The organism is Acinetobacter sp. YH12142, from assembly GCF_013418435.1.
Classification (GTDB): domain Bacteria; phylum Pseudomonadota; class Gammaproteobacteria; order Pseudomonadales; family Moraxellaceae; genus Acinetobacter; species Acinetobacter amyesii.
Genome location: NZ_VPCB01000007.1, coordinates 1 through 115,343, shown reverse-complemented (window position 1 = coordinate 115,343; position 115,343 = coordinate 1). Strand labels below are relative to the sequence as shown.

The following is a 115,343-nucleotide window of genomic DNA, read 5'->3' as shown; positions in this document are numbered from 1 at the left end:
TGAGTTTTATCAGGAATATAACCAAGAATTTGGACAATATTGGAAAAAACGTACAGGACAAGAGATTAATTTTAAACAATCTCACGGTGGCTCTGGCAAACAAGCTCGTGCCGTAGCAACGGGTTTACAAGCAGACGTTGTCACTTTGGCATTGGCCAACGATATTGATGAAATTGTGGCGACCGGACAAATCAATAAAAATTGGCAAAAACAATTTCCACATAATTCTGCTCCGTATACCTCAACCATCGTATTTTTGGTGCGTAAGGGCAACCCGAAAAAAATTAAAGATTGGAATGACCTGACCAAACCGGGCGTTGAAATTATTACGCCAAATCCAAAAACAGGTGGGGCACCGCGTTGGATCTATTTATCAGCTTGGGGATATGCTTTAAAACAACCGGGTGGCAATGATGCCAAAGCCAAAGAATTGGTGAAAAAACTCTATAGCAATGTCAAAGTTTTGGATTCAGGCGCACGTGGTTCACTCACGACCTTTGCTGAGCGCGGCATTGGAGATGTCTTACTATCTTGGGAAAATGAGGCACTATTAGCGACTCAGGGCCTAGGCAAAGATAAATATGACATTGTTTATCCTTCTATTTCGATTTTAGCTGAACCTTCGGTGGCTGTGGTAGATAAAACCGTCGATAAAAATGGTAATCGAAATTTAGCGAAGGGTTATTTAAACTATCTATATTCACCTAAGGGCCAAGAGCTAGCAGGTAAATATTTCTTCCGCCCTCGCGATGCAAAAGCCACTGCAAAGTACGCTGCCCAATTCCCGAAAGTTCAAACCTTTACCATTGATAAAGTGTTTGGCGGTTGGGCAAAAGCGCAAAAGACACATTTTGTGAATGGCGCGATTTTTGATCAAATTTATAGTGAAAAGAATAAAGAGTAAAACACCCCACCATAATGAGCGCTGTAAAAACGGATAATCTGGATTATCCGTTTTTTGCATATGTAATGCATAAAAATCTATATATAGGGAATAAGTAGATTGTTTTTGTGTATTTTAATATGAAAAACAAACAATTAAATTCATAGCGTTAGCTGTATTCAACAAAGCGTCTAAACACGCTGCAATTGCGATTTATGACTTTATTTCATATATTTAGCAGTATTGAATATAACTTTATGCTGGCTGTTATGAAAACTCAATTTAAGGCATGGCTCAGTGCTGCGTTGCTTGCCACTGGTGTTGCTTTCTCAGCGTCTGCTCAGGCCGCTGATCGTGAATTTTTAAACGTTTCTTATGATGCAACGCGTGAATTTTATGACGAATTTAATAAGTCATTTGGCGCATATTGGAAAGAGCGTACGGGTAAAACGGTTGCATTTAAACAATCACATGGTGGTTCAGGTAAACAAGCCCGTTCTGTAGTAGACGGTTTAAAAGGTGATGTCGTGACTTTGGCCTTGGCCAATGACATCGAAGAAATTGTAAAGTCTGGTCAGATTCAGCCAGGTTGGCAAAAAGAGTTTCCACATAACTCAGCGCCATATACTTCAACGATTGTCTTCATGGTGCGTAAGGGCAACCCGAAACATATTAAAGATTGGTCTGATTTAACCAAACCGGGCGTACAAATTATTACCCCAAACCCGAAAACTGGCGGTCTCCCACGTTGGGTTTACTTGTCAGCTTGGGGTTATGCTTTGAAACAGCCGGGTGGTAATGAAGCGAAAGCCAAAGATTTCGTGGGTAAGATGTACCATAACGTAAAAGTAATGGACTCTGCGGCACGTGCATCGATGACTACATTTGCAGAACGTGGTATTGGTGATGTGTTATTGACTTGGGAAAACGAAGCTTTAGTTACGCAAAAAACTTTGGGTAAAAACAAATTTGATATCGTATATCCATCGATGTCGATTTTGACTGAGCCTTCAGTGGCAATCGTAGACAAAACTGTCGATAAAAATGGTAATAAATGGTTAGCTCAAGGCTATATCAATTATCTTTATTCTCCATTAGGTCAAGAGATGGCAGCTCGTCATTTTTACCGTCCACGTAATGCAGCAGTTTTAGCAAAATATAAATCACAGTTCCCGCCATTAAAAACCTTTACCATTGATGAAGTGTTTGGTGGTTGGGCAAAAGCACAACAAACACATTTTGTGAATGGTGCGATCTTCGATCAGATCTATAATAACAAGCGCTAATACATCGAAATCTATGATTTGAGATGTTCAAAGACCTCCTTCGGGAGGTTTTTTAATGGATGGCAAAAAATAAAAACGGTTTTCTCTATGGAAAGTAATATTTCTGTACAAAAAGACGTTTGGAGCTTTGCTAAAACAAGGTAATAATGTGCAGTTACATTTTTAGCTGTGTTGAACGAACCCTTATGTCGCATATTTCTGTATTACTTCATGAAACTGTTGATGCTTTACTGGCAGATCGCAATACAGGAATTTTCGTAGATGGCACATTTGGGCGTGGTGGTCATACGCGTTTATTACTGTCTAAATTAGATGAAAATGCACGTGTTTATGCCTTTGATAAAGACCCGCAAGCATTGGCCGTTGCAGCAGAATTAGAACAAGAAGATACGCGTTTTAAAATCATTCACGCTAGTTTTGCCGATTTAAAAGAAGAACTGCGTAGTCGTGGTATCGATTTGGTCGACGGTATTATGGCGGATTTGGGTGTTTCATCTCCGCAGCTAGACCAAGCAGAGCGTGGCTTTAGCTTTATGAAAGATGGCCCACTTGATATGCGTATGGACAATTCCCAAGGTCCAACAGCCGCAGAGTGGTTGGTTGATATTGAGGAAGAAGATTTGGCCAATATTATTTTTAAATATGGTGAAGAGCGTTATAGCCGCCGTATTGCCAAAGCGATTAAAGCTGCAGGGTATATTGAAACCACAGCTCAATTGGCCGAAATTGTGAAAGTTGCCCACCCGAAATGGGAAAAAAATAAACATGCAGCGACACGAACTTTCCAAGCAATTCGTATTGCTATTAACAAAGAACTCGACGATATTGATATCTTCTTACCTCAAGCGGTGGAGATGCTGAAACCTGAAGGCACTCTGGCAGTGATCAGTTTCCATTCTTTAGAGGATCGTTTAATTAAACAATTTATTCAAAAAGAATCTACACTTGCAGAAGACACAGGCTGGGGTTTACCACAAAAACGCGAAGATACCCGCCGCTTAAAAAAAGTGTCACGAATTAAAGCAAGTGAAGAAGAAGTTAAAGCCAATCCACGATCTCGTAGTGCTTGGCTTCGTGTGGCAGAGCGTTTAGCTTAAAAGGCAAAGAATGAAAACCGAAGCAATCGAAAAAAACTCTGATCAATCGCAGTCGAAGAAAATCATTACATACGGCATTTTATTGCTCTTGGTTTTTGTGAGTGCGATTATGGTGGTATTTCAAGTCTTTGAATATCGACAAGATTATCGTCAATTGAGTACCTATATGCGTGAAAGGGATGACCTCAATGCAGAATGGGGACGTTTGCTGATCGAACAACAAACTTTTGGTGCAACAGCCCAAATTGGGACACGTGCAGTTACCCAATTACGGATGTATTCGCCTCCTATTGCACAAACCGTTGTTATTTCATTGCCACAAACTCCAGAACAGAAAAAATAGGCTGCCGGTCACATGGTTGAAAAGAGAAACAAACAAACTCCGCGTAAAAAACAGCAGTCTGTTACTGGTCGTACAGCCATTTCGGTGGAGATGTGGCGCTATCACTTGATGTGGGCAGTGGTTTTACTGTGCTTTATTGCATTGGTCGGTCGGGCTTTTTATGTACAAATCATCAACAAAGACTTTTTACAAAATAAAGCCAATGCCAAAATTTTAAGAACTGAAACCTTAAAAGCCATGCGCGGTGTCATCTATGACCGTCACGGCGTTCCTTTAGCCATTAGTACTCCGATCATGAAAATCGTGATCGATCCACGTGATTATTTTGACAATAAAAAACTCTTTGAAGAAATTACGGCGGAATTGGCTAAAGATCCAAACAACCGTAAGTTAAAACGTCAATTACCAGATAAAAATCTGAATTTAGATGAACTCGCTGATGCTGTAGGGATGGATCGTGCTGAATTGAGACGCAAAATGAATGAGCGTCCACGTTCACGTTATTTAGTTTTAAAGAAAGAAGTGCCACCACAACAAGCTGAATTGATCATGAAACGTGACTTTCAGGGGGTATATACCGAGAAAAACTATAAGCGCTACTATCCACAGCCTCAGCCAAACTCACAAATTATTGGTTTAACCAATAGTGAGGGTATGGGCATCGAAGGTTTAGAGATGCAATTGAATGAACGTCTTGCAGGCGTAGATGGTGCGCAGCAAATTGTCCGAGATAAAAAAGGCAACCGCGTTAAAGACCCTGAGATCGTGAAAGAGGTTGAGTCGGGTGAAAATATCACGCTGAGTATTGATTCACGTTTGCAATACATTATGTATCGTGAGTTGACTGCAGCCGGCGTAGCCAATAACGCACGTTCTGCAACCGCGATTGCCGTGGATGTCAAAACAGGTGAAATTTTAGCGATGACCTCTTGGCCGTCTTACAACCCAAATGATAAAAAAGGTGTCTTAAATAAAGATGCTATGCGTAACCGTGGTGCAATTGACTCCTTTGAGCCGGGTTCAACCATGAAGCCAATGACCGTGGCAATGGCGTTGGAAAGCGGTAAATACACGGCAAATACGGTGGTAAATACTACACCGGGTTCTATGCGCGTTGGCAATCATACTATTCGAGACACGCATAACTATGGTCCTCTGACTTTGGGCGGCATTATTCAAAAATCGTCTAACGTCGGTGTGGCAAAAATCGCTTTATCTCTCCCTTATGAAACATTACCAACGTTCTATCAACGTCTTGGCTTTGGTCAACGTTCAGCGGTGAAATTCCCCGGTGAAAGTGCTGGTCTGATTTTACCGAAGAGCAAATGGAATGTGTCAGAAGTAGCAACCATGGCTTATGGTTATGGTTTGAACGCTACAGTACTCCAACTGGCAGATGCTTATGCCATGATTGCCAACAAGGGCGTCAAAATGCCACTGAGCTTGTACAAGCTTGAGGAAAAGCCGAAAGGTGAGCAGATTATTGACGCTAAAATTGCCGATCAAGTGCTTTTAATGATGGAAGCGGTGACCTTACCGGGTGGTACGGCACGTCAAGCCAATATTCCGGGTTATCGCGTGGCAGGTAAAACTGGTACAGCACATAAATTACGTGCAGACCGTAAAGGCTATTCGACTTCAGAATATCGTGCACTCTTTGCCGGTGTTGCACCAGTGAGTGATCCACGTTTGGCTATGATTGTTGTAGTGGAAAACCCGACAGGTCAGTATTACGGTGGTCTGGTGGCTGCACCAGTTTTCGCTCGTGTAATGCAAGAATCTTTACGTTTAATGAACGTACCATTAGATAAACCTTTAGACACTCCTAAGATCCAGTAATAGGTGATGAATGAAAATTACGTTTCAAGATCTATACACCGTTGAACAGCCCGCTGAATGGATGTCGCAATCCTTTCAGGGCTTCAATCTGGATAGTCGCAAAGTTACAGCAGGGCAAATATTTATTGCCCTGACTTCGTTTTCGCAACCTGAAAAAACAGCACAATTTGCACGTGCAGCGTTAGAGAATGGCGCGTTGGCTGTCATTTCAGAAACTGATTTGGGCTTGGATCAAAGTGTCGTGATCGCGGATGTGCGTCAATTGATGGGGCAGTGGCAAAAGCAATATTTACAGGCGACTCAACCAGCTCAAGCTGCACGGATTTTGGCTGTGACGGGTACCAATGGTAAAACCACGATCTCACGCTTAATCGCTGAATTACTCATGCTGCAAGGCAAAAAATGTGCAGTGATGGGAACCACTGGAAACGGGATTTTACCGAATTTAGAAGCCTCATCTCACACTACTTTAGATGCGTTGCATATGCAAAATGCATTGCATGCCTATGCGCTTGAGGGTGCAGAGTTTGCTGCCATAGAGGCAAGTTCGCACGGATTAGAACAAGGTCGATTAAATGGCTGTGCAATTGAAATTGCCGCATATAGCAATTTAAGTCGTGACCATTTGGATTATCATAAAACCCTTGAAGCCTATGCTGAAGCGAAATCACGTTTGTTTCAGTTTCCATCGCTCAAAGTTGCAGTCATCAATCTCGATGATGAACATGCCGAAGTGATGCTGAATGCCGCGCGCCAAAACCCGGCTCAGCCTAAAATTTTGACTTATTCAACGCGTCAGGCTGCGGATTATCAAGTGACGGATATTCAATACAGCTTAACGGGCGCACAATTTAAATTGCGTACTGCTCAAGCTGAATTTGTGGTGCAAAGTCCATTATTGGGACACTTCAATATTGAAAATATTGTGGCGAGCTTAATTTCAGCGGAGCAAGCGGGTTTTGACTTATCTGCCTTGATCGCAACTGCGCCTGAGTTAAAAGGTGCGCCGGGTCGTATGCAAGTGATCCGTGATGATGAGCGCCTGTTTGTGGTGGATTATGCACATACACCAGATGCCTTGATTCAAGTGTTACAGACCTTAAAACGTCATGTATCGCAACAGTTATGGGCAGTGTTTGGCTGTGGTGGTGATCGTGATCGTGGTAAGCGTCCATTGATGACACAAGCGGCATTAAACCATGCAGATGTGGCGTTGATTACCTCGGATAATCCACGTACTGAAAACCCAGAACAAATTTTTGCAGATATGAAGGCTGGTATTGATTTTACTGGAAAAACTGTCCATGAAATCCATGACCGCCGTGAAGCGATTAAATTCGCAGTCAGCCATGCGCAAGCTGGTGATATTGTGGTGATTGCTGGTAAAGGCCATGAAAACTATCAAGAAATTAATGGTGTTCGACATTGGTTTGATGATGTGGTGGAAGTGAAATCGGCGATTGATTCACAGCATCACAACACTGACTCGGCTTATCCAGCGCAATAGGAAACAGATATGCATACTTCAACGACCAGTACGGTTCCGTTAGAACCTTGGACTGCCGAACAGTTGGTTCAAGCGACACAAGGGCACTGGCATAATAATCAAGCGCCGACAGGTCCTGTGAAACGAATTTTGACCGATTCACGTCATGCAGAGCAAGGAGATGCTTTTCTTGCCCTGAAAGGTGAACGCTTTGATGCGCATGATTTCCTTGCTCAAGTGGCTGAAAAGGGTTGTGAAATTGCCATTGTCAGTCATCCGGTCGATGTGGATATTTGTCAGTTGGTGGTTGCAGATACACGTTTGGCGCTTGGACATTTGGGTGCATTTCGTCGTGCCCAAAACCCAGCCTTAAAAGTGATTGCCTTGACAGGAAGTAGTGGTAAAACCACAACCAAAGAGATGCTCGGGAGTATCCTTTCTCGTCTTGCACCAACATTAATTACGCGCGGTAATTTAAATAATGACCTTGGTGTGCCGATGATGTTACTTGAGTTGCGTCCAGAACATCAGTATGCCGTGATGGAGCTTGGTGCCAGTCATAAGGGTGAAATTGATTACACCTCAAATTTGGTACAGCCTCAGGTTGCCGGTATTTTAAATATTGGTACTGCTCATATGGGTGAATTTGGTGGGCGTGATGGCATTTGTCGTGCCAAGTCTGAAATTTATGCACATATAGCGAAAACAGGAACTTCGATTGTGCCTGCGGCAGATGATTTTACAGATGCCATTCGTCAAGCGGTGCAAACTGAGCAATTAATGAGTTTTGGTCAGGGCGGGGATGTCTTTGCGACTGAGACGGAGCTTCAGGCTCAATCTTCACGTTTTATCTTAAATACGCCACAAGGTGCACGTCCTGTTCAACTGCCATTTGCTGGTGAGCATAATGTGCAAAATGCCACTGCAGCCGCAGCTTTCGCATTATCGATTGGTGTGAGTTTAGATGATATCGTTGTGGGGCTTGAACATGCGACAGGTGCCAAAGGCCGTCTAAACTTTATTCAGCATAAAGATTATTTGTTTATTGATGATACTTACAATGCAAATCCAACCTCAATGCGTGCTGCTGCTGATGTACTTGCGCAGCAAGATGGCATCAAAGTCATGGTCATTGGGGATATTGGTGAGTTAGGTTCATCTGCTGCACAGCAGCACTACATGTTGGGACGTGACCTTGTTTCACACGCCGGTCTTCAATTTGTCGTTGCTGTCGGTGAGTTTTCACCTGCCGTACAAGAAGGCGCGCGCAGTACCCAATATGGTAAAAAATTACAGGCCTTTCTATCTCAAGAACAGGCCTTACCGTTATTAATTAGTCTAGTCAAAACACATCAGCCTCAGTCCATGAGTTTCCTGTTTAAAGGTTCTCGTTATACCCACATGGAAACTTTGATGGCTGAATTGATGGAGAAACTTTAATGCTGTTATGGTTATTTGAGCAGCTTGCGGGTTATCACAGCTCGTTTCAGGTTGTTCGTTATTTAACGCTTCGTTCGCTACTCAGTGTCTTAACGGCATTGGCCATTGGTCTGTTGCTTGGACCTGTGATGATCCGCAAATTGCAAGCTCTCAAATATGGTCAGGCAGTCAGTTCATTTGCACCTGAAAATCATGCCAAAAAAATGGGCACACCGACTATGGGCGGTGTGTTGATTTTACTGTCTATTGGGATTTCAACCTTACTTTGGGCCGATCTTTCAAACCCTTATGTATGGATTGTACTTGGCGTGATGGTGATCTTTGGTGCTGTTGGCTGGGCCGATGACTGGATTAAAATCCGTTATAAAGACAATGCAGGTCTGCCTGCGAAGAAGAAATTCTTTTGGACTTCTGTGGCATCTTTAGGTGCTGGTATTGCACTCTATGTGATTGCGACACAGCAAGCAAACCCAGTACATACTTCAAATATGTTGGATCTGCTGATTCCATTCTTTAAAGAAATTAGCATTCCGTTGTCTATTATCCCACTTGGTATCGGCTTTATTGTCTTTACTTATTTGGTGATTAACGGCGCATCCAATGCTGTGAACTTAACCGATGGTTTGGATGGTTTGGCGATTATGCCAATCGTTTTGGTTGCCGCAGGTTTAGGTGTATTTGCTTATCTGGCTGGTGATGTCCGTTTTGCTGATTATTTACATATCCCTTATGTGAAATATGCATCTGAACTTGTCGTGATCTGTGCGGCAATGATCGGTGCTGGCTTGGCATTCTTATGGTTTAATGCGCATCCTGCTCAAGTCTTTATGGGTGATGTCGGTGCCTTATCTCTAGGTGCGATGCTCGGTACGATTGCAGTCATGGTTCGTCAAGAAATCGTTTTTGCCATTATGGGCGGTGTCTTTGTGGTTGAAGCTATTTCTGTCTTCTTGCAAATTGGCTCGCTGCGTATGCGGAACAAGCGTGTATTCTTAATGGCACCGCTACACCATCACTATGAAAAAAAGGGATGGCGTGAAACGCAGGTGGTGATTCGTTTCTGGATTATTACAATTATGCTGGTAGTTTTGGGTCTAATGACTTTAAAATTACGTTAAGCAAATAAATAAACGAAACCGGCATTTGCTCCCACAGATGCCGGTTTTTTTATTTCAAAATATAGTGGAGTAAATGATGAACCTGTTGATGTGTCCTGTATGCCGTGAAGCATTAAAACTCACAGAGCGGACATGGCGCTGTGAAAATAATCATAGCTATGATGTTGCAAAACAAGGCTATGTCAATTTACATGTGGTTCAGCATAAACACAGTAAAAACCCAGGCGATACGCCAGAATCTGTACAGGCGCGTCGTGCGTTTTTGAGTGCCGGTCACTATGCACCTCTGCAACAGGAAGTGGTGGCTTTGATTCAAAAATTAAGGGTTGAAAACTTGTTGGATATTGGCTGTGGTGAAGGCTATTACACCGATGCGATGCAAGCTGAAGTATTACAGTGTGTGGGTGTCGATATCGCTAAAAATGCAGTACAAGTGGCCGCTAAACTGAATAAAGAGGTGACTTGGGTGGTTGGGACAGGGGCAACCTTACCTGTATTAGATCATTCGATTGACTTGTGTACGAGTTTATTTAGTCCTATTCCTCAAGAAGAAATCCTTCGGGTGTTAAAGCCTGAAGGGCACTTGATGGTGGTTACACCTGCGCCAGAGCATCTTTATGCAATGCGTGAAGCCCTGTTTGAAGAAGTAAAACTACATGAACCGCATAAATTTGTGGAACAACTGGCGAATGATTTTGAATTGGAAAGTGAACAAGTGGTTCAAGCGAAAATGTCACTTTCTCAGCAGGATCTCAAAAACTTAATTGCAATGACGCCTTATGCCTATAAAGTGAAAGCTGAGCGTCGAGAAGCTCTAGAAAAAAATGAACAATTTGAGTTGCAAGCGCAGTATCAAATTTATCTCTTTAAAAAGAAATAATGCATTGGAAGTGATAAAAAAGCCCTCGTTTGAGGGCTTTTTTTATGCAGTATTTACTGAACTTGATCGATGAGATGATCAAGTGCGTCCGTTTTATGCTCTGCACCTTGTGGTTTAGGCTGCATTGGCGGAGGCGCAGTTCGAGTCGGTGCAAGATTGGTTTCAGTAGACCCAGGAAGGTCGTCAAAATCATTTTGCGAAGCCTGAGGCTTCGGTGCAACAGGAGCAGGACGATACAGCGGTTGAGCCATTGGTGGCGTTGCTGCACGATCTTGTTCAGGTTGACCTTGAGTCGCTTTAGCCGAATTACGGTTGATTGGATTCTTGGCATGGGTGTCTAAACGCACCCAAGCTTCAGGTGTGCCTTTAAGTGATTTCGCCATAAAATCTGACCAAATAGGCAATGCTGCAACACCACCATATTCACGGCGACCTAAAGTAGAGGGTTGGTCAAAACCGACCCAAGCCACAGTGACCAATTTTCCATTAAATCCAGCAAACCACGCGTCTTTTGCATCATTGGTTGTACCGGTTTTACCGCCTAAATCACCGCGACCAATTTTTAAAGCCGCACGACCTGTACCGTGTTGGATCACGTCACGCAAGATGTTCGCCATATCAAAGGCTGAACTTGACTTCAAAATCCGCTGAGCTTGTTTATAGTTTGCTGCTTCAGTATCGGAAATTTTTGATTCAGCGGGCTTGTTATCCTGATTGGTGACTTCAATCACTTCATCATCCGGCGTGGTCGGATCTGCAGATTCAACTTCGTCCTTTTGATTGATACATTGAATACATGCATATTCAGGATTGGCTTGATAAATGACTTTGCCATAAGCATCTTCAATACGGCTAATAAAATGGGGTTGAATACGATATCCACCGTTGGCAAAAGTCGCATAACCTGTCGCCATTTGAATCGGCAACACCTGTGGGGTACCTAAAGCAATGGTGTAGTTACTTGGAATTTGGTTTTCTTGTAAGCCAAAATCCATAAATAATTGGCGAGTACGTTCAATCCCGACGACTTGTAATAAGCGTACTGAAACTGTGTTACGTGATAAATAGAGGGCACGGCGTAGAGGTATCATCCCTAAATAGCGACCGTCAGAGTTTTTAGGCGTCCACTTGCCAATCGTAATTGGATTGTCATTGACCATGGAATACGGAGTCATGCCACGTTCAAGTGCTAAAGCATAAACAAAGGGTTTAATGGTTGAACCCGGCTGACGCCAGCCTTGTAGAGCACGGTTAAATTTAGATTGATAAAAATTATAACCACCCACAATGGCTTCAATACCACCATTGTTGGGATTAAGTGCAATTAATTGACCTTGCGCTTTGGGAATTTGCACCAAAGCCCATGAGCTTTTGTCCGCATTCGGACGTAGGCGAATAATATCTTTTACTTTTACAATTTGAGAGGCTTTGCTAGGCGCATTGCCTACACTATTGGCATTGCGATAGGGACGTGCCCAAGATAAACCTGACCATGGAACTGTCACACTACTGCCGTCTTGCATCAACACTTCGATACTGGTGTTGTTGACTTTGGTTACTTCGGCAGGATAGGTGTTGGCATATGGAATAAAGTTTTTTAAGGGTTCATCATGTGCTTCTGCACCACGCCAACCATGTCGTCTATCGTAAGCTTCGAGACCCTCTTGTACAGCCTGCTCAGCATAGGCTTGGCGTTGGCTGTTGATAGTGGTGTAGACTTTATAGCCAGAATCCGTCGCTTGTTCACCAAACTTTTCTACGAGCTCAGAGCGAACCATTTCCCCGACGTAGGGAAATTTGTTGCTGACCCCGCGGTCAGGCATATCGAGATTAATCGGTTCAGCAATCGCTTTTTGATATTCAGATTGATTGATATACCCCAATTGCAACATACGGCCTAAAATCCAATTACGACGCTCTAAAGCACGTTTTGGGTTGGCTACAGGATTGTATTTTGAAGGTGCTTTAGGTAAGCCTGAAATCATTGCCATTTGAGCCAAACTTAAATCTTGCAGGCTCTTGTTATAATAAATTTTTGCTGCTGCTGCGATCCCGTAGGCATTTTTTCCTAAAAAGATTTTGTTAACATACAGCGTTAAAATTTCTTCTTTACTTAGATTTTGTTCAATTTTTCGAGCAAGGAAAACTTCGGTCAGTTTACGTTTTAAAGTACGCTCTGGAGTCAGATAATAGTTTTTTGCAACCTGCATGGTAATGGTTGAACCACCGGTTTGCACATCGGAACCGGTAATACTTTCACTGACGGCACGCCCCAATCCTTTGAAACTAATGCCGCTGTGTTCAAAAAACGAAGAATCTTCCGCAGCTAAAAAGCCATGAATGAAATGAGACGGGATTTGATCATACTCTACAGGGACCGAAAGTTTGCCACCATATTCTGCAATCAGCTCATTATCAGCACTATAAACCTGCAATGGTTTTAATAATGGAGCCTTTTTTAAGATGGACATTTCAGGCAAAGACGGGGCAATATAGAGATACATGCCATAGAAACCCATTGGAATTGCGACCAAAATAATAATAATGGCCAAAAAAAATGGATGAACAAGGCCTGAACAAGATAGCTTTTTCATAACAAGTAAGTTTTAATAAGAGCTAATGGCAAACTAATTGGTGGTCAGTATATCCTTTCGATATACGGATTGTTAGATGAGTTATTGTATCTGTATAAAATTATAGACCAATGCTAATTAGTGGGTTAATTTTTTTGGGGATAAAAAAATAATAGGAATTATATTGTGCTCAGGTTATATCGTAAGCCAAATAAGGGGTTAATAGGAGTAGATATTAGTTCGACTTCTGTTAAGGTTTTGGAACTTTCTGTAAAGAGTGGGCGGTATTGGGTAGAAAGCTATGCTTTGGTGCCATTACCAGAAGGAAGTGTTGTTGAAAAGAACATATTGAATCCGGAAGCTGTCGGTGACTGTTTAGAGCGCGCAATTAATTTGGCCAATACGCAGACCACTAATGCAGCTTTGGCGGTTCCAACGTCGATGGTGATTACAAAAATCATCGAAATGGACGCAGATATGAACGATGATGAACGTGAAATTCAGATTCGTGATGATGCTGAGCAATATATTCCGTTCCCACTTGATGAAGCGAGCCTTGATTTTGAGGTCTTGCCGGATCGTCTATCCAATCCAAATCGTGTCAATGTTCTACTTGTCGCTACGCGTATTGAAAATGTCGAAGCGCGTGCGGAAGTTATTCAGCTTGCTGGTCTGACACCAAAAATTGGCGATGTAGAAAGCTTTGCAATTGAAAATGCATTTAAAGTTTTCTCAGATACTTTGCCAATGGGTGTAAATACCGTGGGTATTTTAGATATTGGTCATAGTATGACGACCTTATCTGTTATGCAGAATAACAAAGTGATTTATACCCGTGAGCAAGTGTTTGGTGGCAAACAATTGACACAGGAAATTCAAAATCGCTATGCATTGTCTTTCGAAGAAGCGGGTCGTGCGAAAAAAACACGTGCCTTGCCAGATGATTATGATATCGAAGTCTTAGAACCCTTCTTAGAAGCTGTCGTTCAACAAGCAGCACGTTCTTTACAGTTCTTCTTCTCATCTTCACAGTTCAACGAAATTGACCACATTTTATTGGCAGGGGGGAATGCCAATATTCCGGGGCTTGCAAAACTACTTCAACAAAAATTGGGTTACCGTGTCACGATTGCCAATCCATTCTTACAAATGGGTTTTTCACCTCAAATTGATATTAAAAAAATTGAAAATGATGCCTCATCACTCATGGTGGCATGCGGTCTAGCATTGAGGAGTTTTGATTAATGGCAAAAATTAACTTGCTCCCTTGGCGTGATGAGCTAAGAGAGAAACGAAAAAAAGAATTTATTGCACTTTGTATTGGGGCTTTTTTAATTGGGGTAATTGGGGTTGGTTTAACATGGTTGTACTTTGATCACAAATTAAAAGATCAAGAACAAGCGAACCAATTGATTATCAGTCATAACCAAAATTTAGATGTTCAATTAAAGTCTTTGGACGGTTTGCAAGAACAGCGTAATGCCATTATTGAACGCATGAAGTTGATTCAAGGCTTACAAGGTCAACGTCCAATCGCAGTACATCTTGTAGATGAATTGGTTCGTGTGACACCTGCCAATATGTACATCACAAAATTTGAGCGTAATGGCGACAAATTTATGATCGAAGGGCGTGCGGAAAGTCCAAATACTGTTGCAGATTTACTGCGTAATTTGGAAGCATCGCCTTGGTATCGTAATGCCTTCATGAGCTCATTCCTTGTGGCTGAAGAGAAAAAAGACAAAGCGCCAACGTCAGTGGTTCCTCGCGTAGAAGAATCTTATGGTGCATTTACTGTGACTGCTGATTTGGAGCAAATTGCGCAGCCGACCATTAATGATCCAGCAGCAAATGCAGGACAGTCAGCTTCATCGGCGCAAACATCTGACGCACAAACTGCAGCAACACCAACTCCGGAGGCTGCAAAATGAGTCGTGATGAATTTGAACAATTGAATCAAGATGCTGTTGTCATTCCGAAAAAGAAAATGACTTTTGATAAGTTTGTACAGCAGTTCAATACGCTAGATCCAAACAATTATGGTAGTTGGCCAATTTCAGTCAAAATTACCTGCTGGATTTTTATCATTATCCTTGTGGCAATTTTGGGCTATTTCTTGGCGATTAAAGGCAAAATTGAAGCCATTTCAAGTGCCAATGCACAAGAACAAAATTTGTTGAATGAGTTTCGTGAAAAAGATTCAAAACTACGTAATTTGCAACAATATCAATTGCAGTTGCAGGATATGGAAGCACGTTTTAATCAACAATTAGAACAATTGCCGAAAGAAACTGAAATTCCAGGTTTGGTTGAAGATATCAACTTAACAGGCGTGAATTCTGGACTGAAATTTAAAATTATTCGTCTTGAACCTGAAGTGAAGCAAGAGTTCTTTACGGAACAGCCAATTCATATCGAAGCAACGGGTGATTACCATGCCTTTGGTTCATTTGTTAGTGGCATTGCCGGGCTTTCACGGATTGTGACTTTGCATAATTTAACGATTACAGCAACTGAAAATAAAGAAAAGAACTCAGATATTCCAAAAATTGATTATGTAATTTCTGCGAAAACATATCGTTACGAAGGAAATACTGAAAGTGCTGCGAAAGCTGCAGATTCAGCAAGTACACAGGAGGCTCCAAAATGAAAATGAATAAATTGGCACTTTCTGTGATGGTTGGATTTGTATTAGCAGGTTGTGAATCACGTATTGATGTGGTCAATCAAGAGATGGCAAATATACGCAATCAAGCGCCACTAGCGATTGAACCTGCGCCAGATTTTGTACCTGTCGAGACTTTTAATTATGCAGCGCATTCATTAAAAAGTCCGTTCTTGCCAAGTTCCTTGGCAGCAGAACTTAAAATCATGGCGGGTAAGCGTGTTTATCCAAACTTGAGCCGTCAGCCTCAACCTTTGGAGAGTTATGCACTCGAAACCCTGAATATGAAGGGTAGTATGCGTAACCAATCTGGGCAAATATTAGCCTTGATTCAGACACCTGATGGTGAAGTTGAACGTATTCAACGTGGAAGTTATATGGGGCTCAATCATGGTCGAGTGGTAAATATTACCCCGACTCAAATTGATTTGATTGAGATTATTCCGGATGGGCGAGAAGGATATGTAGAGCGTCCTAGAAGTCTCATATTAATTGGACCAGCACCTTAAGCTTAAAGGAATAAAAATGAAGAATAGTGTACAAGATTTTATTTTTGGGGATGGCAATACAATGAATCATGTGTTTCGTCAGTTTTCGATGGGGGCTGTTGCAATGGCGATGATGCAAGTTGCCAATGCTCAGGTGAGTGTAACCAATGTGGTACCAATGCAAATTCCAGGTCAAGGGACTGAAATTCGCGTGATGTTTAATGGCTTGCCGCCGCAACCACAAGCTTATCAACTCGATCAACCATCACGACTGGTTTTAGACTTTGATAAAGCACAGCAAAATTTAAAACAAAGTTCAATTCCTGTGGCAACGGCTGAAGCGAGCACTGTGGATGTGAGTTCGGATGCACAACGTGCGCGCTTAACTGTGAATTTAGCCAATGCGGGTGCTTTTACCACGCGTGTTGAAGGTAATACCTTTATTTTAAAAATCAACTCTGCACAAGCTACTAGTTATGTACAGCCTGTAGCACAACGTCAGCAACAGGGCATCTCAAATATTGGTTTCCACCGTGGTTCTAATGGTGAAGGTCAAGTTGTTGTTGATTTACTGGGTGGAAATACTCCCGTTGATGTTCAACAGCAAGGCAGTAAAGTGGTGATCCGTACTTTAGGCAATAAAGTACCTGCACATTTGACGCGCCGTTTAAATGTCAATGATTTTGCAACACCTGTTGCAACGGTGGATGCACATAATGATGGCGGTAATGGGGTGATTACCATTCAGTCGACGGGCAGCTATGAATATATGGCGTACCAAACTGATAATAAATTAACGGTAAGTTTGAAACGTCCGGAAGATAAGAATCCATTACGTCCTAAAGCTGCCAATCATTATACCGGTAAGAAGATTTCATTAGACTTCCAAGATATTGAAGTACGCCGTGTGCTACAACTTTTGGCTGATTTCACTGAAATCAATATGGTTGCTGCTGATACAGTACAAGGGAATATTACACTTCGTTTGAAAGATGTGCCTTGGGATCAGGCTTTAGATATCGTATTGAAAACCAAGAATTTGGACAAACGTCGTAATGGTAATGTGATTTGGATTGCGCCTGTTTCTGAGTTGATTAAAGCGGAAGAAGAAGAAGCGAAAGCCTTACGTCAAAGTATGAAGTTGGCACCCATTCAAACAGAATATCTTACTTTAAGTTATGCTAAGGCAGCTGATATTGAGAAACTGATTACCCAGTCTAAAACAGCAGGCAACACTGGATCGTCTAATAGTAATAATGCTGATGATGATCGGGGTAATTTGTTAAGTCCACGCGGAACGATTTCTGCAGATACGCGTACAAATACACTGATTATTAATGATACCGCGCAAAACATTGATCAGATTCGTAAGATGGTGGATTTGCTTGATGTATCAGTCAAGCAGGTCATGGTCGAAGCACGTATTGTAAAAGCTTCTACCGACTTTACCAAAGAAATGGGTGTGAAATGGGGTCTCTTGTCTCAAGGGATTAACCAAAATGACCATTTATTGGTGGGTGGTAGTGATACTACGCTTTGGGACTTAAAAACACCGGATGATGATGGTAAATATACCATTCAACGTCCAAGTAACTTAAACGTGGACTTAGGTGTGACTACTGCAGGTGCCAGTCGAATTGCGTTCGGCTTAATTAGTCTTTCTGATTTTATGTTGGATTTAGAGCTTTCTGCTTTACAAGCGGATGGTTATGGTGAAGTCATTTCTACACCTAAGGTACTGACAGCGGATAAACAACCTGCCAAAGTTGCATCAGGTCAAGAAATTCCGTATCAAACCACAACGGGTACAGGTTCAAATGCAACTTCTTCTACCGAGTTTAAAGAAGCTTTATTAAGTTTGGATGTCACGCCTAGCATTACTCCAGATGGTAAAGTGCAAATGAAGCTGAATATCAAGAGCGACTCACCAGCAGGATATGCACAAAATGGTGAAATTATCCTGAATAAAAATGAAATTAATACCGATGTCTTAGTCAACAATGGTGAAACTGTTGTGCTCGGCGGTATTTTTAATCAGGAAACACAAAGTAAGCAAATTAAAGTACCGTTCTTAGGTGATATTCCTTATGTAGGTCGCTTATTCCGTAAAGATTTGAAAAGCGATGCAAAAAATGAGTTACTGATTTTTGTTACTCCGCGAATTGTTAATGACAGTGTTACCAGAAATCATTAATATATTTTCAATTTAACAAAAGAAATAGGTGACTCCTTGCCAAGCAAAGAGTTTGAAACCCTACCAAATATCTATTTGGTAGGGCCGATGGGGGCAGGAAAAACAACCGTAGGGCGACATTTAGCAGAATTGTTAGGACGTGAATTTCTAGACAGTGATCATGAAATTGAACGTAAAACAGGTGCGACCATTCCTTGGATTTTTGAAAAGGAAGGGGAAAAAGGCTTTAGAAGTCGTGAAACGAATGTCATTGATGAGTTAACTGCAAAAAAACAACTGGTCTTGGCGACTGGTGGTGGAGCAGTGACTCAGCCCCCAAATCGTGAATTTCTAAAACAACGTGGTATTGTTGTTTATCTATATACTCCGGTGGAAATTCAGTTACAACGAACCTACCGCGACAAAAATCGTCCACTTCTACAAGTGGAAAATCCAGAGCAAAAGCTACGAGATTTATTGGCTGCCCGTGATCCTCTTTATCGTGAAGTCGCGCACTATATTATTGAAACCAATCAAGGTGCCGCGCGAGATCTTGCGCAAAAAATTTTTAATTTAATTGTTTCACAAAATATATCTCGTTAGAAAAGGTTAAAGTCATGCAAACCTTACATGTTGAACTCGGTGATCGTCGCTACCCTATTTTTATTGGGAGTGACCTCGATCCACAAACTTTACTTGAGCCTTATATTCAGGGTAAACAAGTGATGATTGTCTCTAATACCACAGTTGCTCCGCTCTATTTAAAACATTATGTAGATGCAATTGAGGCATTAGGGAAAACTGTTGCAACATGTATTTTGCCTGATGGTGAAAAGTATAAAAATTTAGAGCATTTGAATTTAATTTTTGATGCCTTGCTCGAAGCAGGCTTTAACCGCGATTGTACGGTTTTAGCATTGGGTGGGGGTGTCATTGGGGATATGACCGGTTTTGCTTCTGCATGCTATCAACGTGGTGTGTATTTTATTCAAGTGCCGACGACTTTGCTTTCTCAAGTGGATTCAAGTGTCGGTGGAAAAACTGGGATAAACCATCCACTGGGTAAAAACATGATTGGCGCTTTCCAGCAACCCCAAGTGGTCCTTGCGGATATGGCGCAATTAAAAACTTTGCCGGCGCGTGAACTTTCTGCAGGTTTGGCCGAAGTGATCAAATATGCATTGTTAGGTGATGTTGAATTCTTAGCTTGGCTTGAACAGCATATGGATGCTTTAGTTGCAGGTGATGCAACCTTGTTGGCTGAAGCGGTTTATCGTTCATGTGCTCATAAAGCACGTATTGTGGCCAATGACGAAAAAGAACAAGGCGAACGTGCGTTATTAAACCTGGGTCATACCTTTGGTCATGCGATTGAATCGTACTTGGGATATGGTGAATGGTTACATGGTGAAGCCGTTGCAACAGGGATGGTAATGGCTGCAGATTTGTCCCAGCGTATGGGTTGGATCACTGCTGAAGATTTAGAACGTACAAAAATAATCATTTTACGTGCACAATTACCGATAGTTTGCCCTAAAATTCCGCTAGAGGAATTTTTGTCGTATATGTCCCATGATAAAAAAGTATTGAATGGGCAATTACGACTTATTTTACTGAAATCATTAGGTCAGGCCATCATCACCAAAGAGTTTGATGTTGAGTTAATGAAACAGGCAATTTTGGCAAATCAGGCAGAGTAGGTACATCATGGCAGCGCGGCAGTCTCAATGGCAAAAAGTTCATCACTACGCATGGCTGGTGGGTGGAGCTGTGTGTCTGTTCGCTGCATTGGTTTTCTGGGCGATTACAGATACCAAAGAATTGGTTGAAGTTGAAAAGCAAGCTGAAACCGAAGTGGATTTGCAAATTCAGCCAGAGAAAGTGGCAGCAATGTCTCATCTTGGTGCATTAAATGAAGAAGTACGTCCACTTGATATGACGACCCGTGTGGTTGCTACAGCTCAACATGAGCCAGAATTTCGCGGCACTAAATTTATTAATGACTCTGCCAAGCTTTATGGTGTTGAATTATTTCGGGTTTCTGAAGAAGATATTTTAAAAAGCTTCTTACGCAAGCAGCCTGAGCGTCATAAATTTATTTATCTACGTCTTTCTGGTGAAGACCATCCTGAGCAATACGTCATTTTAACAGGACCATATTCGTCGCAAAATGATGCCAAAGCTGCAATGTCGAGCCTCAACATCGCTTTGCCTGCTTCAATCAAACCTGAGGTTGTTGAATTTAAACAATATCAAGCATATGTGAATGACTTAGGCACGGAAGAAATGTCGTCGAGTCAAAAGTTATATGCTGTTAAATTAAAATCTGTACCTTTACCGAAAATTGATGAAGCTCAAATCGCCGCACGAAAAGCAGCGGCTGCAACGACGGTAACAACACCAACTAATGCAACGACAAGTACTACGGTGACACGTCGAGATGCTGAAGGAAATGTGATTGATGTGCAAAAATCACAAAGTAGTGTAGATGCACCACGTCCAAAACCTGCACCGGTAGAGCAAGAAGTAACCGATCCATTTAATTAGTTCTAAAATAGCGCAAGACCTCTTGGGAAAAGCCTAAACTGCACAGAAAAAGTGCATAAAATAAAAAAAGAACAATTTGAATTATTTGTTATAACTAAAAAGTGCTTGTAATCAGCCATCTTAGGGTAAAGTGTATCAAGTTGGCATAAAAATTGCTTAATTGGTGCGTAAATTGAACTTTTCTCCCTGTTTTGGCGCGAAAATGATTCGATAAAAGTGCGAAGTCATTAATCCAGTCGTTATCCCTGATCTGAACTGCAAAAGCAGAAAATTTGACTTTTTATTCATGCATCAAAGGTGAATTCGGTTTATCTTAAGGGTGTGAATAAGAAATAATTTTGCTCGACAGAACAATTCATGTGAGTAAGTTAAGACGAATCGCAACAAGAAATTAGTTTGTTAAGTGCTCGAAAGAGCTGTAAAGAAAAGAAGGGTACGCTATGCACATGCCATCGCCTAATACTGTAGCTCCCGCTCAAGGTTTATACCAACCGGATGAGTTTAAAGATAACTGTGGTTTCGGTTTAATCGCCCATATGCAGGGTGATGCAAGCCATGATCTCGTCAAAACCGCAATGCATAGTTTAAGTTGTATGACCCACCGTGGTGGTATTGCCGCAGATGGCAAAACCGGTGACGGCTGTGGTCTACTCCTTGCTATGCCAAAAGAATTTTTCCGTGAAGAAGCGAAAAAACTCAGTGACATTACATTGAGTGAAATCTTTGCTGTGGGTACGGTATTTCTAAATCTAGACCCTGCATTAGCCGCACATGCAAAACAAATTTTAACCAAAGAAATCGAAGACGAAGGCTGTAAAGTCATCGCTTGGCGTGTTATTCCAACAAATAATGACGCTTTAGGTTCAATTGCTATGCAGTCATTGCCTGGCTTTGAACAAATTATTGTGAATTGCCCAATGGGTGTAACTGAGGTTGAATTTAACCGTAAGTTATTAATGGCGCGTCGTCGCGCTGAAGAAGCGTTAACTGCAGATCCGTATTTCTATGTAACAACTTTGTGTTCAACTGTGATCAGCTATAAAGGTTTGATGATGCCTGCATATATTGCAGACTTTTATACAGACTTAGCTGATGAACGCTTAGCCTCTCATATTGTGGTTTTCCACCAACGTTTCTCAACCAACACTTTACCGCGTTGGCCTTTGGCACAGCCATTCCGTTATTTGGCACATAATGGTGAAATCAATACCATTACCGCAAACCGTAACTGGGCAATGGCGCGTACGCCTAAATTTGAAAACCCGCTCTTGCCGGGCATTACAGAGTTGAATCCAATTGTGAACCGTACAGGTTCGGATTCATCAAGTATGGATAACATGCTTGAGCTCCTAGTCGGTGGTGGTATGGACTTGTTCCGTGCACTGCGTATGCTCGTTCCACCTGCTTGGCAAAACGTTGAAACTTTAGATGCAGATTTACGTGCGTTCTATGAGTTTAACTCGAAGCACATGGAAGCATGGGATGGTCCAGCAGGCTTGGTAATTCAAGATGGTCGTCATGCGATTTGTATGCTTGACCGTAACGGTTTACGTCCAGCACGTTGGGTGATTACTAAAAATGGTTACATCACGCTTGCATCTGAAATTGGTGTATGGGGTTATGAACCAGAAGATGTAATCTCTAAAGGTCGTGTAGGTCCGGGTCAAATCTTAGTGATTGATACGCATACAGGCAAAATGCTCGATACCAAAGATGTGAGCAATCACCTCAAACGCATGCGCCCATACCGTCAATGGTTACGTGAAAACTCAGTACGTATTCAGGGTAGCCCTGAGCTTGAAGAATATTTATGTGAGCAAGGCTTAAAAGGCGATGACCTAAAAGCGGCACAAAAAATGTTCTTGGTAACTTTTGAAGAGCGTGACCAATTGCTTCGTCCAATCGCAGAAAGCGGTCAAGAAGCAGTGGGTTCAATGGGTGATGATACGCCAATGGCAGTATTGTCTCGTCAAGTTCGTCACGTCTCTGATTATTTCCGTCAACAGTTCGCACAAGTAACTAATCCACCAATTGATCCATTACGTGAATCAATTGTGATGTCGCTTGAAACATGTTTAGGACGCGAGCAAAACGTATTTGAACAAAGTCCAGAGCATGCGGATCGCTTGATTATTTCAAGCCCAGTTCTATCTAATTCAAAAATGCATCAAATCCGTACGATTGGTCGTACTGGCTATGAAATTGCAGATATTGATTTGAACTATGCTGTAGAAGAAGGTTTAGAAGCTGCAATTGCACGTATCTGTGAAGAAGCAGCGACGGCGATTCGCGCAGGCAAAACTTTGTTGGTTTTAACGGATCGTAAAATTCGTCAAGGCTTCTTGCCAGCCAATGCTTTGATGGCAACAGGCGCAGTGCATCATCACTTGATTAATGCTGGTCTACGTACAGATGCTAACATTATTGTTGAAACAGCTTTGGCACGTGATGCTCACCAATTTGCCGTGATCTTAGGTTTTGGTGCGACAGCAATTTATCCATACTTAGCTTATGACGTGATTAATGATTTGATCGCGAAAGGCGAGTTATTGGGTGACCCAATTCATGCACAAGCAAACTTCCGTAAAGGCATTGAGAAAGGCTTACTCAAAGTACTTTCTAAAATGGGTATTTCAACCGTTGCGTCTTACCGTGGTGGTCAACTATTTGAAGCCGTTGGTTTGTCGGATGAAGTGGTTGCGAAGTGCTTTACGGGTGTACCAAGTCGTATTAAAGGTGCAACATTTGTAGACCTTGAAAATGATTTGAAAAAATTGGCAGATTTGGCGTGGAAATCACGTAAGCCAATCGATCAAGGCGGTATGTTGAAGTTTGTCTTTGACAAGGAATACCATGCATTTAACCCAGACGTGATTAATGCTTTACACAAAGCAGTACGTTCGGGCAACTATGCAGACTTTAAAGAATATGCTGAGTTAGTGAATCACCGTCCAATCGCAACGATTCGTGATTTATTCAAACTCAAAACTGACAATTCAATTGCATTGGATCAAGTTGAATCAGTAGAAGCTATTTTACCTCGCTTCGATTCAGCAGGGATGTCTTTAGGTGCTTTATCACCTGAAGCACATGAAGCGATTGCAATTGCGATGAATACGATCGGTGGCCGTTCTAACTCTGGTGAGGGCGGTGAAGATCCAGCGCGTTATGGCACAATCCGTAACTCGAAAATCAAACAAATTGCATCAGGCCGTTTTGGTGTCACTCCTGCGTATTTAACTTCTGCAGAAGTGCTTCAAATTAAAGTGGCTCAAGGTGCAAAACCAGGTGAAGGTGGTCAGTTGCCGGGTGGTAAAGTGAACGGCTTAATTGCACGTTTACGTTACTCTGTACCGGGTGTAACGCTGATTTCGCCTCCGCCGCATCACGACATTTACTCAATTGAAGATTTATCACAGTTAATCTTTGACTTAAAACAAGTTAACCCACAGGCGATGGTGTCAGTTAAGCTTGTTTCTGAGCCGGGTGTTGGTACGATTGCGGCTGGTGTAGCAAAAGCGTATGCCGATTTCATTACCATTTCTGGTTATGACGGTGGTACAGCGGCTTCTCCACTTTCTTCAATTCACCACGCAGGCTCTCCTTGGGAGCTTGGTCTAAGCGAGGCGCATCAAGCACTTCGTGTGAATGACCTACGTGGTAAAGTCCGTGTTCAAACCGATGGTGGTTTAAAAACAGGTTTAGACGTGGTTAAAGCAGCTATTCTAGGTGCTGAAAGCTTCGGTTTTGGTTCTACACCAATGATCGCTTTGGGTTGTAAATACCTACGTATTTGTCACTTAAATAACTGTGCAACGGGTGTTGCAACACAGCAAGATCATTTACGTCAGGAACACTATATTGGTGAACCTGAAATGTTGATCAATTTCTTCCACTTTATTGCAGAAGAAACGCGTGAATGGTTGGCAGCATTAGGTGTGGCAAGTCTAAAAGACTTGATCGGTCGTACAGATTTATTAGAAGCATTACCTGGCGAAACTGAAAAGCATGCACATCTAGATTTAAGCAAATTACTTGAATCACACCCAGCAGCTGAAGGTAAAGCACAGTACTGTCAAGTTGAGGGCAATGCGCCATTTGACAAAGGCTTGCTTGCAGAGAAAATGGTGGCAGAAATGCTTCCAGCGATTGAAGCGGGTACAACGGGTGAATATAGCTTCACGATTGGTAACTGCGACCGTTCAATTGGCGCACGTATCTCGGGTGAAATTGCAAAACGCTATGGTAACTTGAGTATGGAAGCACACCCAGTTAAAGTGAATTTAACGGGTACTGCGGGTCAGTCTTTAGGTGTGTGGAACGCGGGTGGTTTGCATATTAGCCTTGAGGGTGATGCAAATGACTACGTGGGTAAAGGTATGGCGGGTGGTCGTATCTCAATTTTCCCACCAAAAGGTTCACCATTCCAAACGCAAAATACGGCAATTATTGGTAACACATGTTTGTACGGTGCGACTGGCGGTAAACTCTTTGCTGCAGGTACTGCGGGTGAGCGTTTTGCGGTACGAAACTCAGGCGCATTTGCGGTGATTGAAGGTGCAGGCGACCATTGCTGTGAATACATGACTGGCGGTATTGTGACTGTACTGGGTAAAGTAGGTCATAACTTCGGTGCTGGTATGACAGGTGGTTTTGCTTATGTACTTGATTTGGATAATGACTTCGTTGATCATTACAACCACGAACTGATTGAGTTGAACCGTATTTCTACAGAAGCGATGGAAGAGCATCAAGAATTCTTACTTCGTATCTTAGATCAACACATTAAAGAAACAGGTAGTGCTTGGGCGTATAAGATCCGCCATGAGTTTGACTTCTATAGCCGTAAATTCTGGCTTGTGAAACCAAAAGCTGCAAACTTGCAGACTTTGTTAAAAACAACTCAAGCTGATCCACAATAATTCCACTACTGCAGAGATATAGGCAGATGCAGTGCTGACTTGGAATCAGTCTGCATCTACCCACGGAGAGAGACATGGCAGAGCGCCTAAATAATGACTTTCAATTCCTGGATGTACCACGCCAAGATCCAGAGAAAAAAGATATTGATGTCCGCAAAGCAGAGTTTGTGGAAATTTATAAACCGTTCACTGCGGAAGTGGCTGCCAATCAAACACATCGCTGTTTAGGTTGTGGTAACCCTTACTGTGAATGGAAATGTCCAGTACATAACTACATTCCAAACTGGTTGAAGTTGATTGCAGAAGGTCGTATTTTCCAAGCGGCTGAACTGTGCCATCAAACCAATACTTTGCCTGAAGTTTGTGGTCGAGTATGTCCACAAGACCGTTTATGTGAAGGTGCATGTACACTGAATGATGGTTTTGGTGCAGTTACCATTGGTAATGCTGAAAAGTATATCAATGACACCGCGTTTGCTTTGGGCTGGCGACCAGATATGTCATCTGTGACATGGACGGACAAAAAAGTTGCGATTATTGGTGCAGGTCCTGCAGGTTTAGGGTGTGCTGATATTTTGGTACGTAATGGCGTAAAACCCGTTGTATTTGATAAACGTCCTGAAATTGGTGGCTTACTGACTTTTGGTATTCCAGAATTTAAAATGGAAAAAGATGTGATGAAACGTCGCCGTGAAATTTTCACAGGCATGGGCGTTGAATTCCGTTTAAATACTGAAATTGGCACAGACGTGACCATTGATCAGCTACTTGCAGACTACGATGCTGTGTTTATGGGTATGGGAACATACACCTACATGAAAGGTGGTTTTGCAGGTGAAGATTTAGACGGCGTTGTTGATGCGCTGGATTTCTTGATCGCCAATGTCAACCGTACTCAAGGTTGGGAAAAAGACCCATCTGAATACATCAGTGTAGAAGGTAAAAAGGTCATTGTACTGGGTGGTGGTGACACTGCGATGGACTGTAACCGTACTTCTATTCGTCAAGGTGCTGAGTCTGTAACATGTGCATATCGTCGTGACGAAGAAAACATGCCAGGTTCGCGTCGTGAAGTGAAAAACGCGAAAGAAGAAGGCGTTGAATTTAAATTCAACCGTCAACCGATCGAAATCGTCGGTGAAAATGGCAAAGTGACTGGCGTTAAAGTGGTAACGACTCAGTTGGGTGAGCCAGATAGCCGTGGTCGTCGTAGTCCTGAACCAATTCCAGGCTCTGAAGAAGTTCTTCCTGCTGATGCGGTACTTCTTGCCTTTGGTTTCCGTACTTCTCCGGCAGATTGGTTTGCAGATGTGAACATTAATTTGGATGGTTCTGGTCGTGTAGTGGCAGCAGAACAGCAAGAATTTAAATTTCAAACGTCGAATCCAAAAATCTTCGCTGGTGGCGATATGGTTCGTGGTTCTGACTTGGTAGTTACTGCAATTGCAGAAGGTCGTCAGGCTGCGGAAGGCATCTTAGATTACCTTGATGTTTAATTGAGTCTATATCGTTTTAAAACCCGCCTCGGCGGGTTTTTTATTGGGCTGACTGCGTAAAATGATACGTATGTGGTCTATTCGGATAAATCCATCTTCAGATTGTAAAACAAGACTGAAAATTGAACAATTTTGCAAATGGGCTAAGCTTTTTTGCCATGTGTGCATGGCTTTATGATGCTCATACTGGATTCTTGAATTCTAAATTAGAGATGTTCAAAATGACTGCAGTGACGACACAAAAATCATATCAAAATCGTCCCAAAGCCATTGGTATTACTGTACGTAAATTACAGTTTAATCCTAAGGCTATTCGCCGGCACTATTTTGCCAATTCACCTGTGATGTCACATTTATTGACCGCACTGTCTTCAACATTTCCAATTGGTGAGCAATTTTTTGTACATAGTGTACGTAATGTGCGAAATCAGGTGACGGATGAAAAATTGCAGGCGCAAATCGCTGCATTTATTGGTCAGGAGGCGATGCATTCTAAGGCGCATGCCGAATTTAATGATGCTTGGCGTTCAGACGATTATAACTTAGATCGTTTTCAAGCATGGTTAGCGCGCAAAGATAGCTATGTGAAAAACTTACATCCTAAAATTCAATTAGCAATTACCTGTGCCTTTGAGCATTTTACCGCGCTATTGGGGGGCTATATTCTGCGTCATCCAGAGGTGTTAAGTACTTTAGATTCAGATGCTGTAAAGCTCTGGGTTTGGCATGCGATAGAAGAGATCGAACACCGCTCAGTGGCATTTGATGTCTATCAGCATGTTTATGGCGATGACAAGATCCGCCGTATGATTATGCGTAGTGTGACTACAGGTTTTGCCAGTTTAACTTTTTATTCTGCCACTAAGCTGTTTATGCAAGACCGTAAAAAGAGTTTGCCTAAAGTAGGCGGTAATATTTTTGGCACGTATTTGTTGGCTAAAATGTTTATACAGTTAATTCCAGAATATTTATCTTATTACAAACAGAACTTTCATCCTTCTGAAATTGATTACACGGATATTGTGCAGTATTGGAAACAGCAACTTGCAGATGAATACCATGTGGAAAGCTTTCAAACGGAGCAGACGCTTATACGATATAGTTAAATGATGATGAAAGGCCCAAGAATTGGGCTTTTTTTATGTGTTTTCACTTTGTTAAAGAAATGCAACAAAACCAAAAGAAAATAGCGCTAGAATAAATTTATTTAAACAAATACAAATAAATACTCGAGGTTAATTGGGATGAATTTAATAAAAAATAGTATGTTGGCGCTGGCTTTGGCAGGTAGTTTAAGCTTAACAGGCTGTGGCTATAACACTTTGCAAGTGAAGGATGAGGCAGTCAATGCATCGTGGTCTGAGGTACAAAACCAATATCAACGTCGTGCAGATTTAGTGCCTAACTTGGTCAATGTTGTGAAGGGTTATGCAAAACATGAAGAACAAGTACTGACTGAAGTGACGCAGGCTCGTTCAAATGTTGCCGGTTTAAAAGTAGATAAAGAAGTACTTGAAAATCCTGAACTATTTAAAAAATATCAAGAAGCACAATCGCAAATGACCAGTGCGTTATCGCGTTTGATTGCAGTTTCAGAAAATTATCCAGATTTAAAAGCCAATGAACAATTTAAAGACCTACAAGTGCAATTAGAAGGAACAGAAAACCGTATTGCAGTTGCGCGTAATCGCTATATTTCAACTGTTCAGGACTATAACGGCTATGTCCGTCAATTTCCTCAAGCAATGACTGCAAAAGTGATTGGAATGAAAACAAAACCAAACTTTAGTGCTGAGCAAAGTGCTCAATCTGCACCTAAAGTGACTTTTGATTAAATTGTTGCGCTAAAGCCTGTAAGGAATGCTGATGTCTAAACGTTTGCACAACTCTAAAGCTTACTTGGGGCTGTATTTCGCTCTGTGCTTAAGTCTATTGAGTCTGAGTAGTCATAGCTGGAGTGAGACTGCTGTTGCTCAAGATGAGGCTGTGAATGAAATCGCCGTGGCCTCAAAGATCATAAAAGAGCAACAATCGGCGACAAAGACGAGTCAACCAACAGCAACGGCATCAGCTGACGCAGTAACACAGCCTGCACCTAATATTGCCAATGATATGGCAGAAGGCCAAAGTGAACGAGCTTTACCCACACTAAACACACCGATTGTGGATCAAGCAGGCTTATTAAGTGCAGCGGAAAATCAGGCCATTAGCCAGAAAGTCCTACAACTACATAAAACTGCCAAAGCACAGGTTGGTATTGTTATTGTACCGACCACGGGACAAGAAGACATTTTCTCTTATGCCATGCGAGTTGCAGATCAGTGGAAGCTTGGAACAGCCAAACAAGACAATGGTCTGTTAATGGCGATTGCTGTGAATGATCATCGCATACAAATATTGTCGGGTTATGGATTAGAAGGTGTGTTACCTGATGTGGTATTGAGTCGAATTATTCGGAATAACATCACACCCTATTTCAAGCAAAATCAGTATGCTCAAGGGATTCAAGCAGGATTAAATGAGATTGAAAAAGTCCTGAATATGGATCCAGAAGTGGCCGCTCAAGCCGCTCAAGCTTTAAAAGAGCAACAGGAGCAGGCTTTACATGAGCAACAAGCCAAAGAAAAAACCATGATGACTGCTTTGTTTATTTTAATTGCAGGCATTATTGGCTCGTATATTGTAGGTAATCGATTGAGTGCAGCAACAGCAGCTGTCGCAGGTACGGTTGCGGGGCTAGTGAATGGTGCAGGCCTAATTACTAGCTTGCTCATTGGTGGTGGTATTTTCTTTTTATTAATTACAGCATTGGCACAAGTGATTTTTCAAGCCTTCCTCTCAGGTGGTGGACGAGGCGGTGGTGGCTCTGGTGGGGGCTTTGGCGGTGGAGGTTACCGTGGAGGCGGAGGTGGTTTTGGTGGAGGAGGTGCTTCAGGCTCATGGTAACAACATCTGAAACAACAAAAATTTTAACGCAACCTAAAATTCAAGATTTGCACCAGCCAAGCTTCAAACGTTGGCTTAAGCATTTTTGCTTTTTACCTGCGACAAAACGCTATTTTGATCAACAAGATCAGCATGCGATAGCACAAGCTGTGACACGTGCAGAGCAGGGGCATGTGGGGGAAATACAAGTGGTTATTGAGGGGCATATTCCTGCACATCAAGCCTATTCACAAAATACCTATGCACGCGCACAGCAATTATTTGCAGAATTAGGCGTATGGGATACTGAGCATAATAGTGGTGTGCTGTTATATCTCAATTTATGTGAACGTAGCGTAGAGATTGTGATTGATCGTGGCATTAAAAATTTGACCGAACAAAAAGTGTGGCAAGATATTTGTGAATCCATGCTGGTTGCATTAAAGCAAGGGAATTATCGCGATTCTGTGGTGAGTGGGGTAATGGAAATAGGGAAAGTGCTTGGAAAATTTTATGCGGAAGTGGGAATAGACGAAAAAAACGAAATTTCGGATTTGCCAGTGATCTTGTAGGCATGAAATATGAGTAAGATAGTGACATTAATTGTCACTTTTAAACACAAAAAGAGACAAAGTTTTCACAAAAAAATAAATATTTTTTTAAAATGCTGTTTTTTTGAGTTTTTTTATTATAATCATTCTTGGCACACTTAGTGCTAACAATAAATTAGCTTTAAAAGCTTAATAATTAAATTATACATTTGTGGAGAATGTTATGAACGCTCAAAAAGGTTTTACCCTTATTGAATTAATGATCGTTGTTGCAATTATTGGTATTCTTGCTGCAATTGCAATTCCGCAATACCAAAATTATATCGCTAAATCTCAAGTAAGCCGTGCTGTTGCAGAATTGGGTGCAATTAAAACTGCTTTTGAAGATTGTTTAAACAATGGTAAAACTACAGCTGGTGCTTGTGATTTAGGTTATACTGGCTCTTCAATTATGAGCTTAACAGCTCCAGCATCTACAACAGCAGGTACAGCTGTAACTGCTGCTGTAACTAACACTGCTACATTGACTTCTACTGGTACAATTTCTGGTACATTTGCTGGTGCAGCTTCATCTGCGCTTACAGATGGTACGGCGGCAACAGTTACATGGACTCGTTCAGCATTGGGTTCTTGGTCTTGTGCTACGACTGCAGCAGCTAAATACAAACCTTCTTCTTGCTCATAAGTTGTAAGTCATTTAGAAAAAGCTCTCCTTGTGAGGGCTTTTTTAATATAAATAATTTGAGGGTAATAAATTGAAAATTTCCAATCGTTTACGTTTTTTTTCAATACATTTTTCAGTATCTCTTTTATTCGCCCTTTTGATTTTGTATTTTATTTTCTTTATTTGGTATCCACAGCCCATTGCTGCTGATGAAGGTGTTGGCGTAATTGCTATAATGCTGATAGCAATTGATGTGATTGTTGGGCCTCTACTTGCATTTCTAGTTTATAAGGAAGGTAAGAAAAGCTTAAAAATGGATTTAGGGATTATCCTTGTTTTACAAATTTTGGCGATGGGATATGGATTATTTAGTATTGTTTCCTCTCGGCCTGTATGGATTGTTCAGAATGGTGGTATTTTTCAGTTAGTTCGTGCAAATGCAATCTTACCAAAAGACCAAGTGCAAGCGAATAACAAATATAAGAAAAATGGCTGGCTGAGTCCTCAATGGGTAGCTGTAGATACAAATAATTCTAAATATGAATATTATGCTGAGCAAACACTTGTGCCTAATTTATATGCAGATTTAAGTGTTGCTAAGCCAAGAATTCAAAATTATGCTCAGGATTTAAAAAAATTATATGAGTTCAACCAAGCAAATGCTATTGCTATAGAGTTGAAAAAATTTCCAAAAGCCAATGCATGGATGCCTTTACGTACAACGGGTTCTGGTTTGGTTGTGTTGCTTGATCGTTCGAATGCAAAAGTTATTGGAATTGTAAACTTGAGGCCTTGGAAAGAAAGTTAAATATATGACGATAATTGTCAGATAATTTAATAAATTGATACTAATTGATTTAAAATATAAAAAGCATATAAAGAATATCTTCTTATATTTATGATTTTTATAAATAAAAATAATGGTATGAATTTTGAAAGCTTTTATTTTTGCAAAAGACTTTTACTATGAATAGAAACTTTGGTTTTACATTGATAGAAATGATGATTGTGGTTGCTATTGTTGGTGTGCTAGCTGCAATATCAATTCCTTTGTATCAGGGTTATGTAGCGAAATCCCAAATTACGACGGCTTTGGCTGAATTGAATGGGGCTAAAACTCAATATGAGCTGGTTTTAAGTGGGGCAACTGCATCGTCAACCACTGATTTTACAGTGGTGAATATGTTTTTTAGTGGCTCTCAATCTAATGTCTGTATATATGATGTTAATCCACCAGTGAGTGGTGTTGCAAATAAAGCACTCGTCTGTCAATTAAATCATGTTGCGACACCTATTGCTGGTGAGTTTGTATATTTAAATAGGGACTTAGCAGGAGCTTGGACTTGTTCAACATCACTGGGCATAGCAACAAAATTTAAACCGAGCGGTTGTAGTTAAATTTGATTGTTAAAATGGATAAAAAGCCCGCAACTGCGGGCTTTAAAATATCAAATCTGACTCTGAATATAATTTTCAACACCAACACTTTCAACTAAATCTAATTGTGTTGTTGTCCAATCCAACCATTCTTCTTCTTTCTCAAGAATTTCTTGGACTAAATCACGTGTTACATAATCCATGTGTGCTTCTGCTAAGGCAACAGCTTTTTGAATGGCTTCAATGTTTTCTTTTACTTTACGTACATCGCAGTTTAATACTTCAACTGTATGTTGGCCGATATAAAGTTTTCCTAAGTGTTGTAAGTTTGGCAAACCTTCTAGGAATAAAACACGCTCAATAATTTTGTCAGCATGCTTCATTTGGCGAATTGATTCTTTATATTCAGCTGAGCCAAGTTGCTCAATTCCCCAGTCATTAAACATACGAGAGTGTAGGAAAAACTGGTTGATTGCAGTCAAATGATGGTAGAGCACCTGATTTAACTGATTAATTACATCACGATTGCCTATCATTGCATTTGCTCCATCAATGTTGCCAAAGTAAATCGACCTAGGCACTAAAAACTGTATTAAAAAATATATTAAACAAGATGGACTTAGATGGCGAGTACTTTATTGAACAGCAAATGAAAATCGCAATCAAATACACTAAAAAGCAGACAATAAAAACCCGCTTAGAGTCAGAAGCGGGGGAGGAGGAATGGTCTGAGACCATTGGTTTTATAATTATGATTGTTGATGAAACTTAAAAACTTGGTTTAAGCAGCAATTGCGATACGGGCTGCAATTTGCGCAACTTCATCACTGATGATCATACGGGCTTCAGGAGCACAGCGACCACAACAGGTGCCTAAATCGAGCATATCGCGAACTTCACGATAGCTTTCTGCGCCATTGGCAATTGCATCTTTAATGTCTTGATCAGTAATACCACGGCACAAACAAACGTACATGAAATCAAACCAAGTGAATAAATGGGATAAGTAATATTATTGATAATTATTATTGTTTGTCAATAAAAATCATTTAAAAATGCTTTTAAGGTGATTGAGTTTTTGAATAAAAAATGTCTTTTAAGTGGAAATCTGAGTAATACTCAGATTTCCATGTGAGTCTTTTTGTTCTTTTGGAATGTGATATTTAGTGAATGGCTTAAGCAATGTTTACTAACTTATTGATTAATAATCACCACACCATCCATTTCTACTAAAGCACCCTTTGGTAGGCTTGCTACACCGAGTGCTGCGCGTGCTGGGTAGGGTTGAGCAAAGTATTCGCCCATAATTTGGTTGACCAATTGGAAGTTAGAAAGGTCAGTGAGGAAAATATTCAGCTTAGCGATATCGGCTAACGTACCACCTGCAGCTTCACATACCGCTTTTAAGTTGTCGAATACACGGCGAATTTGAGCTTCAATGCCTTCTACCAGCTCCATGCTATATGGATCTAAGCCAATTTGACCTGATAAATACAAAGTGTCGCCCACTAAAATGGCTTGTGAGTAAGTACCAATTGCAGCGGGTGCATTTTCAGTATGGATTACCTGGCGGGACATCTATTTCTCCTATTATCATCACAGACACAACATATATAAAAATGCGGTGTCAGGTTAGCTGGCAACTTTCGCAGGCTCAGCAATGGCAACAGGTTGTGCCAAACGACTGATGCGTGGGAAGCCAAAATGCATTCTTAAATTACGGATAATTTCGGCAATTTGTTTACGGTTATGTACAACAATATTCACATAGGTTTTTTCTTCATGTGAGCGGACAGTTTCTACACCTATTTTTTCTTTACGGCATAGATAGATCAGTTCTGAAATTTGCTCATCATTTAACAGCATGTTTAAGCATAAATAGGCTGTAAAACTAATGTCTTCACTGTCTTCTGTAGTCCAGTGTAAAGGCATGATATTTTCAGGATGTAAATGCTGTTCATGCAATAAATTATGACAACGTGAACGGTGCACAATCAAACCACGACGTGATAAATGCCCTTGTATTGGATCACCTAAAACCGGGTTACAGCAGTGCGCATATTTAACGTCGACACCATCTGTGCCCAAGATCAAGCGTGCAGAATTTGAAGTCTGAATAGTATCTTGAGCATATAAATGATTGGCAACCAATTGAGGCAGTAAATCACCCACGGCAATCTGTTCAAACAATTGTTCTTTATCATTTAAATGACGCCAATTCAGCACATTTTCCCAATCGGCTAATGTTAAATCACTCACAGAACGGTTAAAGAGCTTTAATGCACGATTTAAAGCTTGCTGACCAACTAAGCGTTGTTCATCTTGGTCTTGGTCACGAAGGATATTTTGTAATGCACGACGGGCTTTTTGGGTGTTAATAAAGCTCAGCCAGTCAGGATTCGGTGTTGCAAGAACATCGGTGATGATTTCAACCACTTGACCACTCAATAATGGTGTTGAAAGGGGTTTGGTTTCACCATTAATTTTTGCACCAACGGCATGGTTGCCCAAAAATAAGCTTGCTGAATAAGCAAAATCAACCGCTGTGGCACCCTGAGGGAGTTCATGCAAATGACCGTGTGGGGTGTAAACCCAAATTTTTTCTTGATGTAGATAATCGAGTAATTCACTAAATGTGGTCTTGGCGCATGCACCATCGACTAACACATTTAAATTTTGCATGGAGGCTTGGATCGCTGAACGACAAGCTTGCGGTGCATTTTCACCGAGGACCACACCAAACCGCGCCGCTTTACGCATTAGCTCTGTTTGGATGGTCAGCGATAAAATGGTCTTTTCACCTTTTAAACGCATCATCAGTGACTGGTTGCCACCTGGGAGTGGGCGACGGATATGATCGGCGTAATTAAGGACTTTAAAGCTTTCTTTGAGGATGTCAGCAAGTCGGTCACAGTCTGCGATGCTTTGTAAAATAATTTCAAAGGCATGACTATGAGTGAGCTCTTGCAGATCGATATCGTTTTTTACGAAGTGGCGAAGTAATTCAATATTATTATTTTTCTTTTTAATTCGACCTGAAATATGGTGCTGTTCAAGTAGGGTAGTGAGGTTGTTTTCCCACTTGGTTTGGTATTCGCAGCGTTTCGGTTTGGTTTGCAATAACGCTTCTTGAACATTGTTATACATATCCAAATCTAGATTCTGATAACACAAATGTTCAAGGTTATCGGCCATTTCATTCATACCGACGAGGCGTGCCATAGGCACAAAAATTTCAAAGGTCTCTTGGGCAATACGAGCACGTTTGTCGGGGCGTAAAGCACCCAGTGTGGTCATATTGTGATATCGATCTGCCAGTTTAATAATAATGACACGTGGGTCTTGTAGGGTGGCTTGCAGAATTTTACGGAAGGATGCGGCTTTATTATATTCTTTATCGCTAGAATGGCTGAGTTTGGTGACGCCGTCGACGAGTTCAGCAACAGTCAGACCAAATTTTTCAGTAATATCTTGTTTAGTAAATTCGGTATCTTCGATGACATCATGCAGTAAAGCGGCCATTAACGTTTCCGCATCAAGACGCATATGCGCCAAAATACAGCTCACCGCAATTGGGTGGAGGATGTAGGGTTCGCCACTTTTACGTGTAATGCCATCATGAGCAATATCCGCATAGTCGCAAGCTTCAAGCACGCGTTCGACTTCACTTACTGAAAGGTAAGCGTCGATAATCACATCTAACTGTTGCTTGGCTTGGCTGACCATTGGGCCTGGCATAGAACACCCTTTTACTACTGATTTACAAATGAAACGGTTAATACTTTAATGAAATGCATATTGCATGACTTGTCAATTTTTTAGTTTAAAAAAATGAAAATCTTTTTTGCTTGCTTTGCACTTCTTAAGCTTATGTTATAACTGTTCTGAGTAAAATATTAAAGAGAATCCATAAAAAAAGCCTAGTTAAAAACTAGGCTTTTAAGGTCAGGTTTATCTTATTGGAAAGAAAAACCGTCTAAGTTTAGGTTATTTGCAGAAAGTGCAAGGTCTAAACTTGAAGTTTGGTAGTCTTGTTCACGTTGTTTCAAAATGTCTTTAGAAACGTGACCCGCTGCAATTTCACGAAGAGCAACAACGGTTGGTTTGTCATTGTCCCACTCAACAGTAGGTTCGATACCTTGACGTGCCAATTGACGCGCGCGTTTGCTTGCCACTAGTACAAGCTCAAAGCGGTTGTCTACATGGTCTAAACAATCTTCAACGGTTACGCGTGCCATAAGAATTCTCGTTTGAATATAAATTTTTAACAGACTGTGCAGTATAAGGTGCTTTGTCTATAGACTCAAGTTTTAATCACTGTTCCATAGGGGTGATTAATTTCTCAATCAGTTTTTCATGGCGCATGGCTTGTTGTTTTAAAACAAGACGATTGGCAATAATAACGGACTCTAAGTCATGCAGTGCTTTATTAAAGTCATCATTAATAATGATATAGTCAAAATTAACGTATTGCTGCATATCTTCTACGGCACAGCTAAGACGATGTTCAATTACTTCAACAGAGTCTGTACCACGATTGGATAAACGTTGACGTAAATCGAACTGACTCGGAGGAAGAATAAAAATTTGTCTAGATTCAGGAAAAAGTTTACGAACCTGTTCAGCACCTTGCCAGTCAATTTCAAGTAAAACGTCATGACCTTTGGCCAATTGTTCTTTTACTGTGCGCTGTGCAGTACCGTAATAATTACCAAAAACTTCTGCATATTCAATGAAGCCGCCTTCATTCACCAAAGATAAAAAATCTTCTTTTTTTGCAAAATGGTAATGTACGCCGTCTAATTCGCCAGGACGCTGACCACGAGTGGTATGAGAAACAGAGACATGTAAATTGTTTACACGTTCAAGCAGGGCTTTAACGAGGGATGTTTTGCCCGTTCCCGAAGCAGCAGAAACGACAAACAAGAGACCCGACATGATATTTTTCCTGATATGATAAAATATCTTCTCTATTTTAGAGCAGACGCGCGCCAAACAAAATAGTCAGACGTCTATTGTTTACATTTATTTCAAGTGATACCCGTAAAATTGAGTGGGCATTGAGGATTCTATGGAAATTGTTTTAGCTAATCCACGCGGTTTCTGTGCAGGTGTTGATCGCGCCATCGCGATTGTGAACCGTGCACTGGAATGCTTTAACCCCCCAATATATGTGCGTCATGAGGTAGTACATAATAAATTTGTGGTGGACGACTTGCGTCAACGCGGTGCGATATTTGTGGATGAACTGGATGAAGTGCCAGATGACAATATCGTGATCTTCAGTGCGCATGGTGTATCTAAAGCGGTACAACAAGAAGCTGAGCGCCGTGGGCTAAAAGTTTTTGATGCGACGTGCCCTTTGGTGACCAAGGTACATATAGAAGTGACCAAGTATGCCCGTGAAGGGGTGGAAGCGATTTTGATTGGTCATGAAGGTCACCCAGAAGTTGAAGGGACGATGGGCCAATATGACACCAAAAATGGTGGTTCGATTTATTTGGTTGAAGATGAACAAGATGTTGCTGAACTAAAAGTGGTGCATCCTGAAAAAGTAGCGTTTGTAACTCAGACAACGCTTTCTATAGATGACACAGCAAAAGTGATTGATGCTCTACGTCAGAAGTTCCCTGAAATTCAGGGGCCTCGTAAAGATGATATTTGTTATGCCACTCAAAACCGCCAAGATGCCGTACGTGATCTGGCTGAGCAATGTGATGTTGTATTGGTTGTGGGTTCGCCGAACTCTTCGAACTCGAACCGATTACGTGAATTGGCCGAACGGATGGGTAAGCATGCCTATTTGGTGGACAATGCCGATCAGTTGCAGCAAGAATGGTTTAATGAGTACACAAAAATTGGTGTAACTGCAGGAGCATCTGCACCTGAAATTTTAATTAAACAAGTAATTCAGCGCTTACAAGATTGGGGAGCAAAAGCACCGCAAGAACTGGATGGTCGTGAAGAAAATATTACATTTAGTTTACCAAAAGAGTTACGTATTCCTGTAACTCAGGCATAAAGTGTTAATGACTTAACATTCTGAATTTTTTAAGAATTGACAGATAATTGCTTTTTGGCAATTATCTGTTTTTTTATGCCTTTTATCCTAATTTGTGTTTGTTTTGTAATTTAATTAGATATTATTTTTAATAGGGTAAAGTTTGGCGCGCCTTGGGGGGAGTATGCAGAAAAATAATGGATTTACGTTAATTGAGCTGATTGTGACAATTGCTGTGATAGCAATTATTGCGGGAATGGCAGCGCCATTTATGAATAATATGCTTTTAAATCAGAATCTAAATAAAAGTACGAATACTTTAATCTCGGTAATGAATGAGGCAAGAGCTCAAGCTGTATTAAATCGTCAAAATGTAGAGGTTGATCTTTCATTAAATACTGTTACCCCGAGTAGCGCTGAAAAAGAAAAAATGAGAGAAAAGCTTTTGTTTGGGTGGAGTCCTTCTGGTAAATCTGAATTAAAAACATCAGTTAGCCCTATTGTATTTGATATGACAGGAAGAGTGAGTAGTTCAATGACTGACGTAGTCATTGAAGTCTGTAACGAAAATTCCGGAGAGAAATCAAAGATAATTACGATTTCAAGAATGGGGATAATTCAACAAATTGTAGAGGGTACTTGCTAATGCATCATTACATATCAGTACAGAAAGGTTTGGGATTGATGGAGGTCCTAGTCGCGCTATTAGTGCTAGCAATAGGCGTGCTTGGATTTATTGCATTGCAATATCGTGCAATTGAGGCATCGGCTGAAAGTACCTATCGAGTAGAAGGCATGAGTTTGGCTCGTGATTTTGCCGAGCGCATTCGTGTAAATCGGGGTGCTTTGGAAAAATATAAGTCTGAAATAACAACGCCGGCTGAACAAAAAACGTCTACTAAAAACTGTTATCAGACCGCATGTGATGCAGATGAAATGGCTGATTTTGATGTTTCTGAAATTGTTAAAAAAGCACATGAAAAAGCTATGGCAGTAAATTTGATCGATTGTCAGGGGAATGATGATGGTCGTGCATGTATATATGTCGCGTGGGGGGAGACAAGCCCGACGAATGAAACGGATGCAGGGGCTGGTGGATGTACTAACTCGACTTCTTATGATCCAAGTTCAACATGCCTGATCATGGAGGTGTACTAATATGAAACTTCAACATGGTTTTACATTAATTGAGTTAATGATTGCATTAGCATTGGGTTTGATTGTTTCTGCTGCAGCAATATTGATGTTTATTACGGCTCAAAAAAGTTATGCTTTACAACAAGGTATGGCTAATTTGCAGGATAATACCACTTTTGGTTTGAATTATATTACTGACGAAATTAGATCTACTAATTTAAACAATATTAAATCCATCATAAATGACGAAACAACATATGGAGGAATAGTATTTACATCTGCTGCAAATGCACGAACTATTCCTGCAACTGATACCGTACCCAAAAAAGTATTTAGTAATTTATATCCAACATTAATAGGCGCTAATACGGCGGAATCTTTTTTGACATCTAGTGGGATTCATTCATCTAATGTCTCTTGTGCTGATGTAATAGATAATGGTTGTGAGTCGGGTGATGTGTCTAGTGATCAATTAGTTATTCAATACAAACCTCAATATGTCACAGATGATAAAGGAACAACAGTTACATCAGATGATATGTGGTTTGGGGGATACGATTGTGAAGGTAATAAAATTGAATTTTTAAAAACAGAACCTGCAAAGCGAATTATTGTACAGCGCTATTTCTTAAGGGAAGATACCGATAAAGGTACTGAACCAAATGAATCACTTTCTTTAGCTTGTGATGCAGGGTGGTATTGGGAGTCTTATAAAAATAGCGCTTCTGCAGACGTCAATCCAACAGTATTAACTGATTTTGGTGGTCAGGGTGAAATTATAATGAAACGAGTTGACCACTTTCGGGTTTTATTTGGGATTCATACGAAAAATGGTTATGAATATATTTCTCAAGAAAAATATATGGATTTAACAGAAGAGCCTAAACCGCGGATTTTATCTGTACAGTTAGGGCTATTAGGTCGTTCGACCCAAAGTGTTGGGAGTGATTCAGCTTTTAAGGATGATCAAGAATTTAAAGTTTTGGATCAGACAGTCGTTGTTAAAACGCCAAAAACTAATTCATCTTCTAAGTACGTAAGACAGGTTGTGTCGCAAACGATTGCGTTACGTAACACGTTTGGGGAGCGAGGAAAATGAAAAATCAAAATGGTGCAACCTTGATTGTTGTATTGGTACTTTTATTGGCGATAACTGTAATTGGAACATTAGCTATAAAAAATAGTGTAGTGGGTTTAAGCATTGCTACAAACAGCCAAGCTCAACAACTACTTTTACAAAATGCTGATTCAGCTTTTTTTAGTGTGGAAAAAGAAGAGAACTTAATTCAAAGTTTAACCACGAGTGGAATGTTTGGTTATATCAGTGGGGCTGAAAATAAAGATAAAGAATTAGTATTTTGTTATAGAGGTGATAAGGCGGACTTTTTTGATATTAATCGTGCCAGCATTATGCAATGGGAAGGTGGACAGTCAAAACCAACAGCAAATGCAATGGGAATGGATGGTTATTGCAGTACATCAACATCTGCTACAAGCAACTTTTTTACGAGTGGTCGTAAGGCTGTTATTACTCAAGTTGCTGTGAAATATTCAACTCAGTCTGATGCGGATCCATTTTATGGAATGCAGTTCGGTTCTGATGAAAAGGGTGTGAAGTTTGAAAAAAGTAAACCAGTGAAAGTGTTCGCTGTTTCGATTATGCCTGCGCTCAGCACAGCAGATCGCTCGAAAATTGATACTTGTTTTAATGCAAGAATGAATGAAGTTTCCATACCTGATGGTACGACAAAACCATCTAAAGTTGATCCCATCGAGGATGATCCAACTAAAAGTGTGACGGAATGTTTGTCGGGGTTAAATGTTCCATATACTTCACATGCGACTGAGTATGTGATTGCACAAGATTTTACGTGATTTGGGAGTAAGAAAAGATGAAAAAGATTGAACAGAATGCGATAAAAAAATCCTATCGTCAGAAAATTCTTGCGACCAGTATCGCAGCAATTTATACGGGTCTAGTAGCATCAAGTGTAGCGCAAGCAAGTGATATTGATATTTATCAAACTGCGAAAGAGGGCGATATTACTTTAATGTTTATGCTTGATATTTCGGGCAGTATGGGAGCGCCACAATTAATCAAATCAGCTAGTGCATGTGATTTACCATCAATAACAGAGGCTTATGGTGATGGTAGTGTACTCTCTACAAATGGAAACCCCAAATATACACGTTATTATTGCACTGCAACAAAAGATGTTTATTTCTATCGTAGTACAGGTTCTGGAAGCAGTTTAAAATATTTTAAATGTGGCACAAATGGTACAGCTACTGCAACAAACACAACTTGTTCTACAGAAATTGCTGCTTTACCAGATGATGCAAGAGATATGACGACCAGCACTTCTGGTTCTGCAACAAGTTATTATAAGAAAAAGCAGTCAGATAAGTACTACGACCGAATTACTCGTTTGAAAGATGGTATGTTTGATCTGCTGAATGGCAATGCAACTAAAGGTATCGGTGCATTAGATGATGCGAAAGTTATTGGATTATCAACATATTCTAGACCAACAGGTTTTGATAGTTCGGGTAGACCAAGTACTGCCGATAATACTCGTGGACAAGTACGTATTCCGGCCCGAGCTCTTGGTGCTGTGGTTAATGGGGTGACACAGAGACAAATTTTACTCAATGAGATTGCGACATTAGGAGCGCGGGGGGGGACGCCAACCTCACATGCCTATGCTGAAACGGCAGCATATTTATTTGGTACACGTACAGGTACTCTTACTTCGGCACTTCTTGGGCGTTCAACAACTTCAAATACAAGTAGATTTTTTGAATGTACTGACAAGACAGCAACTGGCGGGTGTAATAGCTATTCTGCTACATACACGAGTTTGCCAAGTTATGATTATAGATTATCAAGTAGTGGTTATTATTACTATTATAAAAACAATGCAGCAAATTCTGACAGCGGCAATAGTGGTTTTCCTTATTCATATACAGACACTAAGATTGCAGATGGGAGCCTATATAGTTCACCAGCATCTCTAATACAAACGGATGCAGCTAAGCAATGTAGCGGACAAGGTATCTATGTTTTAACAGATGGTGAGCCAAGTAGTAATGGCAGTGCAGAATCGCTGATGAGAGCGGCATTAGATACAAAGAGCTCCGCCTTAGCTTCATGTACTAGTTCGGAAACTAGTTGGGATTGCACACACAAGTTTGCCGGAAATTTACTTGATGCAGCTAAAAATCCGTTAGGTTTAAAAATTAAAACAGCAGTAGTTGGGTTTGGTAATAGTTTTAATAGTGTTACTTCTTTTGATAAGACTAAAACACAAGCTCAAAATATTGCTGCATTAGGTACGATTGATTGGTCGGAAGGGAAAAGTAATGTCCAAAAAGCAGCTTACTGGGGAATTATAGGAGAGGGTGGCTGGTATTCAGGGAATAGCTCGGAAGATATCGTAAACAGTGTAAACTCATTCTTGGGAGATTTAGGAGGTACAATACCTTCTGTGACAACAGGCTCACCATCTGTACCACAAGACGCTCTAAATCCATCAGTTATTCAAGATTTTGCATATTATCCTCAATTTCAACCAACCCCAGAGAAAAGTTTTCAACTTTGGGCTGGTAATTTAAAAAAATATGCTGTTATCAACGGTGTATTAAAAGATAAAAATAAAAATACAATTTTAGATGATGATGGTGCGATTAAAGATAATTATGATCTGTGGGCCGCATCAGTTGTTGAAGCAAATAAAGAAGGTGATGAGTTTACAGGAGGTAGTACTAAGTTTGCATTGCGTGGAGGGGTATTTTCTCAACTAAAATTAGGGTTTAGTGCGAGTGATAACACTAAAGAGCAACGTAAAGTATTAACAAATCGAGATGTAAACTCAGGTGTTTGGAGTGGTGGGACCAAGCTTAGAGAAGTTACTCGGGCAGATTTAACAAACAGTACCTATAAAGCCGATAATGCAAATAATAGTTATCTTATGGCTCTACTTGGTTATAGCGTAAATGATTTAAGCAACCCAACATCAACAACTTTAAATAAAGAGTTACGCCAAATTGGTGCAGTAATGCACTCATCTCCTTTATTAATTACGAATAAGGGTAAAATTGCATACGATAAAGATGTCAAGCGACTCAGTTCCGAGGGGCGTGAAGATTACATTTTATTTGGTACTACACAAGGTGTTTTACATGTCGTTAAAGCTGGAAAACAACGTTTAGAAAATGGCGATATTGTAGTTGGTGATAAAAATGGGTCGGGAAGTTCTGATGCTGGTGGTGATGAAGTATTTACATTTGTGCCAAATGAAATGATTGAAAAGCAAAAAAATGCTTTTCTAAAATATGATTCTACAAATGGTGGTGTTAATAATCTTTATTATGGTATAGATGGGCCTTGGACCGCTTATACCGAATATGTGGTAGATGATAATGGTTACTTAACCGTTGGTTCAGGAAAGGGAACGCAAAAAGGCCGACAGATGGTTTATGGTGGACTACGCATGGGCGGAAAAAGTTACTACGCGTTAGATCTGCAAAATATGAGCGATCCAAAGCTGAAGTTCCATATAGACCCAGAAAATCAAAAAGTTTTTTTCAATAATACGTCTAAGTCGTTCACCCAGCTTCAACATATGGGACAAAGTTGGTCTAAACCAGCAATTGGTTGGATTAATTGGAAGGACTCAACAGGCAAAACGACTCGTAAGCAAGTAATGTTTGTTGGTGGTGGTTATGATGCAAAAACTGGGACAACAGCATGTAATACTGGTACAGATACGGTAGCCAAGACCGTTGGATATGAGTGTGAAAAATTTGCACCTTCTACATCAGCTCCAGCAAAAGGGGCTGGAGTATATATGTTTGATGCACAAAATGGTGATCTGTTATGGTGGACAGGTGCTAATGCAACAAACAGTACCTCTGTTCCTTTAGCATCTAATGTCTCAACAATGATTAACAGTGTTGTCAGTGAAATACGGACTGTAGATCGTGATGGGGATGATCTTATTGACAACATTTATTTTGGAGATTTAGGTGGGCAAGTGTTCCGCGTAGACTTCAATAATAAAGCATCAACGTTAGGCACGATTATTAAGAATCCCGTTAGATTGCTGAACCTTAATAAAGCTAGTGGAATGAGTCCTCGTTTTTATGATATGCCTGCATTTTCACTATATAGTGATCAAGGGACGGTATTTGCTTTAATCAGCATTGGTTCAGGGAACCGAAGTAAGCCATTACAGGATTACACTGCTGGTACAGCAGATTATGAAGCAGTTTATAATATTTATGATAAAGATGTTGCTAATAAAAACTTAATGTCATTATCTACTTATAGCACCAAAGATATAATAAAAGGTGATTTAGCTGTTATCACTGATACAGATAGAAAAGATGACACAACTCTTAAGGCCCCATATGCCACCTCTAAAGGATGGTATTATGAGTATAAAAATTGCTCAGGAACTGCACCATGTTCAAATTATAAAGCTCAAAGTGAAAAAGTATTTGGAACTCCTATCGCAATGAATTACGTACTTTACGTAACAACTTTTGATGGTTCCCGTCCGGGTATTTCGGGTGATTGTGGTGCTGGTGTAAAAGGTCAAAGTTACTTGTCACGAATTTGTTTGCCTTATGGTCAATGTGATAAAACAAAATTTGGTACTGAATGGTATGGCAAAGATGAAATTGGTGTAGGTATTCATACAGGTACAGTGGTCAGTGTTGATGACGGGTCTGGTAGTGGAACTGGCGGTGGAAATGGTGGTGGAAATGGTGGTGGAACTGGCGGTAGTGAAAACAATTATTGTTTAAGTACTGGGACTCGAACTATTTATAATGGTATGGGTGGTAATCCAGGTGAAGCGAGTAGGATTTGTTTAATTCCTCAGCGTTGGTATGCCAAGTTACAATAGGTGGGCTGTATGTATAACAAAAATACGTTATTGGCTCAAAAAGGTTTTACTTTAATTGAGTTGATGGTTGTCGTTGTCATCATTGCAATACTTGCAGCTATTGCTATTCCTAGTTATCAAGCTTATGCAAGAAAATCTTTAGCATCGCAAGCACAACAAACGATGAAACAAATCGCTGTTGATTTGGAGAAGCATAAAACGCGTAATTTTAATTATTTAAATTTTAATGCTTCATCCAATTTGTTGGTTGTACCTAATGGTGCGACGGGCACTGATATTAAATATAATATTAGTGTTCGAGATGGAGCGAATACAGCAAATACTTTAAGTAATTCATCTTCTACCGGGCAAAGTTGGGCAATTATGGCTACATCAACTGATGAAAAAAATAATAGTTATGTAGTAACGAGTACTGGTATACAGTGTTTTAAGCAAGGGAAGACAATAGATTTTGATTGTTCCGGAGCAGAGTCATGGTAAGAAAAAATGGCTTTACACTTGTTGAATTGATGATTGTTGTTGCGATAGTTGGAATTCTTGCAGCATTTGCATATCCCTCATATCTTCAATATGTGAAAAAAACTAAACGTACTGATATGCAAGCAAATATGTTGCAAGTCGCTGCACAAATTCAGCGCTTTAAAATTGCTAATTTTAAGGTAACAGGCGCAACTATGACTGATATTGGTATTAAGACTACATACCCGATACAGGGTAATCCTTTGTATATGTTAGAACTGCAATGGCTTGATGATAGTGGAGTTATTGATACATCCTCACCCTTAGGTTCAGAAAGGTGGTTATTAGTTGCTACACCAATTGCAACTTCAACTCAGCACCTTGATGGGCATATTGCACTAAATTATAAAGGTGAGCGGTGTTGGACTGTTGGTACAGATAATTCTAGTACTGCTTGTACTCCATCTGCCACCTCAAACTGGGACGGCAAATAACCTCAAATTCAAAATTGTGGATAAACACTTTTTGATCTTTCATTCAGGGCAAATTTCACGTAAAATATTGCCCTCTATGAAAGGGGTTTGAAATGTATCGATGGTCGGTACAGGGATAATCCGTAAAAACTATAAGGTTCTATCATGGTTGTTATTCGTCTTGCACGCGGTGGTGCTAAAAAACGTCCGTTCTATCAAATCATTGTGACTGATAGCCGTAATGCACGTGACGGTCGTTTCATCGAACGTATCGGTTTCTTCAACCCTACAGCTCAAGGTAAAGCAGAAAAACTTCGTTTAGATGCTGACCGTTTTGCTCACTGGGTTTCACAAGGTGCTCAACCTTCAGAACGTGTTGCTTCTTTAGCTGCTGAAGCTAAGAAAGCTGCAGCTACTGCTTAATTAGTAGTAGGTTACCCATGACACCAACACAGAATGTTCCCGAAGATCGTATTCAGATTGGACAGCTACGTTCAGCATATGGATTAAATGGGTGGCTCTGGGTCTATTCCAATACAGAACCTATGAGCAATATTTTTGACTACCTTCCTTGGTACATTGAGACCAAAGCAGGTTGGCAAACAGTAGATGTAAAACGTTGGAAACCACATGGCAAAGGCTTGGTTGTTTCGCTAAAAGGTGTGAGTGATCGTACCGCGGCAGATAACTTGGTTGGTGCAAATATCTGGATCTCTAAATCGCAACTGCCGCAAGCAGGCGTGGACGAGTACTACTGGTCAGATTTGAAGGGCTTAACAGTGTTAGGTCTGGGAGAAGATGAGCAAGAAGTCAATCTCGGTCAAATCCACGAATTGTTTGAAACAGGTGCTAACGACGTGATGGTAGTTCGCGCTACTGCTGACAGCGTCGATAGCGAAGAGCGAATGATTCCATGGCATAAAGATGTGGTACAGCGTGTTGATCTCGAAGCTGGTCGTATCTACGTAAATTGGGGCGTAGATTATTAATCCTTTAAGGATTGACGCAGCAGGAAAATAGAGGAGTCTGCGATGTTTTTTGCAGTCATTACGCTTTTTCCTGAAATGTTTGAAGCGATTACAGCCTACGGTATTAGCGGGCGCGCAGCAAAACGTGACATTGTGCAAGTTCATTGTATCAATCCACGCGAATTTGCTGAGGGCAACTACAAAAGAGTGGATGAGCGTCCATTTGGTGGTGGTCCAGGTATGGTGATGATGGCTGAGCCATTAGCGAAAGCAATTCATCGTGCCAAAGAGCTTGCCAAGCAAGCGGGTGCTGTTCATGTCCCTGTGGTGTATATGTCGCCACAAGGAAAGACCTTAAATGAACCTGCGGTACAAGATTTCGTCAAATATGATGGATTGATTGTATTGTGTGGTCGTTATGAAGGAGTAGATGAGCGTTTGATCCAACAATATGTTGATCAGGAATGGTCAATAGGCGATTACGTTTTATCTGGTGGTGAACTCCCTGCGATGGTTTTATTGGATAGCGTGATTCGGAGACTTCCGGGTGCAATGTCTGATGAACAATCACATGTGCAAGACTCATTTGTGGATGGTCTTTTAGATTGCCCACAATATACCAAGCCAGACCATTTTGAAGGTTTAGATGTTCCTGAAGTATTAAAATCGGGACATCATGCCAATATTGAGAAATGGCGGTTTTTGCAGCGATATCAGCGCACTTTAGAACGCCGACCTGAGTTGGTTGAAAAAGTTGAATTGACCAAGCAGCAAAAGAAATGGCTAAAAGATTCCAAGGTTTAAATTTTTTAAATCTTATATTAGGCTCTTTATGCATTGAAGCGGTCAAGCATAAAGGGAAAGTCAATCGGGTCTATGCGCTTTAGCCTCTAGCCCCAGCGATGATTAGACCTCTTCTAACTCGCATAATCGGAGATACCCCATGAGCGGTAAACATCCTTTAGTACAAGCTGTTGAAAATGCACAGTTGAAACAAGACATCCCTGCTTTTGCTCCTGGTGACACAGTAGTTGTTCAAGTTAAAGTAAAAGAAGGTGAGCGTGAACGTCTTCAGGCATTTGAAGGTGTTGTAATTGCTAAGAAAAACCGTGGTTTGAACTCTGCGTTCACAGTACGTAAAATTTCTAGCGGTTTCGGTGTTGAGCGTGTATTCCAAACTCACTCACCAATCGTTGCTGGTATCGAAGTGAAACGTCGTGGTGACGTTCGTCGTGCTAAACTTTACTACCTACGTGAATTGTCTGGTAAAGCTGCACGTATTCGTGAAAAATTACCAGCTCGTAAAGCAAAATAATTTGTTTTACAACGCTGTAAAAAAATGCGCCTTTAGGCGCATTTTTTTATGCATGAAAGAAAGTTATAAAACTTCAAGTTTCAAACGGTTGGCATGTTGACGGTAGACTGAAACAGGGTCTGGTGCAAATAGTCCTTTCAAGCCCAATACTTGATTGACTTCATCGAAATGGTTCCACTTATAATTATCACGGACGGTTTTACCCAATTTACTGCTACATTGGCTCACTAAGCCGTCGTTCGGTTGTCCGCTAAATGCAATTGGCTCCATTGCAGTAAAGATCGTATCTGGATCAAGTAAGTTGGTGGTGTTAGATATACCTGTCCATGAATAGAAGCTAATGCCATTGGCAACACTTGAGCCATCAGCACATTTGGTTGCAGGCATACCGAGTGGAAATTTTGCGTTAAAGGCTTTCACACCCGGTTGAGACATACTGTAGATCGAAGCTTTAAAATTTGAAGGGAGGTTAGACTGCTGGGCGAAGTTAATCACTGGGGTCATTAAGGCATCCATAACAGTCGCTAATACGCCATTTAAAATCGGGACACTCTGTACTAAATCTGCCACAGGTGAACCGTCATTGGTTCCTGCGACCGTACTGACAGAGGCAACCAAATCAGGTCGTACACCCGCAATATATCGAGCCGTAGGGCCACCATGTGAGTGACCAATTAAATTCACTTTAGGTTTGCCAGTAATCGCAACCACTTGTTCAACTTGGTCTAACAGTTGTTCACCGCGAACTTCAATGGACTCCAACGGGGAGATTTGTGTAGCAAAGGCCGTAGCCTTATGGCTTGCTAAATCAGGGAGAACTTGATACCAATAATCTAGACCAAAAACGGCACCGCCTAAGCGATTAAAACCAAACATCCCGTGTACAAACACTAGGGGGTATTTGGTTTCAGCATAATTGTCGATGACTTTTTTAGTGGTCGCTTGCTGTATACCCAATGCAGCATGCGTTTGGGTCACTGCCATACTTGCAAGGAGCGTGGCACAGAGCAATTTTTCATTCCTTTCTTTTTGTTTTGGTTTTCAAACTTTGATTCAGTTTAGTTTGGAAATAGACAAAATTGCCTATCTGACAATTTTTATTGTCATTAAGGATTATAAAAAAGGAAAGAAAAATGTGAGAACTAATCGATAGAATGAAAGATATTTTGTACATTGATTAATGAAAATATCATTAAACCCTGAATTTACAGGGTTTAATGTATAGCTTTACTAAATTATAAACCTTGAAGTTTTAAACGATTGGCATGTTGACGATAAACATCGACAGGATCTGGTGCGAACAACGCTTTGAGACCAAGCACTTGGTTGATTTCATCTAAATGGTTCCAGTTGTAGTTATCACGAATGGTTTTACCAAATTTGGCACTACAGCGTGATACGAGGCCATCATTGTCTTTTCCGCCATCGATCAGTAATGCGGTCACTTTTAGTGCTGAGTCTAAATCTAAAATATTGGTGATTTGGCCCACACCTGTAAATGAATAGTTATAAATGCCTTTCTCAACGCTATTGCCATCAGCGCAATTGGATTTAGGCAAGCCCAGAGGGAATGCGGCGTTATACTTTGCAGAACCCGCTAGCGTTAAACTTGAACCACCTGCCAATGCGTCATGAGGATAAGTCGTTGGATCTAGACCTTGCGCCCAAACAATGGCTTTAGAGACAAAATTCACAGCTCCGACTAAGGGTGCTTCGACAGCGGTGCCTTCAGCTTTTAAAATTAAGTCTGCAACAGGGGAGCCTTGATGAGGTCCTGCAACACTGGTTAATGAAGCAACTACATCTGGGCGAACACCGGCAACATAACGAATTGTTGGCCCACCATGGCTATGTCCAATCAAATTCACCTTATCCGCACCAGTGAGTGCTCGGATTTCAAGGACTTGTTGTAGAAGCTGTTCGCCACGTACTTCGGTGGAGTTAAACGGCGATACGCGCGTTGCCCAGACATTTGCACCATTGCGGGCAAGATCAGGCAGGATTTGATACCAATAGTCGAGTCCAAATGAGTCCGTACCGACGGTAATGAAACCACCCATACCATGGTTAAATACGATTGGATATTTGGTCTTTGCATAGCTAGAACTAGCTTTGGCGGTGACTTGGGTTGCTTGCGATGCAGATACATTACCGATGAATGTAGCTGCAATTAAACCTGCTAAAAATGGTCCGTATTTCATGAGCGATCCTCAATGTATTATTGTTTTATGACAATATTTATTGTCACTTCTAATAAAGCAATAAAGATCACCTGTTGCAAATTGAAAAAGATTAACTGCGCCGCTAAATGTAACAAAATAAAAGATCAAGAACTTCAGATTGATAAAAGTAAATAAGAGGGCCGAAGCCCCCTTAGTGAATTGAAACGTCAACGATAAAAATTAAAGTCCTTGCAGTTTTAAACGGTTAGCATGTTGACGGTACAGTGCCACAGGATCTTGTGCAAATAGACCCGTTAAGCCGAACATCATATTGGCTAAATCGGTATGGTTAAGTTTGTAGCTGTCGTTAATGACTTTACCGATATAAGCACTACAACGTGCAACCATACCGTCATTGTCTTTATTACCATAAGACAATGGCCCGAGTTGCATCAGGATCGTGTCGATATCAAGTAGGTTCGTGGTTTGCGCAACACCGGTCCATGAATAGTATTGAATGCCTTTGCTGTCGACTTGCTTTAAGTTCTTACTGCAATTTTCTGAAGACGCCAAAACACCGTCAGCTACAGCAGATTTTGCAACCGTACTGTTAAATGTAGCAGAACCTGTTTGTGATAGTGATTTCATTGAAGCATCGAAATCAATTTCAAGCTCTGGTTTTGCCTGACCTAAAGCAATCAGTGGGCCGACAATATAATCACCTAAAATATTGAAGGCAGTACGAGAAAGTGAGTTGCCTTGAATATCATCCGCTACTTTAGAGCCGTGATAGGTCCCTGCAACACCTGTAATAGACGCAATGTACTGTGGTTTTGTTTGAGCCACATACAATACAGTTGGACCACCATGAGAGTGACCGATTAAGTTAAGTTTTGGCTTCCCTGTAATAGCCAAAACATCTTCAACTTGTGCAATTAACTGCTCGCCACGATGTGCTGTGGTGTTTGCAGGAGATAATTGCGCGGCGAATACGGTTGAGCCATTTCGTGCCATATCTGGCAAGATTTGGTACCAATAATCTAGTCCGATGGTGTCAGTGCCGATACGTGACCAACCGAGCCAACCATGCACCATTAAAATTGGATATTTGGTTTTTGCGTAGTCAGATTTTGCCGTTTCCTTCACCTGGAGGGCGCTAGGCGCAGCTTGAGTGCTTGCCGATATACTCATCGCTAAGCCTGCAACTGCAGCTACAGAGGCCATCTTGGCCGTGTTTACTAAAGATCGCATAAATGTTCCTTGATCTGATGTTGTTTTTATTACTTTTTAATAATGAAAATACTCTCTGTTTTTAAGCAACATCTTTGTGATTGGCCAGGCCATATCTTTGATTTTAGAGAGTTTGAATAGACAAAGATGCCTTGTCATTTTTTCATGCTCGGTTTGAAATTCCATGTCATTTTAGGACATGGGCTGCATTCAGATGACATGCATATTTATATACATTTGTCTTTTATTTTTGCTATTTATTTTAGTTGTTATGATTTAATAACTTATTGAATTAGCTTGTTTAATACTTACAAATAAAAACATTGTAAACAAAAAAGGACGTCCAAAGACGTCCTTTTCAGTGCTGAAAGGGAACCAACTTTTGAGGTTACAGACCCTGTAATTTTAAACGATTGGCATGTTGGCGGTAGAGCGCAACTGGGTCAGGTGAAAATAGGCTGCGTAGGCCAAAGACCATATTCACTTCATCTAAGTGGTTGTGATTGTAGTCGTCGCGGATCACTTGTCCGATGTGGGTGCTACAGCGTCCAACCAAACCGTCATTGTCACGATTTCCATAGGCCAAAGGGGCAAGCTGACTAATCACTGTATCTAATACATCTAATACATTCGTGGTTTGTGCTGTACCTGTCCATGAGTAGTAATACACACCATTGTCGACTTTGGCACCCGACTGATTGCAGTTCGTCGCTAGTGCTGCGGTTGGAAATTTTGCATTAAATTCAGCCGAACCTTTTTCACTGATTGCGGTAAGTGATGCATCAACACTGTTAGGTAGACTCGAGTTGCCTTCAGCCCAAGTAATAATCGGTGCTAAGAGTTGATCGCCGAGTACCCCAAAGACTGAATTAATGGTTTTATTTGCTTGGATTTTATCTGCGACTAGAGAGCCGCGATAAGTGCCTGCAACACCAGTCACTGATGCTACATACTCAGGTTTGATCGCTGCAATATAACGCGTTGTTGGCCCACCATGTGAATGACCAATGAGGTTCACTTTAGGTTGACCCGTCAGGGCAAGGACTTCTTCGACTTGGCTCAGGAGCTGTTCACCACGAACTTCTGTAGACTCTAGCGGAGAAACTTGGGCAGCAAAGGTATTTGCCCCGTTGCGGGCTAAATCCGGCAAAATTTGATAAAAATAATCCATGCCAAAGCTGTCAAAACCAATGCGAGTAAACCCGAACATGCCATGAGTAAATACAATCGGATATTTGGTCTTGGCATAGCTTGCCGAGCTATTGGCGGTGACATGTTGGAGTCCAGCCGCAGCTTGGGATTGTGTGCTGGCGATCGCTGCTGATGCAGCCATAATTGCGCATAAAAGAGCTTGTGGTTTTTTCATCATTTCATCCTGAAATTGAGGTTGTTTTTAAATTGTTATTTGTACTTATTCTGCGAAAGGTAATTTTCCACCTTGATCATGCACAGATTCAAAGGTACTGACGCGGAGCTGATCTTCCTTCGATTTAAAATGTTGATTACGGAGTTGCTGTACTGCTTGTTGTTTCGCACTGTCACTCATATTGCTTTTCACAATGCTGTCACGCTCTGTGAGGTATTGATTTACGCTAGATTTCCAAGAGCTGCGCTGGCTGTCTAGATTTTCAAGGCGCTGAGTAGCTTCTGGACCCACTAAATTTAACCGCATTTGATGGATTTCTTCGCTTGAACCACCACGGGCTTTAATGTCTGCTGTGAGCTTGCGTAAATCTTCAAGTTTATTGATTTGTTCCAGATTTTCTTTCCAATCTTCTGGGAGTTCATCAAACAGGTCTTTTAGTTTTTTGGCTTTTTCCGATTCAGACAATTTTTTGTCATTCACCACTTCCATACGTTTTAGGGTGTATTCGTGATAGGTATTTTCCTTGCCAAATAAACCTTCAATTTCATAATCAGAAAAGAACTGTTTTCTTAAATTTTGTGTGCTGTTGTAGATCGAGCGATAATATTGTGGTGATTCTTTGTCGTCGCTTGGTGGCTGTAAATGACCTAATTGTTCACGATATTTCATATAACGATCCCACAAATCATAAATTTGGGACAGCGCAGGTTCTTTATGACCTTGTGCAATGTAGGCTTTAAAATCCTTTTTAATTTGATCTATCGACTTTTCACCATACTGAGTAATGAAATATTCAAAGCAATTCCGTGTTTGTTCATTCACGATCAAACGGTTTGAACCATCCATACTGATTTGACAGTTTACTTCTGTGTCTTGTTGACTTGGACTGAGCAGCGAAGAACCGCTTGTTGCTTGAGCCGTAGCGGTTTCGCCCTGAGCTAAAGGCGTATTTTGTTGTTGAATCGATTGATCTGAAGGATCATTTTGTGATGCTTTTGGCGCAAGCCAATATATGAATGCAGCAACTGCGATAACGACCAAGGCAATGATGAGCCAAAGTTTATTTTTTTGCATATCCCAATGCACCTTTATTCCGTTTTTAATTGTTTTAGAGTTCTAAATGCGAACTCAATATGACATAAAATGCAGATAAAAACATAGAAGAGTTGTAAACGTTAGATGTGGGTTGTTACCATTGCGCTGTTCCTGTATTAGCCAAATTTTGACATGAAAAAAGCCTCTCCTAAGATCCAACGTCGTCCTGTACATGGTGTATTTCTTTTGAATAAGCCATTAGGTATTAGCTCGAATGCAGCCTTACAGAAGGTGCGTTGGTTGTTTCGTGCACAAAAAGCAGGACATACTGGTGCGCTTGATCCGCTGGCTTCAGGTTTATTGCCGATTTGTTTGGGTGAAGCAACAAAGTTTTCGCATTTTTTATTGGATTCGACTAAACGTTATAAAACCACCGTCTTTTTAGGACACAGTACCACGACGGGTGATGTGGAAGGTGAAATACTATTAGAGCAAGCTGTTCCAACATTGACTGAAGAAAATATTCAAAATGTCTTGGCGCAATTTGTAGGGGATATTCAACAAATTCCACCGATGTATTCTGCGCTGAAAAAAGAAGGTCGCCCGCTGTACGAGTTGGCGCGTAAAGGCATAGAAATAGAGCGTGAAGCACGTCCAATTTCGATTTATGCCATCGAGTTATTATCATTTAATGAGAATAGTATTACACTCGACATCACCTGTTCCAAAGGCACATATATTCGTGTTTTAGGCGAAGATATTGCCAAAGCATTGGGTACTTTTGGACATTTAACCTATCTACACCGTATTCAAACGGGTCATTTTGATCTTAACCCAAGCTTTACCATTGAATATTTAGAGAGTCTGTCCGAAGCTGAGCGTGAAGCATTATTGCTGCCGGTGTATTCACCTGTCGATCATTTCTGCAAAGTGCAAGCGCCGGAAGGTCGAGCTGAATATTTTAGTCGTGGAATGGAAAGTAATATTGAGCATGCTGCGGAAGCGCAGGTTTTGGTATTTGATGGGGAACGTTGCTTAGGTCTAGCGGAAATTACCGATCGTAAGCGCTTAGTACCAAAACGTGTATTAAATCTTGAATAGTCATCAACAGCCACTGAAGCCAAATTATGGAAATTGAAATCATCTTAAGCCTCTTATTTTTTGCATTTTTTGCCGGTGCAATTGATGCAGCAGTGGGGGGCGGAGGATTAATTCAAATTCCAGCCATTATGAATGCCATGCCGCACTTATCTCCTGCGACGGTGTTTGGCACCAATAAGTTGTCTTCGATCTTTGGTACGGTTTCAGCGTCCTATTCCTTTTTACGCCAAGTTAAACTACGTTGGAAATTACTTGCGGTCATTGCAAGCTGTGCATTTGTTGCCTCCTTTGTGGGCGCAGCTTGTGTATCGATGATTCCAAAAGAAGTCTTACGGCCTTTTGTTTTGGTCATGTTGATCGTGATTGCGATCTATACCTTTGCCAAAAAACAATTTGGTCAGGTGCATGTACGCCAAGAACTGACCCCTAAAATTCTCGGTCTTGCCGCTTTTGGTAGTCTGGTAATTGGTTTTTATGACGGCATTTTTGGGCCAGGCACGGGCAGTTTCTTTATCTTCTTTTTTATTCGTTATCTACAAGCAGACTTTTTGCATGCCTCTGCCTTGTCTAAAGTGGCCAACTTAACCACCAATTTGGCTGCACTGAGTTTTTTTGCGCCCACTGGCCATGTGTTATTTGCTATAGGCTTAATGATGGCTGTAGCAAATATTTTAGGCTCGATCGTTGGTGTACGTGCGGCGATTAAATACGGCAGTGGCTTTATTCGAATTCTATTTTTGATTTTGGTGAGTATTTTGATTGTACGGCTAGGGTATCAAACCTTTACGGGACAAGCTTAAAACAAAACTTAACAGAGCTGCGCTGTATTCTGATGCGGATATGTTTAGTATAAAAATGAAGCACTTTATTTTGCTGAATTAAAAAAAATACTCAGCTATCGCTAAGCATCAGAGGACATCATCAGAATGAATATTTTTGAAGCTTTACGTCAAAGTCATGAACAACAAAGAGCGCTTGCAGAACAATTAGTACAAACTTCTGGTGATAGTCCAGAACGTCGCGATCTGTTTGACCGACTTAAAAATGAATTATTCGCGCATGCTGTCGGAGAAGACCGATATTTTTATATTCCTTTAATGATGACCGACTCGGGGCTGAACATTACCCGTCATGCCTTGGCTGAACATCATGAAATGGACGAACTTTTAGAGCAGTTGACTGAGACTGAATTTAGCAATCCGGGCTGGCTGGCCATTGCCAAAAAACTTTCAGAAACAGTGCATCATCATTTACAGGAAGAGGAGCACGGTTTCTTTCAACAAGCCGGTAAAATATTGGATGATAAGCAAAAAGAAGCTTTGGCTAAACAATATTTAGCCGAGTATAAAAAATATAAAAAAGCGGATAAAGACAGCCTGACTGGTTAAGTCCTTATAGAATCTAGATCTTTTCGAACCTTGTATTTAAAAGCCTTGTATTTAAAAGCTTAGATGTAAGAGCGCTTAGACAATTTGTTGAAAAATGGCGGCAATCTCGCCATTTTTTATTTAACTATTTGGCCTTTAAAAATTTAGCTGGCTGTTTCTGATTTAGAGGAACGCATCGTCACCCCGACTGAGGCGAGCATAATGCACACCAGTGCGATCCATTGCCACATACCGATACGTTCTCCCAATAAAACCATACCCGTAATGGCTGCCAAAGCAGGCGAGATACTCGACAATGTGCCATAACTCAGCTTACTTAGAATCTTCAATGCTTTGAGGTCTAGGGCGTAAGGAATCGCTGTGGCTAAAATGGCAATCAACAAGGCTTTAGGCCAATATTGTGTGTCCATTAAAGCTGCTGCGTTGTTATAGAGGCCGATAGGTAATAAGGTCAATGCCGATAAACTAATGGCAATGGTCAGTGCATGCATGCCAATATTTTGGTGTACCACTTTTTGCCCGAAATAAATATAAAAGGCCCAACAGAGTCCGGCAGCCAAGGCACAAGCCGCACCAATCAGTGAGAAATTACCGCTTTGAGCTTGTCCCCAAGGCACCATCAGCGCAATCCCTAAGATCGCCAAAAACACCCAGATGTAGTCGCTACGATTTTTTATCGACAGCAGCGCCAAACCTAGAGGCCCAATAAACTCGAGTCCAACGGCAATGCCTTGAGGGAGTTTGCCTAGAGACATATAGAACAAGACATTCATTAGGCACAGGGCGGCGCTATAGCAGAGTAGATCGCGCCATTTTAAAAAGGACAGCCGTTTTAAAATGTGCCAAGAGCGAAACATCAAACAAATAATAATTGAGGCAAAACACAGCCTTAAAATGGTCACGCTCAGCGGGTCTAGTACCAAAAACAGTTGTTTGGCAAATGAAGCACTGATCTGATAGGAGATCATGGAGAGCACCATGAAAACAACAGCGAGAAGTTGTGAATTTGGCATGCGGCACACAGTTGTTGGGCGGTGTTGAGCCCTATTTTTGAATCAGTACAGTATAGCGGTTAATGCTGACAGTTGAATGATTTTTAACATTTGATCAAATCATGATGGATTCTGAATTTAAAATTCTATGGCTCGGCTGATGTAAGAGCAGGACTGAGCACGTCATGATTCAATTTGAATTCAAAAAATTGAGTCTGAGATTCATGTAGTTCATCCATTGTCATGGGAACATATTTTGAATTTAAATGGCTTTGGCTTTTTGCGTGGTATAGGTACACCCAATCGAGGCACAGATAATGACAGCAAGGGCTAACCACTGGGTCCAAAGTAATTGTTCATTTAAAAAACAAAACCAGAGAGTGCTGCAATTGCAGGTTCTAGGCTCATAAGCGTTCCGAAACTGAGCGCCGTTAAATTGCGGAGTGCAATCATTTCTAAGCTAAAGGGGATTGCACTGGCCAAGGTGGCTAAAGCAAGAAAATAGAGGAGACTCATCGGTTCAAAGGCATGCGCAGGAATCCCTACAAATAATGCAATCGGCATAAGCATACACATGCCGACAAACATACCTAAACAAACTGTATGGTTGCCTGAAACGCCAGAAGGTTTCTGACCTGCCACGATATAGAGTGCCCAGCAGGCACCTGCACCAAGGGCGAGGGCAATGCCAACGGGATCAAGTCGTTGTGCAGCTTGGTCAAAAGGAAAAAGTAGGATAAGGCCTAAAATAGCCAGTCCGACCCAAATAAAGTCAAATTTTCTGCGTGCAGCAAATAGTGCGACACTGAGCGGGCCAATAAATTCAAAAGAGACGGCAATGCCGAGCGGGAGACGATCAATCGACAAGTAAAATAATACATTCATCCCTGCTAAGGCACAGCCATAGCTCAGAATAGACGACCATTTCACTTGTTTAAAATTGATCTGCCAAACTTTAAAAATAATCGCCAAGATCAAAGCGCCTAGCATTAAACGCATGCCCGAAACGGTCAGTATGGGAAATTGACCGAAAAGATATTTGGCAAATGAACCGCTGCTTTGCATGCTGATCATGGCAATAAGCAAGATCAGCGGTGCTTGGACAGCCGGTGCAACTTTAAAATTTGGCATAAACTAAATTTGTTTCGATGACTCGAAGAGCGGGAGAGTGGCACTAGCCAGATTTTAAAAGTTTATTACAATAAAAAAACCACAGCCCGAAGGCTGTGGCTTCAGTGTCTAAGGTGATTAGAACAATACGCGAACTCGGATCGTACCTTCAACTTCGTGAAGTGTATCCAATGCTTCTTTAGAAGCAGTTGCGTCAACGTCCATCACAAGATAACCCACATCACCTTTAGTCATTAAAGACTGACCAGAGATGTTGATACCGTGTTCAGCAAACAAGTTGTTGATTTTTGAAAGAACGCCCGGCACGTTTTTGTGAATGTGAAGTAAACGGTGTTTACCTTCAGTCAACGGTAACGCGATTTCTGGGAAGTTCACTGCAGATAAAGTCATACCTTTATCAGAGTAAGCAACGAATTTTTCAGCAACTTCAAGACCGATGTTCGCTTGCGCTTCCATTGTTGAACCACCCACGTGAGGAGTCAAAATCACGTTGTCTAAGCCACGAAGTGGAGAAACGAATTCTTCACCGTTTGCTTTTGGTTCTTTAGGGAATACGTCTACAGCCGCACCAGCAATATGACCAGATTTGATTGCATCAGCAAGATCTTCAATGATGACACATGTACCACGTGCAGCATTGAGGAAGATTGCGCCTTCTTTCATTTGAGCAAATTGGTCTTTGCCGAAGAAGTTGCGAGTTGATGGAACGTCTGGAACGTGTAGAGATACGACGTCTGCATTGGCAAGAAGTTCACCCATAGAACCGACTTGACGTGCATTACCCATCGGAAGCTTAGTCACTGCATCGTAATAAATTACGTGCATACCTAAACTTTCAGCAAGTACAGAAAGTTGCGAGCCAATCGAACCGTAACCAACAATACCTAAAGTTTTACCACGAGTTTCAAATGAACCGACTGCAGACTTGTTCCAACCACCACGGTGAGTTGAAGCAGATTTTGCAGGAACACCACGAAGTAATAGAATCGCTTCAGCAAGTACTAGTTCAGCAACTGAACGCGTATTTGAGTATGGTGCGTTAAATACAGGAATACCGCGAATCATTGCAGCATTTAAGTTCACTTGGTTTGTACCGATACAGAAACAACCCACAGCAATCAGTTTGTTCGCCGCTTCAAAAACTTCTTCAGTTAATTGAGTACGTGAACGAATACCAATGAAGTGAGCATCTTTAACCGCTTCTTTCAACGCTTCACCCTCAAGCGCAGTTTTACGGTAGTCAATGTTGGTGTATCCAGCAGCATTTAGAGTGTCGATTGCGTTTTGGTGAACGCCTTCTAACAACAAGAAACGAATTTTATCTTTAGGTAAAGAAAGATGTTGGCTCATTACGGCTCCGCTACAAAGGCCAAATTTAGTGCGCATATAATAGCATAGGAAGTCGCCTGATATACATTTCCTTTATGACCGACGTCATGGCTATTTTGGCGAATGATGAGTCAATATTTTTTAGATTTGGTCTAATTAACTTGGTCATATTCCTCGTGACATTTTGAAATCACGTTTTTCTTTGGGTTTTGTCAAAAAAAGCCCAGTTATAGCTTATAATGGTGCCGCTCAAAATCATCATGACCAATTCCCTGACATTTTGATGCGCTCTGTTTCAGGCTTTTTCCCTTGAAATATGCGTTACCGCAGTTTTGACTGAATGAAGTCTGGACCTTTAAAAAAACTTGTTTACTTCTTGCAAGGTCTGAAAACGATGAATGCTCCAGTCGCTTTAACCCCAGAGTTATTGACCCAATTGACCGCTATTGTTGGCGAAAGCCGAATTAAAACCGATGCGGATAGTCTCCAAAATTGGGGTCGTGACCATACTAAGCACTTCGATCCAAACCCGTCGGTCGTCGTTTTCCCTTCAAGCACAGAACAAGTTCAACAAATTGTAAAACTTGCGAACCAATTTAATGTTGCGATCACACCAAGTGGCGGTCGTACAGGTTTGTCTGCGGGTGCTGTGGCTGCTAACGGTGAAATCGTGGTGAGCATGGACAAGATGAACCAAATCTTGGAATTCTTCCCAGCTGACCGTATGGTACGCGTACAAGCAGGCGTGGTGACTGAACAACTTCAGAACTATGCTGAAGAACAGGGCATGTACTACCCAGTTGATTTTGCATCTTCAGGTTCATCTCAAATTGGCGGCAACATTGGTACCAACGCCGGTGGTATTAAAGTTATCAAATACGGCATGACACGTAACTGGGTGTTGGGCATGACCGTGGTTACAGGTAAAGGTGACATCCTGCGCTTGAACAAAGGCATGATCAAAAACGCGACTGGTTATGCGCTTCAACACTTATTTATTGGTGGTGAAGGTACTTTGGGCCTCGTGACTGAAGCTGAAATCAAACTTGAACGCCAACCCCATGACTTACAAGTATTGGTTCTCGGTGTGCCTGATTTTGATGCGATTATGCCTGTTCTACATGCCTTCCAAAAGAAAATTGACCTGACTGCATTTGAGTTCTTTGGTGAACTTGCGATGCAAAAAGTATTGGACAATGGCCATGTACAACGTCCGTTTGAAACACCATGTCCATTCTATGTATTACTTGAGTTTGAAGCACCATTTGAACCGATCATGGATGCGGCAATGGAAATCTTTGAACATTGCATGGAACAAGGCTGGGTACTGGATGGCGTGATGAGCCAAAGCTTAGACCAAGTACACAGCTTATGGCGTTTACGTGAAGACATTTCAGAGTCAATCGCACCGTTCACACCATACAAAAATGACATCTCAGTTCTGATTACACATGTGCCTGCATTTATTAAAGAAATTGATGCAATTGTGGAAGCGAACTACCCAGACTTTGAAATTTGCTGGTTCGGTCATATTGGTGACGGTAACTTGCACTTAAATATTTTGAAACCTGCGGATTTAAGTAAAGATGAATTCTTTGCAAAATGCCAAGTGGTGAACAAATACGTATTTGAAACTGTGAAAAAATATGACGGTTCAATTTCTGCAGAACATGGCGTGGGTATGACCAAAAAACCTTACCTCGATTACACACGTTCAGCAGAAGAAATCGAATATATGAAAGCATTGAAAAAAGTATTCGATCCAAATGCAATTATGAACCCAGGTAAATTGTTCGATCTTTAATATTTAAAGACGTACTAGAACGCATCTTCGGATGCGTTTTTTTATGGCTATAGCACGACTTTTTAGCCGCCTATGGATGAGAAACAGCACATTGATTTTGTGGAATGGACTACTTCTTTTACATTGCTTAAATAGTGTTTTGGACAAATGTTCGGCATGATAGGTCTGAATAATAAATTTGAGTTGCTTCTATGTATCGTTTAATTGCTGTGTCTGCATTGTGTGTGGGGATGTTGGCGGGTTGTGCGACAACGCAGAAAATTGTGTCTAAAGTCGGTTCGTCTGCTACGCCACTCGATCAGGTATTAAAAGAACGTCCTGATTTACGTAAAGAGCTGTCGACTGTGGAAATTCGTCAGTATTTTAACCGTGTCGAGTCGCCAAATGCGGGGCAGGTGAAAGTGACGGAAACGGGTTTGATGGATGATTCGGTGAAATCGGTTCGTACCATTTATAGTTTTAGATTGGTGGATGGTGACTGGGAGCGTGTAAATACGCAAAAGGAATATCAGTGCCAGCGTGGTAAAAATACCAAGACTTTCCAATCGGCGAAGTGTCCTTAAATTATAAAAAGTTAAGGTCTAAATTTCTTATTAAATATTCAGCATGACGGGGTCCTTTCATTTTAAATTCGATGATTGGAGCTCGTATCTACTTTTGTTTCGGCAAAAGTAGCAAAACCATCTTTCATCCGCAAAACTCGTCAAATACCATCTTCAATTGTGTAGGTCGCAGAAACTTTACATATTGAATGTGTCCTGACTCGGACAGTTGCGGATGAGTTTCCGCGTATCTTAATTTTCATCCTAAACATAGAATATTCAATCCTAAAAATTTTCTCGTGAGTTCGTATAGTTTTTAATAATATAAAACCGAATTCAAATCATGATCAGATTTCAAATTTATGATGAAAACCCTCGCTTTTATTCACGTCAATGATTCAGGCTCACCTGTCGGTGACTTTGCTCCAGTGACTTCAGTTTTTTCCCATTATGAGTTGGGCAATACCGTTTCGCCATTTTTATTGCTCGACCATTTAGGGCCTGGGGTGCTGAAACCAACTCAACTGAAAAAAGGTGTGCTGGAACACCCACATCGAGGCTTTGAAACCGTCACATTGGTGTTTAAAGGTGAACTTGAACATCATGATACGACTGGCGGCGGTGGTGTCATTTGTGAGGGCGATGTACAGTGGATGACTGCTGCTTCAGGCATTCAACACGAAGAAGTCTTTAGCCAAGCCTTTGCACAGCAGGGCGGAGCATTTGAAATATTGCAACTTTGGGTCAATCTGCCTGCCAAAGATAAAATGAATCCTGCACGTTATCAGAGCTTAGCCAAAGCCAGTATTCCTGTAGTGGATTTAGCAGATAATGCAGGTTATGTACGGATCATTGCAGGGCATTATTTAACAGCCCACGGCCCCGCAGAAACACATACACCTATACAAGTATTTGATGTCTTTGTCAGAGCAAATCAAAGCATCACCCTGCCTGCACAGGAAGGGGACACCACGCTTGTGTATTTACGCTCAGGCAAACTGAAATTTAATGAAACGGATGAACTATTAAATGCACAGCATATGGCAGTTATGTCGAGCCAAGGTGAAAATGTCGAATTGACGGCAGTTGAAGATAGCCACATGTTGTATTTATCGGCACAGCCTTTAAATGAGCCCATCTATGGGCGAGGTTATTTTGTGATGAATCATTTTGCAGAAGTCATGCAAGCCTATGAGGACCTAAAACAGGGTCGCTTTATCCAAAAAGCAGACAATGAAAAACCATAAAAGCGCTAGTATAAAAAGACCAATACAACGCCAACAAACACTGTTAAAATAGTCGAACTCAAACCGACAGATTGGTTCGTTGAAGTTCATTTTATCTCTATCTAGCGTCTTGTGAATACGACGCACATATGGCGGATACGCCGCAAATTCATTTTTAAAATTAATATTACAGTGCTCGTCATTGGGCTGAAGTGTCTCTCCCTATTTGTCATTTCAAGCTCGACAGCACACATTTGATATGTAGATAACAATGCAAAACGTACAAACCACAAAATTAAGTCGTGCCACCTTAATGTTTCCCTTGGCACTGGTTTTATTTGAATTTTCTGTCTATATCGGCAACGACTTAGTCCAACCCGCCATGCTTGCGATTACTCAAGAGTTTGGTGTGAGTAGTGCATGGGCACCCTCGTCGATGTCATTTTACTTATTGGGAGGTGCTTGTGTCGCCGCGATATTAGGGCCATTGTCAGATCGATTAGGCCGTAAAAAAGTCCTGTTGGGTGGTGTGGCATTCTTTAGCTTATGCTGTTTAGCGATATTGCTTACGCATAATATCGAAAGCTTTTTAACGTTGCGTTTTTTACAAGGTTTTGGTTTATCGGTCATTTCTGCCGTGGGCTATGCTGCTGTACAGGAAACTTTTGAAGAGCGAGATGCCATCAAAGTCATGGCGATCATGGCGAATATTTCACTACTGGCGCCACTGATCGGCCCTGTCCTCGGTGCCTTTATGATTGATCACGTGTCATGGCATTGGGGCTTTATAGGAATCGCATTTCTATCTTTTCTGAGTTGGTTTGGTTTAAAAGCCAAGATGCCGACACAGCACATCAGCATCCCCAAGCAACCGGTGGGTTATATTATCGATGACTTTAAACAGGTGTTAAAAAACAAACGCTTTTTGGCGCTGACACTGGGTCTACCGATGGTGGCTATGCCACTGATGCTGTGGATTGCGCTATCTCCGGTCATATTGGTGGAGCAACTAGGACTGAGTAGCATGCAATACGGCATGGCACAGTTTCCCGTTTTGGGCGGTCTGATCCTCGGTAATATTGTCCTGATTAAAATCATCGACAAACTGCCTCTAGGTCAGTCTGTGATGATCGGGCTACCGCTGATGTTACTCGGGACGAGCCTCGTGGTGATTGGGACGATGACTGAAAGTTATTTTCTGACATTGCTCATTCTTGGCATGAGTTTGGTCAGTTTTGGTGAAGGGATTAGCTTTTCTGTTCTCTATCGATTTGCCTTAATGTCGTCTGAAATGTCGAAGGGCACAGTGGCTGCGGCAGTGTCTGTGATCATGATGCTGACGTTCTTTGCCGTGATCGAAATCGTGCGCGTGCTGTATGAGAACTTTGGACTTTGGGCCTATAGTTTGGCGGGTTTTATACTCATTATCTTGTGGTTCAGCCTACCACGCTTGGTGGTGCGAGATATTATGCGACAACGTCAATTGTCGGGTGAATTTTAAATTCGAGTTCATGCCATCATAGAAAAAGCCCAGTGCTGTGTAGAACAACATTGGGCTTTTTTATTTGTTGTATACAGTCTTAATTTGATGTTGCAGGTTGTTCTGCATTTTTTAATTTGCGATCGAAAATGAACGGACCAAAAGGCAAAATCGATGCAATTAAGCCCATTAGAAATACACTGAGTGACCATTTTTGTTTTTCACAGACCACAAATAGCACCACCAAGAAGGCAATAAACAAGACGCCATGTCCCATACCGACGTATTTGACCAATATTGGATTATCCATCAGGTACTTCATTGGCATAGCAATGAACAACAATAATAAAAAGGAGATGCCTTCGAGTAGGCCCACAAAGCGTAAGGTCTTGATATTCATGCGAAGTCTAAATTCAAAGTGATTTCAGCCTTGAGTGTACCTGAAAGCACAGCAGGAACGAAGCGTTCATGTTGAAATAATTGATTCGCATATTGAATCTAAGTGAATGTTTTTAAAGTTAATTCTGAGTCATCTGCTCGGATTAATCTTCTAGATCCGCTAAGGAGTCTTCAATTGAACCCTGATCAAATTCATAGTTACAGCCGAATAAAATCATCGGGCTTTTTCCGGTCATTTCAGACAGGCTCAGTTTGTGATTAATGGCATGCAGATCATCCGTTTCAACTTCCGTGCGTAGGATTTTTTCACCACGGAAAAACGGCATATTGGCAAACATCGGATGCTGTTCAATGCCATACTTTTGGGCAAGTTTTTTCACATCGGCTTGGCGATAGATTGCGAATACTGCATTGGAAGACAGGCCAATTTCTTGGGTCGGCATGCCAAAAAACTCTACAGCCTGCTTATTTTTATAGATATAAATAAACGGTTGATGTGGATCATCATGGCGTTTCCAACCCAATTGTCCCAGAGCCTTTTCATAATCGAGTAAAGTGTCATGGTAGGTGTCGTAATCGGCCTGACATTCCAGAATACGCTTTAAATCTTGTGCTGTCGGTGCTGCAAATACAGAAGAGGCAGCTAAACATGAGGTCGCCACAATCGTGGTTAATATGAGGCGTTTAAGACCGAAACTAAGCATTTTCATCAAGAGTCCCATATGATTTTATTTAATTTCCGCCTGAATTAGCTGTGTTCTGAGCTGAATCAGTTCGGCTAATGTTTCTAATAATAAACTGATCTGCTTGAGCACCAGTTGTAGGTGATTAGACCGCATTTCTTCAGTGCTGAGTGTTTGAATTTCGAAAAGTTTTTGCTGAATTTTCTCAGGATTGAGCGGTTTTTGCTGAATTAAGACCTCGTCTAAGGTGCTTTGACACCATTGCAGTAGTTCAAGGACTTGTTGGTCTTGTACTTGTTCACGGTGGCTCCCCAGTGCAGAAATATAACTGAGCTGGCTATGGCTATAGACCAAATAGCGAAAAGCATGTTGAATCAAAGTTTGGTCGGGTTCAGGCTCGGTACTTAAACTTGAAATCATGCTCGATAGTTCAGTCTGAGCATTATGGGCTGAACGACGAGCACGCCGATAAGCAATGCTATTGGTTTTCCCATGGAGATATTGCTCAACTACGGCATCAAAATAATGCAAGGTCGCAGCAGAGCTTTTTTGAATGGTCTTGGAAATATTGCGAAAGTCCCAATCTGGCCAGATGACATTGACCGCGAACCATGCAATAAAACAGCCGAGTAGGGTATCAACAATACGCGGTAAAATGACCGCATAACCTGCGCCTTTTAAATTAAAAATCAGCAAGACCATTAAGGTTGCCATGAGGGTCGCCATGGCATATTTTTTGGCACTCAGATAGAAAAAGCACACGCCAAAAATAATCGTCAGTAGCAATTGACCTTCGACACTCGGCACAAAATACAAAATAGGAATGCCAAGTAAGACCCCTAATATGGTTCCCAAAGTCCGCATTTTTAAACGACTTTTGGTCGCAAAATAACGCATCTGACAGACAAATAAACTGGTCAATAAAATCCAGTAGCCATTTTTGGCAAAGGGCAGTAGCGAAATGGCATAGCCCATAGCAAAGACAAAGGCGATGCGAACGGCATGGCGAAACAAGGCAGACTCGGGACTTAAATGCTGTTTCAGTTTGAGCCATAAATCATGCCAGCCGTGAATGTCGTCGTCGAGTAAATTGAGGTTATCAATATGCTGCTGATAAGCTTGTTGCTGTGAATGATCTAAATCCTGCACATGCGAAAAACGGTCTTGCACACTGTCCAAATTACTCAAGATCAGCTGTAGGTTTTTCACTTCTATGTTTTGCGGATTATTGGCCATCCACTCCTGCAAAGAGGCATGCAAATGTGCCAGTGCTTGCGCAGTAATGGGATCAGGCTGATAGGGCTGCCGATGCAAAATACAGTAGGCCAACTGTTGGCAAGCCTGCGCTTGTAATCGAATATTTTTTTGAAAACGAAAAATTAAATCGGTACGGCTAAAATTCTGATGAATTTGTTCGTAGTGTAAATAATTCGCACTGGCCTGTTCGTGAATATCTTGTGCCAAGAAATATAAATTCAGCCAGTAGATGGTATTTTTATTGGCTCTTGAGGCTTTTAAACGGGTGAGTAAAGAAGCTTTGGTCGTGTTTAAACTCGGGATGACATCACTGTTTTTGAGCGATAATTCATACAGTAAGTGTTCCACATTGTTGACATTATCTGGGTCAAATAAGCGTGCTTTTGCATTCAGTACTTCGGCGATTTGTAAAAAACAACGCGAGAGATTGTCCTGTACAGGTAGGGTAGGTTTAATCAGGTAAAAGAGAATTGAGGTCAGGCCATACCATAAGGCCCCTAGAACAAAGCAGCTGGGTTGAAAATACCAGGTGTCATATTCGCCCAAGCCGAACATGGTGTAAATCGACAGTAAAATCGTGCCAAAAGAAATCGTGGCATAGCGTTGCCCCAAAGCTCCTAATAAAATAAATCCTGCACTAGACAGTGAAAGATACAATATAAACAGCAGCTTATAGGGATAGAGAAAATCTAAAATACTACTGACACTAAAGAAGAGTACGCAGACATAGAGCAAATTACGCAGTCGGATGCTGAGTCGGTCGTCAAAGTCCGTGAGCGCGGTGGCAATCGCACCTAAGGTGACGGGAACAATAACACTATGAAAACCGAGAAAATATAATCCGAGCGTGGTGCCACTCAAAACAATACAAATTTGCAGGCAATACATAATGATTGCACTGGATTGAAACTGTTGAAACCAAGAGAGTCGCGTGTTCACAGAGTTATGAAGTATTCGAATGATTTTGTAAATTAGACTGAGCTTTTTTCTGTGAACTGTCAATTTTTATTCAATAGAAAAGCGGACTTAAAGTCCGCTTGTTCAAATCTATATGCAAGGTCGATTATTGAATCACACCACAGGCAATACGGTCACCGCCACCGCCTAGAGGTTTAGGGTCGTCAGAGTAATTATCACCACCGGCATGGACCATGATGGCTAAGCCTTGTACATCCGCCAATTTCAAACGCGGTGCAATTAAATTCACTTTTGCTGTGCCATCGGTTTGAACTTGAAGGATCGGTAAGTCACCCATGTGACCGGTTAACGGTGTACCGTGGTGAGGTGCCGCTTTAGGGTTAAAGTGACCACCCGCAGCGAGTGCAGCACCCGCTTTTCCATCTTTTTCAGCAGGGGCACAAGAACCTTTTTCATGAATATGGAAACCGTGTGGACCCGGAGGAAGCTGGGTTAAATTGGTATGAATAACCAAGCCAGCAGGGCTATCAACCATGTTAATTTGACCGATGCTTTGACCAATACCTTGAGCAGTCACGGCATTGACCGTCACGGTTTTTGCATTCAGACCTGTTGAAGTCGAGGTACTCGCACAGCCTGTAAACATCAGGGCACTGACCGCAGCAAGCGCGCCGAATTTAAATAGTGAAGACATGTTTGGCATCCTGTCTGTTTTTATGGAGTCTCAACCATTGAAACAGATGCGGATACAGGATGACAGATAATTTAAGTATTTGATTGTAATATTTGTTTAATGAATTCAAGCCTGAATTAAGGTTGTTCAGGCTTATCATCCATATTGTCTAAGTTATGTGCCAATGTTGCTTTGGGCATCATGACGGGTTCAATTTGGGTTTCATGCAACCATTCACGCCAAATCGCCAAGAGTACCGCCAAGATCACTGGACCGATAAATAAACCGACAAGACCGAAACTGGCGATCCCACCCAAAACACCAAACATGATTAATAAGAATGGAATCTGCGTTGCCCCTGAAATTACTAAAGGACGAATCACGTTATCGGCCGTACTCACGATACAAACACCCCAAGCCATGACGCCAATGGCTTCAATGGTTTGACCTTGTGAAAATAACCACAACGATACAGCGGTATATGAAATCGGTGGGCCAAAAGGAATCAGTGCCAACATGAAGGTAATGATGGTTAATAACATTGGGTTAGGCACATCGGCGACAAAATAGCTAACACCGGCAAGTAAAGCTTGGGCAATGGCGGTAAGACCGATGCCATACACTACGGCACGTGTAGTATCCGAAATAGTGGCAAGATAATGATGAATACGTGGCCCGATCACCATTTCGAGGGCTTTACTGACCTGACTTAAAATGGTTTGACCATCACGATAGAAGAAAAATAAAGACATCACGGCAAAACACAGCTTAAAGATATTTTTACTGACTTCGCCGACCAGAACTTTACCGTAGTTCAAATGCCCCTGAATCCAAATTTGTACCGATTGAATAATACTGTTTGGATCATTGTTCAGTTCATGCAGGGTACGACTGACTTCTTTACCAATAAACGGCAGTTGGCGAATAAAATCAGGCACATTGACATGACCAGAGAAAACTTGCTTTTGTAATTCAAAATACAAGTTACGGCCTTCATGTTGTAACAAGAAGATTGCAAAAATCACCGGCAGACCCACCACGAGTACCACCAGTAAGATCATCAGCGCCGCACTTAGATTTGCACGATTGCCACAAAAACGATGTACTGATTGATACAGCGGCCATGTCATATAAGCAATAATCGCAGCCCAAACGACGGGCACAATAAAGTATTTGAGTACGCTAAAGCTCAAAAAAATCAGGATAAAAAATAATCCGAACAATAAGACTTTTTGTAATGTAGGTGCGAACGTTGGCAATGCGTGCTCTGATTTTTTCATCATGTTGTGTTCAATCTTAACCGAAAAAAAAGCTCCCGAAAACGAGAGCTTGTTAACTTATGGTGAATATCTTTCAGGCTAGATCCTTGCAAGATTGGCCTTTATATCAGCGAAATGTGGAATGATGGGTTAAAACCACTCGGCTTCGTCTTCAATAATGGCATTGAGCACAGGTTGCCATTGTTGTTGCATACCGAGGTACAATTTTTGCGTTTTGTCAAAAACTGAAAGACCTTGCATGGCAAGTTGACCATAAGCGGTACGTTCAGAAATCCAAGCAACGGGCTGTTGTTCAACTTTATTGAAAAAATCTTGAATTTCTTTGGAATGAGCAGAATTGGGTTTAACACGATTGGCCAGTAATAAGATTTGGACTTTACCTTTACGAATCCGTTTAATTTCTTGCAAATGCTTTAAAAAACGACGGGTCGAGTCGATGTCAAAGAAAGATGGTTGTAGCGGGGTAATGATGGCATGGGCTTCACTGACCAACTGATCTGCATGTTCACCCGATAACGCACCCGGTGCATCGATAATTAGATATTCAATCCCTTTTGGTACATCACCAATCGACTTTTCATGACGCCAATCTAGGCTCTGAATCAGGGCGGCAGTCTCTGGGCGCTGTTTGAGCCATTGACGTGCAGACTTTTGATTGTCAGCATCTGCCAAGGCCACTTTATAACCTTTTTGCGCAAGTGCAGAGGCTAAACTGATTGCTGTGATGGTTTTGCCACAACCACCTTTTTGATTGGCAATTAATATCGTTTTCATCGACCTAAATAGATTTTATTCTGCTCATCCCTAGCATATCATTGTTTAATGCGGGGAATATGACAAAGAACCAAAGTCTAAGTTTTTTCTATACGCCTCGCTGTAATATATTAAAAAGATTAGGAATTTTAAATGTCTGTCTGGATGGCCATGCTCATTGGCGCGTGTATTGGGATTGTACTGACCACCTTAATTTTAAGTGGCAGTCGCAATGGAAGGATTAAGGCAGAATACGAGCAATATATTGCAGAACTAGAATTGGAACATCAGCAGGCCTTGGCCCATGCACAAAAACGCAGTGTAAATACCAGTCGTGCTGTTTTAAAAGGCAAAATGGCCGAACAAATGGCGCCGATCATGCCTGAATTTCAGTATCTACCTAGCGATGCAAAGTTTCTCGGTGACCCGATCGATTATGTGGTTTTTGATGGCTACACTGACTTTCGTGATGGCGATGGACTCGCTGAAGACATCGAAGTGGTGCTGATTGATATTAAAAGTGGTGGGGCACGTTTGACCAAAGGGCAACAAGCGATTGCTCAAGCCATTGCCGAAGGGCGAGTACGTTTTGAAACCATCCGAATTGATTTTGAGCATATTTAAGCTCGCGTGACTCAGCCTCAGAACCGTCGAAAAGTAATAAGGACAGAATATCCACATGGAAAAACTCTTAGCGACTGCAGCCGTTTTTGCGCTCATGCTGTGGATATGGTCTGAATATTTTCGTGCCATTCCACATTTAGAGCAGACTGGTGTGCTGAAAAATTTTCAGGTCACAGCGACTCAGGCATTTTCCGGTGAATATTTGCTGTTGGATAAACGCTACTACAGTGCCAGTAGTCGTACATTACATCCGGCAGCACCGACCGTGGTGGGTGGCTTTCAAGACTTGGCCTATGTTAGCAATATTGATCTGCTACTGAGTTCAGGCGCAAATGATTTCCAGTCTTTAAAATATCATCTTGAATGGTCGCAGCAGAACCGCTGTTTTAACGTACAAGCGAAAGACTTGCCCTCGACACAAATTGAACAGCTCAAGTCCGAATTGCAAAATGTCAGTGTGATTGCTCAATCCGAAGACGTCGCAAATCGTATTCGCCGTTTAAAATCAGGGGATCGTGTGGAGATTTTGGGTGAATGGGTGGATGTGCATTCCACCAAAACAGGGAAGTCGTATAGCACCTTTAATGTGTTGAATAAAAAGCCCTGTCATATCCTAAAAATTAATGCCATTCGATTAATCAAAGACTAGGTATTTTTATTTAGATTTGATTGTGCTTAAACATGGCCTTGGACGCTTTAACTCAACTTCCGTGCGCGGGCGAGCAACATGCGCTGACCAATTTTTGGAATGCCTTCAGCATCAAAATACTGCGTTTCAAAACATTCAAACTGGGCATCTTCAAGCAACTTTTGCATATGACGATCCAGATGACAGCCATCCGCGACTTTCTTTTGAATGGGCGTCAGTAGGTGTTGTAACTGCTTAATTTTCCCATTTTCATTGTGTTGTACATGCTCAACCAAATGAAATGTCCCTGTTGGTTTAAGGACGCGGTAGATTTCTTCAAGCGCAGTTTCAATATCGGCAATGCTGCATAAGGTCCATGTACTCACGACATGATCTAGACTTTCATCTGCAAAGGGTAATTTTTCAGCACCGGCTAAAATATGCTGTACCTCAAAGGGCGCGGCATGTACACGTTCAGCAGCTAAATGAAAAATATCGGGATTGGGCTCAAGGGCAAAAACCGTATCGACATTTTGATAAAACGCTAAATTCAAACCTGTACCAAAGCCAATTTCGAGTACTTCACCAGATACGGCTAACAGGAGTTCGCGTCGTTTATCCATCAAGCTTGGTACTTGCATGACTTGATTTAAAAGATGCGGAAAAATGTGTTGTTGATAAAATTTATAAATCATAGCGAGTATTGTTGTTGGCTTTTTTTAAAGTGTAAATCATGTCTTTTTAATTTTAAATCATGTGGTAGGGCGTGGATATGGACCAATTGACTGAATAACAGCATTTTGTTACCAAGTTCATAAGGTTTATGCAGACTGTGTGCGTAATATAGAGTTACAACTAGTGAAAACGACATTCATCACGCTCAACCTACGGGATTTTAAGCTCATGTTCAGGTTGGGGCATTATGTATAGATGAAGTCGGCTCAATTGCAGAATTAAAATTGAGTAATGTGAAGTATTACAGGGTAAGAGGATAACGCGATGATCAAGCGAATTGCATTAAGTACTGTGCTTGCAGGCTTTTTATTGAATGTCGGTGTCCAAGCGTCTTCAGATTATAATATTGCCAAAGGCTTAGCACCTGTTGCCAAAGGCCAGTCAATTTCTACCTTGAAAGAATTTAAAGGTGATTTCCGAATTTTAGGTTCAAAAACCTATCAAACAGATAAACAAGCAAAATTTTCTCCGATCGATTATGCGGTCAGTTGGGGTTTATTTGCAGAGCCAGAAATAGCTCGTACGATTTCAGTCAATCAATATGACCGTTTCTTAAATTGGAAAATGGATCGCGTTCCTGTACCGCAAAAGCAAGCCATGATGATGGTGTCGAATATGCACATCATTCCTGCAAACCCGCAAATTGCGAAACAAATTACTCAAGTAAAACGTGGTGATCTTGTGCGTTTAAAAGGGGATTTGGTTGAGGTGAAAGACAAAGATTTGGTTTGGACTTCATCTTTGACCCCAACAGATACGGGTGATGGGGCTTGTGAGGTTTTTCGTGTCAGTTCGATTCAGTGGATTGAAAAAGTTAAAGGCTAAACTTCGATTGCATCGAGATCGTATTTGAAATCGGTGTGCATTAGATTCAAGGTAAAATAATTTGATGATGAAAATGACGATAAAGAAAAAGTTTATTTTGAGTCTAATGATGGCGAGTAGTTTGGCGCTTGGTGGATGTACCAGTATGAGTTCAACTGTAGATGGGAAAACCCATGTATTTACTGAACAGCAAAGTTGTCCGACCTTGCTTGAGATGGATCGTGGACAGACTTTGGAAGTGCTGTTAAACGAAAATCCAAGTACTGGGTATGTATGGTCTTTGGCTGAGCAACCGAAACTTTTTAAAGTTGAAGAAGTGTTTCAGTCAGCTCAACAACAAGCTGCTGCGGATACGACACCAGTGCTTGGTGCCGGTGGTCAAAAAACTTATCGTTTTACCGCAACGACTGCGGGTGAAGAATTACTACATTTGAAGCATGCACGAGCTTGGGAAAAAACCGCGATGGCTGAATGGACTTGCAGAGTTCGAGTGTCTTGATTTGAACTGATGACCAACGATAAAAAAAGCCAGTATTTGTACTGGCTTTTTTATTGCAGACGAACTGATTTAGAACGTCTACCTAGGCATTATTTCGCGCTGAGCGCTTGACCGTCAAATTGAATACCTTCCCAACCATTTTGCATAAATTGGCGAATGTTTTGGTGGTCAGTTGCGTCTGGTGTTGCCAATACAGCAGCATAATGTTCAGCAAAAAGACTTAAGGTTTCAGCTTGGTTTAGACCATTCAATTGGGCAAAAGAAAATACTTTGGCACTGCCTTGGTTTTCAGTTGCTGCATTGGCTTGTTTGCCATTGGTAAAAGCGGTTGCTGTGTGGTTATAACGCGCTTCAATAAATGCAATCACATCTGAAAATTTCGCAGTCCCTGCTTGAAGTTGATCTAATAATTCCTGAGCCATAATGTCCTCTTTCAATAAAAAATACCGCAAAGTGTTGCAGACTATAGCAAGCTTTGGCCCAAACATTTAACACTATTTGCGTAAATTAAATGCGTGTATATTGAAGGGCGACCTTAGGCAGTCTGTTGCCTAAATTGTAGATACCAATGATGTTGAAGTAGGACAACTATGAACTGGCTTTTGGTCGCATGTGGCGGCGCAATTGGGGCAACACTTCGCTATGCAGCAGGACTGTTATTGGCCAAGCCAACCGTGCTCTTTCCATGGGCAACATGGTGGGTGAATATTTTAGGTTGCTTTTGTGCAGGTGTGTTTTTTGCATTTAGCCAAAAATATCCCGTTCTACAAAATGAAGCACGCTTATTGCTTATGGTTGGGATCTTAGGTGGCTTTACCACATTTTCAAGTTTCGGCTTAGAAACCTTCCAACTGCTTAGACAAGGGCAAAGTGGGCTGGCATTTAGTTATGCCATTTCCAGTGTGGTGATTGGCGTCATCGTATTGGGACTGGGATATTACTTATTTCAGTCGATTTTAAAAATAGATGTTTAAAACAACGCTTGAAATCCACAAAATTTCAGACATAAAAAAAAGAAGCTCAGGCTGGAGGAGGGGAACCCTGAACTTCTTTAATGTTTTAATTTTAAAAGAAAAAACTTAATCTAAACTGAACTTATTGTGAGCGTTTGAAACGCGCAAAGCGTTTATTAAAGTTCGCAATACGTCCTTCATTATTTACTTGACGTTGTTCACCTGTATAAAAAGGATGTGATGCACTTGAAATATCGAGTGTCACATAGGGATAAGTTTTGCCTTCAAACTCTTTGGTTTGATTGGTGCTTAAGGTACTGCCAATGACAAAAAAGGTATTGGCATTGGTGTCATGAAAGAGCACTTCACGGTATTCGGGATGGATGTTGGCACGCATTCTTCTGTTCCTTAAATTTATTGATTAAAGAAATGTTATAACATAACAATTAAAAATGCAAATATTGCCCGAAATTCATCGGGCAATCATCAGCGCTTTACGCTCCCTTAAGCGCTAGGTGGGACCAACTCATCAAAGAGATCATTGAGATTGTCATTCACTTTCAAATGAATCAAATTCCAATAATGTCCTGAAACAGTCCGGTTCACCATCAGTGTGTCTGGCGACGGTTTAAACACATCCCAATATTTAAGAGAAGGCTTAATTAATTCTACCCCGTCATGGTGCGCGGAGTTTTCAGCAAAGTCATATTGTGTGGTCAGCGGACGCATCAGCACTTCCAGCCATTGTTCATACAACTCCGCAGGGAATTTACCGAGTTCATTGAGTGAATGTAAGGCATCGAGTTGCTGTTCCATCAGTGGAATATCGTGCTTGCGTGCAGCATTGATCAATTGCTTAAAGTGCGACACGATTTCAGGAGACAGGGTTTTCACACCGCCGTAGTCATATACGATGACTGAACCATCTTCACGAAAGGCGAAGTTGCCCGGATGTGGGTCACAGTGGAAACGTTTAAGGAAGAAAATTTCACGGCCAATGGCACGGAATAACCGTCTTCCCAAGGCATTTCGTGTTTCTTGTGACCATGTGCTGGCAGTTTCTATACTGTCGCCAAGCTCTAGACTTAGAGTCAAAATATGACGTGAAGAATAATCCTTATAGACCTGTGGAATAATGATTTTGTCATCCAGCGCACTATGAAACGCACGCGCAACATCTAAGTTTTGTGCTTCAATTTCATAGTTTAGTTCATTATCCAAACTGTCCTGAATTTCACGAAATAGCTTGTCTTGTAACTTCCGATCAATTTTCAATACGCCCATCAGACGAAGTGCAAGCCGAACTTGTTTTAAGTCACTGTCACAGGCTTCTTCGACACCCGGATATTGGACTTTCACTACAACCTGCTGACCATTAGGTAACACGGCTTTATGCACCTGCCCAATGGATGCAGCGGCAAAAGGTTGTTCTTCAAAACTTTTAAAAATTTGCGCGAGGGGTTTGCCGAGTTCTTGTTCTACTTGGGCCTTAATTTCAGCAAAAGGCATGGCTGGCGCTTGGCGTTGTAATTTACTAATGGCTTTTGCGACTTCAGGTGGAAAAATGTCTTTGTACTGCGAGGCAATTTGTCCGACTTTCATCACCGCACCTTTCATTTCACCCAAAGTGTCTGCAATTTGCAGACCGATGTCCTGAAAAAGTTTACTGCGAGATGCATTTTTCTGTTCTTCATCGGCAGTGATATTGCGGATGGAATTGGAAACGGTTTTAGTAGCAATGCTTGCCGTCATACTGGCAAGTTTCATAAAGCGACGACCCGGTGTGCTAGCCGTTTTTGCCATGTGATGTTCCTCAAGATCATCATTTATTATCTAATACCGATCATAGGCGACAAAACACAAACTGCCTACTTTAAATTGTTAAGACTTTATTTCCATTGATAAAATGATGGGCAAAAATGTAAATACTGAAAATAATTCAGGCAAATTTAAGCCACGTGCTGAATGGTTTAAAATATCGCGTCGCTAGAAGAGAACTGAACGATGAAAGTGTATCGCTATTTAACCGGTAAAGATGATGTCAATTTCTGTGCCCGTGTGACCAAAGCTTTAAATGAAGGCTATGAATTGTATGGATCACCGACCATGAGTTTTAATGGGACAGATGTGATTGTCGGGCAGGCGATCGTGAAAGACGTAGAGGACGACAGCCAAGTGCCACAAGGTTTAAAAAATGCCATCGAGGCGCTTAATTAGTTGGCTTTTGCTGCTTCGCTAGATTCAGTTTTTTCCAGTTCTAAATGTGGACCGAGATATTTACTGCATTGGTTATGGTGTAAATTTTCATTCAATGTGATGAGGTTTTGCGTCACGATAAAATCCTGATCGTCCGCAGAGGCAAACTTTTGATTGGCCTTGATGAAGTCCTGATAGGTATACGCCATACCAGACTGCTGACAACTTAATTTTAAACGTGCGGTATATGAGTCTGCTTGTTGTTCATGATAAAAGCGAAAGGCTGTCCAAAGTGCTTGATTGATGTAATCAAATTCGGGTTGTGATTGGACTTTGATGGGTGCGTGATACAAAGGAAATTCATGTCGGTTGATCGTTTGTTCAGCCTGTAGTGACATGGAAAAGCCTAAGCTCAGACAGAGACTGATCGAGCGAAATACATGGGACATGTTTATTTTCCTCTTCTTCGTGCTTTTTATTTATGGTGTTGCTATGCAGTGAGTTAATTTGAATTAATCTTCTGCATAGCGTAGCCGTATTTTTAAATAACTTTTTATATGATATTTTAGGGCTTATCCCGCTTGTGCTAAACGTTTATTCATCATAAATAAACGTGTAAGTAGCAGTATACATGCGACAGTCAGACCCACAATTAGGCCAATCCAAACGCCTGCAGCACCAGTCGTGGTGAAGCGTGCAAGATAGATTCCCACAGGGAAGGCAATGATCCAATACGCGATCATGGTGATCCACATTGGTCCTTTGGTGTCTTGCATACCGCGTAAGCACCCTGCGGCACTGACTTGCCATGCGTCCATCAACTGATAGGCAATCGCGAACAAGACCAAATACACGGCAAGCTGAGTTACATCATAGTCATTAGTATACAGTGACACAATTTCATTACGTAAAAGCCAAAGCAACAGCATAGTAATCAGGGCAAATACCGTTCCTGTCAACATCCCAACTTTTTGGACTTTTCGCATCGCTAGCCAGTTCTTTTCCCCATAATAGGTACCAACTCGAATGGTCAGCGCAATCGCCAGTGACATGGGAATCATAAACAATTGCGAGGTAATCGAAATGGCGACTTGATGCGCTGCAATGGTAACTTCGCCTAAGGGACTCAAAACAATAGCGGCTGTACTAAAAATACTGACTTCAAAGAAAATGGCCAGGCCAATGGGAAAGCCAAGTTTTAAGATACGTTTGATCCATTCACTGTTCATTTTTTCAAAAGCAGCGAAAGGTTGGGTTTTTTGATAGGCCGATCCTTTGAAAACGTACATCGCCAAAGCAAAGAACATTAACCATTGCAAAATCGCGGTGGCAAATCCACATCCAGCAGAACCCAGTTCAGGGACTGGGCCTAAACCATACATAAAAATAAAGTTCAGTGGAATTAACACCAATAAGGCCAGCAGACTCAGCACAGTGACTGGACGTGGATGCCCCAATGCTTCTGAGTAACCACGTAAAGCTGCGTACATGGTGACAGCAGGCATACCTAAACTAATGGCGTGTAAGAATAAGCTCGCCTTCGGAAGTAATACTTCAGGGACACCCAATAACGGTAAAAGCAGCGGCATAGCTTGTAAGACTAATGCGGCAATGATCCCTAAAAATAATGCAACCCACAAAGACTGACGGGCGATGGTGGCAATTTTTTCAGGCGTCCGAGCACCATTGGCTTCGGCCACCAATGGGGTGGTGGCAATCATAATGCCGCTGAACAGCAGCATGACTGGTATCCATAAGCCGACCCCGACCGCAATGGCTGCAAGGTCATTAGCGGACATGTGTCCAGCCATGATGGTATCAATGAGACCAAATCCCGCTTGCGCAAACTGCGTGATCAATATCGGGATCATTAAATGAAACAGTTGTTTTAATTCATACTTGCTGCTTGTTACAGCCGTGACAGTAGACACAGAATGTACTCATTTCTTGTGAGGTGCTTAGGAATGAGGTCTTAGCGTTGGAAAGTGAGAAGCACACCAATAAAAATCACCACGCCACCCAATAAGCGTTGCCAGTTAATCGGGGTTTTTTCAGTGCCGAGCAAGCCAAAATGGTCAATTACCATCGACATTAAGATCTGTCCAAAAATAATCAGACCGGAGAGGGATAAAAAACCCAGTTTCGGTGCGGTATAAATACTGATACTGATGGCATAAACACCCAAACATCCCCCCAGCCATAAATACCAAGGGATTTGAGCAAAACTTGCAAAGTCCGGTTTTTCGGCCGATTGAAAAAACACCATAAAGGCGAGGACTATTGTACCAACCAAAAAAGAAAAAAGGGCAGCTTGCAGCGGTGAATATAAATATTCACGCAATTGGCTGTTGATCGCTGTTTGAATGGTCATGGCGATACCAACACCCATCGCGAGCGGCAGTAAGTACAATAAATGGCTGCTTATTTTCATCTTCTAATCATCTAATTCTTCTTTAATTTTATTAGTCTACTGTATTGTGGATGAGTTTTCATAAGCGCTCTGATGCAGTCATGTTAAAATGCGCTTACTTCTTTTGTTCCTTTTGAGCATTTTCCTTGGCTGAATTAAATCCTGCAGTTGTTCCGTTATCTTTATACATTCACATGCCGTGGTGTGTGCGCAAATGTCCATACTGTGACTTTAATTCGCATGCGGTGCCGAATGGTGAATTGTCTTTAGACTTAGAACAAGAATATTTACAGGCGTTGGTTGAAGACTTTAAAACGCAACTCGATTTTACTCAGGGTCGCTTGATTCATAGTGTATTTATTGGTGGGGGTACACCATCGCTCATTTCATCCAAAGGCTATCAATGGTTATTTGCTCAACTCAAAGCATTAGTGCCATTTGAAGCGGGCTGTGAAATTACCTTAGAAGCCAATCCGGGCACGGTTGAGCACGATCCTTTTGCCGGTTATTTAGAGGCAGGGATCAATCGTTTATCCATTGGGGTGCAAAGTTTTAATACTGAGCAGCTGAAAAAACTGGGGCGGATTCACTCGAATGATGATGCGATTTCTGCCATTCAGCATGCAAAAGAGGCGGGTTTTGAACGGGTAAATGTCGACTTGATGCATGGCCTGCCTGAACAAACCATTGAGCAAGCGCTTTTGGATTTGAAATTGGCTGTGGAAAATGGCGCAACGCATGTGTCGTGGTATCAGTTGACCATTGAACCCAATACGGTTTTCTTCCGCACAAAACCGATTTTACCTGTCGATGATGTGCTTGAAGATATTCAAGAACAGGGCGAAGCCTATTTAACAGCGCAAGGCTTTATCAATTATGAAGTATCTGCATGGCGTAAAGAAAAGCCGTCGGCACATAATTTAAATTATTGGCAGTTTGGCGATTATTTGGCGATTGGCGCAGGCGCACATGGCAAAGTGACCATGCCAGACGGGGTGTATCGTTTCCAAAAAACCCGATTGCCGAAAGACTATTTAGCCAAAGTACCTGCTGAACATCTTCAGTTTAAGCGCATCGAAGCAGCCGACATGCCTTTTGAATTTATGATGAATGCACTTCGTTTAAATCATGGGGTGGAAGCCAAGCTATATAGCGAGCGTACAGGGGAAAGTTTAGAGCCGATTGCCGAGTTATTGAACTCATTACGTGAACGTAAATTGATGGTCAGTGATCCAACACTTTTGTCTTGTACCGAGCAGGGACATATCTTTTTAAATTCAGTATTGGAAGAATTCCTGTAATGAAAGCTATGTCAAACTTGTTTTAAAATTTGAGCGACAAGTAATTTTTCATATTCCGAATGTAATTTGCAGAATGTGTATGAAATTATTCAGTTGATAATTGAATTTACATGGCATAAAGGAACTTCAGAAAATGAAATATATTTTAACTGCGACGTTATTAACTATAGCTTTGGTGGGTTGCACCAATAAAAAAGCACCATCAGAACAAAATGTTGCAACAGAGGCAACGACCGCAACTGCACAAACAAACGATGTTGCAGTATCTCAAGATGAGCAAGTGATTCACTTTACAGGGCCACAAGATCTTAGCCTTGAGTTAAAAACCAAAGATAATTTTGAAACCGCACAATTGACTGATAATTCTGATCGTGTGTATGAATTGAAACGAGGAGTTTCAGGAAGTGGTGTACGACTTGCCAACGACCAAGGTGTTTCAATTCACTTTAAGAACTTTAATGGTGTGAATGAAGGCACTGTTGAGTTGGTAAAAGATAAACCCATAGAGATTAAAGAATTTATTGCTGATAAAGCAAAGTAAATATTAAAAAAGACCGCATGAGCGGTCTTTTTTTAATTTAGCTTAACGATGTTTCGGTGGCATTGGCGGTAATTTATGCTGCGAAACAGGTTTGTGTTGATTGCCTTTAAAAGCTACTGCCTTATGATTTTGTTTGGCAAATTTTGCATGAGCTTGTTGATGCTCTTTTTTCACCATTTGCTGCCCAGCAGGTTTGTGATGTGTTGCTTTAGGCGGTACAGGTTTTTTATCGAAGTGTGCAGCAGGTAGCGGATTTTTATGATCGAATGCAGGCGCTGCCATTGCAGACATTGTCGCAGTTGTTGCAATCAGACCAATCATCAATGAAGACATCAATTTTTTCATGGTTACGCTCTCTATGAATCAATGAAGTCATCATAGGGGGAGGCTGTGGAGAAGATATGAAGTTGTATGAGATACAAATGTAAAGCTAAAATTATGGAGTAAAATTCACTTTAAGTATTTAATATTTATTAAATAAAATTATATTTTGGCGATAAAGTATTCTATTTTGGTTGAAAAATACAACAATATTTCTCCATATAAAGTTCATCGTTATACATTGTTGTTACCTCATGAAGAAATTAAGAATGCTGTTCGTTATCCCGATGAATCAAACTTAAAAGAGTAGACATAAAAAAAGACCACCGAAGCGGTCTTTTTGATCTTTCAGCGATTGAAAAACTTAGTAATCAAAACTGAAGTGTTCAGGAGCCAAAGAAGTCATGGTCTTCGATGGGTTAACCATTGCTTCAGCGTGACCTTGTGAGCGTGGTAATAGACGTTCAAAGTAGAAGTCAGCCACTTTGATTTTTGCTTTATAGAACTCAGGAACTTCTGCACCATTGCCTTCTGCTAATTTTTCAGAAGCTACGGCAGCTTGTTGTGCCCAGAAATAAGCCATCATCACGTAGCCAGAGAACATTAAGAAATCGACAGAAGCAGAAGATACGATGTCACGGTCTTTACGTGCTGCAAGCATGATACGAACCGTTAATGCATTCCACTGTGCGCAAAGCTTCGTTAAGTCCCACGCAAAACGACGCATGTATTTGTTACGTGCATGTTGACCACAGAACTTCAAGATTTCAGCTGTGTAGTCACGAATCACTTTACCTTTAGAGGTCAGCAGAACTTTACGACCAATCAAGTCTAGTGCTTGAACACCGGTTGTGCCTTCGTAGAGAGTAGAGATACGTGAGTCACGAACAATTTGTTCCATGCCCCATTCTTTAATATAACCATGACCTCCGTATACTTGCATACCATGGTTTGCAGCTTCATAACCCATTTCGGTTAAGAAACCTTTGAGAATCGGGGTGTAGAAGCCTAAGTGGTCATCATGTGCTTCAAACGCTGCTGTATCACCGCGGGTTAAAGCATCAGTCATTTTGTCCGCAATTTGAGCTGCATAGTAAATCATTGAACGGCCGCCTTCAGCGATCGCTTTTTGAGTTAAAAGCATACGACGTACGTCTGCATGGTGAATAATCACATCGGCTACTTTTTCAGGATCTTTTTTACCTGAAAGTGCGCGCATAGACATACGTTCTTTGGCATATGGAAGAGCGCCTTGGAATGCCAATTCAGCATGTGCAATACCTTGGATCGCTGTACCAATACGTGCAGTGTTCATGAAGGTGAACATTGCGTGTAGGCCTTTGTGTTTTTCACCGATCAAGTAACCAATCGCATTGTCAAAGTTCAACACAGCTGTTGCTGAAGCACGGATCCCCATTTTGTGTTCAATCGAACCACAAGTCACAGGGTTGCGTTCGCCCACTGAACCGTCTGCATTCACAAGGAATTTTGGAACGATGAACAATGAAATGCCTTTGGTGCCCGCAGGTGCATCTGGAAGACGAGCAAGTACGATATGCACGATGTTATCTGTTAAATCATGCTCACCCGCAGAGATGAAGATTTTTGTACCAGAAATTGCATAGCTACCGTCAGCTTGAGGTTCCGCTTTGGTTTTTACCTGACCTAAGTCGGTACCGCATTGAGGTTCAGTTAAGCACATGGTGCCTGACCAAGTTCCAGCAACAAGGTTCGGTAAATATTGGTTTTTCTGTTCTTCTGAACCAAATTGTAGAATGGTGTTGATACAACCTACGCTGAGACCCGGATACATTTGGAATGACCAGTTTGCTGTACCCATCATTTCAGATTTGATGAGATTCAACGACTGTGGCAAGTTTTGACCGCCAAATTCTTCAGGGAAAGACAGACCTTGCCAGCCACCCTGTACAAATTGGTCATAGGCTTCTTTAAACCCTTTTGGTGTTTTCACATCACCATTTTCAAAATGACAGCCTTCTTCATCACCCGTTTGGTTCAAAGGCGAAAGGATGTTTTCACAAAAATCCGCTGCACCTTCTAAAATCATGTCGACAGTGTCTGCATCAGCAGCTTCACCATTAGACAAAGTTTTGTAATGTGCTGGGTAATCGAGCACTTCATTCATTAAGAAACGAATATCGTGTAAAGGCGCTTTATATGCAGGCATAGTCTTAATCCTAATATCTAAATTTTTTTGGATTATCTGTATTGATGATTTGATTATTCATAATTTCATCAAAAAAACATTGATGAATACGCCCTTAAAAAATGTCAGAAAGGCGAATTGTAATATTTAACCAACATGTGAAAAATAAACTTCTGATAGACTGGGTGTTGATCTTTTGATCATTTTTTTCTTTTAATAAATCATAAAGAACTTAGGTCTTTCGTACAATTATGCGATTAAAATATATAACACTTTGTTTACTGGGTTTGAGCATTACTGGGTGTGCTCAACATGTCATAAAAACCAATTCAACGGAGCAGTCTCTCGGGCAACAAGCCACTCAAGGCTTAAACGCAATGTTTGAAAATGCCAGTTATGACATGAAAGGGCAATTTTCAATTCAAACCGATATTCAGTTCGATGAAAAAAAGCCTGAAACCAAGTCAAAACCTGCAACTAGTACACAGCCAGAGCTGGAACCTAAACTTAAAAAACAACTTGATCAGTTGATTAAAACCCAAAATATTCCATTTAGCCAAAAAGAAAAGAAACAGCTCTATCAAGCCATTGCCAATGAATCGATCCCACCATCAGCGCGCTATAGCGATGAAGAGGATGGCGTTTCTCCGCAATCTAAAATTGCTCAATCACTGCTGAATGTATTGAATGATTTACAGTTTAGCTATAGCGGTTCAGTACATTTTAGAGAAAAACTTGCTGCCTTAACCTTGCAATTGAGTTATCAAAAACCGACCTTGCAGGTGAATGCACAGTTGCCGATGATCATTGATTTTAATCAACATAAATTTTATACCAACTACTTTGCGTTCATGCCGTTTATGGTAAATCGCGAAAGCCAAAGCAGCTTGGCTTATGTGGATTTTTCAAAACATAAAGAGACGATTGCTCAGTACGATTTGAAAAAATTTGCTGACTATTTAAAACAGATGAATGCTTTGCCCTATGTCTTGGCAGAGCCGAATCAAGTGCAAAATATTGCTTTAACACGTGATGAAAAAAATGCAGGGCTGACTAAAAAAATCCGCTATGTGGGTGATCTCGATGCGCTTTACACCCAGCTTGAACTTTTTGATTTTGTGAACGCCAACTATTACACCACGCAAATCAAAGGTCAGCGCAATAGTGACGCCGAGCAAGATGACTCTGTGGACGCTGCTGTGCATCTTAGTGCTTCCGAAGAGGCGATGGCTGCGGCTGAAGCGGCGGGAGGGACTGCAGTAGCGGCAGCAGTTGAGGATGAAGACGATGATGCGGCTTATGCATCTGTAGAACGTGTGAATGAGCTGCTCAATGCGAAAATGCATGGCCTGATGTATCACCAACATGAAACGGAAGAAGAACAAACGTCTTCTGCAGCTGAATCTGCTGAGTACGCGATCGATACTGCAAGTGCATATGCGGAGGCGACCGCGGGTGATGACGAAGAAACCTATAGTTCGGATACTGAAGTAACCGAAGCTTATGCGGCTTCCGAAGAAGATGACGAAACAGCGAATTTATCTGAGGAAGTCTGTCAGGCCTTGATGAACACCAAACAGGTGCCGATTGGTAAAGTCACACTGTGTCAGGATTATCAAGATGTTCGGGTGATACCGCTGCAAACAGATTCTGTACCATCGGCTTCTGCTGCGGACGCATCCAATACAGATTCAGAGATTTCGGATGCTGTTGAGCAGTTAAAACCAGTATTCCAGCAATATCAAAGTGAACAACTTATCGATGTAAAACAATTTCAGCAATTATGGCAAAAGCATCAAGCTGAAATTGCGCAGGTGCTGAATGCACAGGATAAATCATCTTCGAATGTTGTGATGGATGTAGGCTTAGATCACAAAGGCCGCGTCCAAGTAATGGACTATCAATTGGCCTTTAATGAGCCACGTTTAGGTCAATTAAAGCTGAAAAGTAGCAACCAAATCTTGAATTATGGCAATGCGACTAAAATTGATCGCCAAGCCATGAAACAGGCAAAATCCATTGAGGAAGTCAGTAAAGATTCACTCTTTGAAAATATGTTGAAAGGTCTGCTTGCACCAATCACGGGAAATGATCCTCTGCTTGTTGAAGCAGAAACTGCATCGGTCGATGATGTCCGTGCTGCAAATGAAGAAATCGAACTTCCTGAATATCTAAGTATTGTAGCTTTGCAAAGTTATAAGCGCCATCAATCTGAAGTGAAAGCCTATCAAGCGGCATTTGTCGTGGCATTTGCTAACTATCGCGCTCAGTATGTGCGTTATTACTCAGTCAATGATTTGAATGAAATTGCTGAAGTTTATGCATATCGATTTGTTGATGGGTTAAAAGAACCAACAGGCAATGCGCTGAAACGTTTAAATCAATTACGTGATAAGCATGCTTTACATCGCTATCAAGACTTTGATGACTTAGGTTCTTCGGTCAATCATTATGTACAGTCGGGGATTGGTGAGTACAAAGCTCAGGTTGAGTGGAAACAATTGCAAAAAACCTATAAGACTGATCAGGCGATTTTTGCACATTTATATCAACAAAACTTTTTAGCCAGTTATGAACTGGAAGGAACTGAAAAAGCACATTTGGTGAAAGCATCAAAAATCTATGCGCAAGCCTTTGCTGATGATATCAAAGGAAAATTATCAGAAGCGTCATTACAAGGCCTAACAGCAGAACACGAAGAGTTGTTCAGCCAATCGGCTTATTATGAAACCTATAAGGCCATTCAAAAACACAAGAACTAAGTTGGATCAAAAAAAGAACCTCAATCGAGGTTCTTTTTTTAGGTGTTTAGCCTGCTCAGAAAGTGAATTGAGCAAATCATTTTGAATTATAGAAAGTCTTTTAGATCAGGTTTAATGCCATTCCAAATGGAAAAAGATTCAATCGCTTGACCAACCAACATGCCAAAACCTTCTGAGGTCGGAACATGGCGTGCTTTGGCTTGATCCAAAAACGTCGACGGTTTGCCATAGGCCATTTCATAGGCGTGCGTGAATTGTAAAGCTTCAGGCAAAATCAGTGCATCACCCGTTAAGCTGGCCGATGTGGCATTAATCACCAGATCAAATTGACCTGCTAAGTCAGTGAGTGCAATGGCTGCAAGTTCGGCATTCGGTACGGCAGTTTTTAAGTCAGCGACCAATTGTTCAGCACGCGCTAAAGTACGATTGGCAATGACGATTTTTTTGGCCCCAGCTTGTACCAGTGGGTAAATCACGCCACGTGTCGCACCGCCTGCACCAATGATCAATATATCGGTCTGTTCTAAATTCCAATCTAAGGCACGGATGGCATCGACTAGGCCTTGTCCATCGGTATTATCGCCATGGAGTGTGCCATCTTGCATCCATAGTGTATTGACCGCACCTGCAATTTTGGCACGTTCAGTAAGGACGGCACATTGTGCATAGGCTTGTTCTTTAAACGGAACAGTGACATTCATACCGATGCCACCTTCGGCAAAGAAGGATTCGACACTGTGCTGAAAACCATCGAGTGGCGCAAGTCGTTTGCTGTACTGAATGTCGAGGCCTGTTTTTTCAGCGAAGGCATGATGAAGTTCAGGTGAGCGTGATTGTTCAATCGGGTTGCCAATCACGGCAAATTGTTTGCTCATTGCACAGCGTCCATGTAGATGTGAAAGAGCAGACAATATACGCCAAAACCGAGGATGGCTAAAGTTCGGGCAGTCTTAAAATCGTGAAATAAAGGCGGAAAATTAAGGATTACAAATATCTAGGACGCTTTGAATCAAGATGCTCGCTGCACTGATGACTAAACCAATGAGGGCCACGACCATGAAGCCAATAGCCAAATTATCATTCAAAGACGTTTCGGAAAAAATATTGGTACTGATAGCGCTAATCAGCACAACAGCAAAGCTCCAAAACACCAATGCAGTAAGACTGACTGCTTTTTTATTGAGTGTTTGATGTGTCATGTGCGTTGTACTCCGTACAAGAAAATTACAGCCATAAGTTTATTGACACATTGTGCAATGACATAGCTTAAAGCTGTTTAAAAGATGTGTCATTGTTGAGCAATCTGATTACAAAGTAAATGCTTAAAAAATTTATTTATGCATCAAGATATTACATACAAATGAATACTCTAATCATCAGGCAATAAAAAGCCCCTGACGGACAGGGGGTGAATACATGTTTATCAGTTTATTTCAGCGTATTCAGCCAATCTTGCGGTTTTAAATAAAAGTCGGTGAGCTTTTTCTCGGCAGAATGTTCTTCCCATTCAGGACGATACGACCAGCCCGCCAAAGGTGGCATACTCACTAAAATCGACTCAATACGTCCACCAGTTTGCAAGCCAAATAAGGTGCCGCGGTCATAGACAAGGTTATATTCAACGTAACGACCACGACGGTAAAGTTGGAAGTCTCGTTGTGCTTCGGTATAGGCTTTGTCTTGGTTTCTTTGGAAGATCGGTAAAATCGCCTCTAAATAACCATTACCCACGGCCTGCATATATTTGAAACAGGTTTCAAAGTCCCATTGGTTGAGGTCGTCAAAGAATAAACCACCCACACCACGTTGTTCATCACGGTGTTTTAGATAGAAATAGTCATCACACCATTTTTTATGTTCATCATAGAGCGTATCGCTAAATGGGGCACAGAGATCATGGGCAGTTTGATGCCAAGACAAGACATCTTCATCATTTGGATAAAATGGAGTGAGGTCAAAACCACCGCCAAACCACCAAATCGGATCTTGGCCTTCTTTTTCGGCAACAAATAAACGCACATTGGCATGTGAGGTTGGGACGTTGGGGTTTTTCGGGTGAATTACCAATGACACGCCCATGGCTTGCGCTTTTGCACCTGCAATAGCGGGATGGCGTTCAGTCGCTGAGGCAGGTAATTTTGAAATGTTGATGTGCGAGAACATCACACCACCTTTTTCAATCACCGTCCCATTTTGTAGAACACGTGAGCGACCACCACCACCTTCAGGGCGCTCCCAGTCATCGATCGCAAATTCGGCACTTCCGCCACCAGCACGTTCTTGCTGTTCCAATGCGGCACAAATCCGTGCCTGTAAATCGCGAAGGAATTCATCTACACGTTGAATATCGGCTGAAGTTGGATTCTGCATGGTGACCTTTATTAAAATAATTTAAAGATAAGTGTCATCAAAGCATAAATTACGTGAAAACTTAAGGCATTTTTCCCGATACTCAGCATCGGCTCTTTGCTTTAAATCTAGAAATCTAGTGATTAAACCAAAAGTTCCTGCGTAGTGAGCAGAAGTACTCAGGCCAAAATTGGGGCTATTCCGACAAATTTGCTAGGTTGAATTCACTTCTGAAGCTCAGCACAATAATCATAAGGTAGATTTAAATTGAATCTCATTGATTGAAATGGTGCATCGATGTCTCAGCAGGCGAGTTCTTTAATTCAAAAATATAATGTACCAGGTCCACGCTATACCAGTTATCCAACCGTGCCGTATTGGGAGGAAGCTGAGTTTTCATTGCAACAGTGGACACAGGGCTTGAAGCGTTCATTTGATGAGAGCAATCACCTCGAAGGCATCAGTCTGTACATTCATCTGCCATTTTGTGAAAGCTTATGTACGTTTTGTGGTTGCCATAAAAAAGTTACGAAAAAACATGAGATGGAGCTGCCTTATATTCAGGCGGTGCTGAAAGAATGGGACTTATATTGTCAGCTCTTGGTCGACCGGCCAATAATTAAAGAAATTCATTTGGGCGGGGGAACGCCTACTTTCTTTTCTCCTGAGCATCTCACCCAGTTGATTCAAGGGATTTTAGCGCAGGCAGATATTGCTGATGCACATGAATTTAGTTTTGAAGGGCATCCGAACAATACCACACGTGAGCATTTACAAGCCTTGTACGAAGTTGGGTTTCGACGCGTGAGCTATGGGGTGCAGGATTATAATGAAAAAGTGCAAAAAGCCATCCACCGTATTCAGCCCTTTGCACATGTTGAACAAGTAACACAGTGGGCACGTGATATTGGCTATACCTCTATTTCACATGATTTGGTTTTTGGTCTGCCATTTCAGGATTTAAACGATGTGTTGCATACCATTGAACAGACCACTCGTTTGATGCCAGATCGTCTAGCCTTTTATAGCTATGCACATGTGCCGTGGATTAAGGGCAATGGTCAGCGTGGTTTTAAAGATGCTGATGTCCCGAAAGATGATTTAAAGCGCCAATGCTATGAAGAGGGTAAAAAAAAGTTACTAGCGCATGGCTATCATGAAATTGGGATGGATCATTTTGCATTAACCCAAGATCCGATGTATCAAGCTTTTCAGCAGGGCAGTTTGCACCGTAATTTTATGGGCTATACCGCATCGAAAACCCAAGTAATGATTGGTCTAGGCTTATCTTCGATCAGTGACAGTTGGTACAGCTTTGCACAAAATGAAAAGAAAATTGAAGACTATTATGCACGTTTAGAAGCGAATGAAATTCCAGTTTATCGGGGGCATGTGCTGACAGATGAAGACTTAATCATCCGTAAACATATTCTCAATTTGATGTGTAGTTTCCAAACTTCTTGGGCAGGTCCAGAAATGCAATTTACTGAGCTTGATGACGTATTAGCGCAATTGGCTGAAATGCAAGAAGATGGCTTGCTCGAGATTTTTGATCAGCACATTCAGGTGCGTGACGCAGGCAAGCCTTTTGTTCGCAATATCTGCATGGCTTTTGATTTAAGATTAAAACGTCGTGTTCCTGAAAATCGTATTTTTTCGATGACGATTTGAATTTTCCCTAACCCCTCTTTAATAAAGAGGGGGAAGCCTCCCTTTTGTAAAGGGAGGTTTGGAGGGATTAATTTATGGAGAATTTAAAGGATTTTTAAAAATCGTCCTTTTGATACATATGCGACATACGATCATGTTTGGTTTTTAAATATTGTTCGTTAAAGGGATTTAAACCCACAGTCAGCGGAACACGATCAACGACATTCACGCCTTGCGCTTGGAGCGCTTCAATTTTTAATGGGTTATTGGTAATGAGACGCACAGCCGTAATATTGAGATGATTCAACATGATAGGGCACATATCATAACGACGTGCATCGGCAGGAAGATCCAATAATAAATTGGCATCCACTGTGTCATGGCCTTGGTCTTGTAGGGCATAAGCACGGATTTTATTGGTTAAACCAATACCACGACCTTCTTGGCGTAAATATAAAATCACCCCTTGGCCCGCTTCATTAATTAATTTTTGGGTGGCTTGAAGTTGTGGGCCGCAGTCACATTTAAGTGAAGCGAAGGCATCACCAGTCAGGCATTCGGAGTGGATACGTACTAAAACAGGTTCAGTGGGAGCTTGTTCTAGTCCTTTAGAGAGTGCGACATGTTCTTCACCGGTTTCAGGATCCTGAAAAACCGTAATATTGAATTCACCAAAAGCGGTCGGTAATCTTGACGTTGCGACAAATTCTATAGGCACTGCTTAACCCGTTTATTCGATTATAAATTGGCTAAAGTATAGCGTAATGCTTGGACATTGGTAGAATTGCAACGACGAATTTATGCAGAACATTTTCTTTTTTGTATAAAGCGAACGATAATAGTTGATAAATAGGAAGATTATTCAGGATAATCTGACTCATTCAAAATCTCCCCAACGAGATCATTGCTAAAAATTACATCGCTACAAGTTTGGCTGATTGTAAGGTGATACAATTCGACGATATGATCGAGTTACCCATTTAGACCGAGCTTAGGAATTTGCCAGGCTTTAGAAGGCTTTGCCACATTATGCTGTATAAAGAAATACCATTTCAACGCCCTGTAACACCGTTGCTGGATACGATTAACCATCCTCAACAACTTCGTTTACTCGAGCGCAGCCAATTAGAGCAAGTGGCGGATGAGTTACGTCAATTTATTTTGTATGCGGCCGGACAAAGTGGTGGGCATTTTGGTGCCAATCTTGGGGTGATCGAATTAACCGTGGCATTACATTACTGTTTTGAAACGCCACGTGATCGTCTGATTTGGGATGTGGGTCATCAAGCCTATCCGCATAAAGCCTTGACCGGTCGTCGTGAACAATTAGTGACGATTCGTGCCAAAGATGGTTTGGCTGCGTTTCCTGCCCGTGAAGAATCTGAATTTGACACCTTTGGCGTAGGCCATTCATCAACAGCGATTTCTGCTGGTCTTGGGATGTCATTGGCACGTCGCTTCAAGCAAGATCCCTGTCATGTGGTTGCAATCGTGGGTGATGGCGCGATGACAGCGGGCATGGCTTTTGAAGCCATGAACGATGCGGTGGCACACAATGCTGACCTCATGGTGGTATTGAACGACAACGATATGTCGATCTCATGCAGTACTGGTGGTTTTGCTAAGCATTTGGCTGCGATTTGGGAAAGTGGTCAATCGGTGAATATTTCTGAAAATGGCGAAGCCTATATTCAACCTCATCCTGAATGGGCGTATAACTCACGCCTACATTGTGCTGCGACCGATGCTGCAGACAACCTATTTAAAGCCATTGGCTTTGACTACTTTGGTCCTTTTGATGGGCACGATGTTGAACAATTGACACATGTGTTTGAAGCCTTAAAAAAACGCAGAGGCCCACGTTTAGTGCATGTCTATACCAAAAAAGGTAAAGGCTTTGCACCTGCCGAAGCAGATCAAATCAAATACCATGCCATCAGTAAAGTGAATGCACCTGCTGCAGTGGCAACTGCACCGAAATATTCAGATGTTTTTGGTCAGTGGTTATGTGATGAAGCTGCACAGGATGATCGTTTATTGGCGATTACTCCTGCGATGTGTGAAGGCTCAGGCATGGTGCAATTTGCCAAGCAGTTCCCTGAGCGTTTCTTTGATGTTGCCATTGCAGAACAACATGCGGTGACTTTGGCTGCGGGTATGGCCTGTGAAGGGGTAAAACCGGTTGTTGCAATCTATTCAACCTTCTTACAACGTGGTTATGACCAGCTGATTCATGACGTCGCTTTGCAAAATCTTGATGTGACATTTGGTATCGACCGTGCAGGTTTGGTTGGTGAAGATGGCCCAACGCATGCCGGTGCATATGATTATGCCTTTATGCGTACCGTGCCAAACATGGTGATCATGGCGCCGAAAGACGAAAATGAATGTCGTCAAATGTTGCATACGGCTTATTTGTATAAAGGCCCAGCGGCGGTACGTTACCCACGTGGTAATGGACTGGGTGTTGAGATTCAGCAAGAGATGATTGAGCTTGAAATTGGCCGTGGTGAAATTGTTGCAAACTTCAATGATCAGCAAGATGACACCATTTCTATACTGGCTTTTGGTAGTCGTGTTCAAGCGGCACTAGAGGCAGGGCAGGCTTTAGCGACAAAGCTAGATGTGGCTGTACGTGTGATTAATATGCGCTTCGTGAAGCCATTAGATACACAGTTGATCGATCAAATCGCAGCAAGTACGCAACTATTTGTGACAGTTGAAGAGCATGCAGTCATGGCGGGTGCGGGCAGTGCAGTAAATGAATATTTAGCCCAAGCAGGCGTGGTTAAGCCTGTGCTGAATTTAGGTTTGGCTGACGAGTTCATGCATCAAGCAACACATGCTCAAATGTTGCATCAGGCTGGACTGGATGCTGAAGGCATTGGCGCTTCAGTGACACAGAGCTGGCTAAAACATAAGCAAACAGTGGTTTGTTGAATTTCTAATTTTTAGAAACATTTTTTCCCTAAAAGCCCTTATATTTGATAAGATATAAGGGCTTTTATGCATTATTCTTTATCAGTATCTTCAAATTTGTAGTGGGTGTTCAATGGAACCTATGGTGGTTATGGCTGCGCGTGCGGCTCAATTAGTTGGTCAAGAGCTTTTAAAAGCGCATCAAAATCGTCATAAACTCGATCTACAAGTCGAAGAAAAAGGAATTGATGGTCCAGTAACGCGTGTAGACCGTTATTTGGAACAATTGACTATCGATACCCTACGTAAAAGCTATAAAAATCACAGTTTCCTAGGCGAAGAGTTTGGTCTTCAAGAAGGCAAAGGTCACGACGCTGATTGGTGTTGGATCATCGACCCACTTGATGGCACATTAAACTTCGTTAATGGTGTTCCACATTTCTGTATCTCTATTGCAGTTCAACATAAAGGTGTAACTCAACACGGTGTTATTTATGACCCTGTGAAAGATGAGTTGTTCTCTGCAAGCCGTGGTCGCGGTGCGATGATGAATCAACGTCGTATTCGTGTAAATGTAAAAGACAGCTTAGAAAACACTTTCCTTTCAGTGGGTCATGCGTATCGTAAAATTCGTAATGGCGAAGTGGTTTCTTATGCGAAAAACCATTTCAACTCATTGTTAAATGTGACTGAAGCCGGTGCTCAATACCGTCGTTCAGGTTCTGCTGCTCTTGATCTAGCATATGTTGCTGCCGGTCGTTTCGATGGTTATTTCGAACTTGGTTTGAAACCTTGGGACATCGCTGCGGGTGAACTTATTGTGAAAGAAGCGGGTGGTACTGTGGTTGATGCTCGTGGTGGTAACGACTCAATGGACAATGGTCAAGTACTTGCATGTTCTATGAAAATGCTTAAACCGCTTATGCAAGCTGTTGTTCCAGCTTGGGGTGAAGCTGCTAAATAATAGAACGCTTAGTTCGAGTTTATTGACAGAATAATGAAATAAAGCCCTCTTTATGAGGGCTTTATTTTTGTCTAATCGGTCAAAAATAATGGCTTAAACACCTATAATTTAAAGCTTCTTACAAAAAATATTCTGAAGTTGACTAAAACAGGTGACATTTAAAAACTTTCTGCTATAATCCCCGCACGCACTAAATTTCGTTCATTACCTGAACATTCTCTTCTATCATTGTGTATGCGCGTTCCGGTCCAAAGAGAGGACGATATTTCGCGCCCCACCCAATCGCTAAGCGATTCCTTCAGGTTGCGGCTGTAATCATGTGTGCGTTATACGCATCGTCGTTCTCGGATCGCCGCTGATTCTATATTTTCAGCGTCTTTTGCTGTGCCGCTTTTTGCCGATGTCCATCTGAATTTATATTTTTAATGGAGCACCCATTTTTGGGGTGAAATACTCTATGAGCAAAACTTTTGCTGATTTTCCTTTACATGAGTCGTTACAACTAGCATTACAAGGTCTAGGTTTTACTACTCCGACTCCAGTGCAAGAACAATCAATTCCAGCTGCATTAGAAGGTAAAGACCTTCTTGTATCAAGCCAAACTGGTTCTGGTAAAACTGCTGCATTCTTACTCCCAACTGTGAATGCTTTGGCTGGTCAAGACACATTGATGTCTTTTAAAGAGCGCATGAAAGCGGTAACTGCACCGTCTATTCTTGTACTTTGCCCTACACGTGAATTGGCTCAACAGGTTAGCCAAGACGCAATTGCTTTAGTACGTCACATGAAAGGTGTTCGTATTGCTGCAATCATGGGTGGTATGCCTTTCGGTAAACAAATCCAACAGCTTAAAGGTGCACAAGTTGTCGTAGCGACTCCAGGTCGTTTACTTGACTTGGTGAACCGTCGTCAAATTAAATTAGACAACGTTGATGCGTTAATCGTTGACGAAGCTGACCGTATGCTTGACTTAGGTTTCTCTGAAGACCTAGAAGCGATCAGCGACTTGGCTGCTAACCGTAAACAAACATTAATGTTCTCTGCAACATTTGCGCCGCGTATCATTACACTTGCAGAACGCATGATGAATGATCCACAGCGTATTGCGATTGAAACTGGTCACTCTACAAATACTGACATTACTCAGACACTTCACTGGACTGACGGTTTCGAACACAAGAAAAAACTTTTGACTCACTGGTTATCTGATGAGTCTGTAGATCAAGCAGTTGTATTCGCATCTACTCAAGAAGATACAGATATGTTGGCTGAAGAACTTGCAGAAGCAGGTCACTCAGTTGTCGCTCTTCACGGTGCAATGCCACAAACTGTACGTAACCGTCGTTTACGTAGCATTCGTGAAGGTCGTGCAAAAATCTTAGTTGCGACTGACGTTGCTGCACGTGGTCTAGACGTACCAACTATTTCTCACGTAATTAACTTCGGTCTTCCAATGAAGAACGAAGACTATGTACACCGTATTGGTCGTACAGGTCGTGCGGGCCGTACTGGTAGCGCGATTACTTTAGCGACTTACCGTGAACGCGGTAAAATCCGTGCTTTAGAAGACTTCTTAGATGCACGTTTAAATGTATCTGAAATTGAAGGTCTTGAGCCATCTCCACCTCCTGCACGTGGTAGCCGTGATGGCGGTCGTGGTCGTCGTGATGGCGGTCGCGGTGGTCGTGGTGGTTTCGGTGGCGGTCGTCGTTTTGAAGGTGAGTCAAACTTCAAACGTCGTGAAGGCAACCGTGATGGCGAACGTCGTTCATTCGGTGGCGAAGATCGTCCACGTCGCGAATACAACAACGATCGTCCACGTCGTGAAGGCGGTTTCGAAGATCGTCCACGTCGCGAATTTAACAACGATCGTCCACGTCGTGAAGGCGGTTTCGAAGATCGTCCACGTCGCGAATTTAACAACGATCGTCCACGTCGTGAAGGCGGTTTTGAAGATCGTCCACGTCGCGAATTTAACAGCGATCGTCCACGTCGTGAAGGTGGTTTTGACCGTCGTTCTAACGATGACAACCGTGGTAACCGTGTAGATTACAAACCAGCTCGTGAAGGTTATGGCGATCGTCCAAAACGTTCATTTGGTGAAGATCGTCCACGTCGTGAATTCAACGGTGACCGTCCTCAACGTTCATTTGGTGAAGATCGTCCAAAACGTTTCGGCGATGACCGTCCAAAACGTTTCGGTGATGATAAACCACGTGGCGAACGCACTTTCGGTGAAGACCGTCCACGTCGTAAATTCAATGACTAATTGAATTTCGAAAGAAATATCGAAAAAACCGGTGGAAAGACCGGTTTTTTTTATGGATTTAAATTAGCTTTTTAATCAGAAAAATGTATACTTGATCAAACTTTATGTGTTTAATGATAATTAATATGAACGGAAACGCGTTGGCAAATATGCGTACAGTGATGATCGAGGTACTTATGCCTTATATCGGTTTGACACTCTTATTGTGTAATATCGTTTACTATATATACAATTATTTTAACTAAATTCTTCTATTGGGTTGAAAGCAGCCTCTATAAAATCGCATTAATAATAAAAAACAATTTACCTGATGGAATGCAGGGATATGCGCTCATGCAATGGTAACATTTTAAACTTCAATCCTTTATAGTATGCATGCTGAAAAAAATGCAGGAAAATCCTCAGCTATGAATAATCAAACGTCTTCTCAGACTCAGGCACTGATCGAAGTGAAAAACCTGAGTTTTAAGCGAGGAGAGCGCGTCATTTATGACAATGTCAGTTTAAAAATTCGTCGTGGTCAGATCACTGCAATTATGGGTCCATCTGGTACAGGTAAAACGACTTTACTCCGTTTAATTGGTGGTCAATTGACTCCCGATAATGGAGAAGTGTTGCTTGATGGGCAGGACATTGCACAGATGTCACGTCAGGAACTCTTCGCTGCGCGTGCGCGTATGGGGATGCTGTTTCAGAGCGGCGCATTATTTACCGATATGTCGGTATATGAAAACGTAGCCTTTCCAATTCGTGCGCATACCAAGTTGCCAGAGCATTTGATCGCTGAAATTGTTGCGTTGAAATTAGAGTCTGTTGGTTTACGTGGTGCAGAAAAAATGATGCCCTCTGAACTTTCAGGTGGTATGAATCGTCGTGTGGCTTTGGCCCGTGCAATTGCACTCGATCCTGAGCTGATCATGTATGACGAACCCTTTGCAGGGCAAGACCCGATTGTGATGGGGGTTTTAACCCGCTTGATTCGTTCGCTACGTGAAGCTTTAGATCTAACCACGATTATTGTTTCGCATGATGTGGCTGAAACATTATCAATTGCAGATTACATCTATGTGGTGGCTGAAGGGAAAGTGCAGGGCGAGGGAACACCTGAGCAGTTAAAAGCACATGCTTCGCCTTTTGTGAAGCAGTTCTTGACGGGTTCGGTAGAAGGTCCGGTCGATTATCAATTCAGTCATCAGCCCTATTTAAATCATGAGGTTCGTTCATGAATGCTATTGCCGCATTAGGTAGACGCGTCATTGAACGTGTTCGAGGAATCGGCGTAGCAACCATTATGTTGCTGCAGATTCTTTTTTCCATGCCGACTTTACTTGGCGTGAAATTGTTTATTTATCAGATGTACCGTGTTGGTGTGCTTTCATTACTAATTATTGTGGTATCTGGCTTATTTATTGGCTCGGTACTGGGTTTGCAGATGTATAGCATTCTGTCGACCTTTGGTAGTGAAGCGATGCTCGGCACCGCAGTTGCGCTGACTTTATTGCGTGAACTTGCACCTGTGGTTGCGGCTTTACTCTTTGCTGGTCGTGCAGGTTCTGCTTTGACGGCTGAAATTGGTTTGATGAAAGCCACTGAGCAGTTGTCGAGTATGGAAATGATCGGGGTCGATCCATTAAAACGTGTGATCTCGCCACGACTTTGGGCCGGTATTTTTAGCTTGCCAATGTTGTCGGTGATTTTCGCTGCGGTCGGCATCATGGGCGGTAAATTGGTGGGTGTTGATTTTCTAGGTGCAGATGAAGGCTCTTATTGGAGTGGCATTGAGAACAGTGTGCAATTCTTTAAAGACGTCTTTAATGGCACCATCATCAAAAGTTTTGTTTTTGCATTAATTTGTACTTGGATTGCGGTCTATCAGGGCTATGCCTGTGTCCCAACTTCAGAAGGTATTGCAACGTCGACCACACGTACTGTCGTGTATTCTTCGTTGTGTGTTTTAGGATCAGATTTCGTGTTGACTGCGGTCATGTTCGGAGGTATTTAATGAAATCACGTACGAGTGAACTGGCCGTCGGTTTTTTTGTCATTCTTTTTGCTATCGCTATTTTCTTCTTGGCGATGCGTGTGAGTGGTTTGGTCGGCAATAACATCGAAGACAGTTATGAATTGACCGCGACATTTGAAAATGTAAACGGGATTAAACCCCGTGCCAAAGTCACCTTAAGCGGTGTCAAAGTCGGTCAAGTGGAGTCGTTGAAACTCGATCCTGTGACGCGCTTAGTGACAGCACATCTGATTATGGATGGCTCATTAACCTCTTATAACGCAGAACAATTAAAAGAAGTGCAAAAGAATGCACTCGAAGAACTGCGTTACACATCAGATTATGAAGCAGCAACACCTGCGAAACAAAAAGAAATGGAACAGCAACTGATTGCTAACATGAAATCCATCACCAATATCGATGAAGATGCTTACATTATGGTGGCAACCAATGGTTTATTGGGTGAGAAATATTTGAAAATTGTACCGGGTGGTGGTGTCAACTTCTTAAAACGTGGTGACCAAATTGGTAATACCCAAGGTACGATGGAAATCGAAGATTTGGTGTCTAAATTTGTGACCGGTGGTGCAGGGAACAAATCTGACAGCACAGCAGATACTGAACAAAAAACAGAAGCTGCTGACACAACAACGGCAGAAGAACCTGCATTTGTTGAATAATTTTTAGGAGAAATTAAGTGAACACATTGTTAAAACATACGCTTACAGCAAGTATCTTATCAACTATGATGGCAGGTACAGCTTTTGCTGCTCCAAGCGAAGCACCACCTGCATTTGTAAAAAAAGTGGCTGATGGCCTCATTACACGTTTAAAAGCAGACCACGCAAAACTACAAAATAACCCTGCGGCTGTGAAAACGATTGTTCGTCAAAACTTAGACCCGTATATCGATTCACAAGCGTTCACACGTATCGTGATGGGTACGTATGCCACTAATCAATATAGCTCAGCGGCTCAACGTGCACAGTTTGAACGTAACTTCCGTGCAACGCTGATCGAAAATTATGGTTCAGCTTTTGCCAAGTTTAGTAACCAAACGTATAGCATGCGTCCATATAAAGCGTCGAACAGTAAGAACCCTGTTGTAACGATTGATTTCCATAACAACGGTGAAAAAATTCCAGTTTCTTTCCAGTTGGCGGATAAAGGTTCACAATGGAAAATCCGTAATATCAACGTTTCGGGTATCGACCTAGGCTTACAATTCCGTAATCAGTTTGCGGCAACTGTAAAACGTAATGGCGGTAACATTGATAAAGCAATTGCGAACTTCAAACCTGATGCTGATGCAGCATTGGACAAGAAAAAATAAGATAGGTGATGTGTGATTAAACTTCATCAACAAGAATTGATGGTTTCAGGCAAAATCGATTACAACAATGCCGAATTGTATTATCAAGACGGCTTGAAGTTGATTCAACAACAGCAAGCTTTTCCCTTGGTGGTCAATCTTGCTGAGCTTGGGCATGGCAGTACTTTGGCTTTAGCTGTTTTGGTCCGTTGGTTACGTCAAACGCCAAAAGCGCAAGGTTTGCAGTTTAAAGCAGTCCCTGAAAAAATGATGAAGATTATTCAAGCCTGTCATCTTGAGCATGACTTGCAGTTGATCTAAATAAAAAAAGCACCGTAAGGTGCTTTTTTTATTGCAGTGCGATAAGAAGTTCTCACAAGTCTACGCAATAGGAACGGATTAAATCCATTTCTTCCAGCGGAAGTACATCAATGGGCCAATAAAGAATGCCACGATGATTAAGCTGACCACGATAAAACTGGTTGTACCATGTGCGAAGGGCAGTACATCGGTGTTCATCCCATAGACGCTAGCCACTAACATCGGTGGCGCAAGCATACTTGGTAAAATCGAGAATCGACGAATCGTATCATTCTGTTCGGTGTTAATGAACCCTGAGGTGGTATCCAGTAAGAATCGAACCTTTTGGAACAAGAAGGCATCATGCTCAACAAGAGAGCGTACGTCTTCACTGAGCTCTCGGATGTCGGCATCATAAATATGACTGCCCAATGCGCGAGGACGTGACAGGAAGGTGAGAACACGACGTAAGTCGATCAGACAGAGCTGAGCTTTCCCGAGCATATCTTCTAAATGCGCAAGTCGGGTAATCATGTCATCTAAGTCTAAAATCATCTCACGATGACGGTTATTCAGCACTTCTGTGGAATACTTTTCTAAGTCCTTGTGGATATCTTCCAAGATATCCGCAAGCTCATCGAGTTTGGCTTCTAAAAGACCCAATAAAATCCAAGTTGGATCTTTATAGTCAATTTCATAATCATTGCGACGCGCGCGGGCACGAAAGGCACGGAAAGCCACCAGCTTTTCACCCCGTAAAGTGAATAAGCGCTCTTTATGCAAAATAAAGGCAACCGTTTGTACGGTAGCTAAGGTGCTGGCATTTTCTTCGGGTTCGCCATCGACCTGAAAATTTTTATTTTTCGTTAAAAAATAGGTGCTGATGTGCAAAATACCGTCGTCATCACGGTAGAATCGTGCACTCGACGAAATATCTTCTAATGATTTTAATGTAGGTAAATTTTGATCATAGGCATCCATAATCCATTGCTGCTCTTCCTGAGACGGGGCAATGAGATCGAGCCAGACTAAATCCTGATGTAAATCGAAGTCACCATTGATGGTGACATCTTCCAGGCTACCGCGCTCTGTGGCGTAAAAGGCTTCAAGCATGTTGTCTTTTCCCCTTGCGCAGTAAGTTAAAAATGAATGGGTGTATTTTAGACAAGGATTTGCTGAAAAACACTGTTCTAATGCTTATTTTATGAAAAAATCTGTTTAAAGTTGATTTTTCCAGCATAGCGTTCCTGATCTGATGGTGATTATAAATGAAATCTATCGCAATTTTCTGTGGTTCCGCCCTTGGTAACAATCCTGCCTATTTACAGGTGGCTGAAAAAGTCGGTCGTCATTTGGCGGCACAAGGTATCACACTGGTCTATGGTGGTGGTCGTTCAGGTTTGATGGGGGTTGTGGCAGATAGTGCTTTGCGTGCAGGCGGGCAAGTCATTGGGGTGATTCCAAAAGTCTTGGTCGATAAAGAATTGGCACATCCAGATTTAACCGAATTGCATGTGGTAGAAAATATGCAACAACGGAAAACCAAAATGTCTGAACTCTCGGATGGTTTTGTGGCGATTCCAGGTGGAGCAGGGACTTTAGAGGAAATTTTTGAGCAGTGGACGTGGGCTCAATTGGGCATTCATTTAAAGCCATGTGCCTTTCTCAATGTAGATGGTTTTTATGACGATTTATTGAATTTTCTAAAAACAACTGCAGAAAAAGGCTTTACCCATCCGCGTTTTATCGAAGGCTTAATTACAGAAGATAATATTGAAACGATTGTTGAAAAGTTTCAACATTTCACTGCGCCAGAGCCGAAATGGGGCATGGTTGAACGTACAGCCTTTATCACCGATTTGGAACAAGATTGATGAAAACTATCACTGTTGCCGCAGCCATTATTCTAAATGAACAGCATGAACTTTTAGTGGTTCGTAAAAAACACACGGCATTCTTTATGCAAGTGGGTGGCAAGTTAGAACCCAATGAAGCCCCTGAAATCACCATGCTACGTGAAATTCAGGAAGAAATTGGCTGCGCTGCGCAGATTGAACAATTCATTGGTCGTTTTGAAACGGCCGCTGCGAACGAAGCCGATCATCTACTGGTGAGTTATGTCTATCTGGTCCAGTTGCAAGGTGAACCGAAAATTGATGCAGAAATTGCAGCAATGCAATGGGTCAGCTTGGATGATACACAAACAAAACTCGCACCGTTAACACGTGAGGTGGTGATTCCTTGGGTGAAGCAGCAGGCACAATCTCTTGCTGTAAGCTAAACCGCTTAGCTTGCTCAGTTTCTTTATAGTGGTTGATGTTTGAAACTAAGGCTGTGCCGCAGCAATGCATGCGGCATATACCTGCGTGCAATGTAGCTGATGTAACAGCGTACTTAATGCATGGATTGAACTCCCCGTGGTCACCACATCATCGATGATGAGGACTTTACGGAAACGGCGTTTTTCGGTTGGGTCGATAATAAATTGCTGTTCGATATTTTCTAGGCGTTCTAGCCGACTTAAACCTTTTTGAGCGTGCTGTGCTTGACGAATCACTGGTTGCCAAACAGGGATCCGCAATTGTTTTGCCATCATCTGTGCAATGAGTAGCATTTGGTTATACCCACGGTCTTTGAGGCGTTCTACTGAAATAGGCATGGGGACGATGGCTTGAACCCTAGCTAAGCGCAAGCTTAAAAGGCTCTGTGCCAGTAAATTTTGATAGTGCAATTGTTGCTCATACTTATAGCTTTGAATGATGCGATCTATTGGGAAATCATAGAGAAAGGCACAAGAGATGCTGTGTTCATGGCGATCAACCGCTTGTTTAAACCAAGGCAATTGTGCCCAGCAGTCGGTACAAAGCGAATGATGTTGTTGTCGATCGATACCGCAGAGCAGGCAAGGGGAAACGCTCTGTATTCCTTTTTGGATGAAGTGTTGGATAGATTGGAGCATGTTTTTATTCTAATCATTCTTTTTTGAGTATTTTGCACAGTTCGTGGTGAAGTGCAATCACAACACCACAGCAACCTGTTCGACAAGCTTATTGGTTCAAGCCAATCTGTATTTTTAGGATAATCAATCCATCATCCTAATTTTATACATAGGCGTACCGAGGAGCTTCAGGCAGCCATCGTTTTAAAAGCGCTCGAGCCTGTGCAGGATAGTCATTCAGGACTTGTTGAGCCACATAGTGAGCCTGATTGAGTAAATGGTCATCTCGCTCTAATTTTGCTACACGAAAGCCCATATCGCCCGTTTGTTTAGTGCCGAGGAGTTCACCGGGGCCGCGAATTTCCAAATCTTTTTCAGCAATAATAAAGCCGTCATTGGTCTCGCGCATAATGCGTAAACGCTCTTGCCCATTTTGCGACAAGGGATTTTTATACAGCAAGGCACAGAAACTGGCTTTGGCACCACGCCCTACACGACCACGTAGCTGATGTAGTTGTGAAAGCCCTAGGCGTTCTGCATTTTCAATCACCATGATCGAGGCATTCGGGACGTCAACACCGACTTCAATGACGGTGGTTGCAATCAGTAATTGCAATTCATTATTTTTAAATTGCTGCATCACTGCTTGCTTTTCATCGGCCTTCATTTTGCCATGAACCAGACCAATATTGAGGTCTGGAAAGCGTTCTTTAATTTCATTAAAAGTCGCTTCAGCGGCCTGAGCATCTAAGGTTTCGGATTGTTCTACTAGGGTGCAGACCCAATAGGCTTGTTTGCCTTCAGCACAATTGCTGGCAATCCGCTGTAGCACTTCTTCACGACGGTCAAGTGGAATGGTGACCGTTTGAATTGGTGTACGACCGGGTGGCAGTTCATCAATGACGGAGGTGTCTAAGTCGCCATAAGCCGACATGGCCAAGGTACGAGGAATAGGGGTTGCCGTCATCACCAGTTGATGTGGTGTCATGCCATTGAGACCTTTGTTCCGAAGTGCCAAACGCTGATCGACACCAAAACGGTGTTGCTCATCAATAATCACTAAACCCAATTTGGCAAATTGAACATTGTCTTGAAATAAAGCATGTGTGCCGACCACTAAATGGGCTGAACCATCTTGAATGCTTTGTTCTGCCGCAGCTCGAGCTTTGCCTTTTTGTTTGCCTGAAAGCCAAGACACGGTCAGTCCCATAGGCTCAAACCATTTTTTGAAATTTAGATAATGTTGTTCGGCCAAAATTTCTGTCGGCGCCATCATGGCCACTTGCCAACCTTCCTCGAGCGCATGACAGGCTGCCACACCTGCAACTAAGGTTTTACCTGCACCCACATCACCTTGTACGAGTCGCAGCATAGGTTTGTTCTTTTTCAGATCGACCGCAATTTCTTTGGATACGCGTTTTTGTGCGCCGGTCATTTCAAACGGTAGTGTACTTAAAAGTTGTTTGGTGAAGTTCTTACTTGCAGAGAAAGACGGTGCTTCGATTTGTTGAATATAAGCACGGCGGCTGAGCAAACTGACCTGATGGGCAACCAATTCTTCGAAAATTAAACGTTGCTGTGCAGGATGAGAACCTTGGCTGAGTTGCAACATATTGGCATCGACAGGGGGATGATGAATATAGTCCAAAGCCTGTTTTAGTGCATAGCCATTGGTGAATTTTTCTGGCAATAGTTCAGGTAAGTCATCACTATATATCTGTAGTGCTTGTTTGACGTATTCACGTAGTTTGGGCTGTGTTAAGCCTTCGGTTGCAGGGTAAATCGCAGTGAGTTGGGTTTGTGGTAATGGCGTGTGTTCAGTGATCACCTGTAGTTCAGGATGATACATTTCTAAGCCACGAGCACCAACACGGACTTCACCAAAAATCCGTAAACGATTTCCCGGTTTTACCCGATCAGTAATGCCTTTGTAGATATGGTAAAAACGTAAAGTGACTTTGCCACAATCGTCATCCAAAAGGGCGGCCATCGATTTACGCTTACCGGGTGGGAAGTCGATATTTTTGACCGTGCCTTCTAGTAAATAACTGCGGCCCACGGTTAATTGGTTCATGGGGATGATCGTGCTACGATCTTCATAGTCGCGTGGCAGATGAAACAAAAGATCATCTGTCGTGAAAATATTTAGTTTTTCAAGTAAAGCAGCGGCGGCATTGCCAACCCCTTGCAATTGATGGACGGCAGCCATGTCCCCTCAACTTCGGTTTATATGATCTAAATGGATCAGTTCTGAGAATAGGTCGTTTGATGCATATTCTATTTATCGGTTATGGTAAAACATCGCAACGTGTTGCTAAACAATTATTTCAGCAAGGTCACCAAATTACCACAGTGAGTCGTAGTGCGAAAGAGGATGATTTTGCAGAACATTTAATCCAAGATGTTCACCAACTGGATTTGTCGCAGGTTCAACCGATTGATGTAGTCTATGTTCTTTTGGCTCCTGCACGTCATGCTCAACTCAATGCTGTGGATGCTTACCGACACACTTATGTCGATTCTGTACAGCCGATTGTTCAAGCATTAGCACATCATCCAATACAACGTTTAATCGTGGTGTCTTCCACTCGTGTCTATGGTGAACATGCGGGGGAGCGGATTGATGATGACACTGTGCCACATCCGATCGATGAGCAGGGCATGTTGTTACTGGAAATGGAGCATCGCTACACACAAGCATTTCCTAACGAATGCGTGATCGTACGTCCCTCTGGGATTTATGGCACATCGACAACACGAATGCAGAAACTGGCAGAAACGACTCATCACTATCCCAATATCCATTGGTCAAATCGAATACATATCGATGATTTGGCAAAATTTCTGTGTCATCTACTTCACGTGGAACATCATGAAAAATCATATATTTGTACTAATAACCAACCTCAACCTTTGCATGAGCGAATCTTGGAATTGCAAAGAGCTATGCATTTACCCGAATTGGTTTTAGAGAGTGAAGTAGAAACAGGTAAAAAAATTTATGCAATGCGGATGATGGAGAGTGGTTTTAAGTTAGCGCACGATTGATTGTGATGTGTAGCGTAAAATTGGTGTGACGTATAAAATTCAGTGTAGCTTGGTGAGTATTAAAAGAAATTCTATAAATGAATGAAATAGGTCTTTTACAACATGTATTGTTTAAATTTTCGAATGGATCTCAAAGGATAAAATTTAAATAATGACAAAATCATTTGCTGAACTTACTCAGAATTTACCCCATAGACCGATTTTGGAAAAAGCTTTGAGTTATTTTGAGAATTTACCAAAGATCGCGATTGATTGTGGTTGTGGTGCAGGAAATGAATCATCATTTCTACTCCGTCATCATTTTAAAGTATATGCATTTGATCCGTCTGTTGACGCTAAAAATATCTGTCTAAGTAAATTTAAAGACAATAAGAATTTTTTATTTTCTAATCAGGCCTTTGAAGACTATAGCTTTCCTAAAGCTAGTTTAATTATTGCTTTATTCAGTTTATTTTTTTGTTCTACGGATTCGCTTGAAAGTGTTTTTAAAGAAAATGCAGGAATCCTTAAGTGAGCAAGGCATCTTACTCATACAACTGTTAGGGAAAGATGATGATTGGGTAAATAATTTTTCTGAAAAATTTATAGGTTTTGAACAGGAAGAGCTTAAACAATTGTTTGATGCGGACTTTGATATTATTTATATCGATGAATTTAAAGGCAATAAACCGCTAGCCAATGGAACTCCAAAATTTTGGAATGTACATACCTTAATTTTAAAAAAGAAAATATTAAATACTTTTGTATAGTCCAAAAAAAAAGAGACAAGCTCTTTACAACTTGTCCCTGATTTTGCTCATCTTCTTCCGCTTTTATGGCGAAAAAATCAGAACTGTTTATTTCTTCTTACGTTTCAGGCGCTTTTTGGCTTGTTCCGCAGCAACTTTATCCAGAGCTTCTTTTAACTCTTCATCACTAAAGGTTGTAATGTGTTGCAACATTTGGAGTGTCACATCATCCAAAACGAGGTTGGCATATTGCGCAACATTTTGGAAATTTTCATCAAACACAATGGCGTTGTTTTCATTGGTACTGATATAACCTTGTTGCGTTAAGACTTTAATAAAGCTTTGGAACAAGGCCTTATCAAAGAACTCTGGCGAGTTAAATTCATACAACACAGACAGACGTTGACCAACCAAGTGGCTGAGTTCTTCAACCTGACGGGTTGAGATGTTGCCTGAACCACGTTGTGTGATTAAAGCCAAAGTCATGTAGTAACGCTCTAGACTTTGCATCACAGGTGCAGCCAAGACCACTAACTGATTGTGCTGCTCTGAGTTAGGCGCAGGGGAGATCAGGTTGCCTTCTGCATCTTCAGAAATTAGCTTGGCTTTGATCAGTACTTCAGCATACGCACAGATCTGATCTTTAAGTTCTTCATCATTCCATTTAAGGAATAACTCAGCTTTTAAGAACGGATACAGTGTACGAATGACATTAATTAAATCACCACGGCGAATAGAACCATTATGTTCAACCAAAGCGGCAATGAGTGATGGCAAAATAAATGCGTGCAGGATGTTGTTACGGAAGTAGGTTAACAGCACAGCTTGATTATCAGCAATGGCAATAATATCGCCAAGGACATGATGAACACGTTTAATCAGCTTGAGTTTTAAACCATAAGCAATGATTTCTTTACCTGACAGCGGTGTTACTTGCATGCGCTCATCGTAAGGTAAGGCAGTTAAAAGATCGCGATAGGTATCTAACTGCTTAATGCAAATCTCTTCATCTAAAGTATGTTTAGATGTAGCCAATAAAATCAGTGAAAGCAATGAAACTGGGTTCACCACTGCTGCACGGTTAATATTTTCTAAAATCACGTGTGCAGAGCTGTTAATGGCATCCGAAACCTCTGGTGGAATTGGATCGTCATTTTTCTCGATTTTGATGTTGCTTGCATTATGCTGTTTCAACATATCATCAAGGAAAACCGGCTCACCAAAGTTCAAATGCACTTTACCGAAAATACGTTCGATCTTACGCAGAGTTTTCATAATCCCAATGATCGATTCGCCTTCTTTCGGCTTACCATTCATTTCGCCAACGTAGGTCGCACCTTCCATTAAACGCTCATAACCAATATAGGTCGGTAAGAACACGATTGGTTTGGCTGGATTACGTAAATGACCATGGACAGTCATGGCGAGCATGCCGGTCTTCGGTGGTAATAAACGACCAGTACGTGAACGCCCACCTTCGATGAAGTATTCAAGCGGTGTATTACGCGCCAAAATACTGTAGAGGTATTCTTTAAATACGGTGGTGTAGAGACCATTGCCACGGAATGAACGACGAATAAAGAACGCACCGCCGCCACGTAAAATTTGCCCGACAAATGGCATGTTTAAGTTATCGCCCGCAGCAATGTACGGCACCATTAAGCCACGTTTATAGATCACATATGACAATAATAAATAGTCGATATGGCTACGATGACATGGGGTGTAAATGATCTCGTAGTCTTTGGCTAGTTCACGAACGGTACTGAAGTTATGCACTTCGACGCCATCATAAAGCTGTGTCCACAGACGAGTCAGGGCTAAGTCAGCAAAACGTACTGTTGATGCAGAATAGTCAGAAACGATTTCATTTAAATAACCAATCGCACGACGTTCAGCTTCAACCATACTGATTTTACTGCGAATGCTTTCACGACGAATCGCATCTTGCACATCCGTAGATTTGATCAGTCCGTGCATCACATTACGACGGTCGGATAAATCCGGACCCAAAACCACTTCACGCTGCGCATCTAAATAATCATTCAGTGTGCTGACAATATAAGTCGCAGGTGACAAGTTTGGATGTGTAGTTTTGGCATATTCAACCAAACGACGCAAAGACTGTGGCTCATGGAATTCGAGGTACGATTGACGACCGTGCAAACCAATATTCACCAACTGCTTCACTTTGCTTGGTGTAGACCATGTATCGGTAAATAATAATTTAAACCAAGAGTCTTCTTTATCGGGTTCACGGCCCCACAGCACGGTTACAGGAACGAGCTCAACATCCGCATCAGGATTTTTTTCCAAAACCTCAATTAAACGTAATAAACGAGGTGGAAAGGCATGTGGCGGTGGATTGAGTAAGTTGTCTTCATCATGATGTTGTAAAAACACCACAGAGGCTTTTTCTGTTTGCGTACCCACAGTCATTGGGTCGAGTGCAGGGTGTAGCTTTAAACGACGGGTTTCACCATCGACAATTAAAGCATTACTCCGTGAATGATTTTGCAGAACGTAGCAGGTAATTTTCGTTGTCTGTACGCCGGTATCTGTATCGGTTTCAGTCACTACAGGTTCTACAGGGACTTCACCTAAAACATGCGGTGTTACCACAAGGTCAAGCAGTTTACTCGAAAGCTTTCGATACATCTGACCAAAGCCGCTCTTGGACATACAAACTCCTACTTTTCATGACCAAACCACAGAGATTCTGAGGGGAATCTATTCTGCGTAATTGTACTTAAAAACTGTATGTCATTTTCTGACAAATTGCATAGATATTGTAAGATTTTATCGTTAAAAAACGTATTTTTAGCAGTTATATTGCATCAGCAAGGTGACAGATCAGTCAGCGAATCTTTAGGGTTTTAGTCTGGATTTATGGCAAAATGGAAAATATATTTAAACATCTGTTGATGTTGCCTGCGTTAGCTTAATCCCGAATGATAGATAGGTTTGTTATGAATGCCTTAACACAAGAGTTGGTTGATTTACTCAGCCTTGAAAAATTAGAAGAAAATATTTTTCGTGGGCAAAGCCGAAATTTGGTCGGGAAACGTGTCTTTGGTGGACAGGTTTTAGGTCAGGCGCTCCGTGCGGCATCTTATACGACAGATCGACCAGCTCATTCCTTACATGCCTATTTCTTATTCGGCGGTGATATCAATGCACCGATCATTTATGAAGTGGATCGTATTCGCGATGGACGCAGTTTTGTGAGTCGTCAGGTGCGTGCGATTCAACATGGTAAAACGATTTTTATGTGTATGGTGTCATTTGCAGAGCAAGAAGACGGGTTGAACTATCAAGTTGCAGGGCCAGAATATCCAGCCGTGGAAGATTTAAAATCTGAAGCTGAGCTGAAACGAATGATGGTGGAATTTGTCCCTGAAAACGTCCGTGCATCTTTTATGCGCGACCGTCATGTGGAAATTCGCCCGATTGATCCGCAAAACCCGTACCAACCGCAGCCTGCTGCGCCATCGTATGCACACTATATTCGTACCCATGACAAAATTGCTGCTGACGTTGATGACATCTCTTTACATCAGGCTATTGCGGCATTCTATTCAGACTTTACGCTGATGACGACTGCACTACGTCCACATGGTTTAAGTTATTTATCACCAAGTTTGCAGTGTGCGAGTATTGACCATGCCATGTATTTCCATAAGCCATTCCGTGTGGATGAATGGATGCTTTATGACATGGATGCCACGGTCAGTGCTAGTTCACGTGGTCTAAATTTCGGTCGTATGTGGCAAAACGGTGAGTTGGTCTGTAGTACGACACAAGAAGGCTTGATCCGTTTACGCGAAATTGAAACCCAATAAGCTTTAAGCACTATGTGTTAAGTCGTACATGGTGAATACTGAAAAAACCGATCTTCTGATTCGGTTTTTTATCTCCGTCAATTTGGGGTTATGCAACTACTCACGGAATCGAGTTATCTAGTTAGGGGTACTGTACAAGTTGAATGGAGCTGAATTCATGCTTTGCAGAAATGCAGCAGTACATGTGACAAAAAATTCCTCGATTCCCAATGGGTCGCATGGCATAGTGCCTGAATAAAGGATGATAAATGCAAGGCACAATGAGCTTAAATACGCAGATTTTAATTGCCGCAATATTGGGTGTGGCATTTGGGTTTTTATTAATTCAGTTTCCAGAGACGCAGTTTTTATCCGCCAGCCTGTATGGCTTGGGGATTGCCAGTAGTATTTTTATTGGTTTGCTGAAAATGATCTTGGTTCCCCTGATCTTTAGTTCGATTGTGGTGGGGGTATCGAATTTACAAGCGGGTGGTCAGCTGAGTCGAACGTGGAAAATTACCTTAGCGTGCTGTGTCACTACCACAACTTTGGCACTGATCTTGGGTCTAGCATGCGCGCATATTTTTAAAGTCGGGCAGGGCGTGGACATCGTCATGTTCCAAGATGTAATGCAACAGCATCAGAGTCCTGACACCCTCACAGCAGGTTCATTCTTTACCAATTTTATTCAAAATACACTGATCAATCCGTTTAAAGCCTTTAGTGATGGCAATGTACTCGCTGTCGTGGTGTTTTCACTATTTCTCGGTGTGGCCTTGGTCAAAGGCGGTGAAAAGTTCCGAAGCGTGAGAAAGCTCAGTCAGCAATTTTTTGACATCATGATGATGATCATTGGCTGGGTGATGAAGCTTGCACCGATTGGTATTTTCGCATTATTGGCTAAATTGATTGCTACAGAAGATATTTCGGTGTTGAGTCGCCTCGCCGAGTTTGCTGCGGTGGTCACAGGGACGACGATTTTCCATGGGGCAGTGGTGTTACCTCTGCTGCTATGGATTTTTGGGAAAATGAGCCCACTGACATTTTTTAGAGGAACACGAGCTGCCTTAATCACTGCTTTTGCAACCAGTTCAAGTTCAGCAACGATGCCACTGTCGATGAAATGTGCGCAGGAAAATTTAGGCGTACGTCCTCAAACAGCAGGTTTTGTGATTCCATTGGGCACACAGTTAAATATGGATGGTACAGCGTTGTATGAAGCTGCTGCTGCGTTATTTATTGCTAACTTGATGGGCTTAGATTTAACCTTGGGTCAGCAGTTAATTGTCTGTGCAACCGCCATGATTGCGTCACTCGGCGCACCGGGCATTCCAAGTGCTGGAATGGTGACGATGATTATGGTTTTACAATCGGTTGGGCTTCCTGCAGAAGCCATTGCGATATTGCTGCCGATCGATCGTCTATTGGATACGGTACGGACTGTGGTGAACGTACAGGGCGATATGATGATTAGTGTGGTGGTGGATCGTCATACGCGAGATGTAGATGAACCAGCGTTGTCGAATTAAATAGATAAAGCACTAAAATGTGGGTTGTAGACGATCTCCCACAGATGCCCATCTAAGTCTTGAAAATAGCCTGCATAACCACCGTAAAACGTGGGCTGTGCGGGCTTAATTGGTTTTGCACCAGCGCGTTGGGCTTGTTGCATAATTTGATCGACGGCTGCGGTACTGTTGACGTTATGTCCGAGAGACATTTGAGTTGGACAAAACGCAGATGTACTGATTCCAGTGTCATGACTAAGGCTATCTTGCGGCCAGAGTGCAAGCTTTAAACCGTGTTGTAAATCAAAAAATGCCACAGCGCCATGTTCAAATTCAGTCCCAATAATCCCAGCGCTATTTAGACCTAGACCCTCCTGATAAAACGCGAATGCAGCGTGTAAATCTTTCACGGCCAGTGTAATGACGGAGATGTGAGCGTGCATGGAGATGCTCCTGAACGATGTATTTTTATTTTAGGATGAGACTGAGTATAAATACATTTTAAAGAGAATAGGGAACTCGGAATAACTGTACTTTAAACCTCGAACTTATGAGCCTATCCATCTTGAGTTTGTTGATTGCTCAATAAAAAATGGAGCGTAATGGATGTGAGCACAAAAAAAGCAGGGCGAACCCTGCTTAATACAGATTTTAAATGGTGTTTAAGCAACTTTCAGTGCGGCACGTTTTGCAGCAGGAGAGTTGTCGAGATAGGCAATCGCATCTTCAGTTTTTGCTTCATGTACAGGATCGTACCAAGGCATTAAATACCCCAATTGCTGCGACACCAACCAAAGCGGATGTGGCAATAAGCGATTGTCTTTTTGCGCGATACGCGCCCATTCACGCCAAATCCACTGTTTATATACGGCAGGTTTAATCGATGCATAGCGCGAGTCTTGCTGCATGATATGTGCTGCACCATCGACCCATAGACCAAGTACGGCTGCAATTACGATCACACTTTGATAATAGCGAGAAATATAGCCCCCACCGAGATGACGATACAAATCAAAAGCCACGGTACGATGTTCTATTTCCTCTGCACCATGCCATTTTACTAGATCGAGCATATTCGGATCAGCACCTAGTCGTTCCCACTCTTTGTTGTATAAAGCATATTTGCCTAGTACACAGGTCATGTGCTCAACTGTTGCAATCACCCCTAAACGAAAGAGATCCCATTAATGATCCAAGGCTTTGGGTACGTTGAGCCCTAAAGGTTGGTCCGCAAGCAGTTTGCCAAAGAGAAAGTCCATGATTTCAAGGTTGCGTTGAATACTGATATTGCGCTGAGATAGATATTCTTTATTGGCAGAGTTATGCGCCTGAGCATGCATGGCTTCTTGGCGGATAAATGCTTTAACGTCCTCTGCTAGTTTTTCATCTCTAATTTGTGGCAATACTTTGTTATACAGACGGCAAAACCAAAACTCACCTGCCGGTAAGATCATATTAATTTCATTAATAAAATAGCTGACAAAAGCTTGGTTGGGTACCCAGTCAACTTGAGTATCTTGCCACTCAAATTTCACTTTACGTGGCTTAATTTTATATTCGATTGATGATCCAAGTTTTGTGTTTCTCAAGCGGGAGAGTAATTTCATGACCTATCCTTGTTTTTATGTGATCGAGTACACATCTGATGTATTCAGTATCCAAAAAAAATCCTGCATTGTGATTAGGGTGTGTTGACATTTACAGCCGATAAATTGAGCTAAAGAGGCAACCATATAAATATACAAGCTAAAGCAACAGCGCTTTGATAGTTACGTTTTAGCTTATCGTATCTTGTGGCAATTCCTC

107 protein-coding genes and 4 pseudogenes (1 of these 111 running past the window's edge) are annotated in these 115,343 nt (G+C 41.7%); 70 read left to right on the top strand and 41 right to left on the bottom strand.

The window, feature by feature from the left end; all coding sequences use genetic code 11:
* The 9 genes from FTU77_RS07375 to FTU77_RS07335 form a co-directional block, all read left to right on the top strand.
* Positions 1-904 carry the 3' portion of a sulfate ABC transporter substrate-binding protein gene (locus FTU77_RS07375; RefSeq protein WP_078189392.1) on the top strand. Its footprint begins 104 nt before the window's first position, so only the last 904 of its 1,008 coding nucleotides appear in the window; its start codon lies off the left edge, out of view; it ends in the stop codon at positions 902-904.
* 248 nt (positions 905-1,152) lie between these two features.
* Positions 1,153-2,169, top strand: a complete 1,017-nt coding sequence (locus tag FTU77_RS07370) for a sulfate ABC transporter substrate-binding protein (RefSeq protein WP_078189545.1) — start codon at positions 1,153-1,155, stop codon at positions 2,167-2,169.
* A gap of 185 nt (positions 2,170-2,354) precedes the next feature.
* Complete coding sequence (rsmH, locus tag FTU77_RS07365; protein ID WP_180055441.1) at positions 2,355-3,266, top strand: 16S rRNA (cytosine(1402)-N(4))-methyltransferase RsmH; 912 nt, start codon at positions 2,355-2,357, stop codon at positions 3,264-3,266.
* 10 nt (positions 3,267-3,276) lie between these two features.
* A complete protein-coding gene (gene ftsL / locus FTU77_RS07360; RefSeq protein ID WP_078189390.1) occupies positions 3,277-3,609 on the top strand; it encodes a cell division protein FtsL in 333 nt (110 codons plus the stop codon).
* A gap of 12 nt (positions 3,610-3,621) precedes the next feature.
* The gene (gene ftsI / locus FTU77_RS07355) at positions 3,622-5,448 is read left to right on the top strand and encodes a penicillin-binding protein PBP3 (RefSeq protein WP_180055440.1); all 1,827 of its coding nucleotides are present in this window, start codon (positions 3,622-3,624) and stop codon (positions 5,446-5,448) included.
* A 10-nt stretch (positions 5,449-5,458) separates the two neighbouring features.
* The gene (locus FTU77_RS07350; protein WP_180055439.1) at positions 5,459-6,955 is read left to right on the top strand and encodes a UDP-N-acetylmuramoyl-L-alanyl-D-glutamate--2,6-diaminopimelate ligase; all 1,497 of its coding nucleotides are present in this window, start codon (positions 5,459-5,461) and stop codon (positions 6,953-6,955) included.
* Positions 6,956-6,964: 9 nt separating this feature from the next.
* Complete coding sequence (gene murF / locus FTU77_RS07345) at positions 6,965-8,374, top strand: UDP-N-acetylmuramoyl-tripeptide--D-alanyl-D-alanine ligase (RefSeq protein WP_180055438.1); 1,410 nt, start codon at positions 6,965-6,967, stop codon at positions 8,372-8,374.
* Positions 8,374-9,492, top strand: a complete 1,119-nt coding sequence (gene mraY, locus FTU77_RS07340) for a phospho-N-acetylmuramoyl-pentapeptide-transferase (RefSeq protein ID WP_078189386.1) — start codon at positions 8,374-8,376, stop codon at positions 9,490-9,492. Before murF ends, mraY begins: the two co-directional genes overlap by 1 nt.
* A gap of 76 nt (positions 9,493-9,568) precedes the next feature.
* Complete coding sequence (locus FTU77_RS07335; RefSeq protein ID WP_180055437.1) at positions 9,569-10,372, top strand: putative RNA methyltransferase; 804 nt, start codon at positions 9,569-9,571, stop codon at positions 10,370-10,372.
* Between the two features lie 53 nt (positions 10,373-10,425).
* Here the strand turns inward: FTU77_RS07335 and ponA are convergent, their stop codons facing one another.
* Positions 10,426-12,966: a penicillin-binding protein PBP1a gene (ponA, locus tag FTU77_RS07330; protein ID WP_180004794.1), complete on the bottom strand. Its 2,541-nt coding sequence runs from the start codon at positions 12,964-12,966 to the stop codon at positions 10,426-10,428.
* 165 nt (positions 12,967-13,131) lie between these two features.
* Between ponA and FTU77_RS07325 the strand changes: the two genes are divergently transcribed.
* The 17 genes from FTU77_RS07325 (at position 13,132) to FTU77_RS07245 (ending at position 32,774) form a co-directional block, all read left to right on the top strand.
* Positions 13,132-14,190 (top strand): pilus assembly protein PilM, encoded by a 1,059-nt coding sequence (locus FTU77_RS07325; protein ID WP_078192532.1) that lies wholly within the window; start codon positions 13,132-13,134, stop codon positions 14,188-14,190.
* Complete coding sequence (locus tag FTU77_RS07320; protein ID WP_078189382.1) at positions 14,190-14,876, top strand: PilN domain-containing protein; 687 nt, start codon at positions 14,190-14,192, stop codon at positions 14,874-14,876. The genes FTU77_RS07325 and FTU77_RS07320 overlap by 1 nt, the downstream gene beginning before the upstream one ends.
* Positions 14,873-15,595, top strand: a complete 723-nt coding sequence (locus tag FTU77_RS07315; RefSeq protein WP_078189381.1) for a type 4a pilus biogenesis protein PilO — start codon at positions 14,873-14,875, stop codon at positions 15,593-15,595. Before FTU77_RS07320 ends, FTU77_RS07315 begins: the two co-directional genes overlap by 4 nt.
* Entirely contained in the window at positions 15,592-16,119 is a 528-nt protein-coding gene (locus FTU77_RS07310) for a pilus assembly protein PilP (protein WP_078192530.1), read from the top strand. Before FTU77_RS07315 ends, FTU77_RS07310 begins: the two co-directional genes overlap by 4 nt.
* A gap of 61 nt (positions 16,120-16,180) precedes the next feature.
* The gene (pilQ, locus tag FTU77_RS07305) at positions 16,181-18,292 is read left to right on the top strand and encodes a type IV pilus secretin PilQ (RefSeq protein ID WP_180055488.1); all 2,112 of its coding nucleotides are present in this window, start codon (positions 16,181-16,183) and stop codon (positions 18,290-18,292) included.
* Between the two features lie 36 nt (positions 18,293-18,328).
* Positions 18,329-18,874 (top strand): shikimate kinase AroK, encoded by a 546-nt coding sequence (aroK, locus tag FTU77_RS07300; protein WP_078189378.1) that lies wholly within the window; start codon positions 18,329-18,331, stop codon positions 18,872-18,874.
* Between the two features lie 14 nt (positions 18,875-18,888).
* On the top strand, positions 18,889-19,971 hold the full coding sequence (gene aroB / locus FTU77_RS07295) for a 3-dehydroquinate synthase (RefSeq protein WP_180055436.1): 1,083 nt from the start codon (positions 18,889-18,891) through the stop codon (positions 19,969-19,971).
* A 7-nt stretch (positions 19,972-19,978) separates the two neighbouring features.
* Positions 19,979-20,818, top strand: coding sequence for a hypothetical protein (locus tag FTU77_RS07290; protein ID WP_180026108.1), 840 nt, complete (start codon positions 19,979-19,981; stop codon positions 20,816-20,818).
* A 446-nt stretch (positions 20,819-21,264) separates the two neighbouring features.
* Positions 21,265-25,740 (top strand): glutamate synthase large subunit, encoded by a 4,476-nt coding sequence (gene gltB, locus FTU77_RS07285; RefSeq protein ID WP_180055435.1) that lies wholly within the window; start codon positions 21,265-21,267, stop codon positions 25,738-25,740.
* Between the two features lie 74 nt (positions 25,741-25,814).
* The gene (locus FTU77_RS07280) at positions 25,815-27,236 is read left to right on the top strand and encodes an FAD-dependent oxidoreductase (protein ID WP_106983936.1); all 1,422 of its coding nucleotides are present in this window, start codon (positions 25,815-25,817) and stop codon (positions 27,234-27,236) included.
* A gap of 221 nt (positions 27,237-27,457) precedes the next feature.
* Positions 27,458-28,342: a metal-dependent hydrolase gene (locus FTU77_RS07275; RefSeq protein ID WP_180055434.1), complete on the top strand. Its 885-nt coding sequence runs from the start codon at positions 27,458-27,460 to the stop codon at positions 28,340-28,342.
* 138 nt (positions 28,343-28,480) lie between these two features.
* Complete coding sequence (locus tag FTU77_RS07270) at positions 28,481-29,071, top strand: LemA family protein (RefSeq protein WP_106983937.1); 591 nt, start codon at positions 28,481-28,483, stop codon at positions 29,069-29,071.
* A 25-nt stretch (positions 29,072-29,096) separates the two neighbouring features.
* A complete protein-coding gene (locus FTU77_RS07265) occupies positions 29,097-30,182 on the top strand; it encodes a YgcG family protein (protein ID WP_373685815.1) in 1,086 nt (361 codons plus the stop codon).
* Positions 30,176-30,733, top strand: coding sequence for a TPM domain-containing protein (locus FTU77_RS07260; protein WP_180055432.1), 558 nt, complete (start codon positions 30,176-30,178; stop codon positions 30,731-30,733). The genes FTU77_RS07265 and FTU77_RS07260 overlap by 7 nt, the downstream gene beginning before the upstream one ends.
* 202 nt (positions 30,734-30,935) lie before the next feature.
* On the top strand, positions 30,936-31,397 hold the full coding sequence (locus FTU77_RS07255; RefSeq protein WP_180055431.1) for a pilin: 462 nt from the start codon (positions 30,936-30,938) through the stop codon (positions 31,395-31,397).
* 70 nt (positions 31,398-31,467) lie between these two features.
* Positions 31,468-32,184: a TfpX/TfpZ family type IV pilin accessory protein gene (tfpZ, locus tag FTU77_RS07250; protein WP_180055430.1), complete on the top strand. Its 717-nt coding sequence runs from the start codon at positions 31,468-31,470 to the stop codon at positions 32,182-32,184.
* A 158-nt stretch (positions 32,185-32,342) separates the two neighbouring features.
* Positions 32,343-32,774: a pilin gene (locus FTU77_RS07245; protein WP_180055429.1), complete on the top strand. Its 432-nt coding sequence runs from the start codon at positions 32,343-32,345 to the stop codon at positions 32,772-32,774.
* 50 nt (positions 32,775-32,824) lie between these two features.
* On the opposite strand, the gene bfr is transcribed toward FTU77_RS07245, so the two are convergent.
* Positions 32,825-33,289, bottom strand: a complete 465-nt coding sequence (bfr, locus tag FTU77_RS07240; RefSeq protein ID WP_180055428.1) for a bacterioferritin — start codon at positions 33,287-33,289, stop codon at positions 32,825-32,827.
* Positions 33,290-33,366: 77 nt separating this feature from the next.
* Between bfr and FTU77_RS07235 the strand changes: the two genes are divergently transcribed.
* Entirely contained in the window at positions 33,367-33,525 is a 159-nt protein-coding gene (locus tag FTU77_RS07235) for a hypothetical protein (RefSeq protein ID WP_180055427.1), read from the top strand.
* Between the two features lie 9 nt (positions 33,526-33,534).
* On the opposite strand, the gene FTU77_RS07230 is transcribed toward FTU77_RS07235, so the two are convergent.
* The 5 genes from FTU77_RS07230 to gmk form a co-directional block, all read right to left on the bottom strand.
* Positions 33,535-33,729, bottom strand: coding sequence for a bacterioferritin-associated ferredoxin (locus FTU77_RS07230; RefSeq protein ID WP_078192519.1), 195 nt, complete (start codon positions 33,727-33,729; stop codon positions 33,535-33,537).
* 218 nt (positions 33,730-33,947) lie between these two features.
* Positions 33,948-34,331 (bottom strand): RidA family protein, encoded by a 384-nt coding sequence (locus FTU77_RS07225; RefSeq protein ID WP_078189365.1) that lies wholly within the window; start codon positions 34,329-34,331, stop codon positions 33,948-33,950.
* A gap of 54 nt (positions 34,332-34,385) precedes the next feature.
* Positions 34,386-36,491: a bifunctional (p)ppGpp synthetase/guanosine-3',5'-bis(diphosphate) 3'-pyrophosphohydrolase gene (locus tag FTU77_RS07220; protein ID WP_180055426.1), complete on the bottom strand. Its 2,106-nt coding sequence runs from the start codon at positions 36,489-36,491 to the stop codon at positions 34,386-34,388.
* Positions 36,492-36,709: 218 nt separating this feature from the next.
* A complete protein-coding gene (gene rpoZ, locus FTU77_RS07215; RefSeq protein WP_067762989.1) occupies positions 36,710-36,991 on the bottom strand; it encodes a DNA-directed RNA polymerase subunit omega in 282 nt (93 codons plus the stop codon).
* A 76-nt stretch (positions 36,992-37,067) separates the two neighbouring features.
* The gene (gene gmk, locus FTU77_RS07210; RefSeq protein ID WP_180055425.1) at positions 37,068-37,691 is read right to left on the bottom strand and encodes a guanylate kinase; all 624 of its coding nucleotides are present in this window, start codon (positions 37,689-37,691) and stop codon (positions 37,068-37,070) included.
* A 133-nt stretch (positions 37,692-37,824) separates the two neighbouring features.
* On the opposite strand from gmk, the gene ispH reads away from it, so the two are divergent.
* From ispH to rplS, 12 genes are all read left to right on the top strand, one after another.
* Entirely contained in the window at positions 37,825-38,775 is a 951-nt protein-coding gene (gene ispH / locus FTU77_RS07205; RefSeq protein WP_180055424.1) for a 4-hydroxy-3-methylbut-2-enyl diphosphate reductase, read from the top strand.
* A 163-nt stretch (positions 38,776-38,938) separates the two neighbouring features.
* Complete coding sequence (locus FTU77_RS07200) at positions 38,939-39,400, top strand: GspH/FimT family protein (RefSeq protein WP_078189361.1); 462 nt, start codon at positions 38,939-38,941, stop codon at positions 39,398-39,400.
* Entirely contained in the window at positions 39,400-39,912 is a 513-nt protein-coding gene (gene pilV, locus FTU77_RS07195) for a type IV pilus modification protein PilV (protein ID WP_078189360.1), read from the top strand. Before FTU77_RS07200 ends, pilV begins: the two co-directional genes overlap by 1 nt.
* A gap of 1 nt (position 39,913) precedes the next feature.
* The gene (locus FTU77_RS07190) at positions 39,914-40,990 is read left to right on the top strand and encodes a PilW family protein (RefSeq protein WP_180024302.1); all 1,077 of its coding nucleotides are present in this window, start codon (positions 39,914-39,916) and stop codon (positions 40,988-40,990) included.
* Positions 40,987-41,766, top strand: a complete 780-nt coding sequence (locus FTU77_RS07185; protein WP_180055423.1) for a PilX N-terminal domain-containing pilus assembly protein — start codon at positions 40,987-40,989, stop codon at positions 41,764-41,766. Before FTU77_RS07190 ends, FTU77_RS07185 begins: the two co-directional genes overlap by 4 nt.
* 17 nt (positions 41,767-41,783) lie before the next feature.
* On the top strand, positions 41,784-45,803 hold the full coding sequence (locus tag FTU77_RS07180; protein WP_180055422.1) for a hypothetical protein: 4,020 nt from the start codon (positions 41,784-41,786) through the stop codon (positions 45,801-45,803).
* A gap of 9 nt (positions 45,804-45,812) precedes the next feature.
* A complete protein-coding gene (locus FTU77_RS07175) occupies positions 45,813-46,283 on the top strand; it encodes a type IV pilin protein (RefSeq protein ID WP_180055421.1) in 471 nt (156 codons plus the stop codon).
* Entirely contained in the window at positions 46,277-46,756 is a 480-nt protein-coding gene (locus tag FTU77_RS07170; RefSeq protein WP_078189355.1) for a type IV pilin protein, read from the top strand. Before FTU77_RS07175 ends, FTU77_RS07170 begins: the two co-directional genes overlap by 7 nt.
* Positions 46,757-46,900: 144 nt before the next feature.
* Positions 46,901-47,158: a 30S ribosomal protein S16 gene (gene rpsP / locus FTU77_RS07165; RefSeq protein ID WP_078189354.1), complete on the top strand. Its 258-nt coding sequence runs from the start codon at positions 46,901-46,903 to the stop codon at positions 47,156-47,158.
* Between the two features lie 17 nt (positions 47,159-47,175).
* Entirely contained in the window at positions 47,176-47,724 is a 549-nt protein-coding gene (gene rimM, locus FTU77_RS07160) for a ribosome maturation factor RimM (RefSeq protein WP_078189353.1), read from the top strand.
* Positions 47,725-47,766: 42 nt separating this feature from the next.
* On the top strand, positions 47,767-48,507 hold the full coding sequence (gene trmD, locus FTU77_RS07155) for a tRNA (guanosine(37)-N1)-methyltransferase TrmD (RefSeq protein ID WP_180004770.1): 741 nt from the start codon (positions 47,767-47,769) through the stop codon (positions 48,505-48,507).
* Between the two features lie 139 nt (positions 48,508-48,646).
* Positions 48,647-49,018 (top strand): 50S ribosomal protein L19, encoded by a 372-nt coding sequence (gene rplS, locus FTU77_RS07150; protein WP_078189351.1) that lies wholly within the window; start codon positions 48,647-48,649, stop codon positions 49,016-49,018.
* 63 nt (positions 49,019-49,081) lie between these two features.
* Here the strand turns inward: rplS and FTU77_RS07145 are convergent, their stop codons facing one another.
* From FTU77_RS07145 to FTU77_RS07125, 5 genes are all read right to left on the bottom strand, one after another.
* On the bottom strand, positions 49,082-50,002 hold the full coding sequence (locus tag FTU77_RS07145; RefSeq protein ID WP_180055487.1) for a triacylglycerol lipase: 921 nt from the start codon (positions 50,000-50,002) through the stop codon (positions 49,082-49,084).
* Between the two features lie 251 nt (positions 50,003-50,253).
* On the bottom strand, positions 50,254-51,219 hold the full coding sequence (locus tag FTU77_RS07140; RefSeq protein ID WP_180055420.1) for a triacylglycerol lipase: 966 nt from the start codon (positions 51,217-51,219) through the stop codon (positions 50,254-50,256).
* A 201-nt stretch (positions 51,220-51,420) separates the two neighbouring features.
* Complete coding sequence (locus tag FTU77_RS07135) at positions 51,421-52,431, bottom strand: triacylglycerol lipase (RefSeq protein ID WP_180055419.1); 1,011 nt, start codon at positions 52,429-52,431, stop codon at positions 51,421-51,423.
* Between the two features lie 367 nt (positions 52,432-52,798).
* Positions 52,799-53,743 carry a triacylglycerol lipase gene (locus FTU77_RS07130; protein WP_257223594.1) on the bottom strand — a complete coding sequence of 315 codons (945 nt, stop codon included), beginning with the start codon at positions 53,741-53,743 and terminating at the stop codon, positions 52,799-52,801.
* A 78-nt stretch (positions 53,744-53,821) separates the two neighbouring features.
* Positions 53,822-54,850 carry a lipase secretion chaperone gene (locus FTU77_RS07125; RefSeq protein WP_180055418.1) on the bottom strand — a complete coding sequence of 343 codons (1,029 nt, stop codon included), beginning with the start codon at positions 54,848-54,850 and terminating at the stop codon, positions 53,822-53,824.
* A gap of 153 nt (positions 54,851-55,003) precedes the next feature.
* Between FTU77_RS07125 and truB the strand changes: the two genes are divergently transcribed.
* From truB to FTU77_RS07110, 3 genes are all read left to right on the top strand, one after another.
* Positions 55,004-55,912 carry a tRNA pseudouridine(55) synthase TruB gene (truB, locus tag FTU77_RS07120; protein ID WP_180055417.1) on the top strand — a complete coding sequence of 303 codons (909 nt, stop codon included), beginning with the start codon at positions 55,004-55,006 and terminating at the stop codon, positions 55,910-55,912.
* A 26-nt stretch (positions 55,913-55,938) separates the two neighbouring features.
* On the top strand, positions 55,939-56,712 hold the full coding sequence (locus tag FTU77_RS07115; protein ID WP_180055416.1) for a TSUP family transporter: 774 nt from the start codon (positions 55,939-55,941) through the stop codon (positions 56,710-56,712).
* Between the two features lie 126 nt (positions 56,713-56,838).
* Positions 56,839-57,300: a hemerythrin domain-containing protein gene (locus FTU77_RS07110; RefSeq protein ID WP_168378156.1), complete on the top strand. Its 462-nt coding sequence runs from the start codon at positions 56,839-56,841 to the stop codon at positions 57,298-57,300.
* A gap of 143 nt (positions 57,301-57,443) precedes the next feature.
* Here FTU77_RS07110 and FTU77_RS07105 read toward each other — a convergent pair whose 3' ends face one another.
* The 3 genes and pseudogenes from FTU77_RS07105 to serA all read right to left on the bottom strand — a co-directional run bounded on the left by FTU77_RS07105 (position 57,444) and on the right by serA (position 60,773).
* Positions 57,444-58,313, bottom strand: coding sequence for a DMT family transporter (locus FTU77_RS07105; protein ID WP_180055415.1), 870 nt, complete (start codon positions 58,311-58,313; stop codon positions 57,444-57,446).
* 241 nt (positions 58,314-58,554) lie between these two features.
* Positions 58,555-59,423 (bottom strand): annotated as a pseudogene (locus FTU77_RS07100) (EamA family transporter).
* A gap of 117 nt (positions 59,424-59,540) precedes the next feature.
* Positions 59,541-60,773: a phosphoglycerate dehydrogenase gene (gene serA / locus FTU77_RS07095; protein ID WP_078192852.1), complete on the bottom strand. Its 1,233-nt coding sequence runs from the start codon at positions 60,771-60,773 to the stop codon at positions 59,541-59,543.
* A 373-nt stretch (positions 60,774-61,146) separates the two neighbouring features.
* Here serA and FTU77_RS07090 point away from each other — a divergent pair, with 373 nt between their 5' ends.
* The 4 genes from FTU77_RS07090 (at position 61,147) to FTU77_RS07075 (ending at position 65,825) form a co-directional block, all read left to right on the top strand.
* Complete coding sequence (locus tag FTU77_RS07090; RefSeq protein ID WP_078189543.1) at positions 61,147-62,556, top strand: FAD-binding oxidoreductase; 1,410 nt, start codon at positions 61,147-61,149, stop codon at positions 62,554-62,556.
* Between the two features lie 191 nt (positions 62,557-62,747).
* Positions 62,748-63,119, top strand: a complete 372-nt coding sequence (locus FTU77_RS07085; RefSeq protein ID WP_180024317.1) for a hypothetical protein — start codon at positions 62,748-62,750, stop codon at positions 63,117-63,119.
* Between the two features lie 344 nt (positions 63,120-63,463).
* Positions 63,464-64,345: a pirin family protein gene (locus FTU77_RS07080; protein WP_180055486.1), complete on the top strand. Its 882-nt coding sequence runs from the start codon at positions 63,464-63,466 to the stop codon at positions 64,343-64,345.
* A gap of 250 nt (positions 64,346-64,595) precedes the next feature.
* Positions 64,596-65,825, top strand: a complete 1,230-nt coding sequence (locus FTU77_RS07075) for an MFS transporter (RefSeq protein ID WP_180055414.1) — start codon at positions 64,596-64,598, stop codon at positions 65,823-65,825.
* 79 nt (positions 65,826-65,904) lie between these two features.
* Here FTU77_RS07075 and FTU77_RS07070 read toward each other — a convergent pair whose 3' ends face one another.
* From FTU77_RS07070 to FTU77_RS07045, 6 genes are all read right to left on the bottom strand, one after another.
* Positions 65,905-66,204, bottom strand: a complete 300-nt coding sequence (locus tag FTU77_RS07070; protein WP_078189335.1) for a DUF3817 domain-containing protein — start codon at positions 66,202-66,204, stop codon at positions 65,905-65,907.
* Positions 66,205-66,346: 142 nt separating this feature from the next.
* Complete coding sequence (locus tag FTU77_RS07065; RefSeq protein WP_180055413.1) at positions 66,347-66,913, bottom strand: hypothetical protein; 567 nt, start codon at positions 66,911-66,913, stop codon at positions 66,347-66,349.
* 18 nt (positions 66,914-66,931) lie between these two features.
* A complete protein-coding gene (yccS, locus tag FTU77_RS07060; RefSeq protein ID WP_373685814.1) occupies positions 66,932-69,082 on the bottom strand; it encodes a YccS family putative transporter in 2,151 nt (716 codons plus the stop codon).
* Between the two features lie 124 nt (positions 69,083-69,206).
* Positions 69,207-69,755, bottom strand: coding sequence for a superoxide dismutase family protein (sodC, locus tag FTU77_RS07055; protein WP_180021558.1), 549 nt, complete (start codon positions 69,753-69,755; stop codon positions 69,207-69,209).
* 116 nt (positions 69,756-69,871) lie between these two features.
* Positions 69,872-70,993, bottom strand: a complete 1,122-nt coding sequence (locus FTU77_RS07050; protein ID WP_180003496.1) for an AI-2E family transporter — start codon at positions 70,991-70,993, stop codon at positions 69,872-69,874.
* A gap of 150 nt (positions 70,994-71,143) precedes the next feature.
* Positions 71,144-71,788: a ParA family protein gene (locus tag FTU77_RS07045; RefSeq protein WP_180055412.1), complete on the bottom strand. Its 645-nt coding sequence runs from the start codon at positions 71,786-71,788 to the stop codon at positions 71,144-71,146.
* A gap of 132 nt (positions 71,789-71,920) precedes the next feature.
* Here FTU77_RS07045 and FTU77_RS07040 point away from each other — a divergent pair, with 132 nt between their 5' ends.
* The gene (locus tag FTU77_RS07040; RefSeq protein ID WP_078192492.1) at positions 71,921-72,391 is read left to right on the top strand and encodes a Holliday junction resolvase-like protein; all 471 of its coding nucleotides are present in this window, start codon (positions 71,921-71,923) and stop codon (positions 72,389-72,391) included.
* A 55-nt stretch (positions 72,392-72,446) separates the two neighbouring features.
* Positions 72,447-73,040 carry a hypothetical protein gene (locus FTU77_RS07035; RefSeq protein WP_180055411.1) on the top strand — a complete coding sequence of 198 codons (594 nt, stop codon included), beginning with the start codon at positions 72,447-72,449 and terminating at the stop codon, positions 73,038-73,040.
* Between the two features lie 47 nt (positions 73,041-73,087).
* On the opposite strand, the gene FTU77_RS07030 is transcribed toward FTU77_RS07035, so the two are convergent.
* A complete protein-coding gene (locus FTU77_RS07030) occupies positions 73,088-73,714 on the bottom strand; it encodes a class I SAM-dependent methyltransferase (protein ID WP_180055410.1) in 627 nt (208 codons plus the stop codon).
* A gap of 304 nt (positions 73,715-74,018) precedes the next feature.
* On the opposite strand from FTU77_RS07030, the gene FTU77_RS07025 reads away from it, so the two are divergent.
* On the top strand, positions 74,019-74,579 hold the full coding sequence (locus FTU77_RS07025; RefSeq protein ID WP_180055409.1) for a hypothetical protein: 561 nt from the start codon (positions 74,019-74,021) through the stop codon (positions 74,577-74,579).
* 73 nt (positions 74,580-74,652) lie between these two features.
* Positions 74,653-75,078, top strand: a complete 426-nt coding sequence (locus FTU77_RS07020; protein WP_257223592.1) for a protease inhibitor I42 family protein — start codon at positions 74,653-74,655, stop codon at positions 75,076-75,078.
* 89 nt (positions 75,079-75,167) lie between these two features.
* On the opposite strand, the gene FTU77_RS07015 is transcribed toward FTU77_RS07020, so the two are convergent.
* Positions 75,168-75,500 (bottom strand): HopJ type III effector protein, encoded by a 333-nt coding sequence (locus FTU77_RS07015; protein ID WP_078189323.1) that lies wholly within the window; start codon positions 75,498-75,500, stop codon positions 75,168-75,170.
* A gap of 168 nt (positions 75,501-75,668) precedes the next feature.
* Here FTU77_RS07015 and crcB point away from each other — a divergent pair, with 168 nt between their 5' ends.
* Positions 75,669-76,052 carry a fluoride efflux transporter CrcB gene (gene crcB, locus FTU77_RS07010; protein ID WP_078189322.1) on the top strand — a complete coding sequence of 128 codons (384 nt, stop codon included), beginning with the start codon at positions 75,669-75,671 and terminating at the stop codon, positions 76,050-76,052.
* A 121-nt stretch (positions 76,053-76,173) separates the two neighbouring features.
* On the opposite strand, the gene FTU77_RS07005 is transcribed toward crcB, so the two are convergent.
* Entirely contained in the window at positions 76,174-76,428 is a 255-nt protein-coding gene (locus tag FTU77_RS07005) for a type B 50S ribosomal protein L31 (RefSeq protein WP_180021564.1), read from the bottom strand.
* 107 nt (positions 76,429-76,535) lie between these two features.
* Positions 76,536-77,834, bottom strand: a complete 1,299-nt coding sequence (locus FTU77_RS07000; RefSeq protein ID WP_180055408.1) for an AarF/ABC1/UbiB kinase family protein — start codon at positions 77,832-77,834, stop codon at positions 76,536-76,538.
* A gap of 201 nt (positions 77,835-78,035) precedes the next feature.
* Between FTU77_RS07000 and FTU77_RS06995 the strand changes: the two genes are divergently transcribed.
* A complete protein-coding gene (locus FTU77_RS06995) occupies positions 78,036-78,248 on the top strand; it encodes a DUF1737 domain-containing protein (RefSeq protein WP_078189319.1) in 213 nt (70 codons plus the stop codon).
* On the opposite strand, the gene FTU77_RS06990 is transcribed toward FTU77_RS06995, so the two are convergent.
* The 3 genes from FTU77_RS06990 to FTU77_RS06980 all read right to left on the bottom strand — a co-directional run bounded on the left by FTU77_RS06990 (position 78,245) and on the right by FTU77_RS06980 (position 80,658).
* On the bottom strand, positions 78,245-78,676 hold the full coding sequence (locus FTU77_RS06990; protein ID WP_180026075.1) for a hypothetical protein: 432 nt from the start codon (positions 78,674-78,676) through the stop codon (positions 78,245-78,247). The two genes, FTU77_RS06995 and FTU77_RS06990, sit on opposite strands and share 4 nt — an antisense overlap.
* Positions 78,677-78,799: 123 nt before the next feature.
* On the bottom strand, positions 78,800-80,158 hold the full coding sequence (locus FTU77_RS06985; RefSeq protein ID WP_306670494.1) for an MATE family efflux transporter: 1,359 nt from the start codon (positions 80,156-80,158) through the stop codon (positions 78,800-78,802).
* Between the two features lie 41 nt (positions 80,159-80,199).
* Positions 80,200-80,658 (bottom strand): DMT family transporter, encoded by a 459-nt coding sequence (locus FTU77_RS06980; RefSeq protein WP_180055407.1) that lies wholly within the window; start codon positions 80,656-80,658, stop codon positions 80,200-80,202.
* A 125-nt stretch (positions 80,659-80,783) separates the two neighbouring features.
* Here FTU77_RS06980 and hemW point away from each other — a divergent pair, with 125 nt between their 5' ends.
* Together hemW and FTU77_RS06970 are read left to right on the top strand one after the other, a co-directional pair.
* Complete coding sequence (gene hemW, locus FTU77_RS06975) at positions 80,784-81,938, top strand: radical SAM family heme chaperone HemW (protein WP_180055406.1); 1,155 nt, start codon at positions 80,784-80,786, stop codon at positions 81,936-81,938.
* Positions 81,939-82,071: 133 nt separating this feature from the next.
* Entirely contained in the window at positions 82,072-82,479 is a 408-nt protein-coding gene (locus tag FTU77_RS06970; RefSeq protein ID WP_180055405.1) for a hypothetical protein, read from the top strand.
* Positions 82,480-82,521: 42 nt separating this feature from the next.
* Here the strand turns inward: FTU77_RS06970 and FTU77_RS06965 are convergent, their stop codons facing one another.
* Both FTU77_RS06965 and FTU77_RS06960 read right to left on the bottom strand, forming a co-directional pair.
* A complete protein-coding gene (locus FTU77_RS06965) occupies positions 82,522-82,824 on the bottom strand; it encodes a hypothetical protein (protein WP_180055404.1) in 303 nt (100 codons plus the stop codon).
* Positions 82,825-83,164: 340 nt separating this feature from the next.
* Positions 83,165-84,988 (bottom strand): acyl-CoA dehydrogenase C-terminal domain-containing protein, encoded by a 1,824-nt coding sequence (locus FTU77_RS06960; RefSeq protein ID WP_180055403.1) that lies wholly within the window; start codon positions 84,986-84,988, stop codon positions 83,165-83,167.
* A gap of 230 nt (positions 84,989-85,218) precedes the next feature.
* Between FTU77_RS06960 and FTU77_RS06955 the strand changes: the two genes are divergently transcribed.
* Positions 85,219-87,729 carry a hypothetical protein gene (locus tag FTU77_RS06955; RefSeq protein WP_180055402.1) on the top strand — a complete coding sequence of 837 codons (2,511 nt, stop codon included), beginning with the start codon at positions 85,219-85,221 and terminating at the stop codon, positions 87,727-87,729.
* A gap of 86 nt (positions 87,730-87,815) precedes the next feature.
* Here FTU77_RS06955 and aroE read toward each other — a convergent pair whose 3' ends face one another.
* The 3 genes from aroE to hemF form a co-directional block, all read right to left on the bottom strand.
* A complete protein-coding gene (gene aroE, locus FTU77_RS06950) occupies positions 87,816-88,604 on the bottom strand; it encodes a shikimate dehydrogenase (RefSeq protein ID WP_168379097.1) in 789 nt (262 codons plus the stop codon).
* Positions 88,605-88,706: 102 nt separating this feature from the next.
* On the bottom strand, positions 88,707-88,928 hold the full coding sequence (locus FTU77_RS06945) for a hypothetical protein (protein ID WP_078189308.1): 222 nt from the start codon (positions 88,926-88,928) through the stop codon (positions 88,707-88,709).
* A gap of 229 nt (positions 88,929-89,157) precedes the next feature.
* Complete coding sequence (gene hemF, locus FTU77_RS06940) at positions 89,158-90,099, bottom strand: oxygen-dependent coproporphyrinogen oxidase (RefSeq protein WP_180026069.1); 942 nt, start codon at positions 90,097-90,099, stop codon at positions 89,158-89,160.
* 276 nt (positions 90,100-90,375) lie between these two features.
* Here hemF and hemN point away from each other — a divergent pair, with 276 nt between their 5' ends.
* Positions 90,376-91,749 (top strand): oxygen-independent coproporphyrinogen III oxidase, encoded by a 1,374-nt coding sequence (gene hemN, locus FTU77_RS06935; protein ID WP_180055401.1) that lies wholly within the window; start codon positions 90,376-90,378, stop codon positions 91,747-91,749.
* Positions 91,750-91,843: 94 nt separating this feature from the next.
* On the opposite strand, the gene ribA is transcribed toward hemN, so the two are convergent.
* The gene (gene ribA / locus FTU77_RS06930; protein ID WP_180021583.1) at positions 91,844-92,446 is read right to left on the bottom strand and encodes a GTP cyclohydrolase II; all 603 of its coding nucleotides are present in this window, start codon (positions 92,444-92,446) and stop codon (positions 91,844-91,846) included.
* A 311-nt stretch (positions 92,447-92,757) separates the two neighbouring features.
* Here ribA and dxs point away from each other — a divergent pair, with 311 nt between their 5' ends.
* The 8 genes from dxs (at position 92,758) to FTU77_RS06890 (ending at position 101,515) form a co-directional block, all read left to right on the top strand.
* Complete coding sequence (gene dxs, locus FTU77_RS06925; RefSeq protein WP_180039458.1) at positions 92,758-94,668, top strand: 1-deoxy-D-xylulose-5-phosphate synthase; 1,911 nt, start codon at positions 92,758-92,760, stop codon at positions 94,666-94,668.
* Between the two features lie 112 nt (positions 94,669-94,780).
* Positions 94,781-95,611 (top strand): inositol monophosphatase family protein, encoded by an 831-nt coding sequence (locus FTU77_RS06920; protein ID WP_078189303.1) that lies wholly within the window; start codon positions 94,781-94,783, stop codon positions 95,609-95,611.
* A 457-nt stretch (positions 95,612-96,068) separates the two neighbouring features.
* Positions 96,069-97,880: a DEAD/DEAH box helicase gene (locus FTU77_RS06915; RefSeq protein WP_180055400.1), complete on the top strand. Its 1,812-nt coding sequence runs from the start codon at positions 96,069-96,071 to the stop codon at positions 97,878-97,880.
* A 407-nt stretch (positions 97,881-98,287) separates the two neighbouring features.
* On the top strand, positions 98,288-99,106 hold the full coding sequence (locus FTU77_RS06910) for an ABC transporter ATP-binding protein (protein WP_218947263.1): 819 nt from the start codon (positions 98,288-98,290) through the stop codon (positions 99,104-99,106).
* Positions 99,103-99,882, top strand: a complete 780-nt coding sequence (gene mlaE / locus FTU77_RS06905; protein ID WP_078189301.1) for a lipid asymmetry maintenance ABC transporter permease subunit MlaE — start codon at positions 99,103-99,105, stop codon at positions 99,880-99,882. Before FTU77_RS06910 ends, mlaE begins: the two co-directional genes overlap by 4 nt.
* Complete coding sequence (locus FTU77_RS06900; RefSeq protein WP_168379104.1) at positions 99,882-100,562, top strand: outer membrane lipid asymmetry maintenance protein MlaD; 681 nt, start codon at positions 99,882-99,884, stop codon at positions 100,560-100,562. The genes mlaE and FTU77_RS06900 overlap by 1 nt, the downstream gene beginning before the upstream one ends.
* 17 nt (positions 100,563-100,579) lie before the next feature.
* On the top strand, positions 100,580-101,215 hold the full coding sequence (locus FTU77_RS06895; RefSeq protein ID WP_078189299.1) for a phospholipid-binding protein MlaC: 636 nt from the start codon (positions 100,580-100,582) through the stop codon (positions 101,213-101,215).
* Positions 101,216-101,254: 39 nt separating this feature from the next.
* Positions 101,255-101,515 carry a lipid asymmetry maintenance protein MlaB gene (locus FTU77_RS06890; RefSeq protein WP_218947264.1) on the top strand — a complete coding sequence of 87 codons (261 nt, stop codon included), beginning with the start codon at positions 101,255-101,257 and terminating at the stop codon, positions 101,513-101,515.
* Between the two features lie 78 nt (positions 101,516-101,593).
* Here FTU77_RS06890 and FTU77_RS06885 read toward each other — a convergent pair whose 3' ends face one another.
* Entirely contained in the window at positions 101,594-102,607 is a 1,014-nt protein-coding gene (locus FTU77_RS06885; protein WP_078189297.1) for a CorA family divalent cation transporter, read from the bottom strand.
* 155 nt (positions 102,608-102,762) lie between these two features.
* Here FTU77_RS06885 and FTU77_RS06880 point away from each other — a divergent pair, with 155 nt between their 5' ends.
* Positions 102,763-103,368: a TIGR00730 family Rossman fold protein gene (locus FTU77_RS06880; protein WP_180055398.1), complete on the top strand. Its 606-nt coding sequence runs from the start codon at positions 102,763-102,765 to the stop codon at positions 103,366-103,368.
* Entirely contained in the window at positions 103,368-103,775 is a 408-nt protein-coding gene (locus tag FTU77_RS06875) for an NUDIX domain-containing protein (RefSeq protein WP_180055397.1), read from the top strand. Before FTU77_RS06880 ends, FTU77_RS06875 begins: the two co-directional genes overlap by 1 nt.
* Positions 103,776-103,820: 45 nt before the next feature.
* Here the strand turns inward: FTU77_RS06875 and FTU77_RS06870 are convergent, their stop codons facing one another.
* Together FTU77_RS06870 and recG are read right to left on the bottom strand one after the other, a co-directional pair.
* Entirely contained in the window at positions 103,821-104,453 is a 633-nt protein-coding gene (locus tag FTU77_RS06870; protein WP_180055396.1) for a ComF family protein, read from the bottom strand.
* A 142-nt stretch (positions 104,454-104,595) separates the two neighbouring features.
* The gene (gene recG, locus FTU77_RS06865; RefSeq protein WP_180055395.1) at positions 104,596-106,641 is read right to left on the bottom strand and encodes an ATP-dependent DNA helicase RecG; all 2,046 of its coding nucleotides are present in this window, start codon (positions 106,639-106,641) and stop codon (positions 104,596-104,598) included.
* A gap of 59 nt (positions 106,642-106,700) precedes the next feature.
* Here recG and FTU77_RS06860 point away from each other — a divergent pair, with 59 nt between their 5' ends.
* Both FTU77_RS06860 and FTU77_RS06855 read left to right on the top strand, forming a co-directional pair.
* Positions 106,701-107,480, top strand: a complete 780-nt coding sequence (locus FTU77_RS06860; RefSeq protein ID WP_180055394.1) for an NAD-dependent epimerase/dehydratase family protein — start codon at positions 106,701-106,703, stop codon at positions 107,478-107,480.
* A gap of 151 nt (positions 107,481-107,631) precedes the next feature.
* Positions 107,632-108,229, top strand: a pseudogene (locus FTU77_RS06855) (methyltransferase domain-containing protein).
* Positions 108,230-108,316: 87 nt separating this feature from the next.
* Here the strand turns inward: FTU77_RS06855 and plsB are convergent.
* Positions 108,317-110,890 (bottom strand): glycerol-3-phosphate 1-O-acyltransferase PlsB, encoded by a 2,574-nt coding sequence (gene plsB / locus FTU77_RS06850; protein ID WP_180010517.1) that lies wholly within the window; start codon positions 110,888-110,890, stop codon positions 108,317-108,319.
* Between the two features lie 287 nt (positions 110,891-111,177).
* Here plsB and FTU77_RS06845 point away from each other — a divergent pair, with 287 nt between their 5' ends.
* Both FTU77_RS06845 and FTU77_RS06840 read left to right on the top strand, forming a co-directional pair.
* The gene (locus tag FTU77_RS06845; protein WP_180055393.1) at positions 111,178-112,050 is read left to right on the top strand and encodes an acyl-CoA thioesterase II; all 873 of its coding nucleotides are present in this window, start codon (positions 111,178-111,180) and stop codon (positions 112,048-112,050) included.
* 248 nt (positions 112,051-112,298) lie between these two features.
* The gene (locus tag FTU77_RS06840; protein WP_180026060.1) at positions 112,299-113,558 is read left to right on the top strand and encodes a dicarboxylate/amino acid:cation symporter; all 1,260 of its coding nucleotides are present in this window, start codon (positions 112,299-112,301) and stop codon (positions 113,556-113,558) included.
* Here the strand turns inward: FTU77_RS06840 and FTU77_RS06835 are convergent.
* The 3 genes and pseudogenes from FTU77_RS06835 to FTU77_RS06825 all read right to left on the bottom strand — a co-directional run.
* Positions 113,555-113,980, bottom strand: a complete 426-nt coding sequence (locus FTU77_RS06835) for a VOC family protein (RefSeq protein WP_180055392.1) — start codon at positions 113,978-113,980, stop codon at positions 113,555-113,557. The genes FTU77_RS06840 and FTU77_RS06835 overlap by 4 nt on opposite strands.
* Before the next feature lie 219 nt (positions 113,981-114,199).
* Positions 114,200-115,144, bottom strand: a pseudogene (locus tag FTU77_RS06830) (metal-dependent hydrolase).
* 110 nt (positions 115,145-115,254) lie between these two features.
* Positions 115,255-115,343, bottom strand: a pseudogene (locus FTU77_RS06825) (IS5/IS1182 family transposase); the annotation flags it as partial.

What these genes read in the sequence shown, in the direction of transcription:
- FTU77_RS07370 (WP_078189545.1), top strand. Translation starts at nt 1,153, where the DNA reads ATGAAAACTCAATTTAAGGCATGGCTCAGTGCTGCGTTGCTTGCCACT.
- rsmH (WP_180055441.1), top strand. Translation starts at nt 2,355, where the DNA reads ATGTCGCATATTTCTGTATTACTTCATGAAACTGTTGATGCTTTACTG.
- ftsL (WP_078189390.1), top strand. Translation starts at nt 3,277, where the DNA reads ATGAAAACCGAAGCAATCGAAAAAAACTCTGATCAATCGCAGTCGAAG.
- ftsI (WP_180055440.1), top strand. Translation starts at nt 3,622, where the DNA reads ATGGTTGAAAAGAGAAACAAACAAACTCCGCGTAAAAAACAGCAGTCT.
- FTU77_RS07350 (WP_180055439.1), top strand. Translation starts at nt 5,459, where the DNA reads ATGAAAATTACGTTTCAAGATCTATACACCGTTGAACAGCCCGCTGAA.
- murF (WP_180055438.1), top strand. Translation starts at nt 6,965, where the DNA reads ATGCATACTTCAACGACCAGTACGGTTCCGTTAGAACCTTGGACTGCC.
- mraY (WP_078189386.1), top strand. Translation starts at nt 8,374, where the DNA reads ATGCTGTTATGGTTATTTGAGCAGCTTGCGGGTTATCACAGCTCGTTT.
- FTU77_RS07335 (WP_180055437.1), top strand. Translation starts at nt 9,569, where the DNA reads ATGAACCTGTTGATGTGTCCTGTATGCCGTGAAGCATTAAAACTCACA.
- ponA (WP_180004794.1), bottom strand. Translation starts at nt 12,966, where the DNA reads ATGAAAAAGCTATCTTGTTCAGGCCTTGTTCATCCATTTTTTTTGGCC.
- FTU77_RS07320 (WP_078189382.1), top strand. Translation starts at nt 14,190, where the DNA reads ATGGCAAAAATTAACTTGCTCCCTTGGCGTGATGAGCTAAGAGAGAAA.
- FTU77_RS07315 (WP_078189381.1), top strand. Translation starts at nt 14,873, where the DNA reads ATGAGTCGTGATGAATTTGAACAATTGAATCAAGATGCTGTTGTCATT.
- FTU77_RS07310 (WP_078192530.1), top strand. Translation starts at nt 15,592, where the DNA reads ATGAAAATGAATAAATTGGCACTTTCTGTGATGGTTGGATTTGTATTA.
- pilQ (WP_180055488.1), top strand. Translation starts at nt 16,181, where the DNA reads ATGAATCATGTGTTTCGTCAGTTTTCGATGGGGGCTGTTGCAATGGCG.
- aroB (WP_180055436.1), top strand. Translation starts at nt 18,889, where the DNA reads ATGCAAACCTTACATGTTGAACTCGGTGATCGTCGCTACCCTATTTTT.
- FTU77_RS07290 (WP_180026108.1), top strand. Translation starts at nt 19,979, where the DNA reads ATGGCAGCGCGGCAGTCTCAATGGCAAAAAGTTCATCACTACGCATGG.
- gltB (WP_180055435.1), top strand. Translation starts at nt 21,265, where the DNA reads ATGCCATCGCCTAATACTGTAGCTCCCGCTCAAGGTTTATACCAACCG.
- FTU77_RS07280 (WP_106983936.1), top strand. Translation starts at nt 25,815, where the DNA reads ATGGCAGAGCGCCTAAATAATGACTTTCAATTCCTGGATGTACCACGC.
- FTU77_RS07275 (WP_180055434.1), top strand. Translation starts at nt 27,458, where the DNA reads ATGACTGCAGTGACGACACAAAAATCATATCAAAATCGTCCCAAAGCC.
- FTU77_RS07270 (WP_106983937.1), top strand. Translation starts at nt 28,481, where the DNA reads ATGAATTTAATAAAAAATAGTATGTTGGCGCTGGCTTTGGCAGGTAGT.
- FTU77_RS07265 (WP_373685815.1), top strand. Translation starts at nt 29,097, where the DNA reads ATGCTGATGTCTAAACGTTTGCACAACTCTAAAGCTTACTTGGGGCTG.
- FTU77_RS07260 (WP_180055432.1), top strand. Translation starts at nt 30,176, where the DNA reads ATGGTAACAACATCTGAAACAACAAAAATTTTAACGCAACCTAAAATT.
- FTU77_RS07255 (WP_180055431.1), top strand. Translation starts at nt 30,936, where the DNA reads ATGAACGCTCAAAAAGGTTTTACCCTTATTGAATTAATGATCGTTGTT.
- FTU77_RS07245 (WP_180055429.1), top strand. Translation starts at nt 32,343, where the DNA reads ATGAATAGAAACTTTGGTTTTACATTGATAGAAATGATGATTGTGGTT.
- bfr (WP_180055428.1), bottom strand. Translation starts at nt 33,289, where the DNA reads ATGATAGGCAATCGTGATGTAATTAATCAGTTAAATCAGGTGCTCTAC.
- FTU77_RS07235 (WP_180055427.1), top strand. Translation starts at nt 33,367, where the DNA reads ATGGACTTAGATGGCGAGTACTTTATTGAACAGCAAATGAAAATCGCA.
- FTU77_RS07230 (WP_078192519.1), bottom strand. Translation starts at nt 33,729, where the DNA reads ATGTACGTTTGTTTGTGCCGTGGTATTACTGATCAAGACATTAAAGAT.
- FTU77_RS07225 (WP_078189365.1), bottom strand. Translation starts at nt 34,331, where the DNA reads ATGTCCCGCCAGGTAATCCATACTGAAAATGCACCCGCTGCAATTGGT.
- FTU77_RS07220 (WP_180055426.1), bottom strand. Translation starts at nt 36,491, where the DNA reads ATGCCAGGCCCAATGGTCAGCCAAGCCAAGCAACAGTTAGATGTGATT.
- rpoZ (WP_067762989.1), bottom strand. Translation starts at nt 36,991, where the DNA reads ATGGCACGCGTAACCGTTGAAGATTGTTTAGACCATGTAGACAACCGC.
- gmk (WP_180055425.1), bottom strand. Translation starts at nt 37,691, where the DNA reads ATGTCGGGTCTCTTGTTTGTCGTTTCTGCTGCTTCGGGAACGGGCAAA.
- ispH (WP_180055424.1), top strand. Translation starts at nt 37,825, where the DNA reads ATGGAAATTGTTTTAGCTAATCCACGCGGTTTCTGTGCAGGTGTTGAT.
- FTU77_RS07200 (WP_078189361.1), top strand. Translation starts at nt 38,939, where the DNA reads ATGCAGAAAAATAATGGATTTACGTTAATTGAGCTGATTGTGACAATT.
- pilV (WP_078189360.1), top strand. Translation starts at nt 39,400, where the DNA reads ATGCATCATTACATATCAGTACAGAAAGGTTTGGGATTGATGGAGGTC.
- FTU77_RS07190 (WP_180024302.1), top strand. Translation starts at nt 39,914, where the DNA reads ATGAAACTTCAACATGGTTTTACATTAATTGAGTTAATGATTGCATTA.
- FTU77_RS07185 (WP_180055423.1), top strand. Translation starts at nt 40,987, where the DNA reads ATGAAAAATCAAAATGGTGCAACCTTGATTGTTGTATTGGTACTTTTA.
- FTU77_RS07180 (WP_180055422.1), top strand. Translation starts at nt 41,784, where the DNA reads ATGAAAAAGATTGAACAGAATGCGATAAAAAAATCCTATCGTCAGAAA.
- FTU77_RS07175 (WP_180055421.1), top strand. Translation starts at nt 45,813, where the DNA reads ATGTATAACAAAAATACGTTATTGGCTCAAAAAGGTTTTACTTTAATT.
- FTU77_RS07170 (WP_078189355.1), top strand. Translation starts at nt 46,277, where the DNA reads ATGGTAAGAAAAAATGGCTTTACACTTGTTGAATTGATGATTGTTGTT.
- rpsP (WP_078189354.1), top strand. Translation starts at nt 46,901, where the DNA reads ATGGTTGTTATTCGTCTTGCACGCGGTGGTGCTAAAAAACGTCCGTTC.
- rimM (WP_078189353.1), top strand. Translation starts at nt 47,176, where the DNA reads ATGACACCAACACAGAATGTTCCCGAAGATCGTATTCAGATTGGACAG.
- trmD (WP_180004770.1), top strand. Translation starts at nt 47,767, where the DNA reads ATGTTTTTTGCAGTCATTACGCTTTTTCCTGAAATGTTTGAAGCGATT.
- rplS (WP_078189351.1), top strand. Translation starts at nt 48,647, where the DNA reads ATGAGCGGTAAACATCCTTTAGTACAAGCTGTTGAAAATGCACAGTTG.
- FTU77_RS07145 (WP_180055487.1), bottom strand. Translation starts at nt 50,002, where the DNA reads ATGGCAGTGACCCAAACGCATGCTGCATTGGGTATACAGCAAGCGACC.
- FTU77_RS07140 (WP_180055420.1), bottom strand. Translation starts at nt 51,219, where the DNA reads ATGAAATACGGACCATTTTTAGCAGGTTTAATTGCAGCTACATTCATC.
- FTU77_RS07135 (WP_180055419.1), bottom strand. Translation starts at nt 52,431, where the DNA reads ATGCGATCTTTAGTAAACACGGCCAAGATGGCCTCTGTAGCTGCAGTT.
- FTU77_RS07130 (WP_257223594.1), bottom strand. Translation starts at nt 53,743, where the DNA reads ATGGCTGCATCAGCAGCGATCGCCAGCACACAATCCCAAGCTGCGGCT.
- FTU77_RS07125 (WP_180055418.1), bottom strand. Translation starts at nt 54,850, where the DNA reads ATGCAAAAAAATAAACTTTGGCTCATCATTGCCTTGGTCGTTATCGCA.
- truB (WP_180055417.1), top strand. Translation starts at nt 55,004, where the DNA reads ATGAAAAAAGCCTCTCCTAAGATCCAACGTCGTCCTGTACATGGTGTA.
- FTU77_RS07115 (WP_180055416.1), top strand. Translation starts at nt 55,939, where the DNA reads ATGGAAATTGAAATCATCTTAAGCCTCTTATTTTTTGCATTTTTTGCC.
- FTU77_RS07110 (WP_168378156.1), top strand. Translation starts at nt 56,839, where the DNA reads ATGAATATTTTTGAAGCTTTACGTCAAAGTCATGAACAACAAAGAGCG.
- FTU77_RS07105 (WP_180055415.1), bottom strand. Translation starts at nt 58,313, where the DNA reads ATGCCAAATTCACAACTTCTCGCTGTTGTTTTCATGGTGCTCTCCATG.
- serA (WP_078192852.1), bottom strand. Translation starts at nt 60,773, where the DNA reads ATGAGCCAACATCTTTCTTTACCTAAAGATAAAATTCGTTTCTTGTTG.
- FTU77_RS07090 (WP_078189543.1), top strand. Translation starts at nt 61,147, where the DNA reads ATGAATGCTCCAGTCGCTTTAACCCCAGAGTTATTGACCCAATTGACC.
- FTU77_RS07085 (WP_180024317.1), top strand. Translation starts at nt 62,748, where the DNA reads ATGTATCGTTTAATTGCTGTGTCTGCATTGTGTGTGGGGATGTTGGCG.
- FTU77_RS07080 (WP_180055486.1), top strand. Translation starts at nt 63,464, where the DNA reads ATGAAAACCCTCGCTTTTATTCACGTCAATGATTCAGGCTCACCTGTC.
- FTU77_RS07075 (WP_180055414.1), top strand. Translation starts at nt 64,596, where the DNA reads ATGCAAAACGTACAAACCACAAAATTAAGTCGTGCCACCTTAATGTTT.
- FTU77_RS07070 (WP_078189335.1), bottom strand. Translation starts at nt 66,204, where the DNA reads ATGAATATCAAGACCTTACGCTTTGTGGGCCTACTCGAAGGCATCTCC.
- FTU77_RS07065 (WP_180055413.1), bottom strand. Translation starts at nt 66,913, where the DNA reads ATGAAAATGCTTAGTTTCGGTCTTAAACGCCTCATATTAACCACGATT.
- sodC (WP_180021558.1), bottom strand. Translation starts at nt 69,755, where the DNA reads ATGTCTTCACTATTTAAATTCGGCGCGCTTGCTGCGGTCAGTGCCCTG.
- FTU77_RS07045 (WP_180055412.1), bottom strand. Translation starts at nt 71,788, where the DNA reads ATGAAAACGATATTAATTGCCAATCAAAAAGGTGGTTGTGGCAAAACC.
- FTU77_RS07040 (WP_078192492.1), top strand. Translation starts at nt 71,921, where the DNA reads ATGTCTGTCTGGATGGCCATGCTCATTGGCGCGTGTATTGGGATTGTA.
- FTU77_RS07035 (WP_180055411.1), top strand. Translation starts at nt 72,447, where the DNA reads ATGGAAAAACTCTTAGCGACTGCAGCCGTTTTTGCGCTCATGCTGTGG.
- FTU77_RS07030 (WP_180055410.1), bottom strand. Translation starts at nt 73,714, where the DNA reads ATGATTTATAAATTTTATCAACAACACATTTTTCCGCATCTTTTAAAT.
- FTU77_RS07025 (WP_180055409.1), top strand. Translation starts at nt 74,019, where the DNA reads ATGATCAAGCGAATTGCATTAAGTACTGTGCTTGCAGGCTTTTTATTG.
- FTU77_RS07020 (WP_257223592.1), top strand. Translation starts at nt 74,653, where the DNA reads ATGACGATAAAGAAAAAGTTTATTTTGAGTCTAATGATGGCGAGTAGT.
- FTU77_RS07015 (WP_078189323.1), bottom strand. Translation starts at nt 75,500, where the DNA reads ATGGCTCAGGAATTATTAGATCAACTTCAAGCAGGGACTGCGAAATTT.
- crcB (WP_078189322.1), top strand. Translation starts at nt 75,669, where the DNA reads ATGAACTGGCTTTTGGTCGCATGTGGCGGCGCAATTGGGGCAACACTT.
- FTU77_RS07005 (WP_180021564.1), bottom strand. Translation starts at nt 76,428, where the DNA reads ATGCGTGCCAACATCCATCCCGAATACCGTGAAGTGCTCTTTCATGAC.
- FTU77_RS07000 (WP_180055408.1), bottom strand. Translation starts at nt 77,834, where the DNA reads ATGGCAAAAACGGCTAGCACACCGGGTCGTCGCTTTATGAAACTTGCC.
- FTU77_RS06995 (WP_078189319.1), top strand. Translation starts at nt 78,036, where the DNA reads ATGAAAGTGTATCGCTATTTAACCGGTAAAGATGATGTCAATTTCTGT.
- FTU77_RS06990 (WP_180026075.1), bottom strand. Translation starts at nt 78,676, where the DNA reads ATGTCCCATGTATTTCGCTCGATCAGTCTCTGTCTGAGCTTAGGCTTT.
- FTU77_RS06980 (WP_180055407.1), bottom strand. Translation starts at nt 80,658, where the DNA reads ATGAAAATAAGCAGCCATTTATTGTACTTACTGCCGCTCGCGATGGGT.
- FTU77_RS06970 (WP_180055405.1), top strand. Translation starts at nt 82,072, where the DNA reads ATGAAATATATTTTAACTGCGACGTTATTAACTATAGCTTTGGTGGGT.
- FTU77_RS06965 (WP_180055404.1), bottom strand. Translation starts at nt 82,824, where the DNA reads ATGAAAAAATTGATGTCTTCATTGATGATTGGTCTGATTGCAACAACT.
- FTU77_RS06960 (WP_180055403.1), bottom strand. Translation starts at nt 84,988, where the DNA reads ATGCCTGCATATAAAGCGCCTTTACACGATATTCGTTTCTTAATGAAT.
- FTU77_RS06955 (WP_180055402.1), top strand. Translation starts at nt 85,219, where the DNA reads ATGCGATTAAAATATATAACACTTTGTTTACTGGGTTTGAGCATTACT.
- aroE (WP_168379097.1), bottom strand. Translation starts at nt 88,604, where the DNA reads ATGAGCAAACAATTTGCCGTGATTGGCAACCCGATTGAACAATCACGC.
- FTU77_RS06945 (WP_078189308.1), bottom strand. Translation starts at nt 88,928, where the DNA reads ATGACACATCAAACACTCAATAAAAAAGCAGTCAGTCTTACTGCATTG.
- hemF (WP_180026069.1), bottom strand. Translation starts at nt 90,099, where the DNA reads ATGCAGAATCCAACTTCAGCCGATATTCAACGTGTAGATGAATTCCTT.
- hemN (WP_180055401.1), top strand. Translation starts at nt 90,376, where the DNA reads ATGTCTCAGCAGGCGAGTTCTTTAATTCAAAAATATAATGTACCAGGT.
- dxs (WP_180039458.1), top strand. Translation starts at nt 92,758, where the DNA reads ATGCTGTATAAAGAAATACCATTTCAACGCCCTGTAACACCGTTGCTG.
- FTU77_RS06920 (WP_078189303.1), top strand. Translation starts at nt 94,781, where the DNA reads ATGGAACCTATGGTGGTTATGGCTGCGCGTGCGGCTCAATTAGTTGGT.
- FTU77_RS06915 (WP_180055400.1), top strand. Translation starts at nt 96,069, where the DNA reads ATGAGCAAAACTTTTGCTGATTTTCCTTTACATGAGTCGTTACAACTA.
- FTU77_RS06910 (WP_218947263.1), top strand. Translation starts at nt 98,288, where the DNA reads ATGAATAATCAAACGTCTTCTCAGACTCAGGCACTGATCGAAGTGAAA.
- mlaE (WP_078189301.1), top strand. Translation starts at nt 99,103, where the DNA reads ATGAATGCTATTGCCGCATTAGGTAGACGCGTCATTGAACGTGTTCGA.
- FTU77_RS06900 (WP_168379104.1), top strand. Translation starts at nt 99,882, where the DNA reads ATGAAATCACGTACGAGTGAACTGGCCGTCGGTTTTTTTGTCATTCTT.
- FTU77_RS06890 (WP_218947264.1), top strand. Translation starts at nt 101,255, where the DNA reads ATGGTTTCAGGCAAAATCGATTACAACAATGCCGAATTGTATTATCAA.
- FTU77_RS06885 (WP_078189297.1), bottom strand. Translation starts at nt 102,607, where the DNA reads ATGCTTGAAGCCTTTTACGCCACAGAGCGCGGTAGCCTGGAAGATGTC.
- FTU77_RS06880 (WP_180055398.1), top strand. Translation starts at nt 102,763, where the DNA reads ATGAAATCTATCGCAATTTTCTGTGGTTCCGCCCTTGGTAACAATCCT.
- FTU77_RS06875 (WP_180055397.1), top strand. Translation starts at nt 103,368, where the DNA reads ATGAAAACTATCACTGTTGCCGCAGCCATTATTCTAAATGAACAGCAT.
- FTU77_RS06870 (WP_180055396.1), bottom strand. Translation starts at nt 104,453, where the DNA reads ATGCTCCAATCTATCCAACACTTCATCCAAAAAGGAATACAGAGCGTT.
- recG (WP_180055395.1), bottom strand. Translation starts at nt 106,641, where the DNA reads ATGGCTGCCGTCCATCAATTGCAAGGGGTTGGCAATGCCGCCGCTGCT.
- FTU77_RS06860 (WP_180055394.1), top strand. Translation starts at nt 106,701, where the DNA reads ATGCATATTCTATTTATCGGTTATGGTAAAACATCGCAACGTGTTGCT.
- plsB (WP_180010517.1), bottom strand. Translation starts at nt 110,890, where the DNA reads ATGTCCAAGAGCGGCTTTGGTCAGATGTATCGAAAGCTTTCGAGTAAA.
- FTU77_RS06845 (WP_180055393.1), top strand. Translation starts at nt 111,178, where the DNA reads ATGAATGCCTTAACACAAGAGTTGGTTGATTTACTCAGCCTTGAAAAA.
- FTU77_RS06840 (WP_180026060.1), top strand. Translation starts at nt 112,299, where the DNA reads ATGCAAGGCACAATGAGCTTAAATACGCAGATTTTAATTGCCGCAATA.
- FTU77_RS06835 (WP_180055392.1), bottom strand. Translation starts at nt 113,980, where the DNA reads ATGCACGCTCACATCTCCGTCATTACACTGGCCGTGAAAGATTTACAC.